122 protein-coding genes and 3 tRNA genes (2 of these 125 cut by a window edge) are annotated in these 108,835 nt (G+C 68.0%); 71 read left to right on the forward strand and 54 right to left on the reverse strand.

From position 1 onward, the window contains the following. Both fabB and ubiT read left to right on the forward strand, forming a co-directional pair. Window positions 1-180 carry the final stretch of a beta-ketoacyl-ACP synthase I gene (gene fabB / locus ACFOM9_RS02360; RefSeq protein ID WP_386705816.1) on the forward strand. The gene continues 1,047 nt to the left of window position 1, outside the view, so 180 of the gene's 1,227 nt are visible here — the last part of the coding sequence; its start codon lies off the left edge, out of view; its stop codon occupies window positions 178-180. A gap of 60 nt (window positions 181-240) precedes the next feature. Beyond that, window positions 241-1,086 (forward strand): ubiquinone anaerobic biosynthesis accessory factor UbiT, encoded by an 846-nt coding sequence (gene ubiT, locus ACFOM9_RS02365; protein ID WP_386705818.1) that lies wholly within the window; start codon window positions 241-243, stop codon window positions 1,084-1,086. 36 nt (window positions 1,087-1,122) lie between these two features. Here ubiT and ACFOM9_RS02370 read toward each other — a convergent pair whose 3' ends face one another. Further along, window positions 1,123-1,998 (reverse strand): U32 family peptidase, encoded by an 876-nt coding sequence (locus tag ACFOM9_RS02370; RefSeq protein ID WP_386705820.1) that lies wholly within the window; start codon window positions 1,996-1,998, stop codon window positions 1,123-1,125. A 10-nt stretch (window positions 1,999-2,008) separates the two neighbouring features. Beyond that, window positions 2,009-3,007, reverse strand: coding sequence for a ubiquinone anaerobic biosynthesis protein UbiU (gene ubiU / locus ACFOM9_RS02375; RefSeq protein ID WP_386705821.1), 999 nt, complete (start codon window positions 3,005-3,007; stop codon window positions 2,009-2,011). Between the two features lie 175 nt (window positions 3,008-3,182). On the opposite strand from ubiU, the gene ACFOM9_RS02380 reads away from it, so the two are divergent. From ACFOM9_RS02380 to ACFOM9_RS02400, 5 genes are all read left to right on the forward strand, one after another. After that, window positions 3,183-3,467, forward strand: a complete 285-nt coding sequence (locus tag ACFOM9_RS02380) for a PepSY domain-containing protein (protein ID WP_386705823.1) — start codon at window positions 3,183-3,185, stop codon at window positions 3,465-3,467. A 12-nt stretch (window positions 3,468-3,479) separates the two neighbouring features. Next, complete coding sequence (locus ACFOM9_RS02385) at window positions 3,480-4,049, forward strand: cytochrome b/b6 domain-containing protein (RefSeq protein WP_386705824.1); 570 nt, start codon at window positions 3,480-3,482, stop codon at window positions 4,047-4,049. Window positions 4,050-4,165: 116 nt separating this feature from the next. Further along, window positions 4,166-4,870 carry a response regulator transcription factor gene (locus ACFOM9_RS02390; RefSeq protein ID WP_386705825.1) on the forward strand — a complete coding sequence of 235 codons (705 nt, stop codon included), beginning with the start codon at window positions 4,166-4,168 and terminating at the stop codon, window positions 4,868-4,870. Further along, the gene (locus ACFOM9_RS02395; protein WP_386705827.1) at window positions 4,867-6,213 is read left to right on the forward strand and encodes a sensor histidine kinase; all 1,347 of its coding nucleotides are present in this window, start codon (window positions 4,867-4,869) and stop codon (window positions 6,211-6,213) included. Before ACFOM9_RS02390 ends, ACFOM9_RS02395 begins: the two co-directional genes overlap by 4 nt. Before the next feature lie 155 nt (window positions 6,214-6,368). Further along, a complete protein-coding gene (locus tag ACFOM9_RS02400; protein WP_386705829.1) occupies window positions 6,369-6,818 on the forward strand; it encodes a DnrO protein in 450 nt (149 codons plus the stop codon). Here ACFOM9_RS02400 and ACFOM9_RS02405 read toward each other — a convergent pair whose 3' ends face one another. The 11 genes from ACFOM9_RS02405 to ACFOM9_RS02455 form a co-directional block, all read right to left on the reverse strand. Further along, window positions 6,819-8,357 carry a UbiD family decarboxylase gene (locus ACFOM9_RS02405; protein ID WP_449284259.1) on the reverse strand — a complete coding sequence of 513 codons (1,539 nt, stop codon included), beginning with the start codon at window positions 8,355-8,357 and terminating at the stop codon, window positions 6,819-6,821. Between the two features lie 127 nt (window positions 8,358-8,484). After that, window positions 8,485-9,576 (reverse strand): PLP-dependent cysteine synthase family protein, encoded by a 1,092-nt coding sequence (locus ACFOM9_RS02410; protein ID WP_386705830.1) that lies wholly within the window; start codon window positions 9,574-9,576, stop codon window positions 8,485-8,487. Then, a complete protein-coding gene (locus tag ACFOM9_RS02415; RefSeq protein WP_386705832.1) occupies window positions 9,573-11,543 on the reverse strand; it encodes a pyridoxal phosphate-dependent decarboxylase family protein in 1,971 nt (656 codons plus the stop codon). Before ACFOM9_RS02415 ends, ACFOM9_RS02410 begins: the two co-directional genes overlap by 4 nt. Beyond that, window positions 11,527-11,928 carry a SirB2 family protein gene (locus tag ACFOM9_RS02420; RefSeq protein ID WP_386705834.1) on the reverse strand — a complete coding sequence of 134 codons (402 nt, stop codon included), beginning with the start codon at window positions 11,926-11,928 and terminating at the stop codon, window positions 11,527-11,529. Before ACFOM9_RS02420 ends, ACFOM9_RS02415 begins: the two co-directional genes overlap by 17 nt. Before the next feature lie 16 nt (window positions 11,929-11,944). Further along, window positions 11,945-13,177, reverse strand: a complete 1,233-nt coding sequence (locus ACFOM9_RS02425) for an NnrS family protein (protein ID WP_386705835.1) — start codon at window positions 13,175-13,177, stop codon at window positions 11,945-11,947. Window positions 13,178-13,308: 131 nt separating this feature from the next. Further along, the gene (locus ACFOM9_RS02430; RefSeq protein WP_386705837.1) at window positions 13,309-15,633 is read right to left on the reverse strand and encodes a nitric-oxide reductase large subunit; all 2,325 of its coding nucleotides are present in this window, start codon (window positions 15,631-15,633) and stop codon (window positions 13,309-13,311) included. Window positions 15,634-15,771: 138 nt separating this feature from the next. After that, window positions 15,772-16,524, reverse strand: coding sequence for a helix-turn-helix domain-containing protein (locus ACFOM9_RS02435; protein WP_386705839.1), 753 nt, complete (start codon window positions 16,522-16,524; stop codon window positions 15,772-15,774). A 19-nt stretch (window positions 16,525-16,543) separates the two neighbouring features. Next, on the reverse strand, window positions 16,544-17,944 hold the full coding sequence (hemN, locus tag ACFOM9_RS02440; protein WP_386705841.1) for an oxygen-independent coproporphyrinogen III oxidase: 1,401 nt from the start codon (window positions 17,942-17,944) through the stop codon (window positions 16,544-16,546). Between the two features lie 258 nt (window positions 17,945-18,202). Beyond that, on the reverse strand, window positions 18,203-19,222 hold the full coding sequence (locus ACFOM9_RS02445) for a magnesium and cobalt transport protein CorA (protein ID WP_386705843.1): 1,020 nt from the start codon (window positions 19,220-19,222) through the stop codon (window positions 18,203-18,205). 36 nt (window positions 19,223-19,258) lie between these two features. Continuing rightward, window positions 19,259-20,419, reverse strand: coding sequence for a lipoprotein N-acyltransferase Lnb domain-containing protein (locus tag ACFOM9_RS02450; protein ID WP_386705845.1), 1,161 nt, complete (start codon window positions 20,417-20,419; stop codon window positions 19,259-19,261). A gap of 28 nt (window positions 20,420-20,447) precedes the next feature. Beyond that, complete coding sequence (locus ACFOM9_RS02455) at window positions 20,448-21,323, reverse strand: HlyC/CorC family transporter (protein WP_386707258.1); 876 nt, start codon at window positions 21,321-21,323, stop codon at window positions 20,448-20,450. 222 nt (window positions 21,324-21,545) lie between these two features. Between ACFOM9_RS02455 and ACFOM9_RS02460 the strand changes: the two genes are divergently transcribed. Continuing rightward, window positions 21,546-22,040: a hypothetical protein gene (locus ACFOM9_RS02460; RefSeq protein ID WP_386705847.1), complete on the forward strand. Its 495-nt coding sequence runs from the start codon at window positions 21,546-21,548 to the stop codon at window positions 22,038-22,040. A 53-nt stretch (window positions 22,041-22,093) separates the two neighbouring features. On the opposite strand, the gene ybeY is transcribed toward ACFOM9_RS02460, so the two are convergent. Both ybeY and ACFOM9_RS02470 read right to left on the reverse strand, forming a co-directional pair. Continuing rightward, window positions 22,094-22,582, reverse strand: a complete 489-nt coding sequence (ybeY, locus tag ACFOM9_RS02465) for an rRNA maturation RNase YbeY (protein ID WP_386705849.1) — start codon at window positions 22,580-22,582, stop codon at window positions 22,094-22,096. A gap of 176 nt (window positions 22,583-22,758) precedes the next feature. Further along, window positions 22,759-23,760: a PhoH family protein gene (locus ACFOM9_RS02470; protein WP_386705851.1), complete on the reverse strand. Its 1,002-nt coding sequence runs from the start codon at window positions 23,758-23,760 to the stop codon at window positions 22,759-22,761. A 120-nt stretch (window positions 23,761-23,880) separates the two neighbouring features. Here ACFOM9_RS02470 and ACFOM9_RS02475 point away from each other — a divergent pair, with 120 nt between their 5' ends. The 5 genes from ACFOM9_RS02475 to ACFOM9_RS02495 all read left to right on the forward strand — a co-directional run bounded on the left by ACFOM9_RS02475 (window position 23,881) and on the right by ACFOM9_RS02495 (window position 27,990). Continuing rightward, the gene (locus tag ACFOM9_RS02475; RefSeq protein WP_386705853.1) at window positions 23,881-24,660 is read left to right on the forward strand and encodes a TetR/AcrR family transcriptional regulator; all 780 of its coding nucleotides are present in this window, start codon (window positions 23,881-23,883) and stop codon (window positions 24,658-24,660) included. Between the two features lie 61 nt (window positions 24,661-24,721). Continuing rightward, entirely contained in the window at window positions 24,722-25,714 is a 993-nt protein-coding gene (locus tag ACFOM9_RS02480; RefSeq protein WP_386705855.1) for an HlyD family secretion protein, read from the forward strand. Beyond that, complete coding sequence (locus ACFOM9_RS02485) at window positions 25,711-25,893, forward strand: hypothetical protein (RefSeq protein WP_386705857.1); 183 nt, start codon at window positions 25,711-25,713, stop codon at window positions 25,891-25,893. The genes ACFOM9_RS02480 and ACFOM9_RS02485 overlap by 4 nt, the downstream gene beginning before the upstream one ends. Before the next feature lie 49 nt (window positions 25,894-25,942). Beyond that, window positions 25,943-26,890: an ABC transporter ATP-binding protein gene (locus ACFOM9_RS02490; protein ID WP_386707261.1), complete on the forward strand. Its 948-nt coding sequence runs from the start codon at window positions 25,943-25,945 to the stop codon at window positions 26,888-26,890. Further along, on the forward strand, window positions 26,887-27,990 hold the full coding sequence (locus ACFOM9_RS02495; protein WP_386705859.1) for an ABC transporter permease: 1,104 nt from the start codon (window positions 26,887-26,889) through the stop codon (window positions 27,988-27,990). Before ACFOM9_RS02490 ends, ACFOM9_RS02495 begins: the two co-directional genes overlap by 4 nt. A 111-nt stretch (window positions 27,991-28,101) precedes the next feature. Here the strand turns inward: ACFOM9_RS02495 and ACFOM9_RS02500 are convergent, their stop codons facing one another. Both ACFOM9_RS02500 and miaB read right to left on the reverse strand, forming a co-directional pair. After that, window positions 28,102-28,356 carry a hypothetical protein gene (locus ACFOM9_RS02500; RefSeq protein ID WP_386705861.1) on the reverse strand — a complete coding sequence of 85 codons (255 nt, stop codon included), beginning with the start codon at window positions 28,354-28,356 and terminating at the stop codon, window positions 28,102-28,104. A 40-nt stretch (window positions 28,357-28,396) separates the two neighbouring features. Further along, window positions 28,397-29,848, reverse strand: a complete 1,452-nt coding sequence (gene miaB, locus ACFOM9_RS02505) for a tRNA (N6-isopentenyl adenosine(37)-C2)-methylthiotransferase MiaB (RefSeq protein WP_386705863.1) — start codon at window positions 29,846-29,848, stop codon at window positions 28,397-28,399. 145 nt (window positions 29,849-29,993) lie between these two features. On the opposite strand from miaB, the gene ACFOM9_RS02510 reads away from it, so the two are divergent. From ACFOM9_RS02510 to ACFOM9_RS02535, 6 genes are all read left to right on the forward strand, one after another. Beyond that, window positions 29,994-30,905, forward strand: a complete 912-nt coding sequence (locus ACFOM9_RS02510; protein ID WP_386705865.1) for a lytic transglycosylase domain-containing protein — start codon at window positions 29,994-29,996, stop codon at window positions 30,903-30,905. Between the two features lie 183 nt (window positions 30,906-31,088). Continuing rightward, entirely contained in the window at window positions 31,089-31,715 is a 627-nt protein-coding gene (gene petA, locus ACFOM9_RS02515; RefSeq protein WP_386705867.1) for a ubiquinol-cytochrome c reductase iron-sulfur subunit, read from the forward strand. Window positions 31,716-31,718: 3 nt separating this feature from the next. Continuing rightward, window positions 31,719-32,990, forward strand: a complete 1,272-nt coding sequence (locus ACFOM9_RS02520) for a cytochrome b (protein WP_386705868.1) — start codon at window positions 31,719-31,721, stop codon at window positions 32,988-32,990. A gap of 55 nt (window positions 32,991-33,045) precedes the next feature. Next, complete coding sequence (locus ACFOM9_RS02525; protein ID WP_386707264.1) at window positions 33,046-33,780, forward strand: cytochrome c1; 735 nt, start codon at window positions 33,046-33,048, stop codon at window positions 33,778-33,780. Between the two features lie 159 nt (window positions 33,781-33,939). Further along, complete coding sequence (locus tag ACFOM9_RS02530) at window positions 33,940-34,575, forward strand: glutathione S-transferase N-terminal domain-containing protein (protein ID WP_386705870.1); 636 nt, start codon at window positions 33,940-33,942, stop codon at window positions 34,573-34,575. Window positions 34,576-34,656: 81 nt separating this feature from the next. Then, window positions 34,657-35,112 carry a ClpXP protease specificity-enhancing factor gene (locus ACFOM9_RS02535; protein ID WP_386705872.1) on the forward strand — a complete coding sequence of 152 codons (456 nt, stop codon included), beginning with the start codon at window positions 34,657-34,659 and terminating at the stop codon, window positions 35,110-35,112. Between the two features lie 141 nt (window positions 35,113-35,253). On the opposite strand, the gene ACFOM9_RS02540 is transcribed toward ACFOM9_RS02535, so the two are convergent. The 3 genes from ACFOM9_RS02540 to ACFOM9_RS02550 all read right to left on the reverse strand — a co-directional run bounded on the left by ACFOM9_RS02540 (window position 35,254) and on the right by ACFOM9_RS02550 (window position 36,798). After that, complete coding sequence (locus ACFOM9_RS02540) at window positions 35,254-35,580, reverse strand: DUF3301 domain-containing protein (protein WP_386705874.1); 327 nt, start codon at window positions 35,578-35,580, stop codon at window positions 35,254-35,256. Between the two features lie 61 nt (window positions 35,581-35,641). Next, complete coding sequence (nadC, locus tag ACFOM9_RS02545; RefSeq protein ID WP_386705875.1) at window positions 35,642-36,532, reverse strand: carboxylating nicotinate-nucleotide diphosphorylase; 891 nt, start codon at window positions 36,530-36,532, stop codon at window positions 35,642-35,644. Continuing rightward, a complete protein-coding gene (locus ACFOM9_RS02550) occupies window positions 36,529-36,798 on the reverse strand; it encodes a Trm112 family protein (RefSeq protein ID WP_386705877.1) in 270 nt (89 codons plus the stop codon). Before ACFOM9_RS02550 ends, nadC begins: the two co-directional genes overlap by 4 nt. A 76-nt stretch (window positions 36,799-36,874) precedes the next feature. Here ACFOM9_RS02550 and purE point away from each other — a divergent pair, with 76 nt between their 5' ends. Beyond that, window positions 36,875-37,390, forward strand: coding sequence for a 5-(carboxyamino)imidazole ribonucleotide mutase (gene purE / locus ACFOM9_RS02555; RefSeq protein ID WP_386705879.1), 516 nt, complete (start codon window positions 36,875-36,877; stop codon window positions 37,388-37,390). A gap of 84 nt (window positions 37,391-37,474) precedes the next feature. Continuing rightward, entirely contained in the window at window positions 37,475-38,632 is a 1,158-nt protein-coding gene (locus ACFOM9_RS02560; protein WP_386705881.1) for a 5-(carboxyamino)imidazole ribonucleotide synthase, read from the forward strand. Window positions 38,633-38,702: 70 nt separating this feature from the next. Here ACFOM9_RS02560 and ACFOM9_RS02565 read toward each other — a convergent pair whose 3' ends face one another. Continuing rightward, a complete protein-coding gene (locus ACFOM9_RS02565) occupies window positions 38,703-39,293 on the reverse strand; it encodes a superoxide dismutase (protein WP_386705883.1) in 591 nt (196 codons plus the stop codon). Between the two features lie 129 nt (window positions 39,294-39,422). Here ACFOM9_RS02565 and grxD point away from each other — a divergent pair, with 129 nt between their 5' ends. The 5 genes from grxD (at window position 39,423) to ppnN (ending at window position 46,196) form a co-directional block, all read left to right on the forward strand. Further along, complete coding sequence (gene grxD, locus ACFOM9_RS02570; RefSeq protein WP_386705885.1) at window positions 39,423-39,743, forward strand: Grx4 family monothiol glutaredoxin; 321 nt, start codon at window positions 39,423-39,425, stop codon at window positions 39,741-39,743. A 14-nt stretch (window positions 39,744-39,757) separates the two neighbouring features. Continuing rightward, window positions 39,758-40,501 (forward strand): SDR family NAD(P)-dependent oxidoreductase, encoded by a 744-nt coding sequence (locus tag ACFOM9_RS02575; protein WP_386707266.1) that lies wholly within the window; start codon window positions 39,758-39,760, stop codon window positions 40,499-40,501. Between the two features lie 116 nt (window positions 40,502-40,617). After that, entirely contained in the window at window positions 40,618-41,220 is a 603-nt protein-coding gene (locus ACFOM9_RS02580) for a YhgN family NAAT transporter (protein ID WP_386705887.1), read from the forward strand. Window positions 41,221-41,470: 250 nt separating this feature from the next. Further along, entirely contained in the window at window positions 41,471-44,644 is a 3,174-nt protein-coding gene (locus tag ACFOM9_RS02585) for a TonB-dependent receptor (protein WP_386705889.1), read from the forward strand. 154 nt (window positions 44,645-44,798) lie between these two features. Beyond that, the gene (gene ppnN, locus ACFOM9_RS02590) at window positions 44,799-46,196 is read left to right on the forward strand and encodes a nucleotide 5'-monophosphate nucleosidase PpnN (protein ID WP_386705891.1); all 1,398 of its coding nucleotides are present in this window, start codon (window positions 44,799-44,801) and stop codon (window positions 46,194-46,196) included. 101 nt (window positions 46,197-46,297) lie between these two features. On the opposite strand, the gene ACFOM9_RS02595 is transcribed toward ppnN, so the two are convergent. Then, on the reverse strand, window positions 46,298-47,347 hold the full coding sequence (locus ACFOM9_RS02595) for a sensor histidine kinase (RefSeq protein WP_386705893.1): 1,050 nt from the start codon (window positions 47,345-47,347) through the stop codon (window positions 46,298-46,300). Between ACFOM9_RS02595 and ACFOM9_RS02600 the strand changes: the two genes are divergently transcribed. Genes ACFOM9_RS02600 through ACFOM9_RS02625 form a run of 6 tightly spaced genes read left to right on the forward strand, consistent with a single transcriptional unit; the run spans window position 47,346 to window position 53,806 of the window. Next, window positions 47,346-48,008 carry a GspH/FimT family pseudopilin gene (locus ACFOM9_RS02600; RefSeq protein ID WP_386705895.1) on the forward strand — a complete coding sequence of 221 codons (663 nt, stop codon included), beginning with the start codon at window positions 47,346-47,348 and terminating at the stop codon, window positions 48,006-48,008. The two genes, ACFOM9_RS02595 and ACFOM9_RS02600, sit on opposite strands and share 2 nt — an antisense overlap. Continuing rightward, the gene (locus tag ACFOM9_RS02605; protein ID WP_386705897.1) at window positions 48,005-48,499 is read left to right on the forward strand and encodes a type IV pilus modification PilV family protein; all 495 of its coding nucleotides are present in this window, start codon (window positions 48,005-48,007) and stop codon (window positions 48,497-48,499) included. The genes ACFOM9_RS02600 and ACFOM9_RS02605 overlap by 4 nt, the downstream gene beginning before the upstream one ends. Beyond that, window positions 48,496-49,353 carry a PilW family protein gene (locus tag ACFOM9_RS02610; RefSeq protein WP_386705899.1) on the forward strand — a complete coding sequence of 286 codons (858 nt, stop codon included), beginning with the start codon at window positions 48,496-48,498 and terminating at the stop codon, window positions 49,351-49,353. Before ACFOM9_RS02605 ends, ACFOM9_RS02610 begins: the two co-directional genes overlap by 4 nt. After that, window positions 49,350-49,898 (forward strand): pilus assembly PilX family protein, encoded by a 549-nt coding sequence (locus tag ACFOM9_RS02615; protein WP_386705901.1) that lies wholly within the window; start codon window positions 49,350-49,352, stop codon window positions 49,896-49,898. The genes ACFOM9_RS02610 and ACFOM9_RS02615 overlap by 4 nt, the downstream gene beginning before the upstream one ends. 5 nt (window positions 49,899-49,903) lie before the next feature. Further along, the gene (locus ACFOM9_RS02620; protein ID WP_386705904.1) at window positions 49,904-53,368 is read left to right on the forward strand and encodes a PilC/PilY family type IV pilus protein; all 3,465 of its coding nucleotides are present in this window, start codon (window positions 49,904-49,906) and stop codon (window positions 53,366-53,368) included. A gap of 3 nt (window positions 53,369-53,371) precedes the next feature. Beyond that, window positions 53,372-53,806 carry a type IV pilin protein gene (locus tag ACFOM9_RS02625; RefSeq protein ID WP_386705906.1) on the forward strand — a complete coding sequence of 145 codons (435 nt, stop codon included), beginning with the start codon at window positions 53,372-53,374 and terminating at the stop codon, window positions 53,804-53,806. 64 nt (window positions 53,807-53,870) lie between these two features. On the opposite strand, the gene ACFOM9_RS02630 is transcribed toward ACFOM9_RS02625, so the two are convergent. Beyond that, a tRNA-Asn gene (locus tag ACFOM9_RS02630) sits at window positions 53,871-53,947 on the reverse strand. 73 nt (window positions 53,948-54,020) lie between these two features. Next, entirely contained in the window at window positions 54,021-54,560 is a 540-nt protein-coding gene (locus ACFOM9_RS02635) for a GspH/FimT family pseudopilin (protein WP_386705907.1), read from the reverse strand. Window positions 54,561-54,887: 327 nt separating this feature from the next. Here ACFOM9_RS02635 and uvrB point away from each other — a divergent pair, with 327 nt between their 5' ends. Beyond that, entirely contained in the window at window positions 54,888-56,921 is a 2,034-nt protein-coding gene (gene uvrB / locus ACFOM9_RS02640) for an excinuclease ABC subunit UvrB (protein WP_386705909.1), read from the forward strand. 283 nt (window positions 56,922-57,204) lie between these two features. On the opposite strand, the gene ACFOM9_RS02645 is transcribed toward uvrB, so the two are convergent. From ACFOM9_RS02645 to ACFOM9_RS02665, 5 genes are all read right to left on the reverse strand, one after another. Further along, window positions 57,205-57,279 (reverse strand) — tRNA-Val (locus tag ACFOM9_RS02645). Window positions 57,280-57,456: 177 nt separating this feature from the next. Further along, complete coding sequence (locus ACFOM9_RS02650) at window positions 57,457-59,046, reverse strand: PepSY-associated TM helix domain-containing protein (RefSeq protein WP_386705911.1); 1,590 nt, start codon at window positions 59,044-59,046, stop codon at window positions 57,457-57,459. Continuing rightward, the gene (locus tag ACFOM9_RS02655; RefSeq protein ID WP_386705913.1) at window positions 59,043-59,309 is read right to left on the reverse strand and encodes a hypothetical protein; all 267 of its coding nucleotides are present in this window, start codon (window positions 59,307-59,309) and stop codon (window positions 59,043-59,045) included. Before ACFOM9_RS02655 ends, ACFOM9_RS02650 begins: the two co-directional genes overlap by 4 nt. After that, the gene (locus ACFOM9_RS02660; RefSeq protein WP_386705915.1) at window positions 59,306-59,566 is read right to left on the reverse strand and encodes a hypothetical protein; all 261 of its coding nucleotides are present in this window, start codon (window positions 59,564-59,566) and stop codon (window positions 59,306-59,308) included. Before ACFOM9_RS02660 ends, ACFOM9_RS02655 begins: the two co-directional genes overlap by 4 nt. A 49-nt stretch (window positions 59,567-59,615) precedes the next feature. Continuing rightward, entirely contained in the window at window positions 59,616-61,787 is a 2,172-nt protein-coding gene (locus ACFOM9_RS02665) for a TonB-dependent siderophore receptor (protein ID WP_386705917.1), read from the reverse strand. A gap of 647 nt (window positions 61,788-62,434) precedes the next feature. On the opposite strand from ACFOM9_RS02665, the gene thrS reads away from it, so the two are divergent. From thrS to ACFOM9_RS02710, 9 genes are all read left to right on the forward strand, one after another. Beyond that, on the forward strand, window positions 62,435-64,342 hold the full coding sequence (thrS, locus tag ACFOM9_RS02670; RefSeq protein WP_386705919.1) for a threonine--tRNA ligase: 1,908 nt from the start codon (window positions 62,435-62,437) through the stop codon (window positions 64,340-64,342). 86 nt (window positions 64,343-64,428) lie between these two features. Then, a complete protein-coding gene (infC, locus tag ACFOM9_RS02675; protein WP_386707269.1) occupies window positions 64,429-64,953 on the forward strand; it encodes a translation initiation factor IF-3 in 525 nt (174 codons plus the stop codon). A 410-nt stretch (window positions 64,954-65,363) separates the two neighbouring features. Further along, window positions 65,364-65,561, forward strand: coding sequence for a 50S ribosomal protein L35 (gene rpmI / locus ACFOM9_RS02680; RefSeq protein ID WP_024889803.1), 198 nt, complete (start codon window positions 65,364-65,366; stop codon window positions 65,559-65,561). A 13-nt stretch (window positions 65,562-65,574) separates the two neighbouring features. After that, on the forward strand, window positions 65,575-65,934 hold the full coding sequence (gene rplT / locus ACFOM9_RS02685; protein WP_386705921.1) for a 50S ribosomal protein L20: 360 nt from the start codon (window positions 65,575-65,577) through the stop codon (window positions 65,932-65,934). Between the two features lie 251 nt (window positions 65,935-66,185). Then, the gene (pheS, locus tag ACFOM9_RS02690) at window positions 66,186-67,211 is read left to right on the forward strand and encodes a phenylalanine--tRNA ligase subunit alpha (RefSeq protein WP_386705923.1); all 1,026 of its coding nucleotides are present in this window, start codon (window positions 66,186-66,188) and stop codon (window positions 67,209-67,211) included. Window positions 67,212-67,321: 110 nt separating this feature from the next. Then, on the forward strand, window positions 67,322-69,712 hold the full coding sequence (gene pheT / locus ACFOM9_RS02695) for a phenylalanine--tRNA ligase subunit beta (RefSeq protein WP_386705925.1): 2,391 nt from the start codon (window positions 67,322-67,324) through the stop codon (window positions 69,710-69,712). A 24-nt stretch (window positions 69,713-69,736) separates the two neighbouring features. After that, complete coding sequence (locus ACFOM9_RS02700) at window positions 69,737-70,045, forward strand: integration host factor subunit alpha (RefSeq protein WP_386705927.1); 309 nt, start codon at window positions 69,737-69,739, stop codon at window positions 70,043-70,045. Further along, window positions 70,038-70,394: a MerR family transcriptional regulator gene (locus tag ACFOM9_RS02705; RefSeq protein ID WP_386705929.1), complete on the forward strand. Its 357-nt coding sequence runs from the start codon at window positions 70,038-70,040 to the stop codon at window positions 70,392-70,394. Before ACFOM9_RS02700 ends, ACFOM9_RS02705 begins: the two co-directional genes overlap by 8 nt. 50 nt (window positions 70,395-70,444) lie before the next feature. Beyond that, window positions 70,445-70,521 (forward strand) — tRNA-Pro (locus ACFOM9_RS02710). 153 nt (window positions 70,522-70,674) lie between these two features. Here the strand turns inward: ACFOM9_RS02710 and ACFOM9_RS02715 are convergent. From ACFOM9_RS02715 to ACFOM9_RS02830, 24 genes are all read right to left on the reverse strand, one after another. After that, complete coding sequence (locus tag ACFOM9_RS02715; RefSeq protein ID WP_386705931.1) at window positions 70,675-71,394, reverse strand: DUF6988 family protein; 720 nt, start codon at window positions 71,392-71,394, stop codon at window positions 70,675-70,677. After that, complete coding sequence (locus ACFOM9_RS02720) at window positions 71,391-72,491, reverse strand: tyrosine-type recombinase/integrase (RefSeq protein WP_386705933.1); 1,101 nt, start codon at window positions 72,489-72,491, stop codon at window positions 71,391-71,393. The genes ACFOM9_RS02715 and ACFOM9_RS02720 overlap by 4 nt, the downstream gene beginning before the upstream one ends. Window positions 72,492-72,494: 3 nt before the next feature. Then, a complete protein-coding gene (locus ACFOM9_RS02725) occupies window positions 72,495-72,707 on the reverse strand; it encodes a hypothetical protein (protein WP_386705935.1) in 213 nt (70 codons plus the stop codon). Continuing rightward, window positions 72,704-73,543 carry a hypothetical protein gene (locus ACFOM9_RS02730; RefSeq protein ID WP_386705937.1) on the reverse strand — a complete coding sequence of 280 codons (840 nt, stop codon included), beginning with the start codon at window positions 73,541-73,543 and terminating at the stop codon, window positions 72,704-72,706. The genes ACFOM9_RS02725 and ACFOM9_RS02730 overlap by 4 nt, the downstream gene beginning before the upstream one ends. Then, window positions 73,540-75,168: a DNA cytosine methyltransferase gene (locus ACFOM9_RS02735; protein ID WP_386705939.1), complete on the reverse strand. Its 1,629-nt coding sequence runs from the start codon at window positions 75,166-75,168 to the stop codon at window positions 73,540-73,542. Before ACFOM9_RS02735 ends, ACFOM9_RS02730 begins: the two co-directional genes overlap by 4 nt. Then, a complete protein-coding gene (locus tag ACFOM9_RS02740; RefSeq protein ID WP_386705941.1) occupies window positions 75,161-75,574 on the reverse strand; it encodes a hypothetical protein in 414 nt (137 codons plus the stop codon). Before ACFOM9_RS02740 ends, ACFOM9_RS02735 begins: the two co-directional genes overlap by 8 nt. Further along, window positions 75,571-75,846, reverse strand: a complete 276-nt coding sequence (locus ACFOM9_RS02745) for a hypothetical protein (protein WP_386705943.1) — start codon at window positions 75,844-75,846, stop codon at window positions 75,571-75,573. The genes ACFOM9_RS02740 and ACFOM9_RS02745 overlap by 4 nt, the downstream gene beginning before the upstream one ends. Continuing rightward, the gene (locus tag ACFOM9_RS02750) at window positions 75,843-77,144 is read right to left on the reverse strand and encodes a reverse transcriptase domain-containing protein (RefSeq protein ID WP_386705945.1); all 1,302 of its coding nucleotides are present in this window, start codon (window positions 77,142-77,144) and stop codon (window positions 75,843-75,845) included. Before ACFOM9_RS02750 ends, ACFOM9_RS02745 begins: the two co-directional genes overlap by 4 nt. Then, on the reverse strand, window positions 77,141-77,578 hold the full coding sequence (locus ACFOM9_RS02755) for a four helix bundle protein (protein WP_386705947.1): 438 nt from the start codon (window positions 77,576-77,578) through the stop codon (window positions 77,141-77,143). Before ACFOM9_RS02755 ends, ACFOM9_RS02750 begins: the two co-directional genes overlap by 4 nt. A 22-nt stretch (window positions 77,579-77,600) precedes the next feature. Beyond that, window positions 77,601-78,170, reverse strand: a complete 570-nt coding sequence (locus tag ACFOM9_RS02760) for an Lcl C-terminal domain-containing protein (RefSeq protein WP_386705949.1) — start codon at window positions 78,168-78,170, stop codon at window positions 77,601-77,603. Window positions 78,171-78,191: 21 nt separating this feature from the next. Next, a complete protein-coding gene (locus ACFOM9_RS02765) occupies window positions 78,192-78,443 on the reverse strand; it encodes a hypothetical protein (protein ID WP_386705951.1) in 252 nt (83 codons plus the stop codon). Window positions 78,444-78,453: 10 nt separating this feature from the next. Next, window positions 78,454-79,044: a hypothetical protein gene (locus tag ACFOM9_RS02770; protein ID WP_386705953.1), complete on the reverse strand. Its 591-nt coding sequence runs from the start codon at window positions 79,042-79,044 to the stop codon at window positions 78,454-78,456. A 10-nt stretch (window positions 79,045-79,054) separates the two neighbouring features. Further along, a complete protein-coding gene (locus ACFOM9_RS02775; RefSeq protein WP_386705954.1) occupies window positions 79,055-79,354 on the reverse strand; it encodes a hypothetical protein in 300 nt (99 codons plus the stop codon). A 15-nt stretch (window positions 79,355-79,369) separates the two neighbouring features. Next, the gene (locus ACFOM9_RS02780; protein ID WP_386705956.1) at window positions 79,370-79,795 is read right to left on the reverse strand and encodes an Lcl C-terminal domain-containing protein; all 426 of its coding nucleotides are present in this window, start codon (window positions 79,793-79,795) and stop codon (window positions 79,370-79,372) included. Between the two features lie 11 nt (window positions 79,796-79,806). Continuing rightward, the gene (locus ACFOM9_RS02785) at window positions 79,807-80,094 is read right to left on the reverse strand and encodes a hypothetical protein (protein ID WP_386705958.1); all 288 of its coding nucleotides are present in this window, start codon (window positions 80,092-80,094) and stop codon (window positions 79,807-79,809) included. Beyond that, complete coding sequence (locus ACFOM9_RS02790) at window positions 80,091-80,435, reverse strand: hypothetical protein (protein WP_386705960.1); 345 nt, start codon at window positions 80,433-80,435, stop codon at window positions 80,091-80,093. Before ACFOM9_RS02790 ends, ACFOM9_RS02785 begins: the two co-directional genes overlap by 4 nt. Continuing rightward, window positions 80,432-80,794: a hypothetical protein gene (locus ACFOM9_RS02795; RefSeq protein ID WP_386705962.1), complete on the reverse strand. Its 363-nt coding sequence runs from the start codon at window positions 80,792-80,794 to the stop codon at window positions 80,432-80,434. The genes ACFOM9_RS02790 and ACFOM9_RS02795 overlap by 4 nt, the downstream gene beginning before the upstream one ends. Then, a complete protein-coding gene (locus ACFOM9_RS02800; protein WP_386705963.1) occupies window positions 80,791-81,180 on the reverse strand; it encodes a hypothetical protein in 390 nt (129 codons plus the stop codon). Before ACFOM9_RS02800 ends, ACFOM9_RS02795 begins: the two co-directional genes overlap by 4 nt. Next, window positions 81,177-81,314 carry a hypothetical protein gene (locus ACFOM9_RS02805; RefSeq protein ID WP_386705965.1) on the reverse strand — a complete coding sequence of 46 codons (138 nt, stop codon included), beginning with the start codon at window positions 81,312-81,314 and terminating at the stop codon, window positions 81,177-81,179. The genes ACFOM9_RS02800 and ACFOM9_RS02805 overlap by 4 nt, the downstream gene beginning before the upstream one ends. A gap of 23 nt (window positions 81,315-81,337) precedes the next feature. After that, window positions 81,338-81,544, reverse strand: a complete 207-nt coding sequence (locus ACFOM9_RS02810) for a hypothetical protein (RefSeq protein ID WP_386705967.1) — start codon at window positions 81,542-81,544, stop codon at window positions 81,338-81,340. Continuing rightward, a complete protein-coding gene (locus ACFOM9_RS02815) occupies window positions 81,541-81,855 on the reverse strand; it encodes a hypothetical protein (RefSeq protein WP_386705969.1) in 315 nt (104 codons plus the stop codon). Before ACFOM9_RS02815 ends, ACFOM9_RS02810 begins: the two co-directional genes overlap by 4 nt. Before the next feature lie 188 nt (window positions 81,856-82,043). Next, entirely contained in the window at window positions 82,044-82,403 is a 360-nt protein-coding gene (locus ACFOM9_RS02820; RefSeq protein ID WP_386705971.1) for a hypothetical protein, read from the reverse strand. Window positions 82,404-82,509: 106 nt separating this feature from the next. Then, the gene (locus tag ACFOM9_RS02825) at window positions 82,510-82,890 is read right to left on the reverse strand and encodes a hypothetical protein (protein ID WP_386705973.1); all 381 of its coding nucleotides are present in this window, start codon (window positions 82,888-82,890) and stop codon (window positions 82,510-82,512) included. Beyond that, entirely contained in the window at window positions 82,808-83,356 is a 549-nt protein-coding gene (locus ACFOM9_RS02830) for a hypothetical protein (RefSeq protein ID WP_386705975.1), read from the reverse strand. The genes ACFOM9_RS02825 and ACFOM9_RS02830 overlap by 83 nt, the downstream gene beginning before the upstream one ends. A gap of 85 nt (window positions 83,357-83,441) precedes the next feature. Between ACFOM9_RS02830 and ACFOM9_RS02835 the strand changes: the two genes are divergently transcribed. Next, window positions 83,442-83,717: a hypothetical protein gene (locus ACFOM9_RS02835; protein ID WP_386705977.1), complete on the forward strand. Its 276-nt coding sequence runs from the start codon at window positions 83,442-83,444 to the stop codon at window positions 83,715-83,717. A 65-nt stretch (window positions 83,718-83,782) separates the two neighbouring features. On the opposite strand, the gene ACFOM9_RS02840 is transcribed toward ACFOM9_RS02835, so the two are convergent. Next, window positions 83,783-84,124 carry a hypothetical protein gene (locus ACFOM9_RS02840; protein WP_386705979.1) on the reverse strand — a complete coding sequence of 114 codons (342 nt, stop codon included), beginning with the start codon at window positions 84,122-84,124 and terminating at the stop codon, window positions 83,783-83,785. Window positions 84,125-84,346: 222 nt separating this feature from the next. Between ACFOM9_RS02840 and ACFOM9_RS02845 the strand changes: the two genes are divergently transcribed. From ACFOM9_RS02845 to ACFOM9_RS02980, 28 genes are all read left to right on the forward strand, one after another. After that, entirely contained in the window at window positions 84,347-84,727 is a 381-nt protein-coding gene (locus ACFOM9_RS02845; protein WP_386705980.1) for a hypothetical protein, read from the forward strand. After that, window positions 84,720-84,956, forward strand: a complete 237-nt coding sequence (locus tag ACFOM9_RS02850; RefSeq protein ID WP_386705982.1) for a hypothetical protein — start codon at window positions 84,720-84,722, stop codon at window positions 84,954-84,956. The genes ACFOM9_RS02845 and ACFOM9_RS02850 overlap by 8 nt, the downstream gene beginning before the upstream one ends. Next, window positions 84,956-85,159, forward strand: a complete 204-nt coding sequence (locus ACFOM9_RS02855) for a hypothetical protein (RefSeq protein WP_386705984.1) — start codon at window positions 84,956-84,958, stop codon at window positions 85,157-85,159. Before ACFOM9_RS02850 ends, ACFOM9_RS02855 begins: the two co-directional genes overlap by 1 nt. 11 nt (window positions 85,160-85,170) lie before the next feature. Continuing rightward, a complete protein-coding gene (locus ACFOM9_RS02860; RefSeq protein WP_386705986.1) occupies window positions 85,171-85,344 on the forward strand; it encodes a hypothetical protein in 174 nt (57 codons plus the stop codon). 203 nt (window positions 85,345-85,547) lie between these two features. Beyond that, on the forward strand, window positions 85,548-87,944 hold the full coding sequence (locus tag ACFOM9_RS02865) for a DUF5906 domain-containing protein (protein ID WP_386705988.1): 2,397 nt from the start codon (window positions 85,548-85,550) through the stop codon (window positions 87,942-87,944). 253 nt (window positions 87,945-88,197) lie between these two features. Then, window positions 88,198-88,893 carry a hypothetical protein gene (locus tag ACFOM9_RS02870; protein WP_386705990.1) on the forward strand — a complete coding sequence of 232 codons (696 nt, stop codon included), beginning with the start codon at window positions 88,198-88,200 and terminating at the stop codon, window positions 88,891-88,893. After that, window positions 88,890-89,093: a hypothetical protein gene (locus tag ACFOM9_RS02875; protein WP_386705992.1), complete on the forward strand. Its 204-nt coding sequence runs from the start codon at window positions 88,890-88,892 to the stop codon at window positions 89,091-89,093. Before ACFOM9_RS02870 ends, ACFOM9_RS02875 begins: the two co-directional genes overlap by 4 nt. Then, window positions 89,090-91,015, forward strand: a complete 1,926-nt coding sequence (locus ACFOM9_RS02880) for a phage terminase large subunit family protein (RefSeq protein ID WP_386705994.1) — start codon at window positions 89,090-89,092, stop codon at window positions 91,013-91,015. Before ACFOM9_RS02875 ends, ACFOM9_RS02880 begins: the two co-directional genes overlap by 4 nt. Further along, window positions 91,012-91,314 carry a hypothetical protein gene (locus tag ACFOM9_RS02885; protein ID WP_386705996.1) on the forward strand — a complete coding sequence of 101 codons (303 nt, stop codon included), beginning with the start codon at window positions 91,012-91,014 and terminating at the stop codon, window positions 91,312-91,314. Before ACFOM9_RS02880 ends, ACFOM9_RS02885 begins: the two co-directional genes overlap by 4 nt. Window positions 91,315-91,437: 123 nt before the next feature. Beyond that, entirely contained in the window at window positions 91,438-91,650 is a 213-nt protein-coding gene (locus tag ACFOM9_RS02890) for a primosomal replication protein PriB/PriC domain protein (protein WP_386705998.1), read from the forward strand. Further along, window positions 91,647-93,197: a phage portal protein gene (locus tag ACFOM9_RS02895; protein WP_386706000.1), complete on the forward strand. Its 1,551-nt coding sequence runs from the start codon at window positions 91,647-91,649 to the stop codon at window positions 93,195-93,197. The genes ACFOM9_RS02890 and ACFOM9_RS02895 overlap by 4 nt, the downstream gene beginning before the upstream one ends. A 2-nt stretch (window positions 93,198-93,199) precedes the next feature. Continuing rightward, window positions 93,200-95,431: a ClpP-like prohead protease/major capsid protein fusion protein gene (locus ACFOM9_RS02900; protein ID WP_386706002.1), complete on the forward strand. Its 2,232-nt coding sequence runs from the start codon at window positions 93,200-93,202 to the stop codon at window positions 95,429-95,431. 89 nt (window positions 95,432-95,520) lie between these two features. Continuing rightward, window positions 95,521-95,877, forward strand: a complete 357-nt coding sequence (locus ACFOM9_RS02905) for a DUF2190 family protein (RefSeq protein ID WP_386706004.1) — start codon at window positions 95,521-95,523, stop codon at window positions 95,875-95,877. Between the two features lie 75 nt (window positions 95,878-95,952). Then, a complete protein-coding gene (locus tag ACFOM9_RS02910; RefSeq protein WP_386706005.1) occupies window positions 95,953-96,516 on the forward strand; it encodes an N-acetylmuramidase family protein in 564 nt (187 codons plus the stop codon). Continuing rightward, window positions 96,517-96,855 carry a hypothetical protein gene (locus ACFOM9_RS02915; RefSeq protein WP_386706007.1) on the forward strand — a complete coding sequence of 113 codons (339 nt, stop codon included), beginning with the start codon at window positions 96,517-96,519 and terminating at the stop codon, window positions 96,853-96,855. Then, window positions 96,852-97,109, forward strand: a complete 258-nt coding sequence (locus ACFOM9_RS02920) for a hypothetical protein (protein WP_386706009.1) — start codon at window positions 96,852-96,854, stop codon at window positions 97,107-97,109. The genes ACFOM9_RS02915 and ACFOM9_RS02920 overlap by 4 nt, the downstream gene beginning before the upstream one ends. A gap of 11 nt (window positions 97,110-97,120) precedes the next feature. Further along, the gene (locus tag ACFOM9_RS02925) at window positions 97,121-97,393 is read left to right on the forward strand and encodes a hypothetical protein (protein WP_386706011.1); all 273 of its coding nucleotides are present in this window, start codon (window positions 97,121-97,123) and stop codon (window positions 97,391-97,393) included. Then, window positions 97,390-97,800, forward strand: coding sequence for a hypothetical protein (locus ACFOM9_RS02930; RefSeq protein ID WP_386706013.1), 411 nt, complete (start codon window positions 97,390-97,392; stop codon window positions 97,798-97,800). The genes ACFOM9_RS02925 and ACFOM9_RS02930 overlap by 4 nt, the downstream gene beginning before the upstream one ends. Beyond that, window positions 97,797-98,135, forward strand: coding sequence for a hypothetical protein (locus tag ACFOM9_RS02935; RefSeq protein ID WP_386706015.1), 339 nt, complete (start codon window positions 97,797-97,799; stop codon window positions 98,133-98,135). The genes ACFOM9_RS02930 and ACFOM9_RS02935 overlap by 4 nt, the downstream gene beginning before the upstream one ends. Beyond that, a complete protein-coding gene (locus ACFOM9_RS02940; RefSeq protein ID WP_386706017.1) occupies window positions 98,132-98,461 on the forward strand; it encodes a hypothetical protein in 330 nt (109 codons plus the stop codon). The genes ACFOM9_RS02935 and ACFOM9_RS02940 overlap by 4 nt, the downstream gene beginning before the upstream one ends. Beyond that, window positions 98,454-98,921 carry a hypothetical protein gene (locus ACFOM9_RS02945; RefSeq protein WP_386706019.1) on the forward strand — a complete coding sequence of 156 codons (468 nt, stop codon included), beginning with the start codon at window positions 98,454-98,456 and terminating at the stop codon, window positions 98,919-98,921. Before ACFOM9_RS02940 ends, ACFOM9_RS02945 begins: the two co-directional genes overlap by 8 nt. A gap of 14 nt (window positions 98,922-98,935) precedes the next feature. Then, window positions 98,936-99,724, forward strand: a complete 789-nt coding sequence (locus tag ACFOM9_RS02950; RefSeq protein ID WP_386706020.1) for a phage tail tube protein — start codon at window positions 98,936-98,938, stop codon at window positions 99,722-99,724. Further along, window positions 99,721-99,939, forward strand: coding sequence for a hypothetical protein (locus ACFOM9_RS02955; RefSeq protein WP_386706022.1), 219 nt, complete (start codon window positions 99,721-99,723; stop codon window positions 99,937-99,939). The genes ACFOM9_RS02950 and ACFOM9_RS02955 overlap by 4 nt, the downstream gene beginning before the upstream one ends. Further along, window positions 99,939-100,559, forward strand: coding sequence for a hypothetical protein (locus tag ACFOM9_RS02960; protein WP_386706024.1), 621 nt, complete (start codon window positions 99,939-99,941; stop codon window positions 100,557-100,559). The genes ACFOM9_RS02955 and ACFOM9_RS02960 overlap by 1 nt, the downstream gene beginning before the upstream one ends. After that, entirely contained in the window at window positions 100,559-103,969 is a 3,411-nt protein-coding gene (locus ACFOM9_RS02965; protein ID WP_386706026.1) for a tape measure protein, read from the forward strand. The genes ACFOM9_RS02960 and ACFOM9_RS02965 overlap by 1 nt, the downstream gene beginning before the upstream one ends. After that, window positions 103,966-104,379, forward strand: a complete 414-nt coding sequence (locus tag ACFOM9_RS02970; protein ID WP_386706028.1) for a hypothetical protein — start codon at window positions 103,966-103,968, stop codon at window positions 104,377-104,379. Before ACFOM9_RS02965 ends, ACFOM9_RS02970 begins: the two co-directional genes overlap by 4 nt. A 4-nt stretch (window positions 104,380-104,383) precedes the next feature. After that, window positions 104,384-107,971, forward strand: coding sequence for a hypothetical protein (locus ACFOM9_RS02975; protein ID WP_386706030.1), 3,588 nt, complete (start codon window positions 104,384-104,386; stop codon window positions 107,969-107,971). Next, window positions 107,968-108,835, forward strand: the 5' portion of a protein-coding gene (locus ACFOM9_RS02980) for a hypothetical protein (protein WP_386706032.1). It continues 116 nt past the right edge of the window; only the first 868 of its 984 coding nucleotides appear in the window; its start codon is at window positions 107,968-107,970; its stop codon lies beyond the right edge, outside the window. Before ACFOM9_RS02975 ends, ACFOM9_RS02980 begins: the two co-directional genes overlap by 4 nt.

A 108,835-nucleotide genomic window follows, 5' to 3' on the forward strand; every position in this document is an offset into this window, starting at 1 on the left:
TGCCTGCTGATGCTACAGGGCGGTTTCATGGCCGGCTCGGCGAACATCTCCGAACTCGATCCGCGTGCCGAGGGATTCCCGATCCTGCGCGAGACCACCGACGCGCCGCTGCGCACGGTGATGTCGAACAGCTTCGGCTTCGGTGGCACCAACGGCACGCTGGTGTTCGCGCAGGTCTGACGTGCGCAATCGCCGCGTCCCCAACCCGCCTGAGTCCGGCTGGCGCAACACGGGGCGTCGGTGATCGCCGCATCGCCCCGGCTGGCGGCGGTGCGACGCGCGATCGACGCGGTCGACGGCGGCTCGCTGTTGCTGCTGGCGGTGCGCGGTCGCCTGGCCGAGGCGGCAGGACGCTGCAAGCGGGAGCAGGCGGTGGCCATCCGGGATCCTGCGCGCGAAGCACGGGTGCATGCGCGCGCGCAGCGGCTGGGCGCGCGCCTGGGGCTGTCGCAGGACACCGCGCGCGCCGCGCTGGCGCTCGCGATCGACGATGCCTGCCGCCGCCAGCAGGTCGCGGATGACCTGGGTCAAGGCACGCCTGCCGCGCTGCGGGCGACCATCGGTGCCATGCACGATCATGCCCACGAACCCGCCTGGGAGCGCCTGCTGCTGCGGTCGCTGCCGCCCCCGCGGCGGCTGGCGCCGCTGCTGCGCGCGGTCCCGCCCAGCATCGTCCACCGCCTGCTCCGCCAGGCCTGCCTGCGCGTACTCGCACAGGCAATGGTGCGCGGCGACCTGGATTTCATGCACGACCGTCGTCTCGGCATCGAGGTGACCGACCTGGGGCTGCGCTGGACGGTCGCGATCGCCGACGGCGGACTGCAGGTCGACGACGGCGAGGCCGACGCCAGCGTGCGCGGAACCGCCACCGACCTGCTGCTGCTTGCGGCGCGGGTGGAGGACGCCGACACCCTGTTCTTCCAGCGTCGCCTGATGCTGACCGGCGACACCGAGCTTGGCCTCACCGTGCGCAACCTGCTGGATCGGCTGCCGTGGGAAACGGTGCCGCTGGGCGTGCGCATCGGGCTCAACCGCGGCGCGCGCCTCGCGCGATTGGCGCGCCAACTGCATCGCGACGGCGCCTGAGGGCACCGCTCCCGGTGCACCGGTTGCCGCGCGTGCTCAGCCGGCGGGGAGGCGCATCCCCGGCTCGCTATGCCAGTAGCCGTTGCGGTGTCCGATGCGCGGCGGCGGTTCCGCATCGCGGCGCGCCTGGTCGAAACGGTTTGTCACCTCCGCCATGCCGTCGGCCTGCGGGTACAGGCGGAGGACGTCCACGCCCAGCGCGCGCAGTTCGGGTAGCTCCGGCCCGAGATCGGTCGTTTCCTCGCCCTGCACGGAGATGCCGTTGATGCGCAGGAACGGGCGGCCCTCGCGGGTGGCAAGCGGCATGCCGTCGGGATAGTCGATGCAGCGGAAGCCGCACTGGTCCTTGGGCACGTCCAGCGCGCGCGCGGTGAAGCAGCGCGCGGAGAACGACAGCGGAAGCCGGCCCCAGGCGACCACCTCCAGCTCGGGCATCGCGCCACCGTCGGCAACGAAGGCATCCTTGAGCTCGCCGATCAGCGTGCGGCCCTGTTCGACGCCCGGCACCCAGCGGCGCAGCCCGTCCTCGGCCAGCATCGCCAGCGCGCGGTGGTTGTAGACGTTGACCGATGGCCCGGCCACGAACGGGCGCCCCTTTTCGCGGCACAGCTGGACCGCGGACAGGTCGTTGGCCTCGATCCAGAAACCGCCGTGGGAAACCTGCCGGTCAAGCACGCCCAGTTCGGACTCGGCCTCGATCAGCGCCAGCGTCGACAGCACGACCTGCTTGCCGGAGCCGGCCAGTTCCTCCGCCAGCGACAGCCAGTCGGCGGTACGCAGCTCGCGACGCTTGCTGCAGACGGTTTCGCCCAGGTAGACGATATCGACCGGCCAGTGGATCGCCTCGCGATAGAACGCGAGCGTGCGTTCGCGCGGCCAGAAATACTGCAGGGGGCCAAGGCTCAGTTTCATGCGTGGATCCTCAGTGCCAGGCGCGGTGGTAGGGGCCAAGCGTGGTCTGGTGGCCTTCGGCGTGGCGCGACAGCTCGGCCTGCCATTCCGGCTTGAGCTGCCAGTGCATGGCGTCGACCATCACGCGGTCGATCGCCTTGCGCCAGGTGCGCGTCACCGAGTCGACGTAGGCCACGCCGCGCTGGCGGCCCTCGATCTTCAGCGCGGCCACGCCGATCTGCTTCAGTCGCGGCAACAACTCCATCGTGTTGAGGCTGGTGGGTTCTTCAAGCGCATGGAAGATCTCGCTGCCGACCTCGAAGCGGCCCTTGCACACGGTCGGATAGCCGGCCGCCTCGCCGGGCTTGAATTCGTCGATCAGCACGTCGTTCAGGCGCACGCTGCGGCTGCCGTCGTCGCGCTCGTCCCAGCGCACGAACTTCGCCGGCGAACACACGCCGTGGCGGTTGGGCGAGGCGCCGGTGACGTAGCTCGAGAGCTGGCAGCGGCCCTCCACCATGATGCACAGGCTGCCGAAAGCGAACACCTCCAGCGCCACCGGCGACTTCTCGCAGAGCCGCTCCACCTGCTGGATCGACAGCACCCGCGGCAGCACCGCGCGGCTGATGCCGAAGCGCTCATGCGCGTAGCGCAGCGCCGGCACGGTCGTGGCCGAGCCCTGCACCGACAGGTGTCGCGGCAGGCGCGGGTGCGTGCGCGTGGCGTAGTCGAGCACCGCCATTTCCGCGGCGATGATCGCGTCGCAGCCGAGCGCCGCCGCCTTGTCCACGGCCGCGTGCCATTGCCCGAGCCGCGCGCTGTCGGGATACGTGTTGAGGGCGAGGTAGACCTTGGTGCCCTTGGCATGCGCGTAGCGGATCCCGGCACGCAGCTCGTCGTCGGAGAAATTCAGGCCGGGGAAGGCGCGTGCGTTGGTCTGGTCGCGGAAGCCGGCGTACACCGCGTTTGCGCCGGCGTCCACCGCCGCCTGCAGGGCCGGCAGGTTGCCGGCGGGACAGACCAGTTGCATGCAAGGCTCCGGCAGGGAAAACCTGAATCCTGTTGCGTGCGGCGGGCTGCGTCATTGACGTGGGTCAACGCGCGGCCGCGGACGCAGGAAACCCGGTGCCTCGCCTTAAGGCGCCCATAAGCCGGCAGCGGTGGAATGCGTCCGTGGGCAATCCGCCCGCTTCCGGAGACACACCATGAATGCCCCCCTGCGCCATCTCATCCCGCTGGTGGCCGTGGCCACCGCCCTGCTCGCCCCGGCCGCCATCGCCGGTCCCAAGTGCACCGACGCCCCACGCAGCAAGTGGATGCCCGAGAAGACCCTGCAGGACCGCATCACCCAGGCCGGCTACGCCATCGACAAGTTCAAGATCTCCGGCAGCTGCTACGAGATCTACGGCAAGGACAAGGCCGGCAACCGGGTGGAGATCTACTACGACCCGACCGATGGCCGCGTGGTCAAGGAACGCATCAACGACTGACGGAGACTTGCCATGAAAACCTTCCTGCAGCACGCGACCGACGAACCGGCGGGCACCGCCACGCACATGGTCAGGGTTTGGGACCCGTTGGTGCGGCTGTTCCACTGGTCGCTGGCCGCGTGCATCCTCGGCGCATTCCTGGTGGAGGAGGGCGATACCGCCCACCGTTGGCTGGGTTACACCGCGCTGGGGCTGATCGCATTCCGCGTGCTATGGGGCCTGGTGGGGTCGCGCCACGCCCGCTTCGGCGACTGGGTGCGCGGTCCGGGGGCGGTGGTCGCCTACCTGCGCGAACGGCTCCGCGGCCGTTCGCAACGCAGGCTGGGCCACAACCCCGCGGCGGCGGTCATGATCCTGTTGCTGATGGGCTGGGTGGCCGCGGTCGGTCTCACCGGCTGGATGCAGACGCTCGACGCGTACTGGGGCGCCGAATGGCTGGAGGATCTGCACGAGACCCTGGCCTACGGCCTGCTCGCGCTGGTGGGCGTCCACGTGCTGGCGGCGATCGTCGAAAGCTGGCACTACCGCGAGAACCTGGTCGCTGCGATGGTGCATGGCCGCAAGCGTGCGCTCGAAAAGTGATCGTCACCGGGCGCACCGCAGCCCCCTTCGCCCCGCCCGCCGCGGCGGGCGGAGTCTTGCCGGGGCAGTTGCCCCAGATCAAGGTCGGGCTCTCCCGGCCGGCCTAAGTTGCATCCATGCGATTGCTTCTCGCCGAAGACGACCGCGCGCTGGGCCGCGCCCTGGCGGACGGCCTGCGCCACCTCGGCCACGCGGTGGACTGGGTGGAGGATGGCCTGCATGCGCTGCATGCCTTCGACAGTGCGCCGTACGCCGCGGCCATCCTCGACTGGAACCTGCCGCGCATGACGGGCGTGGATGTCGTGCGCGCCCTGCGGCGTCGCGGCGATGCCACCCCGGTGCTGCTGTTGACCGCGCGCGATGCGCTGGACGACCGCGTCGCCGGCCTGGACTGCGGCGCGGACGACTACGTGGTCAAACCGGTGCACCTTGAAGAACTGGCTGCACGCGTACGCGCGCTGCTGCGGCGTTCGGGCGGTGACGCCGGGCCCGTGCAGCGCATCGGCGACCTCGAGCTGGACCCGTCTGCGCGCACCGCTCGCATGGGCGGGAGCCCGCTGGAGCTGTCGCCGCGCGAGTACGCCCTGCTTGAGTCGCTGGCCGCGCGACCCGGGCGCGCCCTCTCGTGCGCGCAGCTGGAGGAAGCGGTGTACGGCTGGGGCGAGGAACTGGCGAGCAACGCCGTCGAGGTCCACGTGCACCACCTGCGTCGCAAGCTGGGCCCGGGTTGGGTGCGCACCCTGCGCGGCGTCGGCTATGCGCTGTTCCCGCCGGATCCGCCACCGCTGCACGCAACCGGAGACGAGGGGGCCCCGCGATGAGGCGCCCTTCGCTGCAGCAGCGATTGCTGTGGTTCGTCGGCCTGCCGGTGGTGGCGCTGTGGTTGGGCGCGGGCCTGTGGCTGGCGCAGGGCGCCCGCCACGAAACCGCCGAGATGTTCGACCGCGAACTGGAGCGCACCGCCGCCAGCGTGCTGGCGGTGATCGCCTCGATGCCCGATGCCGCTTTCGCGCGGAACGCGATCGCGGAAAGCGAAAGGCGCGAGGGCGACGAAGGTCCCCGCCCGGAGATCGTGGTGCGCGACCGCAGCGGTCGCGTGCTGCTCGACGCCTCCAGCCTGCCGCCACTCCACATCGATGATCCCGAAGCGCACTTCCACAGCCTGCGCCATGCCGGCGAACGCTGGCGCGTGTACCAGCGTTGGGATGCCGCGCATCGGCACTGGATCCAGGTGGCCGCGCCGCTGCACGACCGCGACGAACTGCTGTCCGCACTGGTGCGCGGCACGCTCACGCCACTGCTCGCACTGATTGCGCTGTTGCCCGTGGCGACGTGGCTGGGCCTGCGGGGCGGCCTGTCGGCGCTGCGGTCGGTGTCGCGCGCGATCGATGCGCAGCCCGCGCACCCGCCCACGCTGACCCGCGACGACGTGCCCGGCGAGCTGGTGCAGCTCACCCGCGCGGTGGACGCCCTGGTGGGCAACCTGGATGCGGCCCTCGAGCGCGAGCGCCGCTTTACCGCCGATGCGGCCCATGAGCTGCGCCATCCGCTTGCGGTCCTGCAGATGGAACTCGACCTCGCCGGCAAGGCGGGCGACGCCTCGAGCGGCAAGCAGCATCTGCGGCGTGCGCGCGAGGGCCTGCAGCGAATGGAGCGGCTGGTCACGCAGTTGCTGACCCTGGCGCGCGTGGAATCGCTGGACGCGGTGCCGGACGCCGCCATCGTGTCGCTGGCCGAGGTGGCCCGCCGCACCGTGGCCGACGCCAGCGAGCACGCACAACCGCGTGGCGTGCAGCTGTCGCTGTTGGCGGCGGACGATGCGTCGGTGCGCGGCAGCGCCGGCCTGCTCGGCATCGCCATCCATAACCTGGTGGAAAACGCCATCGCCCATGGTCGAGCGCCGGGGCGCGTGGACGTCGGCCTGCACGCGCTTGGCGACCACGTCGAGTTGGTGGTGGACGATGACGGTCCCGGCTTTCCCGACGATCTGGCGCGGCGGCTGGGCGAGCGTTTCATGCGCAGCGGCGGCAGTGGCAGTGGCCTGGGCCTGTCGATCGTGCACGCCATCGCCGCGTTGCATGGCGGGTCGATGGCAGCCGACCGCTCGCCATTGGGCGGCGCGCGGGTGGTGATGCGGTTGCCGTTGCAGGAACGTCCGGGGTGAGCGGACCGCTGCACCGGTGCGTTGACCTGGGTCATGGGCCCTGCCCGCGGACCATGGCACGGTATCCACAGGCGTGGGCAGCACGCTCACCCGCAATCCGGAGGTTCCAGATGTTGTCACGCATTCCCCGTCGCACCCTCGTTGCAGCCTTGGCCATGAGCGCCGCGGCGGCAGTGTCCGCGTCGCCGGCGATGGCGCAATCGGCCGCGCAGCACGACCATGCCGCGCACGCGGCGCATGCCGCCCACGACGCGCCGGCGCCGGCGCGGCGCTGGGCCACGGACGCGCCGCTGCGCGCTGGCATGCGCAGCCTGGCCGAGGCGACCGAGGCCCTGGACCACTACCAGATGGGCCACCTGGACGACACCCAGCGCGACAACGCGGTGGCTCGGATCGACGCCGCGATCCAGGACATGTTCACCAACTGCAAGCTCGCGCCGGAAGCGGATGCGGCGCTGCATGGCCTGCTGGCGAAGTTCATCCTCGGCGCCGACGCGGCGCGCGCGGGCAGGTTCACGAAGGCCGAACTGGGGCCGATGCAGGAATCGCTGGTGCAGTATCCGCAGCTGTTCGACGATCCGGACTGGGGCAAGCACGCCGACTGACTAGCCGGCCAGCCGCTGCCACAGCGCATCGACCCGGCGTTCCACCGCCGGGTCGAGCCGGATCGGCGTGCTCCACGTGCGTGAGGTTTCCGCGGGCCATTTGTTGGTCGCGTCCAGCCCCAGCTTGGATCCGAGGTTCGGGACTGGGCTGGAGAAATCGAGGTAGTCGACCGGGGTCTTGTCGATCAGCACGCTGTCGCGCACCGGGTCGACGCGGGTGGAGATCGCCCAGATCACCTGCGACCAGTCGCGCACGTCGATGTCATCGTCGGTGACGATCACGAACTTGGTGTAGGTGAACTGGCGCAGGTACGACCAGATCCCCATCATGATCCTGCGCGCGTGGCCGGGATACTGCTTGCGGATGGCGACCACCGCGATCCGGTACGAACACGCTTCCGGCGGCAGGTGGAAATCCACGATCTCCGGGAACACCTTGCGCAGCAGCGGCACGAACACGTCGTTGAGCGCCATCGCCATCACCGACGGTTCGTCGAACGGCGCGCGGCCCATGTAGCTGCCCTGGTAGATGGCGTCCTGGCGCAGGTGCATGCGCTGGATGGTCATCACCGGAAAATGGTCCTGCGCGTTGTAGTAGCCGGTGTGGTCGCCGAACGGGCCTTCCAGCGCGGTGTCGCCCGGCTCGATGAAGCCTTCCAGCAGGATCTCGCAGCCGGCTGGCGCGTCCAGCCCGGTCAGCCGGCTGGGCCACACGCGGGTGCGCTGGCCGCGCAGCAGGCCGGCGAATTCGTACTCGGACAGCGTGTCTGGAATCGGCGCCACCGCTGCCAGCACGGTGGCCGGGTCGGCGCCGATGGCCACCAGCACCGGGAAGGGTTGGCCGGGGTGGGTGGCGGTCCAGTCGGCGAAGTCCAGCGCGCCGCCGCGGTGCGGCAACCAGCGCATGATGATCCGGTTCGGGCCGATCACCTGCTGGCGGTAGACCGCCACGTTCTGGCGCGGCTTGCGGGTGCCGCGGGTGACCACGAGGCCCAGGGTGACGAGCCTGGCCGCGTCGCCTGGCCAGCAGCGCTGGATCGGCAGGCGGGCAAGATCGATGTCGTCGCCTTCCAGTGTCTCGTGCAGGAATGCCGCATCGCGCATCTTCCGTGGCGCGACGTGCGCCAGTTGCGCCAGCTCCGGCCACGTGTCCAGCGCCGCGCGCAGGCTGGACGGCCAGCGCGGCTCCCTGATCGCCGCGAGCAGCTCGCCCAGTTCGCGCAGGCTGGCCAGGGGCCTGCCGGCCAGCGCCGCCTCGATGCGATCGCGATGGCCGTAGAGGTTGCCCAGGTAGGCGTGGTGGCTGCCGATGGGGTGCTCCATCAGCAGGGCCGATCCGCCGGCGCGCAGCGCGCGCAGGCAAAGCGAGGTGGACTCGAGTTCGGGATCGACCGGCGCGGCGACGCGGCGCAGCTGGCCGCTGGCCTCGAGCCGGGCAAGGAAGGCGCGCAGGTCGTGGTCGGCGATGGCGGCGGGTCCGGAAGTGGCGTGCGCGGCAGCATCACAGGCGCAGGCGGCGTCCGCCCTGACAGCGGTCAAGCGCGGCAGCGGGCGGTCGCGCACTGGGCGCAGTCGGCAATGCAGGCCCACGCCACGCCGGGGCCCCGGCTGCGGTTTCGCCGGGCTACTGCACCCGTGTACGGCCGACTGGCCGCGTCGCGTCGCATCAATCAGGCGCGGCTTCGCCGTCGACGATCGCTCGGAGGCGCTGGACCCACGGCGCCGGATCGATGCCGCTGCGCGACAGCCATTGCGGATCGAACAGGGTGCGGTCGTAGCGTTCGCCGCGGTCACACAGCAAGCTGACGATGCTGCCCTGCTCGCCCTGCGCGAGCATGGCTTCGGCCAGCTGCAGGCAGGCCACCAGGTTGGTGCCGGACGAACCGCCGTAGCGGCGGCCCAGGTGGTGTTCGAGCAGTTGCGCGCCGGCGATCGAGGCCGCGTCGGGCACCTCGACCACCTTGTCCACGACCTCGAACAGGAAGCCCGGCTCGGCGTTCGGCCGGCCGATGCCCTCGATGCAGGTCGAATGCGTGGCGTGCGCGCCGTGGTCGCGCGTCTGCCAGGCCCGCGCGAAGGCCATGCCGGTGGGCTCGGCCACGCACAGCCGCGTGCGCATGCCGCGATAGCGCAGGTAGCGTCCGATCGTGGCCGAGGTGCCGCCGGTGCCGGCCCCGCAGACGATCCAGGCCGGCTCGTGGAAGCGTTCGCGCTGCAGCTGGCCGATGATCGATTCGGCGATGTTGTTGTTGCCGCGCCAGTCGGTGGCGCGCTCGGCGAGACCGAACTGGTCGAGGAAGCAGGCCCCGCGCGCGGCGATTTCGCGGGCGCGCGCCTGCGGGCAGGCGTGCGGGCCGGTGAGTTCGCAGTGTCCGCCCAGCGCATGCACCGCCTCGATCTTGGCCGGCGCAGTCGAAGCCGGCATCACCGCGGTAAACGACAGTCCCAGCAGCCGTGCGAACCACGCCTCGGAGATGGCCGTGCTGCCCGACGAGGCATCCACCACCGGCTGCCCGGGCAGCAGCCTGCCATTGCATAGCGCGTACAGGAACAGCGAGCGCGCCAGCCGGTGCTTGAGGCTGCCGGTGGGATGCGAGGCCTCGTCCTTGAAGTAGAAGTCGATGCCCGGCAGGCCCGGGAACGCGGCGTGCAGCAGGTGCGTGTCCGCCGAGCGCGCCGCCTCGCGGTGCAGGCGGGCGATCGCGTCGACGGTCCACGCCCGGGCGTCGATGTCGCTGGGCGTCGACGATGCGTTCATGCCGCCTGTGCCGCCGCGAGTCGGTCGCGGATGCGATGGCCGAGGTGTTCGAGGTACAGCTCGATGTAGCTGATGCCGTTGGCGTGGTCGACCAGGTAGGGGTTCATCAGGGTGTGCCGGAGGATGACCAGCCGGTCGCTGTCGTTGGCATCGGGATCGAGCGTGGCCGGATCGATCCCGATCGAGGCGAGGATGCGGGCCATTTCCACGTCGCCGACCGCCTCGGGCCGCAGCGTGGTCATCGAACCGAAGAACTGCTTCACCTGCAGCGGCTGGCGCGGATCGGCGCGCAGTTCGTCGTGCAGCTGGCGCACGAACGCGTTGGCGACGCCGAGGTCGCGGTTGCCGGCCGGGTTGATGGCCAGGCAGACCAGGTTGCTGTCGGGCGCGAACGGAACCGCCACCCGCGCCACGCCCTCCAGCGCCGCCGCAAGGCGGTCGCTGCCGGCGTGGAACGATTCGGCGGCCAGTACGGTTTGCCGTGGCAGGCGGCCGAAGTGGGCGTGGTCGAGCGGCAGCACCTTGTGCGTGACGTACACCGCGGCCGCGGCGGCGCCGGACTTCGATCCCTCCGGCACGAACTGGCCCAGGCGCCGGTAGCGCGCGCTGTAGTCGTCGGCCCGGGTGTCGTGGAAGACGTAGTCGGCCGCCTCGGCCAGCAGCGCGACGGCGCGGTGGTCGCGGCAGACGAAGGCGCCGGCGCCGTAGGGCAGGTAGCCCAGTTTGTGCGGGTCGACCGTGACCGAATCGGTGCGGCCGAGCGCGGTGAATGCGGCGTGCACTTCCGGCAGCGGGAACCGCGCGAAGCCCTCGCCGACCTCGTCGATCGTCCGCAGGCTGCCGTCCTCGTTGCGGAACAGGGTGGCGAGGTAGCCGCCCCATGCGCCGTCGACGTGCACGCTGAAGCCGAGGCCGCGCGTGGTCCAGCGGTCGCGCGCGTCGACCACCGCGTCGACTGGATCGATCGTGCCGTATTCGGTGGTGCCGAGCACCGCGACCGTCATCAGCACCGGCTGCCGCTCGAGCTGGCAGCGCGCCAGCGTGTCCTCCAGTGCGTGGGGATCCAGGCGCATGCCGCGCTCGGGGAGGAGTTCGAGCTGGTCGCGCCCGAGTCCGAGCAGCTTCAGGCCCTTGCTCCAGGAATAGTGCGCCGTGATCGGGGCCAGCACCTTCGGCACCTTCAGCCCGGCGTGGCGGGCGAAGAATGCGACCAGTCCCAAGTGTTCGATCCGCTGCGCCTGCACCGCACGCACCCAGCGGCGCCGCTCGCGCGGCGGCTGCGCGGCGAGCCAGGCGTTGGCGCGCTCGAGCAGCTCGATGCCCGCGTCGGGACCGAGGTTGAACGCGCTCCAGTCGTCGGCGGGCAGGTCGATGTCGGGCACGCCGGCGGCGAGCAGCGCCACCGGAAACGCCTTCAGCGCCAGCGCCAGCCGCAGCGCCTGGTAGTTGGCGACGGTGCCGCCGGAGGTCAGGTGCCCGAACGCGCAGTCGGGCCGCGACGTGTCATCCGGGTAGCCGAGCATCCGCGCCAGCTGCAGGCCCGCCTTCACCTCCAGGTCGATGGTGACGGGGGCCGCGTCCTCGCTGACGTTGTTGGGGTTGTAGGGCAGGGTCAGGATCTGCGCCGCCAGTCCCGGCAGCAGCAGGTCGGACGCCATGTGGCCGATGTAGCGCGGGCTGTGGAAGGGCACCGACCGCTTGAGCGACGCCGAAAGCTGGTGCAGCTCGCGCCGCAGCCGCGCTTCGAAGGCCTGGTAGCCGGGCTGCCGCGCGGCATGGGTCGGGATTGCCGGCGGATCCTCGGGATGGAAGTTGCGGCGCCAGTAGACGTGGTCGCGCAGGAATTCGACGATCAGCCGTTCGAGCAGCGCGTCGTTCTCGCCGTAGGGGCCGAGGAACAGCGCATCGAGCCAGGAGCGGTCCGGGTCGGACGCTGCCAGCGCGATCGCATCAGGCGAACCAGGCATGGAGGAACCCCAGGGGTTGGTGCGCGCGCGCGATCGTGTAGATCATCGCGAAGGTGGCCAGCGCGGCGACGTAGCAGCCCACGCGCACGCCCCGCGTGCGTCCGCGCTTCATCGCCAGCACGCCGAGCACGACGTAGGCCACCACCAGCACCAGCTTGGTCGCCAGCCAGCCGTTGGCGAACACCGCGCCGGGCAGGATCGTCACCAGCATCAGCGCGGCGGTCAGCAGCGTGGTGTCGATGGTGTAGCTCAGGTAGCGCACCGGCGCGAAGTGCGGCCAGCGCGCGCCGGCGAGCGCGAATGCGCCGCGCAGCGCGAACAGACTGCCGCTGAGCATCACCGCGAAGATGTGGACGTGGCGGATCTGGGGATAGAACTCGATCATCGGCTTGCTCTCCGGTTCAGCCCGGCTTGCCGTCGGCGCGCGGCGCCAGGTAGATCCCCAGCGAGCGCAGCACCCAGGGTGCGAATGCCAGCAGCCAGCCCGCCGCGGCAGCGGCGTGCCAGGCCATGTGGTCGGGCACCAGTTCGGCTGCGATGCGCAGCACGCAGGTCAGCTGGATCACCACGAAGGCGAAGGTCGCCACGCCGCCGAACACGAGTGGCCGCCCGGAGTGGCCCTGGGTGACCCGCGTGACCATCGCCACCAGCAGTCCGCCGAAGAAGCCGATGAACAGCGCATGCGCCGGTGCGCGGCCGAGGATGAAGTCGCCGTTGATCGCGTAGACCGCGCTCTGGGCGATGAACAGCGCCAGCGCCACCGGCAGCCACGCGTAGCCCCAGAACAGCACCCGCAGCAGCAGCGGCACCGGCGCGCGCGGCCAGTTGCGCCATAGCCAGGCGCCGGACAGCGCGAGCAGCGGCGCGTCCGCGAGCCACAGCCACTGATAGCCGTGCACCAGCTCCAGCGCCAGGTGCGCCAGCACCAGCGGCCAGAACGCGCCCAGCAGCCACATCGGCCGCCATGGCTTGTAGCCTTTCACGGCATTGCCGGCGAAGAACGGGAACATCCGGTGCGCGACCGTGAAGTACACCGGCAGCAGCAGGCCGAACGTGCCGATCTTGATCGCCGCGAACATCAGCCGCGCGTCTTCCACGTGCAGGAACGCGGCGTAGGCCAGCAGCCCGACGAAGCCAAGGAACAGCGCTGCCGCGCACGACACCGCGTGCCAGGTCTTGCCGCCGTCGTGCCACACCATGCGCAGCAGGTACAGCAGCCCCGTGCCCCAGCCGACCAGGGTGAACACCGCGCCCAGGTGCACCAGGTGCGCCGGCCCCAGCGCACCGGCCAGGGTCAACAGCTGGCCGCCGAACAGCCCCAGCCCCACCGGCACGTAGTGCCAGCGGGTGAGATCTTCCTGCCCCATCCAGCGCGGGAATACGGTCAGCAGGAAGCCGAACATGAAAGGCGCCAGCACCTGGTACTGCATCACGATCGCGTGGATCCAGCCGCCGTAGACCCGCGGCTGCGGCAGCCCGAGCACCTGCCAGCGCGCTTCGACCAGCCATAGCGTCCACCAGGCCATGGCCAGCAGCACATTGGCTGCACCGATGAAGAAGAGCAGTCGATGCGGCGCGCGCGCCAGCATCGCCGGCGAGAGCGTCGCTGCAGAATCGGGAGGAGGGCTGGCCATGGGTCGCATTGTGCCGGGTGCGCGAAGCGGCGACCTTGATCCAGATCACCGCCCCTGAAAAGACGAAACGGGCCGCGACGCGGCCCGTTTCGGTATCTCCCGCGGGGACTTCTGCAGTCCCGTGCGGTCGTTCAGTCGCGTTCGGGTTCGCCCGTGAGCGCCACCTCGCGCGTGGGCGCGATCCACAGCCGCAGCACGAACCACGCCAGCGCCAACGCGCCGACGCTGAAGATCGTGTCGCCCGGCACCCGCATCCACACCAGCATCGCCACGATTGGCCGTTGCATGAACTCCGCCGAGCGCGCATAGGCGTAGCCGTGCTCGATCGCCGCCAGCAGCTGCATCGTGCCCAGCGGCAGCAGGGTCAGCACCGCCATCAGCGCCAGGCCGATGTTGAGGCACCAGAACGACACCTTCAGCGAACGCGTATCCCAGACCATCTGTCCGCGCAGGCCGCGCAGGCAGAACAGGACCAGCGCGATGCCGAGCATGCCGTACACGCCGAACAGCGCGGTGTGGCCGTGCAGCGGGGTCAGGTTGAGGCCCTGCATGTAGTACAGCGACAGCGGCGGATTGATCAGGAAGCCGAACAGCCCGGCGCCAACGAGGTTCCAGAACGACACCGCGATGAAGAACAGCACCGGCCAGCGGTAGCGCGCCATCCACGGGGTGGCCTTGCCGTGCTTCCAGGTCTCGTAGGCCTCGAAGCCGATGTAGGCCAGCGGCACCACTTCCAGCGCGCTGAAGCTCGCGCCCAGTGCCACCACCGCCGTCGGCGTGCCGACGAAGTACAGGTGGTGCAGGGTGCCGAGCACGCCGCCGGCCATGAACACGATCGTCGCGAACAGCACCGCGGCGGTGGCCGTGGACAGCCGGATCAGTCCCAGGCGGGTGAAGATCAGCGCCATCACCGCGGTCGCGAAGACCTCGAAGAAGCCTTCCACCCACAGGTGCACCAGCCACCAGCGCCAGTATTCGACCTCGGAGATGTGCGTGTGCTCGCCCCACATCAGCGCCGAGGCGAAGAACAGCCCGATGGCGGTGGTGGCCAGGAACAGCAGCCCGACGATGTGCCGCGTCTCGTTGGCCTTGTCGCGCAGCACCGGCCACAGCGCGCGGCCTACCAGCGCCACCCACAGCAGCAGGCCGATGAACAGGTACCACTGCCAGAAACGGCCCATGTCGGCGTACTCCCAGCCCTGGTGGCCGAACCAGAAGTTGTTCTCGAGCCCCAGCTTCTGCATCACCGCCAGCCATTGCCCGGCGAACGAGCCAACCACGATGACCAGCAGCGAGAAGAACAGGAAGTTCACCCCGAAACGCTGGAACTTCGGTTCATGCCCCGACAGCGCCGGGGCGATGTACAGGCCGGTGCCCAGCCACGCCACCGCGATCCACAGGACCGCCAGCTGCGTGTGCCAGGTGCGCGAAAGCGAGTAGGGCAGCACCTCGGACAGCGCGAAGCCGTATGCGTCCTGACCCTCGACCTGGTAATGCGCGGTGATCGCGCCGAGCAGGATCTGCGCCAGGAACAGCGCCAGCACCACCCAGAAGTACTTGGCCACCGCGCGCATCGACGGGGTGATGCGCAGCGTCGCGAATGGATCGCTGGCGGGAATCGGGTGCGGTCCCTCGGTCCGGTCGTGGGTGCGGGCGTGGTGCCAGCCCAGGATCGCGATGCCGGCGATCAGGAACAGCACGCTGAAGGCCGACCAGACCCAGAGCGGTGCGGCCGGGGTGTTGCCCACCAGCGGTTCGCTCGGCCAGTTGTTGGTGTAAGTGACCTGCTTGCTGACGACGCCGGCCTTGTCGGGCACCATCGCGTCGCCCGCTTCCTGCGGACGCTCGGTGGTCGCGGCCCAGGCGGTCCACCAGAAGAACGCCGTCAGGGCCTGCCGGTGTTCGGCGGTGTCCACGGTGCTCTGCTTCATCGCGTAGGCCTTGCGCAGGTCCAGCGTCGCCGGGTCGTTGCCGAACAGGCTGACGTAGTGCGCCGCCACGTTGGACATGGCGACTGCGCGGTCGCGCGACACGGTGATCGTGCCGGTGGCCGGATCGTAGGTGTTGGCCCGCATCATCTCCTGCAGGCGACCGCGCAGCGCGGCCTGTTCCTCGGCCGGAAGCTGCGCGTAGCTGGCCATGCCGCCGTCGCTGCGCGCCCAGATGTCGAGCACCGCGATCGCTTCGCGGTGCAGCCAGTCCGCGCTCCAGTCGGGCGCGACGTAACCCCCATGGCCCCAGATCGAACCCAGCTGCATGCCACCGATCGACTGCCAGACCTGGCGGCCCTTTTCGATGTCCGCGCGGGTGTACAGGACACTGCCGTCGTCTGCGACCACCTGTTCGGGCACCGGCGGCGCGGCGCGGAAGATCTCCGTGCCCGCCCACAGGAGCACGGCGAATGATGCGACGAGCAGCGTGGCGAGCGAGAGCCACAACTTGCGGTAATTGCCCATGAGGGTCTCCGGTTTTGACGGCGCATGGTGGTTTGCCCGGGACCGGACAGCCATGATCCAGGTCAAGCCGCCCAGTGGACTGCTCCGCGATCGTCGTCGATGCGGCGTTGCGGCGTCAAACCGCGACGGAACTGCGTCTCAGTGTCGCAAGACCGGCGCGGCGAGCGCTTCGAGCCGCTCGCGGCCAACCAGTTCGAGTTCGCGACGGTCGACTTGCAGCAGGCCGTCGTCCTGGAAGCGCTTGAGCACGCGGCTCACGGTTTCGGGTGCGAGCCGCAGGTAGTTGGCGATGTCGGTGCGCGGCATCGTCAGTGCGAACCTGCTCGGCGAGAAGCCGCGCGCGGCGAGGCGTTCGGACATGCCGATCAGAAATGCCGCCATGCGCTCGTCGGCGCTGAAGTCGCCGGCCAGCAGCGCGGCGCGGCCGATGCTGCGGCTCAGCAGCCGGAACAGGTGCTGCTGCAACCCGGGCAGGCGCGTGGCCAGCACCGAAATCTTGGGGAACGAGAACCGGCACAGCATCACCGTGTCCAGCGCGATCGCGTTGCACGGGTAGGTGTCGCCGTCGATCGCATCCAGGCCGATGACTTCGCCCGGGAAGTGGAAGCCCAGCACGTGCTCGCGCCCGTCGCGGTCGACCACGTAGGTCTTGACCGTGCCGGCGCGCACCGCGGCGATCGCCTCGAACGGGTCGCCGACGCGAAACACGTGGTCGCCCGCGTGCAGCGGCCCGACGTGCTCGACCAGCATGTGCAGGTCCTGCAGCGACGACTTGTCCATGCCCTGCGAAAGGCAGGCCTGGGAGAACGCGCAGGTCGAGCAGAACGTCAGCGCGTCGCCGTCGTCGGCGAGCACGCTGGGGCTCAGGCGCGGAAACGGGGTCTCGCTCACCCGCGAACCTTTCGCGCGGTCAGATGGCGCGGGAGAATCGCGGCGTGGCGCCGGCGGTGTCGGGAAGTGGCAGGTATCGGTCGAAGCACATGGCGATATTACGCAACAACAGCCGTCCTTGCGTGGTCGCGCTGATGCGGCCAGGCTCGATCCGGACCAGATCGTCGTCCTGCAGCGGTTTCAGTCGTGCGAGCGCATCGGCGAAGTAGGCGTGAAAATCGATGTCGTAGCGCCGTTCCAGCGCACCGACCGGGATTTCGGCCTGGCACATCAGCTGCTGGATCAGGTCCGCGCGCAGCAGGTCGTCCTCGTCCAGGCGCATGCCGCGGAACACCGGCAGCCGGCCCTCGTCGATGGCGATCTGCCAGCTCGGCAGGTCGCGCGGGTTCTGGCTGAAGCTGCCGCCGATGTGGCTGATCGCGCTGACGCCCAGGCCCACCAGGTCGCTGTCGGCGTGGGTGGTGTAGCCCATGAAGTTGCGGTGCAGGCCGCCGCGCGCCTGCGCCTGGGCAAGGTCGTCGTCGGGCAGGGCGAAGTGGTCCATGCCGATGTACATGTAGCCGGCGGCGGTGAGCTTCTCGATCGCCAGCTGCAGCAGGCCCAGCTTGGCCTGCGCCGAAGGCAGGTCTTCGGCCTGGATCTGCCGCTGCGCCTTGAACATTTCCGGCAGGTGCGCGTATCCGTACACCGCCAGGCGGTCGGGCCGCATGTCGAGCACGGTGTCGATCGTGCGCGCGAAGCCCTCGGGGTTCTGTTTCGGCAGGCCGTAGATCAGGTCGATGTTGACCGAGCGGAAGCCACCGGCGCGGCAGGCGTCGACCACCGCGCGGGTTTCGTCCACGGTCTGGATACGGTTGACCGCTTCCTGCACCGCCGGGTCGAAATCCTGCACCCCGAAGCTGGCGCGGTTGAAACCCATGTCGGCCATGCCGGCGATGTCGGCGGGCGAGACGAATCGCGGGTCGAGTTCGATGGAGATGTCGCGCGCCGGCGAATTGGAGAAGCGGAACTGGCTGGCCAGCGTCTCCATCAGCTCGCGCAGCTGCGCGCCGTCGAGGAAGTTGGGCGTGCCGCCGCCCAGGTGCACCTGGATCACTTCGCGGTCGCGGTCGAACAGCTGCGCCATCAGGCCGATTTCGCGATACAGGCGCGCAAGGTAAGTGCCGGCGCGCGACTTGTCGCGGGTGATGATGCGGTTGCAGCCGCAGTAGAAGCAGGGGCTCAGGCAGAACGGCACGTGCACGTACAGCGACAGCCGCCGCGGGATCGGGTCGCCGTTGCTGGCCAGCACCGCTTCGCGCAGCTCGGCCTCGCCGAACGCCGCGGCGAACTGCGGCGCGGTCGGGTAGGAGGTATAGCGCGGCCCGGGCCGGTCGTAGCGGCGGAGCAGGTCGGCGTCGAAGGTCGGGTTGGCGAGCATGTGGCGACAGTAGGCGCTGGCGCGGCGGCGCGCCTTGACCCGGATCAAACCCGGACGCGGTGGGCAGCGACAACTCCGGCGACCGCGCATTCAGGATTCAAGAATGCATCGCTCATCGTGGTTGCGGGTTCGCCAGCAACCGCGGGATGCAATCCTGCCGAGCGAAAAGCAACGGCGGCAGCGGAAACGGTGGCGTCCCGGACGACACGACCGTTGCGTCGCCGAGCATCATCTACTCGTGCATGGCCCGCAGCGGACCTACAGCCAGCGCACCTTCTTCAGATAGCGGTACAGGCCGAAGCAACCCAGCGCCAGCGCCCCGATCAGGATCGGGTAGCTGTAGCGCCCGCCGAGCTCGGGCATGTGCCGGAAGTTCATCCCGTACCAGCTGGTGACCAGGGTAGGGGCGGCCAGCAGTGCGGCCCAGCCGGCCAGGCGCTTCACCACTTCGCCCTGCGACAGCGTGACCAGGGCCTGGTTCACGCCCAGTGCGGTGCCCAGCATGTCGCGCAGCGCGTCGATGGTTTCGTTGCTGCGCACCGAGTGGTCGAGCACGTCGCGGAAGTACAGCCGTACTTCGGGCGCGAGCAGCGCGCTGGGCGAGCGGACCAGCTGCGAGAGCACGTCCTGCAGCGGCGTCACCGCCAGCCGCATGTAGGTCAGTTCGCGCTTGAGGTCGTACAGCCGCACCATCGTGCCGCGGCGGAAATCCTCGGTGAAGATGTCCTTCTCCAGCGCCAGCAGAGTCTGCTTGAACTCGTCGACGATCGGCAGGTAGTTGTCGACCACCGCGTCGAGCACCGCGTACAGCGCGTAGGACGGGCCGAGCTCCAGCAGCTCCGGTTCGCGCTCCACCCGCGCCCGCACGGGCGCATACGACAGCGAGGCGCCATGGCGCACGGTCACCAGGTAGCGGGGGCCGAGGAAGGCGTGGGTTTCGCCGTAACGGATGCGCTCGTCCACCACCTGCGCGGTGTTGACGACGATGAACAGGCAGTCGCCGTAGGCCTCGAGCTTCGGTCGCTGGTGCGCGTTGCGCGCGTCCTCGATAGCGAGGTCGTGCAGGTCGAACTCTTCCTGCAGCTTGTCGAGCACCTTGTCGCCCGGCTCGTAGACGCCGACCCAGACGAAGCTGCCGTCGTCGTCAGCGAGCACGTCGCTGATTTCGTCGAGCGAGATGTCGCGCAGCTTGCCGCTGTTGTCGTAGACCGCTGCATTGATCACGCAGGCGGGGACATCGGGGCGCGCGGCAGCGGCGCTGGTGTCGGTGGTTTTCATGCCGGCATCGTGCCCCCGGCCCGCCAGCGCGACAAGTCAGCGCCGGCGCAGCGCCAGCCACAGGCCTGCGTGGATCGGCAGCAGCAGCGCGATCCAGGCCGCGTTGCGCTGCGGTGCCACCGGCAGCCACAGCAGGAACAGCGCGATCACCGTGCAGGCCGCCACCGCTGCCAGCCAGCGCGCGAACCACGGACCGGCGGGGCGACCGCGGGCGATGCGCCAGCCGCCGGGGAGCAGCAGCAGGCACAGCGGGTTGAACAGCAACAGGTTGTGGTTGCCCCATGCGAAGCGGTGCGCGGTGGCGGTCCACAGGAACAGCATCAGCGCGCCAATCACGACGCACAGGCCCCAGACCGGCAGTGCGCCCGCAGCCACCGCACGCGGCGAGCGGCGCGCGACCCACTGGAACGTGATCGCGATCGCCAGCCCGGCCAGCGCCCACGGCCACCACGGTCGCGGCGCCTCGGCCGGTTCCGGGGCGATGCGGTGCGGCAGGATCTGCTCTTCGGACCGCACCAGCGGCTGGCCATTGCTGCCGTCCACCTCGCGCAGCGCGTCGGCCAGGCGCATCGGCACGAAGGATTCCTGCCACACCGACAGCGGCTGGTCCGCCGCCGGCCCGAGTCCGACGTCGAAGCCCAGCCACATCCAGGGCGCGGGCGAGGCCAGGCGCACCGATTCGCTGCGATACGTGCTGCCGTGCGAGCGGCCTTCGATCTGGCGCTTGAGCGATCCGCCCAGCGCCCGGTCGATCGCGTCGCGCACGCGGGTGGCGCAGTTGTCCGTGAAATAGTCGTAGCCGTAGCGCGCGTTTTCCGGCCTGGCGTTCTGCGCCAGCGCAGCGGACAGGCGCGTGGCCTCGTCGTCGGCGAGGTTCAGCCACTGGATCGAGACGCCGCGGCCGACCTGGCGGTAGTAGGCCATGTCGTCGGCGAACGGCAGCGCTTCGAGCCGGTAGCGCATGCGGCCGTGGACGAAGTTGGCGATGAAGTCCGGTTCGTCGGGATCGAAGAAGCCGAAGTTGTACGAAGTGGCCGCGCCGGTGGCCGGGTCGACGACCACGATCGCGTCGTGGCCGAAGCGTTCGAAGAACACCGTGCCCGGCTGCATCGTCGCCACGCCGATGCGCGGCGCGGGCGAGGCCTGCGCCGCGCCGCAGGCCAGCACGCACAGCGCCGCGGCCAGCAGCAGCCGCATCCACAACCCGCGCGGGACCCGCGTCCGCTCAGCCGCCATCATCGCCGCGGATGCTCACCAGCAGCGCGTGCAGGCGGCGCGCATCGGCGCGCGCCACGCGGAAGCCGAAGCGGCCCAGGCTGAGCTCTTCGCCGGCCTCGGGCAGGTGGCCGATCGCGGCGGTGACCAGTCCGCCGATCGTGTCGTACTCATCGTCGTCGAAGTCGGCGCCGAAACGCTCGTTGAAGTCGTCGATCGGGGTGAGCGCATCGACCACGTACTGGCCGTCGGCCTGCGCCGCGATCAGCGCGCCGGGATCCTCGGCGTCGTCGTGCTCGTCGTCGATCTCGCCGACGATCTGCTCCAGCACGTCCTCGATGGTGAGCAGGCCGGCCACGCCGCCGTACTCGTCGATCACGATCGCCATGTGGTTGCGCGACTGCCGGAACTCGCGCAGCAGCACGTCCAGGCGCTTGGACTCGGGGATCAGCACCGCCGGGCGCAGCAGCTCGTGGATGGTGCCCGGGCCGTTGTCCGCCACCACGCCGCGCAGCAGGTCCTTGGCCAGCAGCACGCCGAGGATCTCGTCCTTGTCGTCGCCATGCACGGGGAAGCGCGAGTGTCCAGACTCGACGACGTGCTTCATCAGGTCGATGAAATTCTCGTCGGCCGACAGCATCACCATCTGCGAGCGCGGGATCATCACGTCGCCGACGCTGAGCTCGGACACGGTCAGCGCGCCTTCCATCATCTTCAGCGTGTCGGCGGCGATCAGGCCGTCCGCCTGCACATCGCGCAGCAGTTCGACCAGGTCGTCGCGGGTGGAAGGCTCGCCGGACAGCATCGAACCGATGCGGTCCAGCCACGAACGCCGCTTGTCCGGGATCTCGGTGGCGTGGGGAGTACTACTGTCGTCCTCTGGCATTGCAGTCATGTCGATGCCCGGGCGGGCCTTGCGGGCAGTTTAACGCGCCGCGCGCGCGGGCGCCTCGCGACCCTGCGCGGCCCATTCCGACGCCTGGTTACGGATTTCCCCGACCAAGGGGCGGGTATAACGCCGATATTGCGCCGTGGCCGCTCCCGGCAGGCTTGTCGCAGCCGCAAGCGCGCCGCGCGGCGGCCCATCCCATCTTCAAGGAACGAAGCCATGTCCAGAAACGCCATCCTGTTCGCTGCCCTTGCCGCGTCCGCACTGCTTGCCCAAATCGCACCCGCAGCCGCAGCACCCGCGCACGAGGCCGATTACGTCGAGGTGTCGGCCTACCTGCAGGCTGACGCCGACTTCGAGGCCTGGTACGCGCTGCGCCACAACCTCAAGCGCAACTTCGACGACATCTGCGGCGACACCTTCTGCGAGGGCGACTACAGCAACATCGAGTCGCTGCGCTACACCTGCTCGGTGCATCGCGTGACCGGGCGGATCGGCATGTGCGGCTGGACGTTCGCCGCGAGCGACGAGGCGATCGAGCCGGTGCATGGACGCATCGTCGCCCGGACACCGGGCTGGTTCTGCCGTTCGCCGCTGGTCGCGGGCACCACGGTCGAATCACTGCTGCAGGCGCTGCAGGGCGAAGCGCCACTGTACGCCGCGCTGCCGTCCACTTCGATGACGCTGTTCGACGGCCTCGTCGACTGCCTGTAGCGCCAAAACCGGGCAACGCCGGTGGCGACGACCGGCGTCCGCGCCGCGCGTGGTCACTGTTTCAGGTAGGGATCCGCGATGCCCAGGCCGGCGAGGATCTCGCGCTCCAGCGCCTCCATGCAGTCGGCTTCGCGCGGATCCTCGTGGTTCCAGCCCAGCAGGTGCAGCGTGCCGTGCACGGTGAGGTGGGCGTAATGGGCGGCGAGCGGCTTGTGCTGCTCGCGCGCCTCGCGCGCGACCACCGGGGCGCACAGCACGAGATCGCCGAGCAGCGGCATCTTCACGCCCTTGGGCAGCTTGACGCCCTCGGCCATCTCGGCCGGGAAACTGAGCACGTTGGTGGCGTAGTCCTTGCCGCGGTAATGGCGGTTGAGCGCTCGACCTTCAGGTGCATCGACCAGGCGGACGGCGAGGTCGGCCTCGCGGATGCGCCCGGCCAGCGCCGCGGCGACCCATTTGCGGAAGCTCACCGCTGCCGGCAGGCCTGCGCGGGGCAGGGCGTAACCGACGGAAACGTCGAGACGGGTGGGGCCTCTGGTCATGGTTCGAAGATGGCGTCGATGCGCGTCTTTCCTGGATCGTTGTTCCCGTGAAGCGGGAACCCCGTGACTTTATGCCTGTGTACGCGCATTTGCATCATCGATGCGACGGCCGCCGCTGGCCAGCGTTGCCCGGTTGAACGCCGCGGGCGCGACGCTCGCCGGCGTCGCCACCAACGTCATCCCGCGCCAGTCGCTGCATCCTCTGCGTCGCGGCGCTCGTAGGCGCCGACGATGCGCGCCACCAGCGGATGCCGCACCACGTCGCGCGCCTCGAAGAACGTGAAACTCACGCCCTCGACGTCGTGCAGCACCTCCACCGCGTCGCGCAGCCCGGATTTGACGTGCTTGGGCAGGTCGATCTGGGTCAGGTCGCCAGTCACCACCGCGGTGCTGCCGAAGCCCAGGCGGGTCAGGAACATCTTCATCTGCTCGATCGTCGTGTTCTGCGCCTCGTCGAGGATCACGTAAGCGTCGTTGAGCGTGCGCCCGCGCATGTAGGCCAGCGGCGCGATCTCGATGACGTTCTTCTCCAGCAGCTTGAGCACCTTCTCCACGCCCAGCATCTCGTACAGCGCGTCGTACAGCGGGCGCAGGTACGGATCGACCTTCTGCGACAGGTCGCCGGGCAGGAAGCCGAGCTTCTCGCCGGCTTCCACCGCCGGGCGCACCAGTACCAGCCGCTGCACCCGCGATTCGTTCAACGCCTCGACCGCGCTGGCCACCGCGAGGAAGGTCTTGCCGGTGCCGGCCGGGCCGACGCCGAAGTTGATGTCGTGGGTGGCGATCGCGTGCAGGTATTTCTGCTGGTTCGGCCCGCGCCCGCGCACCGTGCCGCGGCGCACGCGGATGGCGACCTCCTGCGGGACATAGCCCTCGTCGCCGCCGCGCGCATCCACCCCGGGGTCCACGCCGGCGGCGTTCATGCGCAGGTTGATCGACTGGCCGTCGAACGTCTCCTCGCCCGCCTCGGCGTACAGCGTGCGCAGCAGCCGTTCGGCCTGGGCGACGGGCGCCGCCTCGGGTCCGGTGACCCGGAACACGTTGCCGCGGTTGGCGATCTCCACGCCGAGCCGCAGTTCGATCTGGCGCAGGTGGCCGTCGAACGGGCCGGCCAGGTTGGCCAGGCGCTCGGCGTCGTCGGGTTCGAGGGTGAAGTCGCGCTGCTGGGAATTGGGCATGTGGCCGTGAGTGGGGTGGCGGAGACGGAAAGGGTAGCGCCCCCGGGCTGGGGTCTATGCGAAGCGATCCGGCTTCAGGGACGCTTGCAATTAATTAATCATAGAATTAAATTGCAGCCCATGACAGATGGCAGACCAGGACGCCCGCGCGGCGCAAAGAAACCGAAAGCGTCCGCGCCTGTCGCGACCAAGCAGGGCGCGCCGCGCAAGCGTGCCGACGCGGCGGTCGTCGCGCCGGCGCCAGTACCCGCGGCCCGGCGGGCACCCGGCAGGCCGGTGCGGCGACAGGGCCATGGCGATGTCCGCGGATTGCTGCTGGATGCGGCCATCGCGCGCTTCGCGGTCAAGGGCATCGCGGCGACGTCGCTGCGCGAAATCGCGACCGAGGCACACGTCACGCCCGCGTTGCTGCACTACTATTACGGCGACAAGGCGCAGCTGGTGGAAACGATGGTGCAGGACCGGGTGCTGCCGGCGTTCGGCATCGTCCGGGCGCGCGTCGCGGCGGCCGGCGACGACGTTGCCGACACCGTGGCCGCCTTCGTCTGCGGCCTGACCGACGTGATGCAGCTGCATCCCTGGTGGCCGCAGCTGTGGGTGCGCGAGGTGCTGTGCGAAGGCGGTGCGCTGCGCGACCTGCTGGTGACCCGCATCGCGCCGCAACTGGCACGCACGATCGCGGCCCGTTTTGCCGCCGCCCAGGCGCGCGGGGAACTCAACGCCGACCTCGACCCGCGCCTGCTGATGACCTCGCTGATCGGGCTGACCCTGCTGCCCGTGGCCGGCGCGCCGATCTGGCGGGCGATGTTCGAGGCCGACGATCTCGGCCTCGACGACGTCCGCAGGCATGCAATCGCGCTGCTCGATCGCGGCCTTGAGCTGAAGGCGCCCGCGAAATGAACTGCTGTCGCGCCCGCCACCGCCTGTCGCCCACGGCGTCAATCTTCTGCCGGAGATTCCCATGAATACGAGGGGCAATCGGCACCTGCTGCCGTTGGCCGTGGCGCTGCTTTTTTCCGGCTGCGGCGAGGATCCGCCGCAGGCGCTGGGGACGCTGGAGTTCGACCGCGTCACCCTGCCGGCACCGGTGGCCGAGCGCATCGTCTCGATCGAGGTGCGCGAAGGCCAGCGCGTCGAAGCCGGCGCCCGGCTGCTGACCCTGGAGCGCACCCGTACCGGCGCGCAGGCGCAAGCGGCGGTGGCGCAGTCGCAGCGGCAGCGCGAGGCGCTGGCCGAACTGCAGGCCGGTCCGCGCGCGGAGGACATCGCGCAGGCGCGCGCCGGTCTTGCCGCGGCCCAGGCGCAAGCGCGCGACGCAAGTGCCTACTACGCGCGCCTGCAGCCGCTGGGCAAGCGCCAGCTGGTGGCAGCCGCCGAGGTCGACCGCGCGCGCGCCGCGGCCGGCAATGCGCAGGCGCAGGTGCGCGGCGCGCAGGCCGCGCTCGACGAACTCCGGCACGGCACGCGACCGGAACAGCTCGCGCAGGGCGAGGCCGCGCTGCGGGCCGCGCAGGCGCAGGCCGAAGCCGAGCAGGCGGTGCTGCAGAAACTGGACCTGGTGGCGCCGCGCAGCGGCCGCATCGACAGCATCCCGTACAAGCTGGGCGACCAGGCGCCGGTCGGCGCGCCGCTGGTGGTGATGCTGGTCGGCGACGCGCCCTTCGCCCGTGTGTACGTGCCGGAGCCGATCCGCGCAGATGTCTCCGTCGGGCAGCGGACCCGGGTGTTCGTGGGTGCGGGAGATGGCGGAGACGAACGTTCATACGAGGGAACGGTGCGCATGATCCGCAGCGAACCGACATTCACGCCGTACTACGCGCTGACCGGCAGTGACGCGGCACGACTGAGCTACCTGGCCGAAGTGCAGTTGTCGCCCGGCGTCGACCTGCCGGCCGGTCTGCCGGCGCGCGTGGAGTTCGCGCCGGCACCGCGCGGGCCGAAGGGCGGACCATGAGGCGTTTCGAAACCCGCTACCGCACGGCGCCGAGCGACATTGCGTGGTCGTGGCTGCCGGATGTCGCGCGCTGGCGCGAATGGACGCCGACGACGGGCGCCGTGGGCGTGCTCGACCACGGCAAAGCAAGCGTGGGCATGCGGGTGCGCCTGCACCCGGATGACCAGCCGGAGCAATGAGGTGGCCACGCAACGGGATCGTGCCGCGCCCACCACGTCGGACACCGCGATCCGCGCCCGCGACCTGACCAAGCGCTTCGGCGACCTGCTCGCCGTGGACAGCGTGGACCTGTCCGTGCCGAGCGCCTGCGTGTACGGATTCCTTGGCCCGAACGGCTCCGGAAAGTCCACGACCATCCGCATGCTCTGCGGCCTGCTGACCCCGACCGCCGGCGATATCGAGGTGCTGGGCCTGCGTATTCCCGAGCAGTCCGAGCAGCTGCGCAGCCGCATCGGCTACATGACCCAGAAATTCTCGCTGTTCGACGACCTGACGGTGCGCGAGAACCTGGAGTTCCTCGCCGCCGTGCAGGACGTGCCGAAGGCGAGGGCGCGCAGGCGCATCGACGAGTTGGTGGAGCAGTACCGCTTCGACGGCCGCGAGAAGCAGCTCGCCGGCACCCTGAGCGGCGGCCAGAAGCAGCGCCTCGCACTGGCCGGCGCGGTGATCCAGGAGCCGGAGCTGCTGTTCCTCGACGAACCCACCAGCGCAGTCGACCCCGAATCGCGGCGCGACTTCTGGGAAAAGCTCTTCGACCTCGCCGATGCCGGCACCACGCTGCTGGTGTCCACGCACTACATGGACGAGGCCGAACGCTGCCACCGCATCGCCATCCTCGACCACGGTGCGCTGGTCGCCGACGGCACGCCGGCCGAACTGACCGCGGCGCTCGAAGGACGCACGGTGCTGGTCGATGCCGGCGATCCAAGGCGGGCGCAGAAGGCCCTGGTCGACGCGCCCGGCGTGCTCAGCGTGGCGCAGATCGGCAACCGCCTGCGCGTGCTCACCGACCACGACGGTGGTGGCGACGCCGCCGCCGGCGTCCGCAGCGAGCTGGACAAGGCCGGGCTTCAGGCCGAAGTGCAGGCCTCGCGGCCCAACCTGGAAGACGTGTTCGTCTCCGCAACCGGCGGCCAGTCCGACGACGAGCGCGAGCAACGGGGCGGGCGGGAATGAACCTGCGCCGCATGCTTGCCATCGTGGTCAAGGAACTGCGCCAGCTGCGCCGCGACCGCGTCACCCTGGCCATGATCCTCGGCATCCCGGTAATGCAGCTGGTGCTGTTCGGCTATGCGATCAACCTCAACCTGCGCGGCCTGGACGCCGGTATCGCCGACCAGGCGAACACCGCCGCCTCGCGCGCGCTGGTGATGGACATGGTGGCGACCGGCGTCGTCTCGCCGACGCTGGATGCAACTTCCCCGCAGCAGCTGATGGAAGCGCTGCGGCGCGGCGAGATCAGCATCGGGATCGTGATCCCGCCGGACTTCGAACGTCGCCGCTTCGATGGCCGCGAGGCGGTGCAGGTGCTGGTCGATGGCAGCGACACCGTGGTGCAGAGCGCGGCGATCCAGCTCGCGCAGCTGCCGCTCGACAGCCGGCCGACGCGCGATGCGGCGGGCGGGCGCGTCGCTCGCGGACAGGTCAGCGTGGTGAGTTTCTACAACCCGGAACGGCGCTCGGCGATCAACATCGTACCCGGACTGATCGGGGTGATCCTGACCATGACGATGGTGTTGTTCACCTCCGTGGCGATCGTGCGCGAGCGCGAACGCGGCAACATGGAACTGCTGATGGCAACGCCGCTGAGCCGCTCGGAGCTGATGATCGGCAAGGTGCTGCCCTACATCGCGATCGGCCTGCTGCAGACCACGGTGGTGCTGGCGCTGGGAATGTGGCTGTTCGACGTGCCGGTGCGCGGCAGCGTGCTGGACGTGTACGTCGCCTCGTCGCTGCTGATCGTTGCCAACCTCACTCTCGGCCTGCTGATCAGCACCCGCGCGCAGTCGCAGTTCCAGGCGATGCAGATGACGTTCTTCATCTTCCTGCCCTCGATCCTGCTGTCGGGCTTCATGTTCCCGTTCGCCGGCATGCCGCGCGCGGTCCAGTGGCTGGCCGAACTGCTGCCGCTCACCCATTTCCTGCGCCTGATCCGCGGCGTGATGCTGCGCGGCGCCGGCCTGCTGGAGCTCTGGCCGGACGTGGCGGCGCTGCTGGCGTTCGCCGCATTGATGATGGCCGCGGCGATCCTGCGTTTCCGCAAGCGGCTGGATTGATTCGGCTGCTTGCCCGGTCCCTCGGGCACACCTGGGAGCACTGGTGTGCAGCCATGGCCGCGATGCCGTTCGGCAGCGCGGGCGGCAGGCCGCCCTCGCAGACAAGCCCGACTATGGCTTCCTGCGCAGCTCGCGCACCAGCAGGGCGATCCCGATCACGCCGGTCGCGGCCGAACCGGCCAACCACAGCCAAGCGACCGGCGTCATCGACAGGCCATCGTCCGTCAGCGCGTGGCGACGGAATTCCACCATTCCCATCAGCGCGATCCCGCACAGCCAGATGCCCAGTGCGCAGCGGCGGATGACCGAGGGCCCGCGCGACAGAGCGGGGCGGTCCCGAGCGTCCTCCGGCAGTTGTCCGTTCACCGGGCCTGTGACGTGAACTGGCGGTGCCCTCGCGTGGCTTTCATGCCGCGACTTCGTCGGCCATGGCCACGCGCCCGCGCAGCGAGTTGGTGCGCGCTTCGGTGATCACCACGTCGACGAACCGGCCGATCAGGCGCGGATGGCCGGGGAAATTCACCGAGCGCATGTTCTCGGTCTTGCCGGTCAGCTCGCCGGGGTCCTTCTTCGAAGGCCCCTCGACCAGCACCGACTGCACGCTGCCGACCATCGCCCGCGAAATGCCGGCCGAATGGGCATTGATGTGCGCCTGCAGCCGCGCCAGGCGTGCATGCTTCTCCTCGCTGGACGCCATGTCTTCCAGGTCGGCGGCCGGCGTGCCCGGGCGGCGCGAATAGATGAAGGAGAAACTCTGGTCGAACCCGACGTCCTCGATCAGCTTCATGGTCTTTTCGAAGTCTGCATCGGTCTCGCCCGGGAAGCCGACGATGAAATCGGAGCTTATCGAGATGTCCGGCCGCACCGCGCGCAGCCTGCGGATCTTCTGCTTGAACTCCAGCGCGGTATAGCCACGCTTCATCGCCGCGAGGATCCGGTCGCTGCCCGACTGGACGGGGAGATGCAGGTAGTTGGCCAGCTGCGGTACGTCGCGGTAGGCCTCGATCAGCGAATCGCTGAACTCCAGCGGATGCGAGGTGGTGAAGCGGATGCGGTCGATGCCATCGATCTGGGCGATGGTGCGGATCAGCAGGCCGAGGTCGGCGAAACCCGCTTCCGCACTCGTGTCGTCGCCATCCTCGCCGGCCATCGGCCCGCGATACGCATTGACGTTCTGCCCCAGCAGGTTGACCTCGCGCACGCCCTGCGCCGCGAGCTGCGCGACTTCCACCAGCACGTCCTCGAACGGCCGGCTGACCTCCTCGCCGCGGGTGTAGGGCACCACGCAGAACGAGCAGTATTTCGAGCAGCCTTCCATGATCGAGACGAAGGCGCTGGGGCCTTCGGCGCGCGGCTCCGGCAGGCTGTCGAACTTCTCGATCTCCGGGAAGCTGATGTCGACCTGCGGGGTGCCGGTTTCGCGGCGGGCGCGGATCAGTTCGGGCAGGCGGTGCAGGGTCTGCGGGCCGAAGACCAGGTCCACGTAGGGCGCGCGCTTGACGATCGCCGCGCCCTCCTGCGAAGCCACGCAGCCGCCGACGCCGATGATCACCGGCTTGCCGTCCGCCTTCAGCGACTTCCAGCGGCCCAGCTGGCTGAACACCTTCTCCTGCGCCTTCTCGCGGATCGAGCAGGTGTTGACCAAGACCACGTCGGCCTCGGTCACGTCGTCGGTGAGTTCCAGGCCGTCGGTGGCGGCGAGCACGTCGGCCATCCGCGCCGAGTCGTACTCGTTCATCTGGCAGCCGTGGGTCTGGATATAGAGCTTCCCGGCGGGGGCGCCGGGTTCAGGCCCGTGGCCGGCGGGGCGGGAGGTGGCGGTCGGGGCGGCGTCGGCCGGGTGCTGGGATTCGGTCATGGCGGGTCCGGGGGGCGGTGGTGAATCCGCGCCGGGGGTGGCTGGAGGGCCAATTAGTGTAGTCGGTCACGTCCTGCCGAGGCCGCGGCTCGCGTTTGCCATCAAGGACTTGGCAAGAAGGGACGGACAGGTGACACTCCGCGCGATGAAGGGGGCCAGGGGACTACTGACGATCGCCTGCCTGCTGCTGGCCACCCCGGCCGCGGCTGGCACGCTCTATCGCTGCGACAGTCCCGATGGGGCTCGCAGCTACGTCAGCAAGCGGGTGGCCGGCGCCAAGTGCGTCGCCATCGCCCACTCCAGCGCCGCCCCGCAACGCCGCTCCGCCGCGGCTGCCGCGCCCGCCAGCATCAACGCCAACGCCCCGGCGACCTTCATGGGTTCCGGTTCCAGCACCAGTTCCAGCCCCGGTTCGGGCGCCGCGGCGACCCCGGTGGTGGCCTCCGCCGCGCCTTCGCGCAAGCCGACGCGTCTGGTGCAGGGCCAAGTTTATTCGTACATCAAGGACGGCGTGCGCCACTACGCCAGCAAGCCGCCCAAGGGCATGGTCGGCGCCACGGCGCTGCGGACCATCCGCTACAGCTTCCTCGAGACCTGCTTCGCCTGCGCCAGCAGTCCGGGCGTAAACTTCAGCACCCTGCGCCTGAACACCTCCGCGTACTCCTCGGAGATCAGCAGGGCGGCGAAGCAGTACGGCGTGGACGAGGCCATCGTGCGCGCGATCATCCATGCCGAATCAGCCTTCAATCCCAACGCGCTGTCGCGCGTCGGCGCGCAAGGCCTGATGCAGCTGATGCCCGCCACGGCGCGACGTTTCGGGGTCGGCAATGCGTTCGACGCCGGCCAGAACATCCAGGGCGGGGTGCAATACCTCGCCTGGCTGCTGAAGCGCTTCAACGGCGACCTGACCTTGGCCGCCGCCGGCTACAACGCCGGCGAAGGCGCGGTCGACAAGTACAAGGGCGTGCCGCCCTACAGCGAGACGCAGCGCTACGTGCAGCGCGTTGGTGTGCTGGCCGAGCGCTATCGCGGCTCGGTGGTGGCAACTGCGAACTAGCCCGCAGCGGCGCCGTTTTCGGGCTTTCCGACCAGATCGGGCACCCCGCCGGTGCAATCTCCGGTCTCTGAGCATTGTCGGGCGATTCAGCGTTCCGTTACACTTTGTCGTCTTTGCGGCCGATCCCCACCGGACGGTCGTGGCAGCCAATGACTAGCGACCGAAAGATTTGCGGAGTGCCGGATGGCCAATGAACGAACGCTTGATCCTGTCGAAGGCGGAGGCACGGTCGATCTCGGCCGCCGCCGCTTCCTGACCGCCACCACGGCCGTGGTCGGTGCAGTCGGTGCGGGATTCGCCGCGGTACCCTTCATCAAGTCGTGGAACCCGAGCGCCCGCGCCAAGCTGGCCGGGGCCCCGGTGACCATGGACATCAGCGCCCTGGGCGAAGGCCAGCGACTGGTCGACGAATGGCGCGGCCAGCCGATCTGGGTCGTCAAGCGCACCCCGAAGATGCTGGAGGTATTGCCGACGCTGGATCCGCGCCTGGCCGATCCCAAGTCGACCACCGACCAGCAGCCCGAGTACGCCCGCAACGAGATGCGCTCGATCAAGCCGGAGATCTCCGTGCTGGTCGGCATCTGCACGCACCTGGGCTGCGCGCCGGAACTGGTGGCCGAGATCAAGCCCGAGCCGTTCGACCCGGAGTGGAAGGGCGGTTACTTCTGCCCCTGCCACAAGTCGCGCTTCGACATGGCCGGCCGCGTCTTCCAGGGCGTCCCCGCGCCGATCAACCTGCTGGTGCCGCCGCACCACTACGAGAACGACACCACCATCGTCATCGGCGTCGATCCCCAGGGAGCTGCGTAAGCCATGTCGAACGTGATCTCGCGAACCGCCAACAACGTGTGGGACTGGGTCAACGTGCGCGCGCCCGGCATGATGCCGGTGTACCGCAAGCACATGAGCGAGTACTACGCGCCGAAGAACTTCAACTTCTGGTACTACATGGGCTCGCTGGCCCTGCTCGTGCTGGTCAACCAGATCTTCACCGGCATCTTCCTGACGATGCACTTCAAGCCGTCAGCGGCCGAGGCGTTCTCGTCGGTCGAGTACATCATGCGCGACGTGGAGTGGGGCTGGCTGATCCGCTACATGCACAGCACCGGCGCGTCGCTGTTCTTCATCGTGGTCTACCTGCACATGTTCCGCGGACTGATGTACGGCTCGTACCAGAAACCGCGCGAGCTGGTGTGGCTGCTGGGCATGCTGATCTACCTGGTGCTGATGGCCGAGGCCTTCATGGGCTACGTGTTGCCATGGGGCCAGATGTCGTTCTGGGGCGCGAAGGTGATCATCTCGCTGTTCGGCGCGGTCCCGGTGATCGGCAATGGACTGACCGAGTGGATCATGGGCGATTTCCTGCCCGCCGACGCTACGCTCAACCGCTTCTTCGCCCTGCACGTGATCGCGCTGCCGCTGGTGCTGCTGCTGCTGGTGGTGCTGCACCTGGGCGCGTTGCACGAAGTGGGCTCGAACAACCCGGACGGCGTCGACATCAAGCATGGTCCGAAGGGCAACCGCTGGGACGCGGCCAAGCCGGCCGACGGCATCCCGTTCCACCCGTACTACACGGTCAAGGACCTGGTGGGCGTCGGTTTCTTCCTGATGCTGGCCGCCTTCATCATCTTCTTCGCGCCTACCTTCGGTGGCTGGTTCCTCGAGCACGACAACTTCGTCGAAGCCAACCGGCTGGTGACGCCGGAGCACATCAAGCCGGTGTGGTACTTCACCCCGTACTACGCGATGTTGCGCGTGGTGCCGTCGTTCTTCGCGATCAAGCTCTGGGGCGTGCTGGTGATGTTCGGCGCGATCGTGGTGCTGTTCCTGGTGCCATGGCTCGACAAGAGCCCGGTCAAGTCCTACCGCTACCGCGGCAAGCTGTCGTGGGCGATGCTGGCGATGTTCGTGGTGTGCTTCCTGTGGCTGGGCAAGATCGGCGCCGGCCCCGGCACCAACCCGGTCGAAACCATCATCGGCCGCGTGCTGACCTTCCTCTACTTCGTGTTCTTCATCACGATGCCGCTGTGGACCAAGTTCGACAAGACCAAGCCGGTGCCGGAACGGGTGACGATGCATGAATGACAAGCCGGGAATCGAGAAAGGGGAATCGGGAATCGTGAGCAACCGGTATCGGAACATGCTCCGCGGCGCGGTGGTGCTGGTGACGGGGCTGATCTTGTCCTTCGGTGCGATCGCGGCCGGAGGCGGCAACCTGCGGCATTCGGGCACCGACATCGGCGACGTCGCCTCGCTGCAGCGCGGCGCCAAGCTGTACATGAACTACTGCTCCGGCTGTCATTCGCTCAAGTACTTGCGCTACTCGCGCATGGCCGAGGACCTCGGCCTGAGCGAGGAAGAGGTGATGGACAACCTCAACTTCACCGGCGCCAAGTTCGGCGAGCAGATCCAGGTTGCCATGCCGCCCGAGCACGCCACGCAGTGGTTCGGCAAGATGCCGCCCGACCTGAGCGTGATCTCGCGGGTCCGCGGCAGCGACTGGATCTTCACCTACCTCACGTCCTTCTACCAGGACGAGTCGCGGCCGCTGGGCTGGAACAACCTGCTGTTCCCCAACGCTTCGATGCCCAATCCGCTGTGGGAGATGCAGGGACTGCAGCGTCCGGTCTACGGCAAGAAGGATGCGGCCAGCGGCGAGACGCCGGTCGAGCACCTCGAGATCGCCCAGCCCGGGTCCCAGAACAAGGTCGAATTCGACCAGACCGTGCGCGACATCACCACTTTCCTGGAGTACGCCGGCGAACCGGCCGCCCTCAAGCGCCAGAGCCTTGGCGTCTGGGTGATCCTGTTCCTGGCGTTCTTCACGTTCCTCGCCTTCCTGCTGAAGAAGGAATACTGGCGCGACGTGAAGTAGTTCCCCGCGGGCGACCGGGGCCGCACGCGTGCGCTCCCGGACGTGGCCGGTTTCGCACCGGCCCGCGCCTGCGGATGGCTCGGGGAACCGGGCGACCGTCCGCGATGCGCGGGCGGCGTCGATGCGGCCGGCGGATTCCGGTCGTTGGAGAGGCCCATGATGGCTGCGAGTCCGCGTATGCGAAATGCACTGACCCTGTTTTCCTCCGTCGACGATGTCCTGTGCCACCGCGTCCGCTTGGTGCTGGCGGCAAAGGGCGTGACCTACGACCTGATCGCGGTCGACCCGCAGAATCCTCCCGAGGACCTGATCGACCTCAACCCGTACCACTCGGTGCCGACGCTGGTCGAGCGCGACCTGGTGCTGTACGCCGCCAGCGTGGTGAGCGAATACCTCGACGAGCGCTATCCGCACCCGCCGCTGATGCCGGTGGACCCGCTGTCCCGGGCGCGCCTGCGGCTGGCGATGCTGCGCATCGAGCACGACTGGGTGCCGCAGGTGCAGGCGATCCAGTTCGGCACCAGGCAGCAAGCCGATGCCGGCCGCAAGCGACTCAAGGAACTGCTGACCGCCTCGGTGCCGCTGTTCAAGGCCAGCAAGTTCTTCCTCAATCCCGAAATGAGCCTGGCCGACTGCGCGATGGCGCCGATCGTGTGGCGCCTCGATTCGCTCGAGGTCCCGCTGCCCAAGGATGGCAAGGCGATCGAGGACTACGGCAACCGCATCTTCCGCAATCCCGGCTTCGTGCGCAGCCTGACCCCGCAGGAAAAGAACCTGCGCGAAATACCGGTCTAGCGGTGTCGTCCGACTTCCGGACCACGCTGAGCCGCGCGCACGCGACCATGCCACCCACGTGGCTTGCTTTAGACTGCAGCGATGAGTGACGCGCCACACGCCATGAGCAGTCATCGCCCGTACCTGCTGCGGGCGCTATACGAGTGGATCGCCGACAACGGCATGACGCCGCACCTGCTGGTCGATGCCACGTCCGCCGGCGTCCGCGTGCCGCCGCATACGATCAAGGACGGCCGCGTGGTCCTCAACATCGCCGATCGCGCGGTGGCCAAGCTGGAAATGGACAACGACAGCGTGCGGTTCACGGCGCGCTTCGGCGGGGTCAGCCAGGCGGTCGTGGTGCCGATCGCGGCGGTGCTGGCGATCTACGCCCGCGAAACAGGGCAGGGCATGGCGCTGCCGGACGACATCGCCGGCAGCAGCGGCGAGCCCGCGGACGCCGGGGATAGTGAAGCTGCGGCGGCCGATACCGACGGGCCGGACGACGACACGCCCACCCCGCCGCGCCGCGGCGGGCATCTGCGCGTGGTCAAGTAGTCGCCACGAACCCTTGCTGGTCGCTTGCGGGAGCGGCTTCGATCGCCAGCTTTCGCCACCTCCGCCTTCGCAGGGGAGAAGCAAACGCCAGGAGAGCTTGCCGCCGACGACGCGATCGTGGTTGCGCGAAAGCCGCCACGCTCAGTGCAGGCGCACCACGCCCGCCGCCTGTGCCGGGCCGCTGAAGTAGACCAGTTCGTCGCCGCGCAGGACCAGCCGCCCGACGTTGCGGTCATCGCCGCCTTCGGAATATTCGAAGCGGAAGGCGCGCTCGAAACCCAGCTTTCCGTCCGCGCCGCGATGCAGGCGCACGCCGGTCGCATGCACGGTCTGGTCGAGCAGCTGCACGTTGGCGGCGCGGCAGGCGTTGCGGCCGACGACCTCGGCCCGTTCCGCCGCGGCGCGCGCCGAACTCCACAGCGCCGCGCCGATGGCGCCGACGATCATCAGGATCACGAGGGTAGGCATGGGGACATGGTGGAGGCGGCGAGCGCGGTTCGCAATGCGCGCGCCGACAGGCCCTGCGTTCCTAACTTCCGGGCGGCGGCCCCAGCTTCATCGACAGGTCGATCGCGCGCACGTGCTTGGTCAGGGCGCCGATCGAAATGCAGTCCACGCCGTCCTCGGCGATCGCGCGCAGGCCGGGCAGGTCGACCCCGCCCGACACTTCCAGCGGGATCGCGCGATTGAACGGCGCGCCTGCGGCGATGCGCACCGCCTCCCGCCGGGTCGCGGCGTCGAAGTCGTCGACCAGGATTCGCTCGCAGCCCTCCGACAGGGCTTCCCGGAGCTGGTCGAGCGTTTCGACTTCCACGATCAGCGGCAGCGACGGCTGTTGCTCACGCGCCACGCGGATCGCCGCGGTGAGCGAACCTGCGGCGCGGACGTGGTTTTCCTTCAGCATCACCGCGTCGAACAGGCCCATGCGGTGGTTGACGCCGCCGCCGACGCGTACCGCGTACTTCTGCGCCGCGCGCATGCCGGGAATGGTCTTGCGGGTGTCGAGGATCTGCGGGTCCGGTGCGGGCGCGCGGGCGCCGCGCACGGCGTCCACGTGCGCCGCGGTGATCGTGGCGGTGCCGCTGAGCGTCTGCATGAAGTTCAGCGCCGTGCGCTCGGCGCTGACCAGCGCGCGCGCGCGGCCCGACAGCGTTGCCAGCACCGTCCCCGCGGTCACGCGTTCGCCTTCGGCCACGCGCCAGGCGATGGTGACGTCGGGGTCGAGCGCGCGGTGGCAGGCGTCGAACCACGGCCGGCCGCAGATGACGGCGTCTTCCTTGCACAGCAGGTAGGCGACGTCGTCGCGGTCGGGCAGCAGCATCGCGGTCACGTCGCCGCTGCCGATGTCCTCGGCCAGTGCGCGCGCGACGTCGGCCTCGACCACGTCGCGCGGCGGCGGCATCACTGCGGTCGCGTTCATGCCGTCGGGAAGCCCTGCACCTGCGCGGTGGCCAGGCCTTCCTCGACCAGCAGCACGGGGATGCCGTCGTCGACGCGGTAGACGGTCCTGCGGTCGCGCGTGACCAGCGCTTCGCGCAAGGGTTCGGATTGCGGCGTGTCGTCGTCGCGCTTGACGGAGCCGGCGGCGATGGCGTCGTTCAGCGCATCGAGGCCGGCCTTTTCGAGCAGGGCCAGCGGCTGGCGGCTGGCGGGACAGACGAGGAGATCGAGCAGCTTGCGATCCATGGCGATACCGTGGGGATGGGATTCGCGGGACTTGCCCGGCAGGCCCTAGAATACGTCTTTGTCACCGGGGGCGGCCATGTCAGCCAATCCGAAGCAAGCGCTGGTCGGCATCGTGATGGGTTCGCGTTCCGACTGGGAGACGATGCAGCACGCCGCTTCGAGGCTCGAAGCGCTCGGCGTGCCGCACGAGATCCGCGTGGTATCCGCGCACCGTACGCCGGACGTGCTGTTCGACTACGCGGCCACGGCGCAGTCGCGCGGCCTGCGCGCGATCATCGCCGGTGCCGGCGGCGCTGCGCACCTGCCGGGCATGCTGGCGGCGAAGACCGTTGTGCCGGTGCTGGGGGTGCCGGTGCAGTCGAAGGCGCTCAACGGCATGGACTCGCTGCTGTCGATCGTGCAGATGCCCGCGGGCATTCCGGTGGCGACGTTCGCGATCGGCAATGCCGGCGCGGCGAACGCAGCGCTGTTCGCCGCGGCGATGCTCGCCGCCGATCTTCCCGAGGTTGCCGCCGCGCTTGCCGCCTTCCGCCAGCGCCAGAGCGACGAAGTCGCCGGCAACGACGATCCACGCCTCCCGTTGCGGAGCTGACATGGCCACGGTCGACATCGGGCGTGGGGGTGTCATGCAGGCGCGTCGCAATCGGCGATGCGGATGGCCGGGGAGTTTTTGCGCATGACGACAGTAGGAATCCTGGGCGGCGGCCAGCTCGCCCGCATGCTTGCGCTGTCCGGCGCACCGCTGGGGCTGCGCTTCCTGGTCATGGACACCGAACCGGACGCCTGCGCCGGGCAATTCGCGCCGCTGCTGGTCGGCGACTACCGGGACCAGCGCGCGCTGGCCGAGTTCGCGTCGAAGATCGACGTGGCCACGTTCGACTTCGAGAACGTGCCAGCCGAGTCCGCGCAATGGCTCAGCGAGCGCGTCCCGGTGTTCCCGAATCCGCGCGCGCTGGCGGTGATCCAGGACCGGCTGGCGGAGAAGACGCTGTTCCGCGAAACCGGTATCCCGGTGCCGCAGTTCGTTGATGTCGCCTCGCGTGAAGGGCTGGAGGACGCCGTCGCCACGATCAGCGCGCCTTGCATTCTCAAGACCCGGCGGCTCGGCTACGACGGCAAGGGCCAGTTCCGGATCAAGTCCGAAGGGCGCGCCACGATCGACGCCGCCTGGAAGGCGCTGGGCGCCCAGGCGGAGACGGTCGGGCTGATCCTCGAAGCCTTCGTGCCGTTCGAGCGCGAGCTGAGCGTGGTCGCGGTGCGCGGCCGCGACGGCGAATTCCGCACCTGGCCGCTGACCGAAAACTGGCACGTCGACGGCGTACTCTCGGCAAGCCTGGCGCCGGCGCGCGTCGACGATGCCTTGGCCGTGACCGCGTTCGAGTACGCGCAGCGGCTCGCCGAGTCGCTCGATTATGTCGGCGTGTTCGCGCTGGAGCTGTTCTGCCGCGACGGCAGGCTGCTGGCCAACGAGCTGGCGCCGCGGGTACACAATTCCGGCCACTGGAGTTTCGAGGGCGCCGAGACCTCGCAGTTCCAGAACCACCTGCGCGCCGTGCTCGGTCGCCCGCTGGGCGCGACGACGATGCGCGGGCACGCCTGCATGCTCAACTGGATCGGCGAGTTGCCCGATGCCGACGCCGTGCTGCGCGTGGCTGGCGCGCACTGGCACGACTACGGCAAGTCGCCGCGCCCCGGGCGCAAGGTTGGCCATGCGACCGTGCGCGCCGATTCAACCACCGTGCTCGCGCAGGCGCTGCGGCGGGTGGGTGAGGCGCTCGGTCGTCAGGCGCAGGTGGCGCCGGTGGTCGAGGCCTTGGCAGGCGCTGCTTCCTGAGCGGCACCATGTTCGCCGGGCAACCCTGTCGCGAGTGAAAGGGACGCAAGGTCCCGCAGTGCGGCGCGCATCACTTCAGGCGCGCACCCACAAAGTCCCAGTCGACGACATGCCAAAACGCCTCGAGGTACTTCGTCCGCGCGTTGCGGTAGTCGATGTAGTACGCGTGCTCCCACACGTCACAGGTAAGCAGTGGGGTGTCGCTGCCGGTGAGCGGGGTGGCCGCGTTCGCGGTCGAAGCCAGCGCAAGGCCCCCGCCGCCCGCGCGCTGGACGAGCCAGACCCAGCCCGACCCGAAGGCTTTCAGGGCCACATCGTCGAACTGCCTGCGGAACCCATCGAAGTTGCCGAACGCCCGATCGATCGCTTCTGCCAGCGCCCCGGCGGGCGCGCCCCCGCCACCGCCCGCCGACGGTCGCAGGCATTGCCAGTAGAAGGCGTGGTTCCAGGTCTGGGCGGCGTTGTTGAACACCTCGCCCTGGGCCTTGCGGATGATCTCCTCCAGCGTGGACTCGGCGAAATCGGTGCCATCGACCAGTGCGTTGAGCCGCTCCACGTAGGCGCGCTGGTGCTTGCCGTGGTGGAAGTCGACCGTTTCCGCGGAAATGTGCGGTTCCAGCGCGCTGTGCTCGTAGGGCAGGGGAGGCAGTTCGATGGCCATGGAGTCCTGGGGCGGTCGGAAGGCGCGGCGCGGTACGCCGCCTTGCGTGGGCTTACAATACGGCCTTCCGAAACCCCACGCACGGCCGCGACATTCCCGTCGCGGCGCCGTGCCATGCAGGAGAGTGCAATGCCCGTTCTCGAGCGGATCAAGGCCGAAGTCGAAGGCCATCCCATCGTCCTTTTCATGAAGGGCACGCCGCAGTTCCCGATGTGCGGGTTTTCCAGCCGCACCGTGCAGGCGCTCAAGGCCGCCGGCGCCGGCGATCTGCACAGCGTCAACGTGCTGGAGGAGCCGGAAATCCGCGCCAACCTGCCCCGCTATTCCAACTGGCCGACGTTCCCGCAGCTGTTCATCCACGGCGAGCTGATCGGCGGTTGCGACATCACCATGGAACTGTACGAATCCGGTGAGCTGGCACGCATGATCGCGGAAGTGCAGAAGGCGTGAGCGGGTCGGCGGCGATGACACCGGGCGTGCAGCCCGGCGTCCTGCAGGACCGTGTGGTCCTGGTCAGCGGCGCGCATGGCGGGCTCGGGCGCGCGGCCTCCATCGCCTGCGCGCGCGCGGGCGCCACGGTGGTCCTGCTCGGCCGCAAGGTGCCGAAGTTGAATCGCGTCTACGACGCCATCGCCAGGTCCGGCGAGACGCTGCCCGAGCCGGTGAACTATCCGTTCGACCTGGAGGGCGCCTCGCCCGACGACCACGCCGAAATGGCTCAGCGCATCGGCGAGAGCTTCGGACGCCTCGACGGCCTGCTGCACTGCGCGGCCGATTTCCGCGGGCTGACATCGATCGAGCGCAGCGACCCGGCATCGTTGGCGCGCGCCGTCCACGTCAACCTTACCGCCCGCGCATGGCTGACCCAGGCCTGCCTGCCGCTGCTGCGCCAGGCGCCCGACAGCGCGGTGGTATTCGTGGTCGACGATCCGCAGCGCGTCGGCGGCGCCTACTGGGGTGGCTATGGCCTGGCCCAGCATGCCAGCGCGGCGCTGGTGGGCATGCTGCATGCGGAACTGGCGACGTCGCCGGTTCGCGTGAGCGGCCTGCAGCCGGGTCCCATGCGCACGTCGCTGCGGGCCCAGGCGTACGTCGAAGAAGATGATCGCGAGGCCATCGAGCCGGCGCGCTACGCCGACGACTGCGTGACGCTGCTGTCGGCCGCCGGCGCCGCGCATCGTGGCCAGGTGTGGAACCCGCTGCCGTGAGCGGGCGTTGCGCAATCACAGCGATGTCGGAATCTCGCCGTCATTCCCGCCTGTGCGGCAATGACGGCCTGCTTTTTCGCAGGCGCGCCCGCGTGAAATCCGGCAGCTAGCGCTCCATGACCATCGTCTCCGCTGCGCTGCTGCTGTTCCTGATCCTGGATCCGCTCGGCAACGTGCCGGTCGTGCTGAGCCTGCTGCGCCCGCTGACGCCTGCGCGCCAGCGCATCGTCATGATCCGCGAGCTGCTGATCGCGCTGGTGGTGCTGTTGGCGTTCCTGTGGTTCGGCAAGTACGCACTGGAGCTGATGCACCTGCGACAGGAGTCCGTCTCGATCGCCGGTGGCATCGTGCTGTTCCTGATCGGCATCCGCATGATTTTCCCGCCGCCGGAAGGCCTGATGGGCGCGTTGCCCGGAGGCGAGCCTTTCATCGTGCCGATCGCGATCCCGATGATCGCCGGCCCGTCCGGCATGGCCGCGGTGATGCTCATGGGCAGCCAGGAGCCCGACCGTCTCGGCAGCTGGAGCCTCGCGCTGCTGATCGCCTGGATGGCGACGGCGATCATCCTGATGTCGGCGACCATCCTGTATAAGCTGCTCGGCGCGCGCGCGCTTACCGCCGTCGAACGCCTGATGGGCATGTTGCTGGTAGCGATCTCCGTGCAGATGTTCCTCGATGGCATCGGCGCCTATCTTGGAATCGCTTCCACGATCCGATGAACGCAGCAACAGGGGCTTAGCGCGCATTGCTGAAGTACGCCAATAGCCGCAATTCAGCGCGGAATATCGCCGCGAATCGCACGTGCGAAACCGTCATCCTGCTGTCATCCGCGCGGCCTATTGTGTTAATCTGTTGTTAACCCCGACCGCAGCGACAAGCCTGCATGGGGTGGGGATTCCCCAGCTTTGCACTTCCCAAGGATTGCGCACCCGTGCGCAGCATCGTCAATCGTATCGAGGCCAACCAGACATGACCCATTCCCGTCTTCGACTCTCCAAGCTGTCGCTCGGGCTGATCGTTGCACTAGCCGCTGCCCCCGCATTCGCGCAGAGCACCTCCGCCGGCGTCGGCGGCACCGTCACCGGTGCCGATGGCCAGCCGGTCGCCGGGGCAGAAGTCACCATCACCCACGTCGAGTCGGGAACGGTCAGTCGCTCCACCACCGATGAAGGCGGCCGCTACAACGCGCGCGGCCTGCGCGTCGGCGGTCCGTACACGATCACGGTGACCAAGGCGGGCGCTGGCGTCGACACCGAGGAAGGCGTGTACCTGGATCTGAACAAGATCAGCACCGTGGATGCCCACCTCGCTTCGGGCGACGCCACCACGCTGGGCACCGTGGCGGTCACCGCCTCGCGCTCGCTGGCCACGTTCAACCCGGACAACAAGGGCGTCGGCACCTCGGTCAGCGGCCGCCAGCTCGACCTCACCCCGCAGAGCAGCCGCTCGGTGGACGACATCGCGCGCCTCGACCCGCGCATCCAGGTGACCGACCAGGCATCGGGCTCCATCTCCGTCGCCGGCGTGAACAACCGCTTCAACACCATCTCCGTCGATGGCCTGTCGCAGGGCGACCCCTTCGGCCTGAATGCCAACGGCATGCCCTACACCGGCTCGCCGATCTCGGTGGACACAATTGCCGCCTATGACCTCAAGATCTCCGACTACGATGTCTCTTCGGACACGGTCGGCGCCACCGTCAACGCGGTGACCAAGTCCGGTACCAACGAATTCCACGGCTCGGCGTATTACGTCTACAAGGACGCCGGCAGCATGGTCGGCAACCGCGATGGCGAGGATTACGCGCTGTTCGACACCGACGTGACCGCGGGTGTCACCGTGGGTGGCCCGATCCTCAAGGACCGGCTGTTCTTCTTCGGTTCGTACGAAGAGCAGACCATCAAGAACTTCGGCGGCGAATCCACCTCCGACGGCTTGGCCAACGGTGACGTGACGCAGGCAGATATCGACGAAGCCATCGCGATCGCCAATGAGCTGGGCTTGCAGCCGGGCGTCTATGGTGCCACCGGCGTCAACCTGGAGAACAAGCGCTACCTGGCCAAGCTGGACTGGAACATCAGCGACAACCATCGCGCCAGCCTGACCTACCAGCGCACCGAGGAGTTCCGTCCTTCGCCTTACGACGATCGCGCGGAGAACGTGGTGCTGACCAGCCACTGGTACGACATCAACAACATCACCAAGAACACCTCGCTGCAGCTGTTCAGCGACTGGAGCGAGAACTTCTCCACCGAGGTCAAGCTGAGCCAGCAGACTTTCGACCAGGTCAACGGCAACGCGATCAACCAGCCAGAGGTGGAGGTCAAAACGGCCAACGGCGGCTCGATCTTCATCGGCGAGGACAACAACCGCCACGAGAACCAGATCAACACCGAGCGTCTCGCGGCGTCGATTTCGGGCATTTACTACGCGGGCGACCATGCGATCAAGGGTGGCGTGGATTACCAGCGCCACGACGTTTACAACCTGTACGGGCGCGATCTGCACGGCTCCTACGTCTTCAATAGCCTCGCCGATTTCGAAACGGGCAACTACGACGTCTACAACCTCAAGACGCCTGCGCCCGGGTATGACATCACCGACACTGCTTCGGCGCTGGTGTACACCCAGATCAGCCCCTTCATCCAGGACACGTGGCAGGCGACCGACCAGCTGTCGCTCACCTATGGCGTGCGCGTCAATATCCCGAAGGTCGATGACGCACCGGTGGCAGCGCCGGGCTTCGAGGAGGCCTTCGGTTTCCGCAACGACTACAAGCTCGGTTCCAGCAACAAGGTGGTCCTGCCGCGCCTGTCGTTCAACTACAGCTTTGATACCCCGCGTTACTCGCAGTTGCGCGGCGGCATCGGCTCGTTCCAGAGCGTGCCTCCGTTCGTGTGGCTGGCCAATCCGTACCAGAACAATGGCGGGGTGACGGCGCTGACCTACCGCGTGACCGACCCGACCGAGGCGCCGTTCAGTTCCGATCCGTATAACCAGAATGTTCCGTCGAGCGGCAGGCCGTCCAACCTCATCGACGTCATCGACCCCGACTTCAAGCTGCCGACCGTCTGGAAGGCCAGCCTGGGTTACGACGCAGAGTTGCCGTGGTATGGGCTGATCGGCTCGGCCGAGATCCTGCATATCCGTGCTCGCGACGCGGCGTTCTACCAGGCCCTCAACATCGGCGAGGTGCAGGGCACGTTGGCCGATGGCCGCAACAGCTACTGGTGCACGCTCGGTTCGTTGTCCTCTTCCAACAAGAACTGCGACAGGAACCCGGCTTTCAGCAACCAGTCCACCGTGCTTGGGAATACCGACGAGGGCGCCTCCACCTCGGTGACCTTCTCGCTGAACAAGCCTCTGTCCAATGGCTGGTACGGCAGCCTCGCCTACACCTACACCAAGGCTGACGAGGTCGGTTCGGACGCCAGCAGCAATGCATGGTCAAGCTACCAGTTCGTGTCGCGCGTCAACCCGAACAGCGATTTCGCGACCACTGCCAGCCGCGAGATCCGCAACTCGCTGAAGGCCTCGCTGGGCTGGGAGCACGCGTTCTTTGGCGACTACAAGACCAGCGTCACGGCGTTCTACAACGGCCACGACGGCTTGCCGTACACATGGCTCATCAACGGCGACATGAACGGCGATGGCATCTTTCAGGATCCGGCCTACATCCCGCTGGTCAACGATCCCAACGTGAGCTACGGCTCGGCGACCGCCGACCAGATCGCGGCGTTCAACGCGTACATCTCGAACAACCCGTACCTGCAGTCCCAGCGCGGGCAGATCGCCGGTCGCAACGAGACCCGCATGCCGTGGGTCAACCAGCTCGACGTGAGCCTCCAGCAGGAGCTGCCCGGCTTCTTCAAGGATCACAAGTCGATCGTCCGCCTGGACATCTACAACTTCCTCAACATGCTCAACAATGACTGGGGCCTGACCAAGCAGATCGACGGCTTCGATACCCGCTACCTGGCGCGTCTTGGTGGCATCAATGCCGACGGTTCGTACGTGTATGACCTGGGTACCGCGGGCAATCCGACGTGGCAGGACCTGAACACCTACGACGCCGATTCCCGCAACCCCTCACGCGTCGTGTCGCGCTGGTCGGTGCTGTTGACCCTGCGTTACGAGTTCTGATCCGCTGCAATACCGCGAGACAGCAACGGCCGGGGCAACCCGGCCGTTTCTTTTGGGCGCAGACGAATCGGCCACCGTGCGCGCGGCTCTTTGCTTGCGACCGTCCGGCCTGCGTTAAAGTCCACAACCGACAAGACCAAGACAGAACACCCGGATGAACAAGAACCAGGACATCGTGGCGCCCACCATCGCGCTGCCCACCGTCAATGCCCGCATCTACCCTCGCGGCGGGCTCGACATCCTGTCGCGTGAAGAGGTGGCGCGCCTGCGCGACGCCTCGCGCGGCGGGATGCACGATTTGCTGCGCCGCTGCACGCTGGCGGTGCTGACCACGGGCAGTACGTCCGACGACCCGCGGGCCGCCCAGGAGCTGTATCCCGACTTCGACATCGAGGTACGCCAGCAGGACCGCGGTGTGCGCATCGACCTGAAGAATGCGCCGGCCATCGCCTTCGTCGACGGCGAGATCATCCGCGGCGTGGCCGAACTGCTGGCCGCCGTCGTGCGCGACCTCGTCTACACGGCGATCGAACTCGCGCCCGAATACGCCGACGAACTGGACACTTCCGGCGGCATCACCGACGCCGTGTTCCGCCTGTTGCGCAACGCCAGCGTGCTGCAGCCGGCCGACCCGAATCTCGTCGTCTGCTGGGGCGGCCATTCCATCGGCCGCGACGAATACCAGTACACGAAGGATGTGGGCTACGAGCTGGGCCTGCGTGGGCTGGACATCTGCACCGGCTGCGGCCCGGGCGCGATGAAGGGGCCGATGAAGGGCGCCACCATCGCCCACGCCAAGCAGCGCAAGCGGCACACCCGCTACATCGGCATCACCGAGCCGGGGATCATCGCCGCTGAATCCCCCAACCCGATCGTCAATCACCTGGTGATCATGCCGGACATCGAGAAGCGCCTCGAGTCCTTCGTCCGGCTCGGACACGGCATCGTCGTATTCCCCGGCGGCGTCGGCACCGCCGAGGAAATCCTGTACCTGCTGGGCATCCTGCTGCGCGAAGAAAACGCGCAGCTGCCGTTCCCGCTGATCCTCACCGGCCCGGTGGCGTCGGCCCCGTATTTCGAACAGATCGACAGGTTCATCCGGCTCACGCTGGGCGAGGCTGCGACCAGACGCTACGAGATCATCGTCGGTAACCCCGAGAAGGTGGCCAGGCAAATGGCATCCGGCATCCGGACCGTGCGCGAGCATCGCCTGGCGCAGAAGGATTCCTTCTATTTCAACTGGTCGCTGGAAGTGCCGCTGGAATTCCAGCAGCCATTCCAGCCGACCCACGAAGCCATGGCAGGGCTCGATCTCCACCACGGCCGCAAACCCCACGAGCTGGCCGCCGACCTGCGCCGCGCGTTCTCCGGCATCGTCGCCGGCAACGTCAAGGAAGACGGCATGCGCCGGATCGAACAGTTCGGCCCGTTCCAGATCCACGGCGACACGGACATGATGGAATCGCTCGACGCGCTGCTGCGGGCGTTCGTGGAGCAGCGGAGGATGAAAATCGCCGGCGATTACAAGCCGTGCTACGAGGTCATCGCCTAGCGCGGGGTCATTGCAACCATCACGCTTCGGTTGGCGACGACCGGCTGCCCCAAGCGAGTCGATCCAGGCAGATCAAGCGCGCTTGATCTGTTCGGGTCAGGTCATTCCAGCGGCAAGACCATCCGTGCCATGTGGCGCCCGTCCTGGACGTGGGCTTCCACCCGGCCGCGGCCTTCGGTCAACGCGTCGACACGCTCGCGTGACGACGCCAGCCCTACCGCGTGTCCAGTGCTCGCAGCGGCAACGTGCGGCATGTCGTTGCCGACTGTCACGATCACCTCGGTTGCCGTGACCTCAACCATGACGTCCACGCACCCACCCTGCGGCAGGCGCTCGATGCCGTGACGGATCGCGTTTTCAGCCAGCGGCTGGATCGACAACGACGGCACGTGCACGTCGGGCAGGCTGTCCGGAACCTGCCATTCCAGCCGCAGCCGTTCGCCGAAGCGGAGCAGTTCGATGTCCAGGTAGCGGCGGGTCAGCGTCAGCTCGTCCGCCAACGGGATCCGCTGTGGCCCGCGAAGCGCGTGACGGAACAGGTCGGCCAGGTCCAGCAGGACGCGCTCTGCCTCATCCGGACGCGCATGCACCAGCGCCGCGCCGGTGTTGAGCGTGTTGAACAGAAAGTGCGGGCGGATGCGGGCCTGCAGGGCTTCGAGCTCCAGCTGTTTGGAACGAACCAGCAGCCGTCGCGCGTGCAGGTAGTTCTGGAACGCCACGAGCGCCAGCAGGCCTACCACCAAGGCCATTGCGAGCAATCGCAGGACGAATCGCACGCCGCTGCCGGCAGGCTCCAGGGCGGGCTCGAGCATCTGCCATGCGACGGCGGCCACGATGCCCGTCATCGCAAGCAGGAGCCCCAAGCAGGCCCAGGCCATGGCGTGGGTGGGCAGCCTGGCCAACTGCCGACGGGCAAGATAAAACGTTCCGAGTGTTCCCAAGGCGACCCATTGGATGCCGAGCGATGCCAAACCGAACCGGACCAGCCGATCGTCGCTGCCGGCCGGCGCCAGCGCCAGGATCAACGCGAGGGCCTCGCCAACCAACACGACCGTGGTCAACGCGGTCGGACGCCAGAGTGCTTCCAGTGGAGTTGGCGCATCAGATCGCTTCAAGGACGAGACCCTGCATTGCGTGGTAATCGCCGGCATGGCCGAACTCCAAGCCGTCGACGCCGGAGAACAAGCCGCTTATCGGCCGCGCATGGCCATCCGGGCTCAGTGCGGTTACGGTTGCGGCCTGAATTATGGGGGCAGTATGCCGAGATCAGGGGAATGCATCCGGCTGAAACGCCGGTTCCGGGGCACGCGCCCATGCGCGGCAGGTTTCACGTTGATCGAGCTGATGGTGACGCTGGCAGTGGCCGGCATCCTGGCTGCCATTGCCGTGCCCAGCATGACGGCCATGCTCAATGCGAACCGCCTCAGCGGCGCAACCGGCGAGCTGACTGCGGCCCTGCAATTGGCGCGTGCCGAAGCGATCCGCCGCAATACCCGGGTCACTGTCTGTGCGAGTGCCAATGGGCTCACCTGCACCAATTCCGGCAATTGGGCCCGCTGGATCATCCACGGAGCCGACAACAGCGACGGCGCCGACGAAGTCATCCGCGACCAGCGCCCGTCTGGTTCGGTGCAGATCAGCGGTCCGCCGGCGGGCATCGTGTTCCGGCCGTCGGGGATCATCGACGCACAGACCACGGTCACCGCGTGTGTGCCCGTGAGCAATCCGAGCAATAACCAGAAGGTGATCACCGTGATGATCAGCGGAACCCTGGCGACAACTTCCCGGAACGGCGGCGGTGCGTGCGCATGATTCCTCTCCCTGAATTTGCCGATCGTATTCCGGTGCGCCGCCGCGAGGGCGGCGTGGCCAGTGCAGCCAACCGCATGCGCGGCATCAGCCTGATCGAAGTAATGGTGTCGGTGCTGATCCTGGCCGTGGGCATGCTGGGCATCGCTGCCATGCAGTCGGTTGCACTGCGTGGCGGACAAAGCTCGCTCGAAAGCACCCAGGCGGTCATGCAGACCACCGCGATCATCGAAGCGATGCGCGCCAACAGCCTCAATGCCGCGGCCTACAACACCGGCGGCATGCGCTGCGCGGCGACGGGAGTCGCAACCTTGGCCGGTAATGACCTGGATACGTGGGTGGGATCGCTGCAAAGCACGATTACCCGCGGAGGTGCGACGGCTTGCGGGCAGATCACCGGATGCCCCGCAAACTGCCAGATCATCGTGCAGTGGGATGACCAGCGCGCCGGTGGTTCCGCGACCCGTCAGCTCGTCACGAGGACAAGCATATGAGCACGCAAGCGATTCCGAGCCGACGCATGGCCGGGTTCGGTCTGATCGAACTGATGATCGCCATGGTGCTCGGCTTGCTGGTACTCGGCGCGGCCTTTGCCGTTTTCCAGTCCAACCAGCGCACGTACGGCGCCAACGAAGGGCTCAATCGCATGCAGGAAAGCGCGCGGGTGGCCTATGAAATGATGTCCCGCGACATCCGTGCGACCGGCAGTTCGGCCTGCTCCAATGAAGCGCGCGTCATGGGAACGGACCAGACAAGTCTGGATTTCAGACAGCCGATTGGCGGCGACGCCACCACCCTGACGCTCACGTCGGCTGACGACCTGTCCTATCGTGTTTCGAATGCCACCGCGAGCTCGGTCACCCTGACCGAGGACAACCCCGTGGCCTCCGACATCTTCAAGGCCGACGATATCGTCATGGTCTGCAATGCGGCGATGACCGGATTCGTGGAGGTGGCGTCCACAGCCGGCCGGGTGGTCACGTTCAAGACATCGCTCGAGTTCGATCCATCGGACACGACGAACGCGGCAGCAGGCAGCATCTCGATCGCCCGGATGCGCAGTTCGCGTTGGTATGTGGCGCCCAATCCCAGGGGCGGCAGCTCTCTTTTCGTGTCGCGTTTCAATGGCGCGGGAGAAGAGGTTGCGGAAGGCGTGCAGGGCTTGGCCATGATGTTTCACCAGACATCCGGTGGCACTCCGGAGGCCTACCAGGCCACGCCCACCGACTGGGCCTACGTGAATGCCGTGCGCATGACGCTGCAGCTCAATAGCCAGCAGCAGATCGACAATGCTGCGCTGACGCGCAATGCAGCCACGGTGATCGGAATCAGGAGTCGCACGCCATGAATGCAATTGATCGAATCGCCCTCCGGCCACGGCGGAGGCAGGCCGGCATCTCGCTGCTCGTCGTCCTCATCCTGCTGCTCGTCACGTCGGTGCTCGGCATCGCGGTGCTGCGCAGTTCCGCGATGCAGGAACGCATGAGCGGCAACATGTACGACCGCAGCCTGGCGATGCAGGCGGCAGAGCTCGGCCTGAGCGCGGGCCAGCAGGCGCTGAACGCCGCTCCCAAATGGCAGGACACGGTGCCCGCGGTGAATGACTGCAACGTTTCGAGCGTGTGCCCCACATTCACCAAGCAGGGGGATGCGACCTGGAGTGCAGGCCCGATCCTCGGACAGGCTGATCCCTTGGTTCCCGACACGCGCAGCGACTACTGGATCGAATATCTGGGCATCAATCAGTCGCACATGGAAACGGGCGGCACGATTCCTGCCTCCGACTCCGTGGTCACCGGGCCGATGTTCCGCGTCACCGCTCGCAGCCAGGAAAAGGGCCGCGCCCAGGTGATCCTGCAAAACGACGTCATCTATCGCTTCCCGCGGCTGTGAATCCTATGAATATTCAACGCATGCACTCCCGTCGCTCCCCGCAGACGCAGCGCCAATGGTGGTCGGCGCCGGCTGCTTTCCTGGTGACCGTGCTGGCCCTGCCTGTCACTGCGGCCACGGTTCCGATTCCAGACGATCCGCTGACCACTGGCGCACGCGTGCCGCCGAACATCATGTTCATCCTCGACAATTCGGGCTCGATGGCCCTGGTGTCGATGCCGTTTGACGTACAGGATCCGGATTACACGGGAACCGGGACCGGCGCGAGCTATACCGGGTTGCGGGACAACCCGCGAGACCGTTCTTATCTCAACAACACCATTTACTACGATCCGCGCACGAACTATCAGCCCTGGTTGACCGCCAACGGGACCCGGATGTCAGGCGGGCAGAACGTGGCCTCGGTGTATCTGGACTGGAACAAGGCCGACAACGGTCGGGGAACACGTGACCTGCGGGGGAACGATGAAGCGATCTTCTACGTCCCGAAAACAGGCGTAACAAGCTCGACGAATGCCAAGGATTTCGACAGATACTCCATCGATTCGTCGGGTACGGTCGTCGTTGCGGAACTCACCCAGGTATCAGGCTTTCCGAAAGGCCCGCTTTCGTCATCCATGGATGCGAACACCCAGAGAACCTTTACGATCAGGGTCGCTTCCGGGGTTTCGTTGCTCACGGTATCGACAAGCGGAGGCGGCAAGAGCGTCGAATTGAATTTGGTCCGGCCAAACGGCAACACTCTTTGCACTTCCAGTTCCGGTAACGGTGGAGAAACATGCGCCGCGACGAACCCCGAGTCCGGCGACTGGCGGGTGCAGGTCTATCGGGACAATAGCGGCAACTTCAGCAATGTCTATCTTGATGCGTATCTGACCAGGATGGTCGCGAAAACGCCAACGGGTCGTAACCAGGCCGACGAGCTGAAGAACATCGCCACGTGGTACTCGTACTACAGGACGCGAATGAAGACCGCCAAAGGCGGGGCTTCGGAAGCCTTTGCCCCGCTCGGAGGTGGCTATCGCGTGGGCTATACGCCGATCAATGGTCGGTCCTCCCACCTCAGCTCGACCGGTACCAATCCCATTATCCCGGTCAACATCAACGGCGGGCGATTCGAGGACGACACCACGTCGGGATCGAAAAACAAGACCAACTGGTTCAACAGCGTGCAGTCCGAAATGGTGCGGGATGGTTCGACGCCGCTGCGCACGACGCTCAGTGCAGTTGGTGAGTACTACACGCGCGTGGACAAGAATGGCCCGTGGGGCGACGGCACCGATGCCAAACAGCTCTCGTGCCGTCCGAGCTTTTCGATTCTCACCACCGACGGCTACTGGAATGACAACACCAGTTCGAAATTCGGATTGACCGACGATGACGGGGACGGTCACAGCGTTACCCTCGCGGACATCGCAAACTACTACTACCGAACTGATTTGCGGGCCAATCTCACCAACAACGTGCCCCCGTCGAGTCCCGACCCCGCCACATGGCAGCACATGGTGACGTTCGGCATTTCCATCGGCCTTAGTGGCACGTTGACCGTCACCGACCCGCCACCGGCCTCCAATGCTGCGATCTGGCCGAACCCCATGACGGCGGAAAATGAAACGCGTATCGACGACCTCTGGCATGCAGCGGTCAACGGACACGGATCGTTTGTGCCGGCCTCCAATCCCACCGAGTTCGCCGCGGGCCTGACAAAGGCGCTGGAAAGCATCGCAGGACGGGCCAGCTCGTATTCGAACGTGGCCAGCAATGCAACTTCCCTGCGCACCGGCGGCAAGGTGTTCAATGCGAGCTACGTGCCTGGGACCTGGTCTGGCGAAGTAAAGGCCTGGACGCTCGATTCCCTGGGCAGGCCCGATACGCTCGCCTGGACGGCTTCGGTTCCGAAAAGCGGGCGCAAGGTATTTACATTCAACGGCAGCGGTAGGACGTTCCCGACAACGACGCAGCGCGATGCACTGGCGCGAACGGGAGGTGCATTGAACTACCCGGTCACCGGCGCGGAGAACGCCGCCTACATCAAGGGCGACCAAAGCAAGGAAGGCTCCGGGACGGGCCAGCTTCGGGTGCGCACGGAAACGACGCTGGGGGACATCGTGAACTCGTCCCCAGCCTACGTGGCCGATACCAACACCCTGTATGTCGGGGCCAACGACGGCATGTTGCACGCCTTCAATGGCACCACCGGTGCGGAACAGTTCGCTTACGTGCCCGGGATCATCAACATCGGCAACCTCGCCAGACTGAGCCGTGGCGACTACACGCATAACTTCTTCGTGGACGGCCCGATTGCCGTCAGCAGCCGCAAGCTCACGCCGAACAAGAACCTGCTGATAGGTGCATTGGGCAGGGGCGGCAAGGGGTTGTACGGTCTCGATGTCAGCGCTCCCGGGTCCTTCGGTACCAGCAACGTGTCGTGGGAACTTGGTGAAACGCCGGACAACAACATGGGTCTGGTGCTTGGCAGGCCGATCCTGGCCCCGGTGAAGACCGGCGCGACGGCTGCGGTGCTGGGGAATGGCGTCAACAGCGCGAATGGCAAGGCTGTGCTGCTGGTGGTCGACCTGGCGACCGGTGGGGTCATTCGCGAAATCGATACGCTCACTGGATCGGTGGCGGTACCCAATGGTCTTTCGGCGCCGACCGGCGTCGTGGGACCGGACGGCAAGACGTTGGCCTACGCATATGCCGGCGATCTCCAGGGAAATGTCTGGAAGTTCGATCTCACCAATAGCTCGCCAAGTCAGTGGACCGCTACCAAACTGTTCACGGCCGTCAGCAGCGTCACGGGCAAAGTGCAGCCGATCACGGGTGGCGTAACCGTGGCGCTCGATCCGCGCACGTACCGGCGCTGGATCTTGTTCGGCACGGGCAGTTTCATGACCATCGCCGATGCAGAGGACAAAACCCCGCTGGCGCAGAGCATGTACGGCTTCATCGATTCCGGCAATGCCGTCACGCGAGCCGACCTGCAAGTCCGCCAGATCATCAATACCGGTGAAGAGCAGAACGGTTATCCGGTACGTACATTCGAGAAGAAGGCCAGCCTGCCCAACGACAAGAAGGGCTGGTATGTGAACTTGCCGGCGGACGGCGAGCGAATCGTGCAGGATGCCCAGATGGTGTCCAACGTCCTGGTCACCGCGAGCATGTTGCCTACCGGCGATGCCTGCGAGGCCTCGGGGAGCGGCTACATAAATGCGGTGGACGCGTTCACCGGCACAAGTACCGGCAAGTCGTTCTTCGACCTCGACCGCGATGGCGATACGTCGGATACCAACATCGGTGACATCCCGGTGGGCTCCGTAAACTTCGGCGTCGGCATGCCGACCCTGCCGATCTTCCTGGACGGGACGTTGATCGTTGGCGGTACTGGCGGAGCGGACAAGCCCGCGCCCGGAGGCATCGTGCGCAAGCAGTGGAGCCGTGTTTCCTGGCGTGAAATCAGGGGGGATTGATCGATGACCAACAAATTGGACGGCCGCCGCAGCGGCGGCCGCCAGCCGATGGCGGGGTTTTCACTGATCGAAGTCATGGTGGTGGTGGCGATCATCGCGATCCTGGCGTCCATCGCCTTGCCCAGCTACAACGAGCACGTCAGGAAGACGCGGCGCGCGGCGGGCGGCGCCTGCGCCGTCGCGGCTTCGCAGCAACTGGAGCGCTATTACACGGTGCAGCTGACCTATGATGGAGCGCCAGCTGGGAATGTGCTGGACAACGTCTGTGATCCGGACACGTTGAAGTACTACACCATCGGGAGGATTATCAATGCTGCGAATCCGCGTGTGTACAGCGTAACGGCAACTCCGGCGGGCAAGCAGCAGGGCGACTCCTGTGGCACTCTGAGCATCAATCAGGCCGGAGTGAAATCACCCGCAACGGATGGTTGCTGGTAGGCAGAAGAGGACAGCGCTGCAGGATATAAGTAAAAAACCCGCCGGAAGGCGGGTTTTTCATGTCTGGCGCCCGAAGTTGGACTCGAACCAACGACCCCCTGATTAACAGTCAAGTGCTCTAACCAGCTGAGCTATTCGGGCGGGGACGGGTATTTTAGGCGGTGGGGCGCCCGGGTCAAGCGGAAGGCGGCGCGATTGGCCAACCGCGACGCGGTTACGGGGCTGCAACGTCGAACGGGCAGGGTGCGGACCCATTGGGACGCTCGGTGCGCGGTCTCCCCGCGTTGTTCACGATCACGCTGCCCAGGAAATCGTCGCCTCGGCACAGGCGAATGCTGAGGTTGTGGCCGAAGGACCAGCCGGTGGGCTGGAAGCGCACCCGGGTGCGGCCCGTCGTGCTCCTGAGCTGCAATCCATTGTCCACCCCGTCGAAGCGCTGGATCACGGCTTCCGCCGAAGACGGCTGGTCCTCGCGATCAGGATCGAGGTAGAGGATCCAGCCATCGTTCCAGATCTCGTCGCCTCGGCAGGTGTGCCCGTCCGTGCTGGGGCAGACGGTCACGGGTGCGTTGTCCTTGATTGCCCGCAACCGCGCCGCGGCCAACGAGGTCATGAGCAGGTGATACGTGCTAGAAGCGCGCGCGCCCTGCAGCATCGCCCCGAAGGCGGGTAGTGCGATTGCGAGGATGAGTGCGAGCACCGAGAGCGTGACGGCCAGTTCGGCCAGGGAAAAGCCCGCGTCCTTGCGGTTCATGTTCGGCTCCACGCCATTGGAGCGGGCAGGTTAGGCCGAGGGCAGGGGCGCGGATATCGGCGGCGTTCGCGGACCGACGTCGGGCGAGTCTGGAGTTCGGGTGGGGATTTTCCGATGGGGCACCCGTCCACCGGCATCATGGCCCCGCGCGAGGGCATCCATTGCCGTTGGAAGCACAGTGTCCTGATCCCGGCCTGCGCGCGGCCCGGAACGGCCTGCATTTGCCGCCGGGATGCGGCGGGACCAACCTGCGGTTGCGCAGGCGCGCTGGCGGCCCCATCTCCCGGGTTCGCTAGACTGACCGATCCGCTTTTCAAACCCCGAGCCATGTCCGACACCATTCATCCCGCCGACTTCCAGCTCGTTGCCCCGTACCAGCCCGCCGGCGACCAGCCGCAGGCCATCGAGAAGCTCGTCGAAGGGTTCGAGAGCGGACTGGCCAAGCAGACGCTGCTGGGCGTGACCGGCTCTGGCAAGACCTACACGATCGCGAACGTGATCCAGCAGGTGCAGAAGCCGACGCTGGTGATGGCGCCCAACAAGACCCTGGCGGCGCAGCTGTACGGCGAGTTCAAGGCATTCTTCCCGCACAACGCGGTGGAGTATTTCGTCAGCTACTACGACTACTACCAGCCCGAGGCCTACATCCCGTCGTCGGACACGTTCATCGACAAGGACAGCTCGATCAACGAGCACATCGAGCAGATGCGGCTGTCGGCGACCAAGGCGCTGCTGGAGCGGCGCGACGCGATCATCGTGTGCACGGTGTCGGCGATTTACGGCCTCGGCGATCCCAACGAATACTTCAAGATGGTGCTGCACATGGTGCGCGGCGAGCGCATCGACCAGCGCGAGTTGATCCGCCGCCTGACCGAGATGCAGTACAGCCGCAACGACACCGAACTGCGCCGAGGCACCTATCGCGTGCGCGGCGAGGTCATCGACGTGCATCCGGCGGAATCCGACGCCGAGGCGCTGCGCATGGAACTGTTCGACGGCGAGATCGAGAAGCTCACGCTGTTCGACCCGTTGACCGGCGAAACCCTGCGCACGCTTCCGCGCTACACGATCTATCCGAAGTCGCACTACGTCACCACGCGCCGCACCGTTCTCGACGCGATCAACGCGATCAAGGACGAGCTGCCGATGCGCCTGGAGCAGTTCTACGCGCAGAACAAGCTGGTGGAGGCGCAGAGGCTGCAGCAGCGTACCCAGTTCGACCTGGAGATGATGGCCGAGGTCGGCTACTGCAACGGCATCGAGAACTACTCGCGGCACCTGACCGGCCGCATGCCGGGCGAGGCGCCGCCGTGCCTGTTCGACTACCTGCCGCCGGATGCGCTGCTGGTGATCGACGAATCGCACGTGACCGTCCCGCAGATCGGCGCGATGTACAAGGGCGATCGGTCGCGCAAGGAAACGCTGGTGGAGTTCGGCTTCCGCCTTCCGTCGGCGCTCGACAACCGGCCGCTGCAGTTCATGGAATGGGAAGGCCGCTCGCCCCGCACGATCTTCGTTTCCGCGACGCCGCGCGAGTACGAACTGGAGAAGTCGCAGGGCCAGGTGGTGGAACTGGTCGTCCGCCCGACGGGCCTGATCGACCCGGTGGTCGAGATCCGCCCGGTCGCGACCCAGGTCGACGACCTGCTCGGCGAAATCAACCTGCGCGTGGCGATGGGCGATCGGGTCCTGGTCACCACGCTGACCAAGCGCATGGCCGAGAACCTCACCGAGTACCTCGGCGAACACGATATCCGCGTGCGCTACCTGCACTCGGACATCGATACCGTGGAGCGCGTCGAGATCATCCGCGACCTGCGCCTGGGCAAGTTCGACGTGCTGGTCGGCATCAACCTGCTGCGCGAAGGCCTGGACATGCCCGAGGTATCGCTGGTGGCCATCCTCGATGCCGACAAGGAAGGCTTCCTGCGCTCGACGGGCTCGCTGATCCAGACCATCGGCCGCGCTGCGCGCAACCTGCGCGGCAAGGCGATCCTGTACGCGGACCGCGTGACCGATTCGATGCGGCGCGCCATCGACGAGACCGACCGGCGTCGCGCGAAGCAGGTCGAATACAACACCGAGCACGGCATCACGCCGCAGTCGGTGCAGAAGTCGATCGTCGACATCATGGAGGGCGCACGTCCCGATCCTTCGACCGAGAAGAGGGGGCGCGGCCGGCAGCGCCAGGTCGCCGACGCGCGGGAGGACTACGCCGCACTTGACCCGGCGCAGGCCACGGCCAAGCTCAAGGCGCTCGAGCAGCAGATGTACCAGCACGCCCGCGACCTGGAGTTCGAACAGGCCGCCCAGGTGCGCGACCAGATCCGCCGGCTGAAGGACGCCATGCTTGGGGGCTGAGGTTCGTTTCGGGGCGCTCGGCTGCGAGGCAACCCGAATGCGGCAATTCCGAGCGAGGTCGGGCCGCGCCTCGACGCAAGCTGCCTTGGTGCTGAATGGCGAAGGCGGACAAATCGGTTCCGGACTTCCCCGACAAGGGCCCACGCGTCAGGCCCACCTGCGATCCGACTGAATCGGCAGGATTCGCCCGGCGGAAGACAGTATCCACCGGAGCAAATCCGGCAACACAAACACAAACGGCGCAACCCGAAGGTCGCGCCGTGGTCTGGTCCACTCTCGCGAGTGGTGGGCGGTACAGGGTTCGAACCTGTGACCCCTACCATGTCAAGGTAGTGCTCTACCGCTGAGCTAACCGCCCGAAGGGAGGCGAATTCTAGCCGTTGGGGCGGGTGCAGACAAGCGGAAGCTGCATAGGGGAAGCCGGACGGTCGGCGCTGGAGCCGCGGCCGAAGCCGGTCCCCGCGTCTTGGTCGGATGGAACCACGCAGACCTGCGGGCATACGGCTTGCACCGCGCGTGCAAGAGATGTCTGTCGTCATTGCGGGCTGTGCGGGAAAGAGGACGACGGGTCGGCCCACACGCTGTTCGGCTCGCCCTGGCGCGCACGACGGACGCTGGCGCGGGCGAGGCTGGCGAAGGCAAGCGACATCGCCAGGGCCACGGCGTCCACCCAGAACGGCCCCCAGTGACCTGCCGCCGCGCTGGTCCAGGGCCACAGCCCGCTGGCCAGGCCGTGCGCGAGCGGGATCGCAGCCGTCGTGGCCGCCGCCAGCCACAGCACCTCGCGTGCAGCGCGGGCCGGCGGACGCACCGCTGCCCACGCCGCGCATGCGGCCCAGGCCAAGAAGCACGTCCAACGCATGCCGGCGTCAACCCGCGCTGGCGCCAGCGCCTCGAACGCCTGCGCGGCGACGAACGCGGCCGACACCGCCACGCAGAACCCGATGCACACGCCCACCGTCGCCCGCGCCATGTTCACCTGCGCGCGCCCCTGTGCCTGTTGCCGGCGCTTGCGCCGCGACTCGATCCACAGCAGGTTGCCCGAATAGAACAGAAAGGCGCCGCCGACGCCCAGCAGGAAGTAGAGCCAGGGCACCAGCGCATTGCCGTACTCGCCGAAATGCAGCGCATAGGTGGCCGCCAGCGTTGCATGGTTGGCGTCGCGACGACCGGGCAACTGCGTGGCGAGCACTTCCCCGGTGCTGGCATCCAGCGCGACCGAGCCCAGTGCCCCGAGGGCCCGGGAAGATTCCCCGGTGACTTCGACCACCGCGTTGCGATCCCCGGCGTTGGCCAGCTTGAGGTAGGACGGCTCGAAGTCGTGGATACCCTGCGCGCGCGCAACCTCGATTGAACGCGTCCGCCACATCGCCAGCGAACCGGCCGAGGTCTCGATGCCCGTTGCCTCGCGCACCGGCGCGGTGTCCATCGCGGCAGGCACGGCCTGCATCAGCTTGCCGCCGTAAACCAGGGGGTTGAGCGCGGCCATCAGCACGAACAGCAGGCACAGCAGGGCGCCGGTGATCGCGAACATCACGTGCATCGGCAGGCTGAGCACGCCGACGATGTTGTGCGCGTCCTGCCAGAACTGCTTGAGATTGCGCCCGGGTCGCAGCGCGAACAGGTTGTTCGCCAGCTTGGGCAGGTGGATCACGACGCCCGACAGCAGCGCCAGCCCGTAGAGCAGGCTGACGATCCCCATCAGCCAGGTGCCCGCGACCGGCAGGCCGAGCGAGTAATGCAGCTCGTTGAGCAGTTCCGGCAGTCCCGCCTGCGGCGGCTTGGGGCTGCCGTCGAGGTCGTCGAGGGTGGCAAACAGCCACGTGCCCTTTGCGTCCTGCCAGTAGGCCGACGATTGCGGCCATTCGGATCCGGGAAACAGCATGCCCACGTGCACGCGCGCTTCCGGATGCCGCTGCAGCACGCCATCCAGCAGCTGCTGCGCTTCGTCGAGGGACTGCCGCGGCTGCTCGGCCACGGCGCGCGACTGCCATGCGGGAAGATCATGGTGGAACACCGTGATCGCGCCGGCGTAGAAAGCAACGAACAGCGCGAAGCCGGCCACCAGGCCGGTCCAGGTGTGCACCGCACTGAAGGTGCGCAACGTGGCGGACTTCAGCTTCATTGCATCCAGCCAGACGCTTGCAGGACCCACAGCGCCCCGAGGCCGGTCAGCGCCGCGCCGCCCAGCCAAAGCCATGCGCGACGGCCGCTGGAGAACGCGAACGCGGCGCCGGCGAAACCGATCCACAGCGGAAAGAACATCACCAGCCCGGGCACGAGCGTCGCCTGCCAAGGGCCGGGCAGTGCCCAGCCGACCAGGCCCACCACCGCGGCGGCGAGCAGGAACCCGGCGACGAGGCCGGCGCTGGCGCAGCTCCACATCATCGCGGCGAAGATCCCGCGAGCGCGGCCAGGCAAGGCAACGCCACCATTGCCAGCATCCAGCAGGCCAGCATGGTGCACAGGCCGGCGCCGACGCCGAGTGCGACGATCCACGCGGCCAGCGACGCGATCGCAAGCACGATGCCGGCGAGGCTGCCATGTCGCCGCAGCGCCATGGGCGGGCGCCAGCGGCAATGCCCCGAGCCTGCGAACAGCGCAAACGCCGACAGCACGGCCGCCAGCGCGCCCGCGATCGTCATGCCCTGCCTCCTTGGACAATGCCTCGCACTGTCGACACGGTGGCCGCGATCACCACTGGAAGCGCGCGGTCGCGGTCACGGTGCGCGGATAGCCGTAGTAGCACCACGTGCCGCTGTTGCAGACCGCGACGTATTTCTCGTCGGTGAGGTTGGCGGCGTTGAGCTGCAGGCGCCAGTTGCCGAAGTCGTAGTGCACCGCGGCGTCATACAGCGTGTACGAGGGCGTGTGCCAGAGATTGTTGATGTCGCCGTACAGGCCGCCGGTGTAGCGCACCCCGGCAGCGAACCCGAGCCCGGCCAATGGACCGGTGGTGATGGTGTAGTCGGTGCCCAGCGAGGCCTGGTTGCGCGGCTGCAGCGCCAGCTCCTTGCCCAATGTTTCCAACGCCGTGCTCTTCGTGACTTCGGAGTCGGTGCGGGTGTAGGCGCCGTAGACGCTGAAACCATGGCTGACGTTCCAGCGACCTTCCAGCTCGAAGCCGCGCACGCGCGTTTCGCCCTGCTGGACCGAGAACAGGGTGTGCTCCGGGTCGACGGTCAGGGTGTTCTGCTGGGTGAGCTCGTACAGGGCCAGGGTCGCCAGCAGGTTGCCGCCGGCTGGTTGGTATTTCAGCCCTGCTTCGACCTGCTCCCCGGTTGTCGGCACGAACGCCTGCCCTTCGAAGTCGGTGCCGACGGTGGGCTGGAACGACTGCGAATAGCCCACGTACGGTGCCAGCCCGTTGTCGAACAGGTAGTTCACGCCCACCCGGCCGGAGAAGCGCTCGTCGCTCTGGTGCTGGCGCCCGCCGTTGATGCGGTCCCGGGTATCGGTGCCCACCCAATCGTGGCGTCCCCCGAGGGTGAATACCCAGCGGCCCAACTTCGCCTGGTCCTGCACGTACAGGCCAACCTGGCCCTGGGTCTGCAGCGTGTGCGAAGTGAAGTCCGGCACGGTGAGCTCGGCGCCGTAGACCGGGGCGTAGATGTCCAGGGGCGGGGCGCCGAACAGGAATGCCTGCGCGATGTCGTCGCGGCTGCGGCGGTAGTCCAGGCCTGCCAGCAGTGCGTGGCGCACTTGCCCGGTGCCGAAGTCGAAGGCGAGGCTGTTGTCGACCGTGAAGCTCGACGACTCGTCCAGGCGCGGGTAGTAGTAGCGCGTCAGCAGGGTGCGACCCGGGTCGCTGCCGGGGATGAAGTCGTCCTGCAAGCCGAACGCGCCGATGCCGCCGGCGGTGGCATCCACGTCGGCGCGCATGTAGCGCAGGTTCTGGCGGAAGCGGGTGCCGCCGCCGAAGTCATGGCTGAACTCGTAGCCCAGCGACTTGTTGGTCTTGATGTAGTCGTTGCCGCCCGGTTCCCCGGCAAAGAAGTTGCGCGGGATGGTGCCGTTGGGCCCTGCGTACAGCGAACCTTCGGCCGGCAGGAAGCCGCCGCCTTCCACCGTGTCGGACTTCTGCCAGCGTGCCAGCACGGTGAGCGAGTTGCGCTCGTCCGGCGTCCAGGTAATCGCCGGGGCGAAGTAGTAGCGATCGTCGTGCACGTGATCGACGACGTTGTCGCTGTTGCGCGCCAGGCCGGTAAGTCGATAGAGCAGCGTGCCGCCGTCGTTGAGTGGACCGCCGAGGTCGAACGCAGCCTGGCGCAGGCCGTAGCTGCCGACCTGCAGTTCTACTTCGCGCAGCGGATCGGCGGTGGGCCGTTTGCTGACGAAGTTGAGCATGCCGCCGGGCGGCATGGCGCCGTAGTTGACCGACGCCGGTCCCTTGAGCACGTCGATGCGTTCCAGTCCGTAGGGTTCGATGCGCGAATCCCCGGTCCACGCGCCATCGACCACTGCCAGTCCGTCCAGGTAGCGCGCGGGCTCGAAGCCGCGGATCAGGGCCCAGTCACTGCGCGAGTCGTCGCCGTACTGGCCGCCCTGGGTGCCGGCGGTGTACCACAACGCTTCCTCGACGCCGTGGATCGCGCGGTCGCGCATCTGCCGGTCGCTGATCACCGAGATCGACTGCGGGATCTCGATCAGCGGCGTGTCGGTCTTGGTCGCCGTGCCGGTGCTTTTCACGATCGGCGCGGTGACCTGGATGGTGTCCAGCGTGGTGGCGTCGGTGTCGGCGGCGGCAAGGTCCTGCGCAGCGACCGGCGTTGCGATACACGCCAGCAAGGCAGCCCGCAGCGCCAGCGTGATCGGGCGGGGGGTGGTGCAAGGAAGGAGAGGGCGGAATCGCGACTCGCGGGACATGGGTGGCTCTTGAAGTGGAAGAAGGCAAAGCGCCAGCCACGAACGCGAAAAAAGGCGCCTGGCTTCGGCCGGGCGCCCTCCATGGTCGCGTGGGGCGTCTTCGTAATGAGAATGATTCTAATTTATCGACATGCGGGTGCGCAATATTCACCCCCGGATGACCGCCTTCAGACGATGCACGGATTTCCCCGGAATCCGGAATACGTAACGACGCCGCTGACCGCGGGCCTATCTGCTCGACGATTCGTGCCCGGCTACCTGCGTCGGGTAGCGGTCCGGGTCCGCGCAATCGCGCCAAGGCCGAAGCGGCGCATTCCTTGTCATCAGAGCGCTCAGCCTGCCATGGGCACGGCGATGGCCGTGATCATGCGGCGACCGGTGGCGCGGCCTGCCACGCCCTCCCGACACCCGCCAGCCCGCGCCGGAGCGCGCGTTTTTCGTCTAGAATCACGGACCGAGCCGATGCAAGGTGGCCCGCGGAAACGCCGGCCGAGCGTGCGACATGGACACTACCCGCGATCATCGCTGACCGACCCAAGGCCATCATCGCCACGATGACGACAGGCGCCTTGGCGCCTTTTTTTGTTGCCTCGCATCCGCCCCGAACCAGCCGCCGCGCCTGCCGCGGTGTTTCCGAAGAAGCCCACATGATCAACATCACTCTTCCCGACGGCAGCCGCCGCGAGTTCGACCATCCCGTGTCCGTCATGGACGTCGCCGAGTCCATCGGGCCCGGCCTGGCCAAGGCCACTGTGGCGGGCAAGGTCGACGGCCGCCTGGTCGACGCCAGCGACGTCATCGAACGCGACGCCGCGCTGCAGATCATCACGCCGAAGGACGACGACGGCGTCGAGATCATCCGCCACTCCACCGCGCACCTGGTCGGGCACGCGGTCAAGCAGCTGTATCCGGACGCGAAGATGGTGATCGGCCCGGTCATCGACGAGGGTTTTTATTACGACATCTGGCACGAGCGCCCGTTCACCCCCGAGGACATGGCCGCGATCGAGCAGCGCATGGCCGAGCTGATCGGCACCGAGTACGACGTGGTCAAGAAGATGACCCCGCGCGCCGAGGTGATCGAGACGTTCAAGGCCCGCGGCGAGGACTACAAGCTGCGCCTGATCGCGGACATGGACGACGACGTCACCCAGATGGGCCTGTACCACCATCAGGAATACGTCGACATGTGCCGCGGTCCGCACGTGCCGAACACGCGCTTCCTCAAGGCGTTCAAGCTCACCCGCATCTCCGGCGCGTACTGGCGCGGCGACTCGAAGAACGAGCAGCTGCAGCGCATCTACGGCACCGCGTGGGCCGACAGGAAGCAGCTGGCCGCCTACATCCAGCGCATCGAGGAAGCCGAGAAGCGCGACCATCGCCGGATCGGCAAGCAGCAGGACCTGTTCCACCTGCAGGAAGAGGCGCCGGGGCTGGTGTTCTGGCATCCCAAGGGCTGGAGCATCTGGCAGGCGGTCGAGCAGTACATGCGCAAGGTGTACCGCGACACCGGCTACGGCGAGGTCCGCTGCCCGCAGATCCTCGACGTCGAACTGTGGAAGAAATCCGGCCACTGGGACAACTACAAGGACAACATGTTCTTCACCGAGTCCGAGAAGCGGACCTACGCGCTGAAGCCCATGAACTGCCCCGGCCACGTGCAGGTATTCAATCAGGGGCTGCACAGCTACCGCGACCTGCCGATCCGCTACGGCGAGTTCGGCAGCTGCCACCGCAACGAGCCCTCCGGCGCGCTGCACGGCATCCTGCGCGTGCGCGGCTTCACCCAGGACGATGGCCACGTGTTCTGCACCGAGGACCAGATCGAGTCCGAGGTGACCGACTTCCACGCCCAGGCCATGCGGGTGTACGCCGACTTCGGCTTCACCGATGTCCAGGTCAAGCTGGCCCTGCGGCCCGAACCGCGACTGGGCGACGACGCCACCTGGGACAAGGCCGAGGAAGCATTGCGCGGCGCCCTGCGCTCCGCCGGGGTCGAATGGACCGAATTGCCGGGCGAGGGCGCGTTCTACGGCCCCAAGATCGAGTACCACCTGCGCGACGCCATCGGCCGCACCTGGCAGCTGGGCACGATGCAGGTCGATTTCATGATGCCCGGCCGCCTGGGCGCCGAGTACGTGGACGAACACAGCCAGAAGCGCAATCCGGTCATGCTGCACCGCGCCATCGTGGGCTCGATGGAGCGTTTCATCGGCATCCTGATCGAGCACCATGCCGGCCATCTGCCGGTCTGGCTGGCCCCGGTGCAGGCGGTGGCGATGAATATCACCGATGCCCAGGCCGACTGGGTTCGCGAACTCCGGAAAACCCTTGCAAATCAAGGCTTCCGGGTCACGGAGGATTTGCGGAACGAGAAGATCGGCTATAAGATCCGCGAGCATACGTTGCAGCGCGTGCCGTACCTGCTCGTGGTGGGTGACCGCGAGAAGGAAAACGCAGCCGTCGCAGTGCGCACGCGGTCAGGGGAAGATCTGGGGACGATGTCCGTCGCAGACTTTGCCGCGCGCCTGCTGGACGGGCACGCAGCAGCGTGACGTAGTACCCGATGCAGGCCTAGGCAGCCTGCATCGGCAGGCCCGGACATCACGGTGTCCGGCACAGTTTCCTTGGAGATCCACCTATCAGTATCCCTGACAACAAGCAAAATCGCAGGAACCAGGACATCCGCGTACCGCGGGTGCGCGTGATTGGCGCGGACGGCGAGATGGTCGGCGTCCTTTCGCGCGAAGAAGCATTGCAGCTGGCCGAAGATGCCGGGCTCGACCTGGTCGAGATCCAGCCCAACGCCGATCCGCCGGTCTGCAAGGTGATGGACTTCGGCAAGTTCCGCTTCGAGCAGCAGAAGAAGGCCAACGAAGCCAAGAAGAAGACCAAGCAGGTCGAAATCAAGGAAATGAAGTTCCGGCCGGTCACCGACGAAGGCGACTACCAGATCAAGCTGCGCAACATGCGCCGTTTCCTTGAGGAAGGCGACAAGATCAAGGTGAACATCCGCTTCCGCGGCCGCGAGATGAGCCACCAGGAGCTCGGCCGCGAGATGGCCGCGCGGATCGAGGGCGACCTCGGCGAAGACATCGTGATCGAATCACGCCCGCGCCTGGAAGGGCGGCAGATGGTCATGATGATCGCCCCGAAAAAGAAGTAATCGCCGCCCAAGAGGCAGCGATACATGCCGTTGCCTCTCCTGCAAAGCCGGAGGGGCAAACGGGCGGCCCTTGCCGCCGTTTTCGTGGGAGCGGCTTCAGCCGCGAGCTCTTTGACCTCTCCGGTGGAGGCAGGAACTCGCGGCTGGTGCCGCTCCCGCGCGTATCCGGCCGAAGCATCGCCAGCCGAAGCGCTGGTCCCTAACCGGATGATTTGCAAGACAATCCCGGACCCTGCATAATGTGCGGCCCGGTTTTCCGGGTTGTAGGCGCAACATCAGGACCCGTCCCGATCCGCTTCCGGATCAAGGACTTACAAGCCGGCAAGGGCAGGATGGAAAGCGTGGCGGCACTTCACCGTGCCAGTGGCCACCGCCCGGGCCAGTAGAAGAACACCCTCAAGGACAACGCAATGCCCAAGATCAAGACGCATCGGGGCGCGGCCAAGCGCTTCCGGAAGACCGCTTCCGGCAAGTACAAGGCAGGCCACGCCAACCGCAGCCACATCCTCACCAAGAAAGCGACCAAGCGGAAGCGCAACCTCCGGCAGACGAACCACGTTCGTGCCGAGGACGCAGGCCGTCTCGATCGCATGCTTCCCTATCTCTGAGGAGGGCTGAACAATGGCACGAGTCAAACGTGGTGTGACGGCCCGCCGTCGGCACAAGAAAATCCTGAAGCAGGCCAAGGGCTACTACCACGCCCGCCGCAAGGTCTTCCGCGTCGCCAAGCAGGCGGTGACGAAGGCGCTGCAGTACGCCTACATCGGCCGCAAGCAGAAGAAGCGCAATTTCCGTTCGCTGTGGATCGCCCGCATCAACGCGGCCTCCCGCGCCAACGGCATCAGCTACAGCCGCTTCATGAACGGCCTGCTGAAAGCCGGCATCACCCTCGACCGCAAGGTGCTGGCGGACATCGCCGTGCATGACGCGGCCGGCTTTACCGCGCTGGCGGAAAAGGCAAAGGGCGCGCTCGCGGCGTAAGTTGGTTTGATGGGAGTCGCCATGGCGGCCCCACGGACAACCACGGTACACGCATGGGGAAGGGCGCAAGTCCTTCCCCATGTTTCGTTTTGGGGGTTGCTCCTTTGTTGCGGTGGCGACGCCAGCGCTCAAGACATCATCCCTGGCACGGCGAGGAAACCCGCTGCGTCCGGGATCCCGCGCCGCGCTCGGGATGACAAGATGATGCGTCGACGTGGTCTGAAGAGAAATGGTCCGAGGATGCGGTGCCGATGACTGAGATCGAACAACTGACGCGGCAGGCGCTGGCCGACATCGGCGCGGCCGAGAGCCCCGATGCGCTGGAAGCCCTGCGGGTCGCGCTGCTGGGCAAGAGCGGCAGCGTCACCATGCAACTCAGGTCCCTGGGCGCGCTGCCCGGCGAGCAGCGCAAGGCCGCGGGCGAGGCGATCAACCGCGCGCGCGACGCGATCGGCGCCGCGCTGTCGGCGCGCAAGTCCGCGCTCGACGAGGTGGCGCTCGACGCGCGCCTGGCGACCGAGACCATCGACATCACGCTTCCCGGGCGCGATGCCGCGCGCGGCGGCCTGCACCCGGTCAGCCGCACGATGGAGCGCATCGCCGACATCTTCGGTCGCCTCGGCTACGAGCTGTCCGACGGCCCGGAAATCGAGGACGACTGGCACAACTTCGAGGCGCTGAACTTCCCGCCGCACCACCCGGCGCGGGCGATGCACGACACGTTCTACATGCGCCCGGACGGCAGCGGCGTCCCGCGCCTGCTGCGCACCCATACCTCGGGCGTGCAGGTGCGCTACATGCAGGACCTGCTGGCCGGCGGGGGCGCGCCGCCGCTGCGCATGATCGCGCTGGGCAAGGTCTACCGCAGCGACTCCGACCAGACCCACACGCCGATGTTCCACCAGTGCGAAGGCCTGCTGGTCGACGAGCACGCAAGCTTCGCCGACCTCAAGGGCACGCTGTCGGAGTTCGTGCGGGCGTTCTTCGAGCGTGATTTCGAGATGCGCTTCCGCCCCAGCTACTTCCCCTTCACCGAGCCGTCGGCGGAAGTCGACATTGCCTGGCAGCAGCCCGATGGCTCGACGCGCTGGCTGGAAGTGCTGGGCTGCGGCATGGTGCATCCGAACGTGCTGCGCAGCGTCGGCATCGATCCCGAGCGCTATACCGGCTTCGCCTTCGGCCTCGGCGTGGAGCGCTTTGCGATGCTGCGCTACGGCGTTGATGACCTGCGCAGCTTCTTCGACAACGACGTGCGGTTCCTCAGGCAGTTCGCCTGAGGATTGCCGTTGCGTTGGTGTCATCCCGAGCGCAGCGAGGGATTCTTGGTTGCAAATGCCGGCACGGGGCGGATTCTTCGCTCCGCCCGGAATGACAGGACGATGGTGCGATGAAATTCTCCGAAAACTGGCTCCGCCAACACGTCGCCACCGATGCCACGCGCGACCAGCTCGCCGCGAAGCTGACCGCGATCGGCCTGGAGGTCGAGGACATGACGCCGCTGGGCGCGCAGCTCGATGGCGTCGTGGTCGCACGCATCGTGTCGGCCGAGAAGCATCCCGAAGCCGATCGCCTGCAGGTCTGCCAGGTCGACGCCGGCGACGGCGCGCTGCTGCAGATCGTGTGCGGTGCGCCCAATGCGCGCCCGGGTCTGGTTGCGCCGCTGGCCGTGATCGGCACGCAGGTCGGAGAGATCACCATCAAGGCCGCCAGGCTGCGCGGTGTCGAGTCCAACGGCATGCTGTGCTCGGCCAAGGAGCTGGGCATCGATGCCGACGCCTCGGGCCTGCTTGAACTGCCCGACGACGCGCCCGTCGGCGCGCCCCTGGCCGGCTATCTCGACCTGCCCGACGCGGCCATCGAGCTCAAGCTCACGCCCAACCGCGCCGATTGCTTCAGCGTGCGCGGGATCGCCTTCGATGTCGCCGCTGCCTGCGGGAGCCAGGTGGCGACGCTCGAAGCCACGCCCGTGCCCGCGCAGGTCGACGCGGCGCTCGAAGTCCGGCTCGACGCCGGCGCCGATGCTCCTCGCTATGTCGGCCGCATCGTCAGCGGCGTCGATGCCAGCCGCCCGACGCCGGTCTGGATGGCCGAACGCCTGCGCCGCAGCGGCATCCGTCCGGTATCGCTGCTGGTGGACGTGACCCAGTACGTGATGCTCGAACTCGGCCAGCCGATGCATGCCTTCGATCGCGACCTCCTGCACGGCCCGATCGGCGTGCGCCACGCGCGCGCAGGGGAGGCGCTGACGCTGCTCGATGGACGCGACGTCGCGGTCGATCCGGGCTTCCTCGTCGTCACCGACGCCGATCGCGCGGTCGCGCTGGCCGGCGTCATGGGCGGGGCGGACACCCGCGTGACCCAGGCAACGCGCAACGTCTTCCTCGAGGCCGCGCACTTCGCTCCGGCGGCGATCATCGGCCGCGGTCGCAAGCTCGGCCTGCACACGGACGCCGGGCACCGCTTCGAGCGCGGCGTCGACCCGGAACTGCCGCGGACGGCCATCGAGGTCGCCACGCGCCTGATCATCGACATTGCCGGCGGCGCGCCCGGCCCGGTGACCGAGGCCTTGCTGCCCGCACACCTGCCGCAGCCTCGCGAAATCCCGCTGCGTCGCGCCCGGCTGGCGCGCGTGCTGGGCCTGCAGATCGCCGATGCCGAGGTGGAAAGGATCCTGCGCGCGCTGGGCCTGGACGTCGCGGCGAACGCCGAAGGCTGGAACGTCACCGCGCCGACCCGACGCTTCGATCTCGCCATCGAGGAGGACCTGATCGAAGAGGTCGCCCGCATCCACGGTTACGACGCAATCCCGACCACGCTCCCCGGTGGCGCCACGCGGCTTGCGGCGCCCGTCGAGACGCAGGTGCCGGAGCAGGACCTGCGCCGCCAGATCGTCGCGCGCGACTACCTGGAGGCGATCAACTACGCGTTCGTCGATGCCGGCCTGCTCGACACGTGGCAGGCCACGGCGGGCGCGGTGCCGCTTGCCAACCCGCTCAGCGCCGAATTGGGCGTGATGCGCACGCAGCTGTTGCCGGGCCTGGTCGACGCGCTTGCACGCAATGCGGCGCGGCAGCAGGCGCGGGTGCGGTTGTTCGAACTGGGCAAGGTCTTCGCGGGCCGGGCCGGCACGGAACCGGGTCAGCACCCGGCACCGGTCGAAACGCTGCGGATGGCGGCGGTCGCGTGCGGCGACGCGTCGGTGGAGCAGTGGGGCGTGCCGTCGCGCCGGGTCGATGTCCACGATCTCAAGGGCGACCTCGACAGCCTTGCGGCGCTGTCCGGCGCAAAACTCGAGTACCGCGCGGCGCAGCTGGCCTGGGCGCACCCGGGACGCGCGGCCGAGGTCCTGCGCGACGGCGCGGTCATCGGCGCGATCGGCGAACTGCACCCGCGCCTGCAGCAGGCGCTGGGGCTCGATCACGCCGTAGTGGCGTTCGAAGTCGACCTGGCGCCGCTGCGCGAGCGTAGCGTGCCGGTCGCACGGAGCCTGTCGAGGTTCCCGTCGGTCCGCCGGGATCTCGCGTTCGTCGTCTCGCAGGACCTGCCTTGGGAGGCCGTCGCGCGCACCGTCCGGGAGGCTGCGGGCGAGGCCTTGCGCGACCTGCAGCTGTTCGACCGCTATGTCGGCAAGGGGGTCGAATCGGGTTTCAAGAGTCTCGCCATGGGCTTGATTCTGCAGGAGGATTCACGCACTCTGACCGACCGCGAAGTGGATGCGGTAGTGGCCGATGTGACGGTTGCGCTGCAGTCCGCGCACGCGGCGCGGATCCGGGGATGACAGCGGTCAGGTTGGGGAACTGAAATGGCGTTGACCAAGGCGGAAATGGCCGAGCGTTTGTATGAGGAAGTCGGGCTGAACAAGCGCGAGGCCAAGGAATTCGTCGATGCGTTCTTCGACGCCCTGCGCGAAGGCCTGCAGGCCGGCCGCCAGGTCAAGCTGTCGGGCTTCGGCAACTTCGACCTGCGCCGCAAGAACCAGCGCCCGGGCCGCAACCCGAAGACCGGCGAGGAGATCCCGATCTCCGCGCGTACCGTCGTCACCTTCCGCCCGGGCCAGAAGCTCAAGGAGCGCGTGGAAGCGTACGCGGGTGGGGGAATCCACCATGCTTGACCCGGGCAGCAATCGCGAACTGCCGCCGATCCCGGCCAAGCGCTATTTCACCATCGGTGAAGTCAGCGAGCTGTGCGACGTCAAGCCGCACGTGCTGCGCTACTGGGAGACCGAATTCCCGAGCCTGAGCCCGGTCAAGCGCCGCGGCAACCGGCGTTACTACCAGCGCCACGACGTGCTGATGGTGCGCCAGATCCGGGGGCTGCTGTACGAGCAGGGCTACACCATCGGCGGCGCCCGGCAGCGCCTGGAGGGCGAGGGCGCGAAGCAGGAATCGGCGCTGAGCAGCCAGATCATCCGCCAGGTGCGGATGGAGCTCGAAGAGATCCTGCAGCTGCTGCGCCGCTGATCCGCAAACGCGCGGCGCTGGCCGCGAAGCCGGTATAATCCGCACCCATCCGGGGTATAGCGCAGCCTGGTAGCGCACTTGTCTGGGGGACAAGTGGTCGTCGGTTCAAATCCGGCTACCCCGACCAATTTAGCTTTACGAATCAGCGGCTTGCGAGGTTTCCTCGGGGCCGCTTTTTCGTTTACACCCTATTCTCACCCTATTCCCACCCTAATGCTTGGCGGCCGAGGGTGGGCACGCGCTCCGAAGAGCATTCGCGCGCCCAGCCTCGGCACGCCGCCTACGGGACCATTTGGGTCTCAGGCAGGGGCGTCCAGGGCTCCCACACGGGCTGTCCCTCCGCGCGGGGCAAGCCCGAGAGGATGAGGTCGTAGCGGTATTTGATGTAGAGCTTCAAATCGGAATCCTGCGTCTGAGCCTGAAAGACAGACGCGCATGCCAGCAGGCCGAGGTCTGCTAGAGCGATCAACCCGCGCACCTCGGTTGTAGTGAACGGGACCGGGTTCGAGCGCTCGACAAACGTCCGCTTCAGCTGAAACACGGTGGGGTGGGTGTACTTGTGGAAGAACTTGCCATTGCCCCTCTTCCCGAACAGCGCTTGCATGTTGGAGACGTATTCCTGGAGGTAGGGCACGTCTTCCAGCTCCGTCAGCATCTGCCGGACCGCTGGCACATCCGCATCATCGATCCACATGTGTTGCAGATCCAACGGATTGTTGTGCATCCGTAAGAGTCGCTGTTCATCTGCCCGGTATTGAAACCAGGCTGCGGTGATCGCGCACTCCATGATGGGGCGGAGCAGAGCTGCCGCGATGGCGTACGACCCGCTCGCCAAGGAGCTGGCTGCTGCTCTGTGGAAGTCGATGGCGAGTAAGAATGCGGTGGAGGTAAAGAACTTTCGCACCGAGGCGTCGAGCGGCAGACGCATGCAGGCCGTGCTGCATATGTCGTTGAGTCCGCGCTGCATGGATAGCTGATTTTCCAGGTCGATGTTCCTCACGGTAGCGACAGTCCAGGCGCTACCTCGATCCACGGCACTTCGTGCCCTTCGAGGTAGACGGTGGTCATCGCCTCGCTGGCGTGGCCCATGAGTGCTTGCACCTGGGTCTTGGACCAGCCGCGCTCGGTCATCAGCAGCGCGCCGCCCAGGCTGCGGATCTCGTGGAAGGTGGGCGGGTTGTCGCCACCGAGCTCGAGGGAGTCACGGACGTCGGCGAAGGCGCGGGTGATCTGCTCGGGCAGCACCTGGGTGTGATGCCGCCGCGCCTTGGCCTGGGACTGTTTCGGGCGTGCCTTGCCGGGTAGCCGGTGGACCATGTACGGCGACAGCACGTCGTCGCGGCACCGCTTGATCAGCGCGGCGAGTTCGTCGGTCACCGCGATCTTGAGCTTCAGCATGGTGCTGGCGTCGGTCTTCTCCGGCACGACCCACAGCGCGTCGTCGTGGTGGTCGGCGAAGGCGAGGGCGGCGATGTCCTCGCGCCGCAGCAGAGTGACAAGGGACAGGTCCATGGCGTTCTGGAGCCATGCCGGTGCAGCGCCGTGGATCGCCTTGTAGCCATCGAGGGTGAGCCGTTCCCGCTGGCGCGTGTGGTGGAACTTGCGCAGCTGCGCGGCGGGGTTTTCGTCGATCCAGCCCTCCTGCAGGGCGCAACCGAAGATCCAGTCGAGCAGGAGGCGATAGGTCTGCCGGCTTCGGGCGGACGAGGTCTTGCCGCGGATCCACACGGCCAGCGCGTTGACGGTGACGTCGGCCACGGCATCGGGTCCGAGGTCGGCGTTGATCTGGCCGAGGAACACGTCGTACCAGGCAGCCGTCTTGGGCTTCCACCCGCGCGAGGGGATCTCGTCTTCCCGGAACAGTTGCACGGCGTCGGCCACCGTCTTCTGGGCGCCGGTGACCTTGGCCACGAGGTCGCCGCCGGGCATCAGGAGGGTGTTGAGTTTGCGGGCTGCGGCGAACGCGAGGGCCTTGTCCCGGCCCATCCATGTCTCTTTCCGGCTCACTGGGTGGCGGTATTTGAAGCCGTCCCGGTTCGGGTAGAGGTTGTCCGGCCAACCGGCCCGGGCTCGAGTGCGGGAGCGTCCCATCGCCATAGCCTACCTCCCGTCGAGCACGCGCTGCACGAGCTCGGCCTCGGCCGGGTCGTCGTTGGCCGCCAGCCAGGCGTGCTCGTCGACGAACCATTTTCCGCCGACCTTGCGCCCGGCGACCTTGCCGGCGCGCAGCCAGCGCAGGGCGGTGACTTCGGCCGGGCGAGATTCGTCGGCGAAGTACTTGTCGAGCCATGCGGGTGGGGTGAGGAGTTTCACGCGGCGATCGCCCGCTTCGCCCGAGCGGCAGCCAGAAGCTCGGCGTACGCCTCAGGGTGCTGCTGGTCGAAAGCCGGAATCTTGCCGCGACCCCAGCGGCCACTGCCGAGCTGTTCCAGCCAGCCATCGGAAGCACAGAAGCGGCGAGCATCGACCCCGCAGTCCCGCACCGACTTCGCGGTGACAAAGCCATCAAGTTCGAGGTCTGCCAGCACGCGCAGTGCGCCGATCTTCCACGGCGTGAGCTGCAGCGGCGCCGGCACTCCCGCGCGCACACACGGCACGATTTCAGGCAACTCGCAGCGCTTCGGCGGGTTCCAGTCGTGCCAGGCCATGTCCCAAGCCAGGAGCGGGCCGTCGTTGGTGTCGTGAGCGCGCCGGTCGGCATTCACCACCTTGCCGTGGACGTCGGTATAGGTGTGCCTGCTGAACGCGCGCAGGAAGGTGAAGCTGTCCACCAAGTCGCCGTCGGTCCAGCGCTGCTCGCGAGCAGGCGCCCAGACCTGCACGCCGAGAATGCCCAGCATCTTCGCAATGCCGGCGTTTGCGGCGGTGGTGCACGGCACGATCACCGCGCGGAAGTCTGGTCCCGGTACGCCCTCGTCGTGGTAGCCCATGTAGTGGTCGGGCAGGATCTGGTCGGCGACCTTGGCGTTCAGCGCGAGCTTCGCTTCGATGCCGAGCTGGTGCCCCGTCTTGTCGTACACCGCGAGAATGTCGAAGCCCGCGGTTTCCGGATAGGCCGTCCAGCCGCCTATCGCGCGCAGTGACTCAAGGAAACAGTCGCAGAGCGCCGCCTCGGTCGGGAAAGCGGACTTAACTTCGGCGGCCTTCATGCTGCGGCCTGCAGGGGCACGTCGGCCCGATCGAGGTTCGCCCGTGCCAGCGCGCACAGCGGTGGCGGGCTAACGCTGTTGCCGACCATGCGCACCGCGGCCGTGGTGGTGATCCGCCGGCCATCGGCCGTGCGGTCGATGATGTAGTCGGGCGGGAAGCCCTGGGCGCGGAACAGCTCGGCGGGCTTGAGCATCCGCAGGCCGATGTCGACGATGACGTAGAGCACGCCCTGCAGGTGGACGGTGACCAGCGCCATGCGATCGCGCGTGGTCACGGTGTCGAGCGGGTCGGCCAGGCTCAAGGCGTCGCCGTTGCCGTAGTACGAGATCAGGAAGGCCGCGACGCGCAGCGCGCCGGCCTCGGCTTCCGGCGACAGCTGCGCCATGTCGGCGGTGACCAAGCGCTGGATGCTGCCCTTCGCGCAGATCGTCGGCGCGGGCCGGCGCAGATCCTGCCCCGCGCCCGTGTAGTAGCCGCTGCACGCCTGCTCGAGGAAGGCGCTTACGAGCGCGTGCTTGACGCCGCCCGCCACGATCGTGCCGAGGGGCTTACCCAAGCCCGGGACACGCGGCTCCTGGCCTGCGCGCTCGCCGTAACCGGTCTGCACCAGCGTCGGCGCCACAACGGCGAAGTGCCCACCCTTGACGCCCGCGCATTGCGTGCGCAGCGGCTCGGCCGCAGACCAGGTTCGGTCATTGCTGGCGTTGGCGAACTCGGTGAGGAAGAACGGCTCGTCGGCCTGCAGGACGTGCTTGACGATGCCCTTGGCGATGCGGCGCATGGTCGCGTCGGCCAGCGGGCGCGGGCGGTCGAAGATGCTCCGGCCCAGGTCGGAGAAGTCGATGCAGTCGGCCGCGGTGACCAGCGGCAGCAGGCCCGGCGCCTTGCCGTGCGTCGGAGCCGGCCAGACGACCGGCTCGCCGTCGCGGCGCCACACGCCGAACAGGCGCTCGCGGCTGGTGCCGGCGCCGTAATCGGACGCCACCAGCTTGCGCGCCTCGCCCACGTAGCCGAACGATTCCAGCACCGCAAGGAACTGACGCCAGGTGCGGCCGGTGCGGCGTTTGTCGGGCACCAGCTGCTGCAGCTCGACCGGCACGCGCTCGCCCTTGGCGGCGACGGTGCCGTCCATCTTGAGCACCCGGCCGGTGGCCTTGTCGCGCTTGGCGACGAGCGGGCCCCAGGTGCGGATCTGCCAGACGTTCTCCATGCTCACGATCCGCGGCGCGAGCCCGACCTTCGCCAGCTGCCCGATCCACTTCGGGATCACCCACGACAGCGAGCGGATCTTGCCGTTGCGCGGCTGGCCGCCCTTGGCCTGGGAGAAGTGCGTGCAGTCCGGCGAGGCATGGAACCAGCCGACCGGTCGGCCGGCGACGTCGCGCGCCGGGTCCGCGTGCCAAATGTCCTCACGGTGGTGCTTGGTCAGCGGGTGATTCGCGGCGTGCATGCCGATCGCCCACTCGTCGTGGTTGTAGGCCAGCGCCGGATCGATGCCCAGCGCCTGCTTGAGCGCCTCGCTCGCGCCTCCACCGCCGGCGAACAGGTCGACGACGATCTCGCCCGGGCGCAGCTGCGAGCGCTGCGGCAGCGGGAAGTTGAAGGCGTGGGAGCCGTCAGCCATCGCAGCTGGCCCCCACTTCGCTGTTGACGCATGGGAGTGGTGAGTGGATGTCGCGCTTCGCAGCTTGCTTGCGGCGGATGGCTTCGATCTTCGTCCAGACCCGCGCAAGCTCGGTATCGCCGGCCTCGTGCATGTCGAGGCCGGTGGCCAAGCAGTAGGCCGCCAGCGTGACCATGACGCCGCCGACTTCCTGCGCGGGCTCGCCGACCGGGCGGTTGAACACGTAGTCGCGCAGGGTGGCGACGCGGCCGGAGTCGTAGCAGTGAGCCTGCAGCAGCTCCAGCACTTCCTCCAGGAGCCGGTCGCCGCGCTCTTGCACGTCCGCGGCGATTGCGGCACCGAAGCACTCCAGCATCCATGGGGCGACGCGCTGCTGGAACGGCGCATCAACCTCGCCCCCGGTCACGGTGCCTCGACTCCCGCCGCTCTCAAGGCGTCGGCGATGTGGATGACTCTCGCATTCCTGTCGCGGAGCAGATCGGCCGTGCGCGCGTCGTTGGTGAGGATCAGGTCCCGATCCCGCAGGCGGGCGTGGTGGGGCGGGGTGTAGGCGTTGGCGTGGTGCGCGCACGTGAACTCGTCGTCGATGACGCGCTTGCATCGGTAGAAGGACTTCAGCTTTTCCGCGTTTCGGGTTTTCCCCGACGCCTGCGGCCCGAAGATGACGGTGATGTTCATTGGCTTACCTCATTGATCCAAGGGAAACGAGCCCGCAGCCGTTGCTGCAGGCGATGGCTGTTGGCGTGCTGGAAATGACCGGCGTAGCTGGCCAGCACGGACTGGAGTTGTTGCCGCTGGGCACGCGTGGCGCGCAGGCGGCCGTTGTGGACGTGCAGGGCTTCGAACGCGGCCAGCTTCTCGGTGGCATGGGCCACGACGCGGCGGCGCGCCAGGGTGTGCGTGGGACGCACGACGTAGCCCAGGAAGTCGATGCCGTCGGTGAGCGGGCGCAGCCGGATGTCGGGCTTGAGCGACAGCTTCAGCCGGTCAGCGAGGAAGGCCTCGATCTGGTGGCGCCAGGCGTCGAGCTGGCCGCGGTCGTGGTGGACCAGGACGAAGTCGTCGACGTACCGCAGGTAGCGGCGCGCGCGCAGCTGGTGCTTGGCGAACTGGTCGAGGGCGTCGAGGTAGACGTTGGCGAAGAACTGCGAGGACAAGTTGCCGATCGGCAGGCCACACCCTGGCGCGGCGTTGGCCAGGCGCTTGTGCGGCGGGACCTGGGCCAGCTCGGCTGGCGTGGCGCGCACCTGCACGCCGGCGTGCAGCGGGTCGTGGCGCAGCAGGGCATGGGCGACGCGCAGCGCGGTGTCGCCGAGGCCGGCGCGGTGCAGGCGTCGCTTGAGCATGGCCCACAGCGTGGGGCGGTGGATGCTGTTGAAGAAGTTGTGGATGTCGAGCTGCAGGAACCAGCCGCCGGTTTGGCCGCTGTGCACCTGGCGGACGAACTGCTGCAGGCGGCGCACGGCGGCGTGGCTGCCGCGGCCGGCGCGGTTGGCGTAGCTGTCGTGGATGAAGCCGGGTTCGTAGATCGCTTCGAGTTGCGGCACCAGCCAGTGGTGCACGACGCGGTCGGCGAAGTCGGGCGCGTGGATCTCGCGCGCCTTGGGACGGGTGGCGATGAAGCAGGTCGACGGCCGCGGCGACCAGGTGCCAGCAGCAATGTCGGCCCGCAGCTGTAGCAGGTGTTCGAGCCATTCGACGTCGAAGTGCAGCTGGTTGTGGCTCGGCACCTTCTGCCGGCGCGCCCGGCGCCACGCGTTGTAGAGCGCGCGCAGCGTGACACTGTCGGCGCCTTCCCCCTGAAACTCACCGGCACGGCGCACGGCCAACGCGAACCCGTTGTTGTTGCGGTGGTTGTTGTTGACGTTGCCGTTGTTGAAATTGACGTTCCACGCGGAGGCCGAAGACCAGGCCGCCGCCTCCCCGCGCACTTGGGACTTCGCCGGCCATCCGAACGGGTAGGACGGCGTCGTCATGGGTTGACCCCCGCAGGGGTGGCACGGGTACTCAGTTTCTGGGCGCGCTGCGCGACGGCCTGCCGGCCTTGCGCATCCTGGCCCTTGGGGGTGTTGAGGTGCCGATGCCAGCCGCCGGCCTGCTTGCCGAGTTCGGAGATCTGGCGGGCGAGGTGCTCGAACTGACAGAAGCTGGGTGTGGCACGCAGCAGCTTGGCGGCCTGCAGGCGGTGGCGCAGCTCGTCGATGGCCCACACCAGCTGTGCCACCCATCGCGCCTGGTGCTGGCGATCGCGCCACGCCCGCTGGGCGAGGTCATAGACCTGCATCGCTTTGGCGCGCAGGTCGGTGCCGATCGCGTAGCGGTGATACCGGTCGAAGCGGCGGACAGCCTGCTCGATGTCGACGAGCAGGCGTTCGGACGCTTTGACGATGGGTGGCACTGCGGTGTTCATGGCGTCAGGTCAAAGAAGCCAATTACTGACCGGCACGGCGCACGGCCAACGCGAACCCGTCGCCGCTGCGGCGGGCGCTGCTGACGCCGCCGTCGTAGAAACCGACGCCCCACGCGGAGGCCGAAGACCAGGCCGCCGCCGTGCTGGTCCAGTGCCAGCGCGGCTTCACGCCGGGGAAGAGATCGGTGTCGATCGCGGGTTCGTGGCGCGTGTCGTCGACCAGTCCGGCGAGCTCGGCACGGGTGGGCAGGCGCCAGTCCTCGAAGCCGAGCAGGCGCAGCTCGCGGCAGCGTTCGATGCAGTGCTCCTGGGTGATGCCGTCGTCGGCGTCATCGGGATCGCCGAGGGACTCGACCGACCACATGAGGCCGGTCTGGTGGTCGAGGACGGCGACGTGGCGGGCTTCGCCTTTCGTATGGACCTTCTCGAATCGCTGCCCGCTGGGCTCGGGCGAGGCCGCGGCGACCCTTGCGGGCGCCGCGACCTGGCTCACGGCCGGCAACGACGGAATGGTTTCGATGTCGATGGTCTTCTCGACCGCGCGGCCGTCGATTTCGGTGCGGTGGGTGACGCGGATGCTCAGTTCGGACATGGGTGCTCTCCTGGTGCGCGGTCAGCGCGTAAGGGCGGTGAGAAGTGGGCCGCTGTGGGCGGGCGCGCTGGTCGCGTGCTCGGCGATGTGCTGCAGGCGCGATGACATGTCGTCGTTCGCGGCGGCCAGGCGGCTGAACTGCTGCTCGAGCGCTTTCCACTGCAGGGCGCGCTCGCGGAAGATGTGGGCGTTGACGTCGTTGCCGTTGGCGGCTTCCTGCTCAGCGACCGCTTCGAGGAAGTCCGGGCCGGACAGGGCGTTGGGGTGGGCCATCTGGGTTCCTTCAATCTTCATCGTTGTCGGCTTCCGCGACGCGGAAGACCTGGGTGGTGCCGAGGACTTCGATCTTTCCGCCGCCGGCTTGGAATGCCGCGATGTCGGCGGCCAGCGCGGCGCTGGCGCGGCGTGCGGGGCAGTCGTGGTGGCTGACCGTGCCGGGCGCGGCGGCGAAGTTGGCCTGCCTGCTGCGACCGCGACGCGCGGGCGTGAGGCGGGCGAGGCCGCTGATGGTTTCGCGCGCGGGCTTGGGGTGCAGGCGATCGCGCAGCGCCGCCGCGTCCGCGGTGGTGGCGAGCTTGCGCGGCACCGTTGGCGTCGGCGGGGCGGTCCTCTTGGCGCGCGCCTCGCGCTTGGGCTTGGCCGACTCGCGCTGGGCGCAGAAGTGCACGTTGCCGTAGCCGCTGCCGAGCTTGAGGATTTCGCCGGCGCGGGCGAGGTTGGCCAGGGTGGCGTGCACGAGGTCGGCCTTGCCGCCGGGCTCGACGGCGCTGGCGACTTCGCGGGCGGTGAATGCCTGGTCGCGGTTCCTTTCGAGGAAGGCGCGCACGAGGTCGGCGCGGCCGGTGCGATAGGGGTGGTTGCGGCGGGCCGTCATGCGGAATGCCTCATCGCGATGCCGCCTTGGTCGGCTGGCTGCGCAGCTGTTCGGCCAGGGCGACGCCGTGCGCGTTGAGCGTGATCACGGTGGGGTAGTCCGGGTCGTCGAAGTCCACCAGGCCTTCGCGCTCGAGGCGCAGGGCCATGCGGCGGGTGACGGTGTGGGCGGTGGCGGTGCCGCTGGTGCGGACGTCGGCGCCGAGGGCGACGTAGCCACCGCGCATGCGGCGCAGCGTGTGGGTGGGCGACTGCAACGCGGCGAGCAGGGCTTCGCGCTGCAATGGCGGGATGTGCGGGAGTGGGCTCATGGCAAAAAGGGCCAATTACTGACCGGCACGGCGCACGGCCAACGCGAACCCGCCGCCGTTGCGGCGGAGGCCGTAGTAGACGAAGCCGCCGTTGAAATGGACGAGCCACGCGGAGGCCGAAGACCAGGCCGCCGCGTCGCTGCTCCAGTACCAGCGCGGCTTTACGAACGGGAACGCTTCGGGGTCGACCGCCGGATCGCATCGGCTGATGTCGACGATGGACAGCAGCTCCTCGCGCGTCGGTGCGCGCCAGCCGCCGCCGGCGATGGTCACCGCCTCGCAGGCCGTCATGGCCTCGGCGTGCGGGCGCGAGATGCTCGCGGTGGCGTCGGTCCACTCCAGGCCCGTGCGCGTGTCGCGGGTGATCAGGTGCGGCATGCCGTCGGCCAGGGGCTGGGCGTGGATGTCGAGCGCGATGAAGCGCGGGGTGGTGTCGGACATGGCGGTTTCCTTCAGGCGGCAGTGAGCAGCCCGCGCTCGGCTTCGATGCGCAGGGTCTGCAGGTGGGTGATGGCGACGAGGCCGGATTCGGCGGCCCAGAGGTTCTCGGCGGTGCGCTGCGTCCATACCGGCGCCGTGGCCACGCCGCAGCGGTGGCATTCGACGTGGTACATGCGCGTGGGCTGGCCGAACAGGCGGGCGTCGGTAAGGACGTGGCCGCGGGTTTCGATCAGGCGCGGGGTGTGGCCGCAGGTGTGCGGGAGCAGGGTGCGGCGGGGGCGGATGGCCTGGTGGATCATGGGGCGCCGTCCTGCGCGTCACGGAGCGCCGCGTCCAGATCGTCGTTGAGCCACTTGGCCAGCGCCTTGCAGGCAGCGGTCTCCTCGGCAGGCGTCCGGGCGCGCACGACGGCGCGGGCCAGCGGGCCCATCTGCTGCTGCGTGTCTTCCTGGAATGCGATCTTTGCCCGGACTTCCATGCCGCGCCTGCGCATGAAGTCGAGGAGACACACGCCAAACGCTTCCGCCTGGTCGGGGTCGTAAGCTGTCTTGGCGAACAGCAACCGGCCTTGGGTGGTCAGCAACTGATCCAGCTCGGCGAGCAGGGTTGGAGCCGGCCGGGGCGTGTAGACCGCGCTCATCGGGCACCACCGTTGCCGTAGTTGTCGGCCAGATCCGCATTGCCCTTGATCACGCCGGTGCAGTCCACGACGTCCATGCCAGTCGCGGGCTGGTCGGGGAGCGAGTTCACCAGCTCGGCGGCTGCGACGCGCTCGGGCGTGATCCGGCGGCGGATGTTGAGCGCGCAGTCGATGCGGTGCGAAATCTCGCGCGCTTCCTGCTTGTCGGCTTCCATGTTGCGCAAGAACTCGGCGCGGGATTCGGGCGAGATCTGGTCCGCGTATTGCACGGCGCGCTTGCGTTCGCCGATGAGGTGGGCGAGTGCCAGCTGCACGAGGCGGGCGTCGTTGGCGTTAAGTTGCAGGGTGATGGCGGTCATGGCTGCGGGCCTTCGAGAGCCGGCGCGACGCCGCTCGCCTGGCATCGGCGGCATGGACGTGTGCGGTTGCCGCTCTCAGCGCTCCAGCCTGCCCATTGCTCTCCGCTGCCTTGGCAGCCGGAGCACTTCCCGGTCGACGCTTCGAACGCCAGCAATGCAGCGCGCTCCTCCGCGCGGGTGACCACCACGCGCTGCGACAACTTTCGATCCCACTTGGGTCGGCCTTTGCGCGGCCCTCTCTGGAAGAGCCCCACGGGCACACCGCCGGTCACGATCAGATCGGCATGCTCCAGCTCGCCGACGACCTCCCAGGCGTACATGAGCCAGTCGTTCCCCACCCCCAGCTTTTGCCGGGCAACTTGCTCGACAAAGTTGATCTCGCTCATGCGATCACCGCCTGCGCAAGCTCGCGCGCGTGGATCAGGGCGTAGCTGATCGTCACGGCGGCGATCACCAGCGCAATCCGCAGGGCGCGGCGTTCTGCGCGCTGCTCGCGCTCCAGCTGGGCGGTGTCGTGCATGGCGACAGGTCGAGCGGGGCGGCTCACGACCGCACCGCCTGTGCCGGCGCGCGGCCTGCGTGCTCGATCCGCTGCAGGTCGTCCATGTCCGGCACGTAGGGGTGGTGGCCGGCACGGATGTCAGCGAGGACGCGGTTCACGACCTGCTGGCGGCTTTCGGTGCTGCCAATGCGCTGGTGCTGCTCGACGGCGTTGGCCACCGGGCCCAGCCTCACGATCAGGGCGCTCATCGCGGGCCGCTCCGCATTTCCGCCCGCCGGCCCTGTGGGCGGCGATAGGCCTCGCGCAGGTCGAGGGTGGCGTCGTTGGCGGCCTCGGGGGCGTGCATCGGTGCCCGGGGCTCGCCGTAGCGGATCGCCTCCATGGTGCGCTGGTGGTGCTCGACCTGGTCGAGCACTTCGGCGCGGCGGCGGTCGTGGTGCTCGTCGACGACGCCGATCAGTGCGAGGAAGACCACGCAGCTCACGGCGGACAGGCTGATGCCGGCGATGACGCCGAACTGGAAATCGGGATTGAACAGCAGGGACAGGATCTCGTCCACGGTGCGCCTCCAACGGAGTGGAGGGCGGCCGCCGCGGCGCCGGGAGTCGGGAGCGCCGCGACGGCTAGACCAGCTGGTGCCCAGGGGAAGTCACCGGGCTGGTTGCCCTACCCCGACGGGTGCCGGGGTGGGCGTATTTAGCTCGCAGCTAAATCATAAGTCAATAGCTCACAGCTAAATTTTTCCGCCTAGCGCAATTCCGGGGCGCCGGCGTTGATGATTTGACCGGTTTCAGCGTCCACCACGCAGAAATACTGAACGCGCTTCTGCGCGCCCATGGCATTGGACGCGACGAGGTCGTTCCCTGTGAAAACGATCGAGTCCCCGGGCACGTACCACGCGGGGTTTGAGAACCGCGCGTCGAACATTCCCTCCGTCCATTGCGGCTCGAAGGCGAGCAGGGCGGCGATCTTGGCCGTGCAACCTGCCTGGATGCCTGCCTGGAGGCGCTGGCCAATACACGCGGCATCGCCACCGCTGCATTGCGCGCTGGTCGGGGTTTCTGGCCTTGGGGCCTCGCGCGAGATCCAGTACAGCAGGGTCGCCACCGGAACTCCAAGGATCACCCATAGAAAGTCGCGGCGCCGCTGAGTCGTTGCGCGCCGGCTAGACACGGCGCCCCTCGCCCGTTCGAGTGCCGCCTTGCTCTCAGGGTCAATCATGGCCACCCCAGTCGGCGGTCAGCATCGCGCTGGTGTCGGTCACGATGTCCATGTCGCTGAGGGGAATCCCTTCGGCCAAGCACTCGCGCGCGGTCTCCATATCGCGCAGCAGCTTTGACAGACAGGCGTCCTCCAGAGATTCGATGCCCGGGTGGTTGAAGGTCGCTTGATCGATGAGGAACTGCAGCGAATAGGCTTTTCGGAGCCAGCGGATGCGCCGGTAGATGCAATCGCGCGTGATGCTGTCGAACAGCGTCGGCCGCGGCGTCGTGACGACGCGGAGGATCGGTCTAGCCGGCTTCGCGCCTTTCACGCGGGCGGCGATCACTTCCGCCAATGCCTCGATCGTTCCCGCCTTGTGCTGCGTTTTCATCGTTCCCCCTGAGCTTTTGTGCCAACCGTTTGCTGAAATCAATCAGGTTGTCCGGTGTGACCTGCTGCTCCTGGCGCTCCATGAGGTACTCGTAAGCGAACGCAAGGGGGGTGCCGTCGTCCTCGTTGTCGTGCTCGAGCTCGAGGAGGGCGAAGGTGTGCCGGACAAGGCTGATTGCGGCGGCGATGGTCTCAGGGTCCATTCGCAGGACCTGATACGTGGGAGGGGTCCCGTCACGAACCCCCGTGGCGGCGTGTTCCCTGTCCATCCAGCCGTGCCCCAAGCGGGCAGCCTCCTCGATTTTGCGCGCAACGTCGTTGCCCATCGGCTTGCCACCCAGCAACTGGCTGAGATAGGAGCCGCTCATGCCTAGAGCCAGGGCCGCGTCTCGCTTGTTGCGGCCGCCCCGGGTCAGATCGGCGACAAGCGCCTGCAAATTCGTCGAGCGGATGGCGGTTACGTCCATGTGGATAGCGTAGCTGTGGGCTAAAGCCGGGGGTTTAGCGTGGAGCTTGACATTAGGCTTTAGCTCCGGGCTAAATGTCCGCGCCATGGACCTAATCAAATTCATCGAAGACCCCGGCCGCCACCAGCGGCTCGCGGAGGAAGTTGGGACCACCAAGGCGTGGCTCTGGCAAATCGCCACTGGTTGGCGTGGCAAGAGGGCCAGCACCGACTTGGCCATGAAGATCGAGTCTGCCAGTCGGGGCATCGGCCCCGAGGCCGTGTCGCGATCTGTGCTCCGTCCCGACATCTGGCCGGCGGGCGATATGCAAGCCGCCAATGACCCCGAAGGCCCATCGGCCGACGCGGCGGAGGAGGGCTGATGTCCCCGGTATTCCAGCGCTTCCCCGATGGGACCCGTTACCTTGAATACCCAGGAGGGCGCGATCTAATGCGCCGCACCACGCTCCGGCAGCTGTTCGCCGAGGAGCTGACGGAGGCTCCCGAAGCCGGCAGTTGGGTAGAGCAGGGTCAGCCAGCCGCATCCGGCCCCGCGGATCAGCAACCTCAGGCCGCCGCGTTCGGTCACGAAAACAACGTGAGGCTCGCCAAGATCCATCACCTTCGCGTCCGCGTCGCGCGCTTGCGCATAGGTGCGCGGAACTTCCGGCGTCATGTCCATGCGCGCCTGCATAAGTTGCTCGATCAGCGATTCCACGGCGTTCGCCGAAAGGGGGCCGTCGATGCTGACTGAGATCGCGTCGCGTCGTTCGTTGAGCAGGATTTCCATGTCGGCCTTCGGTGTTGGGGTGTGCGTCTCGTCCCGCGCAGCCTACACCGGCGGCCGGCGCCAGCTGAAAGAAGACCGCAAGGGCCTCCCCCGCGCCGGTGCTCGTGCTGAAGGCGCGCAGGGCCGTGAGGCGGATCGGGTTCGGGTTTCGGGGTGTGGTGTCCATGCCTCTTTTTTTGCCGATTTGAGTCTCTCAACGCCACTCAACTTGGTTGAGAGCCGATGAGCAGCCAGCTCGGACTCCCTGTTTCCCTGCGACCTGAGGAGGTCGCGCGCGAGAAGTCGCTGGGTGCTGCGATCGAGCTTTGCGCCAAGGCGGGCGGCTATGCCTTCGACAAGGCGCTGCAGATGGAGCTGGGCGTGGACAAAGCCCAGTTCTCGCGCTGGCAGTCCGGCAGCGAGGGCGTGGTCTGGCCGAAGCTCGAGAAGCTCATGGACCTGTGCGGCAACGACGCCCCGCTGTTCTGGATGCTCTACCAGCGCGGCTACGACCTGCACAGCCTGCGCCGGCGGGAGTCCGAAACCGAACGCCATAACCGGCTGCTGCGAGAGGAAGTCGCGGCCTTGCGCCGCGTGCTGCTGGGGGATGCCGCCAATGCCTGACGCCATGGACCGCGTGCAGCAGCACGCCGCCGACCTCAACGACGACGCCCTGCGCCGGCACCGGCAGCAACAGGCGCTGCGCGCCGGCTTGACCGAGTGCGAGCGCCTGGACTGCCGCGAGCCGATTCGTCCCGAGCGCACCGCGCGAGGCGCGCGCCTGTGCGACGAGTGCCAGGAAGAGCAGGACAAGCGTGATGCCCACTTCGCCACGTGGGCGAGGCGCCGGTGATGGGCGAGTTTCGCCGCCATGCGCCGGCCACGTTCGCGCGTCCGCCTGGTGTTGCGTCGATGCGTGGCCTGCAGGCGGCGATGGCTGCGCTGTACGCGCCGCCGGAGGAACGAGAGCCGGCCGCCGACCTCGCCGAGTGTGAGCAGCGGCGCCGCGAATGCGATGACCGGCAACGCCGGCAGGGCGAGCTAAGGCTCGGATGACAGGGGGAATCGTGGGACGACACAAGGGCCACCCGGCCATCGAAGCCATCGCCGAACTCAGCGACGCGGATCTGCGCGAGCGAGTGCGGCATTTGTCGAAGGCAGTGCCCTACCTGCAGACGCAGCTGGCGTTCGCGCGGCGCGAGCAGCGGCGGCGCCGTCGCCGCGAGGCGGCGAAGGCATGAAGCGGTCGGCTTCCCTCGCTGTTGAACCCCCGCGCCCCCGGGTGGGAATGAAGTGCGCGCGATCGACGCCACCCGGCGGCGGCGGCGCGCGCAGGCGGCCGAACCTGAACGGGTCCGGGTGCGGGTCCTCCCGGGCGACGCTCCACGCGGGTAATGGCGACCGCGATTCCTGTGTACTCAGCGGCCTCTGGAGTTACTGAAACGTGGCTGCCGGCAACTACGATGACGTCCTCCAGCAGCTGCGAAGCGCTGGCCTGGTCGTCGATCGCCTTGAAGTGGGGACGGCGCGCACCGTTCGCTGCCTGACCGAAGACGGCGGGCGCGAGAAGCGGGGGTGGTACCGGCTGCACGAGCTGCAGACCGATGGCGGCGCCGTGCTCATCGTCGGCAGCTTCGGCATCTGGCGCGGCGACAACAACAACGCGCAGAAGGTGGTGCTGGGCAAGACCAGCCCGCTCACCGCCGAACAGCGCGACGCGCTGCGCCGCCGCCTGGCCGAAGACCGCAAGGCGCTCGAGCGCGAGCGCGCACAGCAAGCCGAAGCCGCGGCGCGCCGCGCCGACGCCGCCTGGGGCAAGTACCTGGTCGACGGCGAATCCGACTACCTCGCCCGCAAGGGCGTGCGCGGCCACGGCCTGCGCTACACCAAGCGCGGCGCCGCGGTCGTGCCGTTGCTCGACGCCGGCGGCCGCGTCCATGGCCTGCAGTTCCTCCGCACCCAGCAGCAGGCAGACGAGGCCAAGCGGCCGGTCAAGGAATTCTGGCCGGTCGGCGTGGCGAAGAAGGGCCACTTCCACCTGGTGGGCTCGCCCGACTGGATCGTCCTGGTCGCCGAAGGCTACGCCACCGCGGCCACTCTGCATGAGGCCACCAGCTACCCCGTGGCCGTAGCGTTCGACGCCGGCAACCTCGGCCCAGTGGCCCGGGCGCTGCGCTTCCGCTACAAGCAGGCGCGGATCCTGATCTGTGCCGACGACGACAGCCTCGGCAAGTGCCTTGGCTGCAAAGCGCGCGTCGCGCTCGCCGACCATCCCACCGACTGCCCGGCCTGCGGCGAGCCGCACGCCATCAGCAACACCGGCGTCGGCAGCGCCAGCTCGGCAGCGCTCGAGGTCAACGGCGCCTGGCTCGCGCCGCGCTTCGCCGATGACGCCGCGCGCCGAGCCGCGTTCGTCGACAAGGGACGCAAGCCGACCGACTTCAACGACCTGCACGCCGCCGAAGGGCTGCACGTGGTGCGCACCCAGGTCGAAGCCCGCCTCACGGAACTCGATTGGCGTGCAGCAAACCCGCGCGCTTCTTCCTCCACAACCGGGGAGCGGGGAGACGGCCGGCTCCGGCCATTGCTCTACCTGCACGAGCTGCTCCCGCGCTACGCGCTGGTCTATGGCTCCAACGGCGCGGTGTTCGATCGCGGCGAGCACTGCCTCCTGCCGCTGACCGACATGCGCAACGCCTGCATCCGGTCCGACCTGCACAAGGCCTGGATGGAGCACCCCGAGCGCGAGATCGTCCGCATGCAGGAGGTCGGCTTTGACCCCGCGGGCGACGACCCCACGATCACCTGCAACCTGTGGTCCGGCTGGCCAACCGAGCCGAAGGCCGGCGCCTGCGACCGCCTGCTCGACCTGCTGCGGTACATGTGCAGCGGCGACCGCACGCCCGAGCCGCTATTCGACTGGGTGCTCAAGTGGATCGCGTACCCGATCCAGTACCCCGGCGCCAAGATGAAATCGACCATCGTGGTGCACGGCCCGCAGGGCGCCGGCAAGAACATGTTCTTCGAAGCGATCATGGCGATCTACGGCCAGTACGGCCGCATGCTCGACCAGGACGCGCTCGAAGACCGCTTCAACGACTGGGCCAGCCGCAAGCTGTTCCTGATCGCCGACGAGGTCATCGCCCGCGGCAACATCTTCCACCTGAAGAACAAGCTCAAGACGCTGGTCACCGGCACGCGGATCCGCATCAACCCCAAGAACATGGCCGCCTACGAGGAGGCCAACCACGTCAACCTGGTGTTCCTCTCCAACGAGGCCCAGCCCGTGGTCCTCGAGGAAGACGACCGCCGACACTGCGTCTTCTGGACGCCGCCCAAGCGCGAGCACGCCTACTACGCCGCCATCAAGGCCGAGATCGCGGCCGGCGGCATCGCCGCACTGCACGACTACCTGCTGCACCTGCCCCTGGGCGACTTCGACGAGGGCACGCTGCCGCCGACCACCGACGCCAAGACCGAGCTGATCAGCCTGGCGCAGGACAGCGCACTGGAATTCATCGATCTGCTCTACAGCGGCGACATCCGTTACCTCAAGCCGATGCCCGGCCTGAGCACCGACTGGTACGAGGCCTACAAGATCTGGAGCGGGCGCGTGGGAGTGAAGCCGGCGCCCATGAAGCGCTGGCTTAACGCGATCGCGCGCAAGCGAGACCTCACCAGCGACAAGAAACGGTACCTCGACGGTCAGTCCGTCAGGCAGCAACGGCTGATCACCTTCGGCCTCGAGCCTCCCGAGGGCGAGTCCGAACAGTCGTGGCTCGGCCAGGAGCTCGAGAAGTTCGCCACCGGCTTCAAGGATTTCCGGGGGGCGGTGCAATGACGTGGGTCGGTGTGACGCAAGGGACGGGAAGCGTGACGCCTGTGGGGACGCCTGAAAACGAGGCGGCACAAGGCTTGGGACACGAGGGACAGCAAATCCGCGCCTATGCGGGCGCGCGAGAAGTCGGTCACGCCACGAGCATGCGGGCAGGTCGCGCGTGTGTATGGACGCTCGCGTCCCACGTGTCCCTCGCGTCCCATCGCAGCAACCGCGCGAGTTTGCGGCCGTTCGCTCGTGTCCCGCGATGCGTCACATGGCGGGACTACGTGTCCCGTCGCGCGCGCGCCCTGCTTTTTTCGCCTTTTCGAAGGGAAGGAAGAGGGAGAGCCTGCCTGTGAGTCGTCCCGAGATCTGCGGCCTTCGCGAGTTCGCCGCCCTGGCGGGCTTCAAGCCCAGCTACATCACGGAGCTGAAGAACGCCGGCCGTCTCGTCCTCACCGACGACCGGAAGAAAGTGCGGGTGGCCGAGTCACTGGCGCTGATCGACCAAACCCGCGACCCGGCCCGAGCCGGCGTCGCTGCTCGCCACGCCGCCGCACGTGCCGCCTCTGCCGCGCAGGCGGACGAAGCGGCGGCGCAGGCCGGAGGGGCGGGCGAGGGCGATGATGCGCCGCCTGCCACCTACAGCGATCCGGTCGAGGCCAGCCACGCGCGACGCAAGGCGAAGGCCATCGCCGACAAGGCGGAGGCCGACGCCCGCAAGGCGCTGCGCGACGAGCAGCTGGAGCTGGGTCAGCTGCTCGAAGCCGACCAGGTGGATTTCGCCGTCCGCGGCGCGGTGGCCACGTTCCGCACCAGCCTGGAGAACCTGCCGAACACCCTGGCGCCGGAACTTGCGGCGCTCAGCGACGAAGGGCGGATCCGCGTGGTGCTGGGCGAGGCGCTGGAGCATGCGCTGGAGGAGCTGTCGCGGAAGCTCGGCACGATTGCGAAAGCGGAGCCGGCATGATCGCGCGCATCGACCTGGACGAACTCCCCGCGCGCATGCGCATGCTGGCCGACGACATGGCAGCCGTTGGCGCCGCGGTGAGCTACTACGGCGGCTTCGGCCCGTTCGGCGAGTGGGGCGCGCTGGTGCAGGAACAATCCGCGCCGATGTGTCGCGAGCTGGCTCGCGCGATCGAACGGATGCAGGGTGGATCCGCATGACCGCCACCGCCCGCATCGCCGGCGTCATCTCCCGCGCCATCGCCCCGCGCAAGCCGCTCACCGTCTCGCAGTGGGCGGACGCGAACCGCGTGCTGTCCTCCAAGGGCAGCGCCGAGCCCGGCCGCTGGCGCACCTCGCGCAACCCGCCGCTGCGCGAGCCGATGGACTGCATGTCGGCGCGCAGCCCGGTGCGCGACGTGGTCTGCATGTTCCCGATCCAGTTCGGCAAGACCGCGCTCAGCGAGAATGCGCTCGGCTACACCATGGACCACAACCCGGGCCCGGTGATGGTGTGCCTGCCGGGCGAAGTGTCGATGAACAAGTGGATCGCGCAGAAGCTCAATCCGCTGATCGAGGAAACGCCCGCGGTGCGTCGCACGCTCACCAGCGTGGCCAGCCGCGACGCCAGCAACACGCGCACGTTCAAGGACTTCGCCGGTGGGCAGTTGTACCTCGAGCACGGCGGCAGCCCCAGCCGCCTCAAGTCCACCACCGTCCGCACGCTCATCGTCGACGAGCTCGACGAGTTTGCCGACAACCTCAGCAGCGGCGACGACCCGGTGGCCATGCTCGAAGGCCGCACCTCGGCGTTCCCCGCCACCAGCAAGCGCCTCTACATTTCCACCCCTGGCGTGCGCGGGGTGAGCCGCACCGAGCAGTTGTGGAACAAGTCCGACCAGCGCCGCTTCCACGTCGCCTGCCCGGAGTGCGAGCACCGGCAGCCGCTGGAATGGAGCGGCCTGCAATGGACACCCGACGGATCCAGCTGCTGGTACATGTGCCGCGAGTGCAGCGCGGTGATCGAGGAGCACCAGAAGACGGCGATGATCGCCGGCGGCGAGTGGGTGGCCGGCAACCCCGGCGCGCCCATGCGCGGCTACACGATCAACTGCCTCTACTACCAGCTCGGCCTCGGCCCACGCTGGCTCGACCTGGTGCGCATGTGGATCGAGGCGCAGAACGACCCGGCCAAGCTCAAGACCTTCGTCAACGACCGCCTCGCCGAGTGCTGGGAAGACCCGGCGATGCGCGCGGTGCGCCACAACCTCATCGCCGACCGCGTCGAGCCGCTGCCGCTGCGCCCGGTCCCGGCGTGGGTGCTGGCCGTCACCGCCGGCATCGACACGCAGGACAATCGCCTCCCGGTGCAGCTGGTCGGCTGGGGGCGCGGCCTGCGGTGCTGGCCCATCGATTACGTGGAACTGCCGGGCGACCCGGCCGAGGACGACGTCTGGGCCGCGCTCACCGACCTGCTCAACCGACCGATCGAGCATGCCAGCGGCGGACTCCTGCGGGTGGAGGCCAGTGCCCAAGACGCCGCCGGCCACCGCACCGAGGCCGTCAAGGCGTACGTCCGCCGCAAGCTGGTCCGTCGGCACATGGCCATCTTCGGCGCCAAGGCCAACAACGCGCCGGTGCTGAGTAAAGGCACCATGGTCGACGTCAACTGGCGCAACCAGCTCGACAAGCGCGGCATCAAGATCCACCACGTCGGCACCGTCGGCATCAAGCATCACCTCTACAGCCTGCTGGGACGCGATGCCGAGAAGCAGCCCGACGACCGCATGATCCGTTTCAGTGACGAGCTGGAGCCCGAGTACTTCGGGGGCCTGGTCAGCGAGACCTACAATCCGGCGAAGAACCGATTCGAGAAGCGCCGCGGCGGTCCGCGCAACGAACCGCTCGACACCTGGGTCTATGCGTACGCGGCCACGCATCATCCGGAGCTGCGCCTGCACCGCTACACCAAGGCCGACTGGGACGCGCGCGAGGCGCGGCTGGGCAACAGCGCGTCGCCGGCTTCGGATTCCCGTGGAACACCACCGAGCGAGCGTGCACCAGCACCGCGCAGCGATTCCCGTGGAACACAACCGGCCCGGCGAAACAGCGGCATCGTCACGAAGGACGGTTGGGGCCTGTGAGCGACAAGCACGCCAGCGAAGCCGAGCTGCGCGCCCGCATCACCGATGCGCTGGTGCGGGACGTCGGGGTCAGCGAGCGGATGGCGCAGCCGTTCGTCGACTCGATCCTGCGGTGCCTGGCAGGCGAACGCGTGTACGTTGCGCGTGGCGCTCGCGACTATCCGGTGCTGCAGATTCGTGCGGCGCTGGAGCGCGGCCACAGCGCCAAGGAAGTGTGCGATCTCTTCAGCCTGTCGCGCCGCCAGCTGCATCGCATCTTCCCCGGCGGGCTGCCAAAACCCTACGAAAAGGCGGGTTAGTGCCAGCTTTGCCAAAATCAGGCACAACCTGATTTTTTAGCGCAACGAAAACAACAAGTTGCAGAGGTAGTTGTGCCAGCTTTTGGCAGACGTGGCACACATTGACTTGCGAACCTTTCCTGCATGGCGACAGCGCAGGAAATGGTCCAGTTCTACACCGACGCGGAAATCGCGGTCCTCAAGGGCCAGCGAGTCCGTTTCGGCGACCGTGACCTGACGCGCGCGGACCTCGAACAGATCCGTGCTGGCCGGCGCGAGTGGCAAGGCCTCCTCGACCGGCAACTGCGCGCCGGCAGTGCGCGCTTCGCCACCGCAGACTTCGGTGGCACCACGTGACGGGCAGCGCCGCCATTGCCGCGGGCCGGCTGCGCAGCGTCATCCCGGTGGACCGCGCGCAACGCGCCATCGCTGACACCGCGGCGCGCCCGGTGCGCGCAGTCGCTCACGAGGTCACCAGGCCGTCGCGCGCCCGCAAGCTGGCGCGCGATTGGGGCAGCGGCAACAACATCGTCGGCATGGACGCCAAGCAGCTGCGCGATCAGGCCCGCCACCTCGAGCGCGACCTCGACCTGGCGCGCAACGCGCTCAACGTGCTGGTGCAGAACACCTGCGGTTCCGGAATCGACGTGCTGGCCGCACCGCGCAAGGCCGGGGGCAAGGTCGATCGCGTCCTGGCGCAGGAAATCGACGCGCTCTGGGACGAATGGTGGGACCGTCCTGAAGTCACCAAGATGCACGACTACGGCCGCGCCCAGCAGCTCATGGCGCGCAGCCTGTTCCGCGACGGTGAGTGCTACTACCAGGACATCATCGGCCCGGTGCCGTTCTACACGCACGGGACGCGCGTGCCGTACAGCTTCGAAATGCTCGAAGCCGACATGCTGCCGCTCGACTTCACCGAGCCGGGCCGCCGGATCCTGCAGGGCGTCGAGCGCAATGCGTGGGGCGAGCGCGTCGGCTACTGGTTCTACAAGATCCACCCCGGCGAAAGTATCGGCTGGAACACCGAAACCAAGTTCGTTCCTGCCGACAAGGTCAACCAGCTGGCGCTGATCGACCGGATCCACCAAGTGCGCGGCCTGAGCGTCTTCGCTTCCAGCATGTCGCGCTTCGAGGACGTCAAGGACTACGAAGAGTCCGAGCGGATTGCCGCCAAAGTCGCGGCCTCGATGTGCGCCTACATCAAGAAGGGCCAGCCGGAAGGCTACGGCCAAGGTGAAGGCGGCCTGGCCGGCGAGGCGGTGCTCGAGAACGGCGTTCCGATCCGCGAGATGCGGTTCACGCCCGGCGCCGTCTTCGACGACCTGCTGGTCGGCGAGGACATCGGCACCATCGCGACCAACCGCCCGAATCCCAACGCAGCCACCTGGCGCAAGGAACAGTTGCGCGCTGCCGCTGGCGGTATCGGCACGAGCTACAGCAGCCTCTCGCTGGACTACAACGGCACGTACTCCGCGCAGCGCCAGGAGCTGGTGGAGAAGTGGGGCGGCTACCTCATGCTCGGCGAGCAGTTCATCGCCCAAGGGCCGCGCAAGCAGCGGCAGCGTTTCATCGAAGCCTGCCTGCTGGCCGGCCTGATCAAGGCCCCGCGCGGCTGGACGCTGGCGAACGTCGCCGCGTCCACCTACGTGCGCCCGGTGATGCCGTGGATCGACCCGCTCAAGGAAGCCTACGCCAAGGGCGAGGCCGAGGACCGCGGCTGGGCGTCGCCGCAGCAGAACACGCTGCTGGCCGGCAACAACCCCAACGACGTGCTGACCGAGACCGCCGACTGGAACGAGCGCCGCGCGCAGCTTGAGCTGGACGATGCCGCGGCCGTCGATCCGGCGCCCAGCGCGTCTACCCGCACCGGCGTGGTGCATTCCATGTTGACCAAGGACTGAGCATGCACAAGTCACTCCGACACGCACTGCTGTTTGCCGCGATGGGCACCATCCTGGCCGACGCCTCGGCTGCCCCCGGTGCGCGCTCACTGCTGCGCATTGAGGCGAAAGGCGCAGGCGTCGCCGAGGTGATGGTCTACGGGACCATCGGCGAGTCGCTCTGGTCGGAATCGATCAGCGCCCGCGACCTGGTCGAGCAGATCGTGGCCAGCACGGCCAAGACGTTCAACGTTCGCATCAACAGCAGCGGCGGTGTGGCAGCCGATGGCATCGCGATCTACAACGCGCTCAAGGCCCATCCCGCCCGCAAGGTGGTCTACGTCGACGGGCAGGCCTGCTCGATCGCGTCGCTGATCGCGATGTGCGGCGACGAGGTTGTCATGTTCCCGACGTCGCTGCTGATGGTCCACGCTCCGCATGCCGTCGCCGGCGGCAACGCCTCTGCCTTCCGCGAGTTCGCCGACACACTCGACACGCACGCCAGCGCCATGAAGGAGGCGTACGTCGCCAAGACCGGCAAGGGCGACGAGGTCGACAAGCTCCTGCGCGACGGCCGGGACCACTGGTACACCGGTGCCGAAGCGGTCGAGTTCGGCTTCGCCGATCGCATCGAAGCGCCCAATGCCGAGACCCGCGCCGAAGCGGCGTCGATCGTCGCCCTCACCAGCTACCTGTCGGCCATCCAGCAGGCGCCGGCACCCGTCGCAGCTTGCCTGCGCGGCCACATCACCGCGGCGTTGTCGCCGCGTGTCTTTGCCTCGCTCCCCGAGGTTTCACAGCAGGCCGTCATCGGCCACATCGAGGATTCCGCCATGAAACAGCAATACCTCCACATCCTGGCGAACGCCGGTGGTGCCCAGCCCGCTGCGTCCGTCACCAACCCGCCGGCGCAGCCGCCGGCAGCGCCGGCACAGGCCCCGGTGGTCGCCGCCGCGCCGCCGCAGGACAACGGCGCCAGCGTGCTCGCCGCGCTGCGCACCCGCAACACCGAGATCCTGTCGCTGGCCGAGCCGCACATGGGCAACGCCGCGGTGCGCGCCTACGTCGATCAGGTCGTGGCCGCCGCGGATCCCGCGGTGACCGCGGACAACGTCGGTCGGCACATCCTGTCGCTGATGGCGACCGGCACGGCGCCGCTCAACGGCGGGGCGAGCGTGGTTGCCGGGGTCGAGCAGCGCGACCTGACCCGCGCGGCGATGCTCAACAGCATCGAGGCCCGCGCGGGCATGACCACGCCAACGGCCGACAACCCGTACCGCGGCCACAGCCTGTCCGAACTGGCGCGCGAGTCGCTGGTGCAGGCCGGCGTCGACGTGCGCGGCCGGGACCGGATGGAGGTCGTCGGCATGGCCTTCACGCACTCCACGTCCGATTTCCCGGGCCTGCTCGGCGATGCCGCGCGCAAGGCCGTGCTGAAGGGCTACGAGGAGGCGGTGGAACCGATCGAGCAGATCACGCGCCCGGTCAGCGTCCCCGACTTCAAGCCGACCAACCTCGTGGGACTGGGCGCGTTCAGCGACCTGCTGGTCGTGCCGGAGGGCGGAGAGTTCAAGCAGGGCACCTTCAGCGAACAGTCGCAGGCGATGCGCCTGGTCACCTACGGCCGCCTGTTCTCGATCACGCGCCAGGCGATCATCAACGACGACCTCGGCATCTTCGGTGACGTGCCGCGGAAGCTCGGCCAGGCCGCGCGCCGCACGATCGCAAAGGCGGTCTTCGACCTGCTCACCAGCAACCCGACGCTGGCCGACGGCAAGGCGCTGTTCCACGCGGATCACGGCAACCTGATGACCGCTGCCGCCATCAGCACCACCAGCGTCGACGTGATGCAGTCGGCCATGGCGCTGCAGAAGGATGCCGACGGCAACATCATCACCGTCCCCATGAAGTCGCTGGTCGTCCCGGTCGCCTTGCGCGGCCTGGCCAAGACGGTGCGCGAGAGCCAGACCGAGGTCAGCGGCAGCAAGAACCTCACCACGCCGAACACGGTCCGCGACACGTTCGATGTGGTCGCCTCGGGTCGCCTGGATGCGGTGAGCGCGGCTGCTTGGTACGGCGTCGCCGACCCGGCCTTCGTCGACGGCATCGTCATCGGCTACCTCAACGGCAACCAGACGCCGTACCTGGAGCAGAAGGAAGGCTTCACCGTCGACGGCGTGGCCTGGAAGGTGCGCCTCGACGCGGCACCGGCCATCGCCGACTACCGCGGTCTCTACAAGAACCCCGGCGCGTGACGGGAAGGGAGTGAGGGCGGGGATCCGCCCGCCCTCGCTTCGCTCCTCCAGCACAAGCCTCCAACCCCTCGCACCACCGGAGAAAGACCATGAAGAACGCATACCAGGACGGCCGGGTGCTGGACATCACGCTGGCGGCCGACGTCGCCAGCGGCGGTGTCATCAGCCAGGGTCGCATGTTCGGCATCGCCGTCACCAACGGCAAGAACGGCGACGTTGTCGCCGCGCACGTGGAAGGCGTGTTTCGCCTGCCCAAGCTTGGCACCGCCGTGATCACCGCTGGCGCCGCCCTGACGTGGGACGTCAGCGCGAGCCAGGTGATCGTTGCCTCCGCTGCCACCGGCGACATCGAGAACTTCGGCTATGCCGTCGAAGCGGCCGGCAGCGGCTCCACCGACGTGCTGGTGCGCCTCTGCCCCGGCACTGGCGTGGCGAAGGCCGCGTAACCGTTGCGCCACCTTTCGCCGCCCGCGGTCTCTCTCCCCGCGGCCGGCGAAAGGACTTTTCCCGAGCGAGGCACCATGTCCCGATCCATCACCGCCGCAGGGCTCCAGCGCGCCGCCGACAAGCTCGGCGTCAGCGTCGCGCACGTGCGCGCAGTGATCGCGGTGGAAGCGGGTGGGGCAGGGTTCCTCGCAGACGGTCGCCCGAAGATCCTGTTCGAGCGCCACAAGTTCTCGCTGTTCAGCGGCCGCAAGTTCGATGCGAGCCACGGCGACATTTCCTCGCGCACCGCCGGCGGCTACCGCGGCGGCGAGGGCGAGTACCTGCGGCTGTACAAGGCGCTGCAGCTCGACGGCGAGGCCGCGGTGCGCGCTACGTCGTGGGGCGCGTTCCAGATCATGGGATTCAACTGGGAGGCGTGCGGCGAGCGGTCGCTGTACGGCTTCCTTATGGCGGTGCACGACAACGAGGATGCGCACCTGGCGCTCTTCGTCAACTTCGTCCTCAGCGAGGGCCTCGCGCCCGCCCTGCAGAAGCGGGACTGGGCTGCGTTCGCGCGTGGCTACAACGGCGTCGACTTCGCGCGCAACCAGTACGACAAGAAGCTCGCGGCCGCGTATGCCGCCGCCGGGGGAGTGTGAATGGCGATGGATCTGAACACCCAAACCAGTGGTGCGCAGGTGGTGAAGCTCGGACTCGCGGAGCGATGGATTCTCGGCGGCGTCGGCCTCGTCCTGATCAGCGCGATGGGGTACGTGGGGACGAAGATCGACAAGGTCGACGCGATCGATACGCGCACGCAGGTCATGCAGCGCGACATCACGTCCATCCAGAAGACCGTGGACGCGCTGCCCACCACGGTGTCGGCGCACACCATCCAGCTGGCCGACCACGAGCTGCGGATCGGCCAGGGCGAGAAGGATCGCGCGCAGCTGCGCGCCGATATCACCGAATTGCAGAAAACTAGGGGCCTGCGATGAACCAGCGATTCGATTTCAGCTTCCTGTTCAAGCGCATCTCCACGTGGTGTGCCCTCGCTTCGCTGTCCGCAACCGCCGCGCTCCTGACCTACAACGCGTGGCCCCAGCGGCTGCAGGATCTGACGGCCGACTGGGTGCTGATCGCGTTGGGCGCCATCGGGATGGGCGCCGCGTTCCTGACGCCGATCGCGACCAGCTACCAGCAGAAGGGCATTCCACCCAAGACACCCGGCACTCCGCCGGCCATTACCTGAGAGGTTCCAAGATGAACATCGGCAACGCCATCTCCCTGATCATCGCGCTCGTCTGCTTGGCCGCTGGCGTGATGCTGGGCCTGTTCGACCTGTCGCCCATGCCACTGCTGGGCAACGTGCTGGTCGCCGTGGTCTTCGCCTATGTCGGCGTCATGCTCGGCCGCCGTTCGAAGACGGCCAACGCCTACGCCGACCAGCTGTACGCCCGCAGCAAACAGCTCGAGGCGGAACTGTACGAAGCGCGTGACCGGTTGCGCGAGCGCGGGAACAACGGCCAGGCATGAGCACGCTGGCGGCCATCAAGCTCGTGGCGGTCCTGATGATCGCCGGCCTGCTGTTCTTCGGCGGGCGCTCGTGCGGCGTGCAGAGCGCGCACGAGCGCAATGCCGCGCAGGCGCGGGTGATGGCCGCCAAGGACCGCGCCCTGCAGGCGGCGTCGCGTTCGTTCACGGCCTTCGCCGCCACGTTCCGCAGCATCGATGCCCACACCGTGGCGCAGCTGGCCGAAGCCCGCCGCCGCGCGGAGCTGGCCGAGTACGCCGGCGGACGCGCGGCGGCGGCCGAAGCCGACACGGCGCTGCGTACACGACTGCTCGAGCAGGACCTGGCCGAAGCCCGCCGCCGCCGGCCAGCCTGCGCCCAGCTGTTCCCGACCGACCTCGGCGACGCCTGCGGAGTGACGCTGCGATGACCCGCCGCCTGCCTGTCCTGCTGATTGCCCTCGTCGCCGGCTGCAGCACCTGTCCGGACATCCCGGACATGCCCGACGCCCCGCAGCTCGTGCGCGTCCCGGTCACCGAGTACGTGGTGCCCGAATGGCTGGTCAAGCCGTTGCCCGAGGACGCCCCGCGCGCCAACACGGTCGAGGAAGCCACGCGCCTGGCCTGCGTGCGCCTGGGTACCATCCACGTGGCCAACTGCCGCGCCCGCCTGGGCGACGCCCTGCGCACCGGTAAGGCCGTCGACGCCGGGGACATCGCCGCGTGCGAAACCCGCGCGGTGTCGAAGTGCGAGGTGAAGAAGTGAGCCAGCGCGCCTTCCTCGCCGACCTCGACGCCGGTCTGCACGCTGCCTTCGCCGCGTCCGGCATGGCGGACGCCGGCCTGTACCTGCCAAAGGATGCCGCCCCCGGCGCGGTGCCAACGGCGTGCCGCGTGTACGTCGACCGCGATATCCAGACCCTCGGGGAAACCCAGCAGTACAAGGCGGGCAGGGTGGAGGTGGCCTACGTCCTCGCCGACGTGCAGCCGCGCAAGCACGGCCAGCTGGTGGTCGATGGCGACACGTACTTCAACGACGACGAGATCAGCAACGACGGCTCGCTGAGCCGCTGGGTGGTGCGCCGTGGCTGAGCCGGCGAGCTGGCTGGTGCTGGAGTACATCCGCGACGTGTTGCGCGCCATCACCGTGGCCAACGGCTACCGCACCGACCTGGGCGATGGCGCCTTCATCCTCGATGACAGCGACGTGCCGGACGACATCGACGCGCCGGCCACCGTCATCGAAGCCACCACCGTACCGGTCAGCACCAGCAGCCGTGCGCACATCAACAGCGACGCCAGCATCACGGTCGAGTTCGCCGTGCCGCGCGGCGACGGCAGCACCAACCCGAAGCTGCTCGCCCATCGCGCTCGCGCCGACATCGTGAAGGCGCTCATGGTCGACACCCGCACCTTGCCGCCGTTCATCCGCACGCTCGAGCTCGTCGACGCGCAGCTGTTCGGCGCCGATGACGCATCGGGCGCCAGCTTCCATATCGCTCAGGTCTCGGCGCGGGCCGGCCTGACCGAACTCAAATCGCCCGCACCCTAACGAGGATCTTCCCCATGGCAAACCCCAAAGTCCGCCAGTTCGCCGGTGACTTCCGCATGTGGCGGAAGGCCGCAGACGGCACCCTGACGCCGGTGATCCCGGAGCCCGCCGATCCGTTCGGCAACCAGCCGATCGAAACCAGCAGCTTCAACTTCGGCTACGAGGCCGGCGACGAAGTGACGGTCAAGTCCAAGCGTCGCGACAGCGCGTACAACCAGCCGATCTACTCCGACCAGCAGCCTGGCGTCACCTCGCTGTCGATCGGCCTGCTCGAACTGCCGAATGCCATCCTGGCGCGCATCCTGCGCGGCGAGGCGGCCAACGCGGCGATGGTGGCGGGCACGGTCACCGACGAGGCGCACACGGTGTCCTCGCTCGCGGTGCCGATCCGCCTGGCGCACAAGTACGTCAGCACCGTCGTTGTGACCAAGGGCGGCTCGCCGCTGGTCGCCAATACCGACTACACCGTGGACCTGCGCCGCGGCCACGTCATGCCCAAGGCCAGCGGCGACATCGCGGTCAATGACGCACTGACGATCAGCTACGCCTACGCCGGCGTGGACGGCGCCAAGATCGAGGGCGGCGCGATCCCGCAGGAATCGTTCTACATCACCGGCGACATGCAGGACCGGATCAGCGGCGAGAACGGCGAGCTGGAAGTGTTCGAAGCGCGCCTGGGCGTCGAGGACGACATCGACTGGCTGTCGGCCGAACCGCTCGCCCCGGTGCTCACCGGCAACCTGATCGTGCCCAACGGCGCGCCGGCGCCGTACGTGTTCGAGACCTACAAGCAGGTGGCTTGACGGTGGCGCGGCGCAAGTCCCCGCGCCGCGAGACGCCACCGGTTGCCGAAGGGCAGCCGGTGGTTTCGCCGTTGTCGGCGGATCGCCGCGAGGTGTTCATCCGCGCCGGCCACACCCATCGCGGCGTGCGCTACGACGGCGCCACGCCCTACGCGGCGAGCGATGCCGAAATCGCCCTGCTGCGGCAATACAACGCGATCGCCGGTGACAGCTGATGGCGCGCGAAAGCATCACCGCCGCGCGCACCAGCAACCGCGCCATCGGCGCGCGAGTCCGCGCCCGTCTCAGCGGCCTCAGCGAAGCCGCGCTCAACCGCAGCATCCAGCGCACCCTCGCCGGCGCCAAGCGCCGGTTCGAACCCGCGGCCAAGCGCGTCATCCGCGACAGCTACGGCGTCAAGGCGCGCGACCTGTCCGGCAAGTTCAGTGTCCGCACCGGCCTGGATGACGACGGCGAGTATGTGGCACTGGCCGCGGGCACCAAGGGCATCCCGCTCCTGAGCTTCGGCGGTCGCTGGCGTGGTCCCGCGCGCCGCAAGGGCAGGTGGGCACCCGCGGCAACGGCCGAGGTCCGCAAGGGCGACCGCAAGACCTACTCGTCCGCCTTTATCGCCACGATCAACGGCACCCGTCGACTGGTCGCGCGCCAGCTGGTGCGCGGCGCCGGCGGCGCGCGCGACCCGCGCAACCGCCTGCGCACGCTCACCGGCCCCAGCCCGGTGCAGATGGTGGAGGGCGACAACGACCGCAACGCGCAGGCCATCGCCGACGAGGTCAACACGTTCATGGCCGATGAGTTGGCGCGGCAGGTGCTGCTCAGCCGGGGGAGCAAGTAATGGCCGGCGCACGCACGATCCTGGAAGAGAAGATACGGCTCTACGTCGAGAGCGCCGGCGACGAGGAGCTCAAGGGCCTTGTCGCGCAGCTCGGCGACCTGGGCGACGTCGCCGACTTCCAGAGCAACATCGCCCGCAAGGCGATGGAACGCTTCGGGCAGGCCATCGAGGACGTGGCTCGGGTCGAGGCGTTCGAGAAGCTCAAGCGCGACCTGCAGACCACCGAGGCCAACCTCGAGTCGGCCCGCGCCGGTGCCGAAGCGCTGTTCCGTGAATTCCGCCAAGGCGATACCAGCAACTCCGGCATCACCCGCGCGCAGAAGACCGCCAGCAAGACCGTCAATGAGCTGAGCGAGGCCGCGCAGCGCCAGCGCCTGCAGCTGCAGCAGTTGCGCGGTGAGCTGTCGCGCAGCGGCATCGACACGCGCAAGCTGGGCACCGCGCAAGGCGAACTGAAGGCGCGCCTGGCCGACGCCCGCGGCACGCTGGCGCAGAGCGTCAAGTCGGTGCAACAGTTCCGCGCCGAGAACGCGCGCGCCGCCAGGGAAGTCCCGGCCGGCAACGCCCGCATTGCCGACAGCTACAAGGGCGTGGGTGGCGCGCTCACGCGCCTGCGATCGCTGGCGGCGCCGGTGCTGGCGTTCCTCACGTTCCGCACCGCCGCGTCGGGCGCTCGCGCGCTTGGGGAGGTGGCCCAGCAAGCCGAAGACGCCCGCCGCGCCCTGACGGAGCTCTACGGCTCACAGGCGGCCGGCAATCGCGCCTACGGCGAGCTCGAGGTGCTGTCGAAGCGCAACGGGCTGGCCTTCATCGACGTGGTCAACCAGGCCAAGCGCCTGATGTCCTTCGGCCTCGACCCGCTCAACGGGTCGATGCAGGCGCTGGTCGACCAGAACGCCGCGGTCGGTGGGTCGATGGAAGACCTCGACGGCAAGATCCTCGCGCTAGGCCAGGCGTGGGCGAAGCAGAAGCTGCAAGGCGAGGAAATCCTGCAGCTGGTCGAACGCGGCGTGCCGGTGTGGGACCTGCTGCAGAAAGCTACCGGCAAGAACGTCCAGGAGCTCCAGAAGCTCAGCAGCGCCGGCAAGCTCGGCCGCGACACCATGTCGTCGCTGATCGCGGAGATCGGGCGCGCCAACTCGGGCGCGGCGACGCGATCGCTCGGCTCGCTGAGCGGTCTCGTGGCCCGGTCGGCGGCGCGCTGGCTGGAGTTCAAGCAAAAGATCGTCGACGCCGGGCTCGGCGACTACATGAAGCAGCAGCTGCGCGAGCTGCTGGACTCGACCGGTGGCATGGATGCGCTGGCCAAGCGCGTGTCCGAAGCCATCATCGGCATCGTCAACGGCCTGAAGAACCTGGGTCAGCAGATCCTGCCGATCGCGAAGGCCGTCGGTGACGCCACGATCTTCGTCTCGAAGCACGCCGACGCCGTCATCTTCCTGGCCAAGGCCTACCTTGCGCTGCAGCTGGCGCGGATCGCCAACGGGTTCACGCTGCTCGCCGGCGGCGCGCGCGCGGCCACGGCCGCCACCACCACGCTGGCCACCGCCACCACCGTCGCCGGCGGCGCGCTCGGTCGGCTCAGCGGCATCATTGCCGGGATCCCCCGGTTCATCCGCATCAGCTTGGTGGTGGCAGGCGCAGAGGCCGCGCTCTACTTCTGGACGAAGGCCGGCGAGGAGATCCAGAAGGTCAAGGACGCGCAGCTCGCCCTCGAGCGCGTGCAGGTCAGCGCCCGCGACCTCGAGCGCGAACGCATCGCCATTGGCCAGCAGCTCACCAGCGTCTACCGGCAATACGCTGACGTGCAGATCAAGGCCGCTGGCCAGATCAGCAGCCTGACGCAGCAACAGGCCCAGGACTACGACTTTGCGCTGGGCCAGGCGCGTAAGTACTGGGAAGGCCAGGTGCGCATGGCGCGCGCCGCCGGCGACGCGCAGAAGGAAGCGGCCGCAACCGAGCACTGGAAGGCGCTGCAGGACGCCATCACGGCGGTGCAGGCCCGCCTGAAGGCCCTGGACGACGCGGCGACAGCGGCACAGGGCATCCGCAAGTTCGTCGACTCCGCGGTGGCCAAGTTCGATGAGCTGGCCAACAAGGGAAAGTCGGCCAAGGACGCAATCAAGGGCGCGTTCGACGGGCTCGACCTGGCGTCGACGAAGGGGCTGCAGCAGGCGGCCGACATCCTCGACCAGGTGTCTATCCGCGGTACCGCCGCCGGGCGCGCCGTGCAGGCGGAACTGCGCACCGCGCTGGCTGCGGTGGCGGACGAAGACCTGCCGAAGCTCCAGGCCGCCGCGGCGCAAGCGTTCGATTCGGGGAGCGCCGCCGCCAAGGTTTTCGGGCGCGCCATCGATGCGATCAACCTGACCCGTCTCGGCGTCGACGTCGACGCGATCAGCACCGGCTTCAGCAAGGCCGGTCGCGCCGCGGTCGACCAGTTCCGCGCGGCGATCGGCGAGGTGGACCGGCTCGGATTCACGGCGGCCCAGCGCGCCGATGCCATCGCCCAGGCATTCGACAACGCGTTCAAGAAGGCCAGCACCAAGCAAGAGATCGAGGCGATGCGCCAGGCGCTGCGCGAGGCGCTGAGCGAAGGATCGATCGGCTTTGACGAGTTCACGAAGCGGGTCGCCATGGCCGACGATGCGCTGGCGGCCCTCTCCGGCACGGCGCCCAAGTTGGCCGACGGCGTCAAGCAGGGCGTCGCCGAGGCCAATTCCGCGCTCGGCAGCCTGGGCAGCAATTCGACCACCGTGGCGCAGAGCGTCGAGAAGGTAGGCACCGAGACCCAGAAGGCCGGCGAAAAGGCTGCCAAATCGGGCAAGCAGATCCAGCAAGCCTCGTTTGCGATGAGCGCCTTCGGCGACGAGATCAACGAAGGCCTGAAGAACCTCGGCCGCTGGGTCGGCCACCCGCTATGGGACGAGATGCAGAACTTCCTCGTCGCCAAGTGGCGTGCGCAGCGCGAGGAGTTCCGCGCCTTCAACAAGGAGCTCGACGAGCAGCTCGCCAAGCTCAACCCGGTGAACCACGAGCTGGAGGAGCTGCGCAAGCGCTACAGCTATCTCAGCGAAGCGGAGCTCGAGGCCGGCGCCGCGAAGCTGAAGCAGATCAATGATCGCGTGCGCGAGCAGCAGGAGCAGGCGCTGCGCGAGCAGCAGGCCGCCGAATCGGCCGCGGCCGCGGCGCGCGAGCGCAGCCGCAAGGAAGGCAGCGACGCCGCTCTGGCCAAGCCCGTGGAAGACCGGCTCGTCATCGACTGGCGCGCACCAACGAAGAGCGTAGCCAACACCGCCAGCGCGGCCGAGCTCGAGCAGGCCGAGCGCATTGCGGGGTTGGTCGCTCCGATGGTGCTCCAGCGCATCGAGCGCAGCCGCTCCATCAGCATTCGGAGAAACCGCCGGTGAGCGACATCCTCCTCGACGGCATCGCCCTGCCCGAAGACCTGCTGTGGATCGACGAATTCACCGCGTGGAAGGTCGGCCAGGCCATCAAGCCGTCGCTCACCGGCGCCCGCATCGTCCACGAGTCGGCGCTGCAGGCCGGCCGCCCGATCACGCTGGAGACCCAGCAGGGCAGCAACGACTACGTCGGCTGCGTGACGCTCGACGTCCTGCGCGCCCTGCAGGCCAGCGAGGAAGTTCCGGGCAACACCTTCGCCCTGGTCATGCCCGCCCACAACAGCGGCACCCGCACGTTCACGGTGGCGTGGCGCCGCAGCGACGGCGCGGCGATCGATGCCCGCCCGATCAAGCACATCACCCCCCAGTTCGACGGCGACTACTACGCCGTCACCCTCCGCCTCATGACGGTGTAACCCGATGCCCATCACTGCACTCGACATCAAGCTGCGCAAGTCCCAGCGCCTCACCGACAACCCGGACGGCGGCGGCCGCATGGTGCAGGCCGAGATCGTCGACGGCGAGATGAACAACCTGTTCCCCGACATCGGCGACGAGGAGCGCACGACTGGGCGCAGCACCCTGCGCAAGATGTTCGTGCACCTCGACACCCCGGACACCGACACCCTCAAGGACGCGATCGGCGTGATCGTCGACCCGCCGGCGGACGGCAACGTCTGCACCAGCATGTTCGCCACCGGAAGCTACAGCGACGAGCGAGCCGCGGCGCGCAACCGGGTGGAGAGCTACATCACCAAGGGCGTCGAGTCGCGCTACGTGCTGCTGGGCAACCACTTCATCGGCCAGATGGCCATCAGCATGTACTGCATGAAGGACGCCCCGACGCCCGACATCAACGACAACCTGTGCCTGTCCACCGCGGCGCCGGGCTATGAGCCAGCCGAGCAGTACATGCGGGTGCGCAGCATCCTCTCGCGCACCACCCAGACGTTCTACGACGAGCAGGGCGCGTTCGAGCGCGACGTGATCGTGGTCGAGACCGTCACTGCGCTGCTTTACGACTTCTATGGCCAGGAGGCCGACCGGCGCACCGCGGCCAAGCCGCCGACGCGGATCCACGAGACCAACATCATCGACGCGGCCAGCTACTACTCGGTCAAGCGCCTCACCGAGGACGCGGTGTCCGGCGCCTTGTCGGTGAAGGTGGACTCGCCCTACGTGCCGATCGTGCCGTCCACGCTGGCCGAGACGCCGGTGAGCGACGTGCTGGCGGGCCTGGGCACGGTCAGCTACGTGCAGTCGGGCCCGGCGGATTCGCTGGCCAGCAACTTCACCAGCAGCTTCAGCGCCGGCATCGGCATCACGCGCTACCTCGGCAACCCGTTCACGCGCGGGTCGGTCAGCGTCACCGTCGGCGCGACCACGCTCACCGACGACGGCAACGGCAGCCTCACCGCCGCCGGCCTGTCTCCGTGGGGCGGCACGGTCGACTACGGCGCCGGCAGCGTCACCGTCACCCATTCCACCGGCGCCGGCAGCACGTCGGTCAGCATCACCGCCACGCCGGCGGGCCCGATCCTGGACCAGGGCTACAGCCAGCGCGTCGACATCGTGCAGGGCAACCAGGGCTACAACTACCTGTTCCAGCTGCTGCCGCTGCCAGCCGCCGGCACGGTGGTGGTCGACTACCGCGCGCTCGGCAAGTGGATCCGCCTCACCGACAACGGCACCGGCCAGCTGCTGGGCAAGCCCGGACAGGGCAGCGGAACGGTCAACTACGCCACCGGCAGCGTGGTGATCACCACCGGCGCCCTGCCGGACATCGGCAGCGCCATCATCACCAGCTACGGCACCGGCATCGTGGCGCAGCGCCGCGACACCGACACCGAGATCCAGCCGCCCTACCTGAACTTCCTGCTCCCCGACGAGGGCATCACCCCCGGAAGCTTCTCGATCACCTGGCAGGTAAGCGGCGCCGGCGTCACCGCCACCGACGACGGCGCCGGCGTGCTCAAGGTGGGCGCCACGGCGGTCGGCAGCATCGTCTACGCCACCGGCGAGGTCGGCGTCCGGCCCACCACGCTGCCCGACGTCGGGACCGGCCTGGCCATCGCCTACGACTGGTCGCCGCAGGTCACCGACAACTTCACCCCCACGCCCGACGCCTTCGGCGTGGTGGGCTTCTCGCTGGGCACGGTGCCGGCACGCGCTGGCTCGGTGAACCTGGTGTGGCAGACGAGCCTCGCCGGCGGCAAGCTCGACGAGCTGCCGGTCAGCGTGGTGCTGAAGGCCAAGGACGACGGTGCCGGCAACATCGTCATCACCAACAGCCCGCAGCTCACCGCGCCCGTGGGCACGATCAACTACACCACCGGCGCGATCAGCCTCAAGGCCGGCGAGCACGACATCAACAACGTCCGGGTGCCGGTTGCGAGCTTCGGCAACGGCTACCGGCTCAATCAGGTCACCAACGGCGTGCGCCGCCTGCAGTTCACCGATGGCACGCTGATCACCGCCAGCTACCAGGCGGCCGCCGCCGGCGAGACGTCCGTCACCGACGAGATCGCGCTGCCGCCCGTCGCCGTGGACCTGACCCCCGGCGTGCTCGAGGCGGTGGTGCCGGGCAGCGTGCGGTTCACCTTCAAGGGTGCCACGTACGTGGACCGCAACGGTTCGCTCTACCGCGACATCGATCCAGTGAGCGGCAGCGGCACCTATGCCGGCAGCTTCGACTACGGCAGCGGCCAGGCCGTCATCGCGGGCTGGGCGCCGGGCGGCACCAACGCCATCAGCGTGGGTTCGCTGCTCACGCGCATGTTCGATCCAGGCATCGCGCAGGTGGAGTTCCGCACCCCGGGCGCCCCGCTCAAGGCCGGCGTGTTCACCCTGCGCGCCACCACCCTGGCCGGCGAGCAGCTCACCGCCACGGCCGACATCAACGGCGACATCACCGGCGACCGCGTGCGCGGCCTGATCGACTGGGAGAGCGGCGCCGCGGCCGTGGAGTTCGGCGAGATGGTGCCCGCGGCCGGCAACGAGGGCGAGCCCTGGTACGACCCCGACAACGTGGTGGGCACCGACGTGTTCAAACCCACGCTGGTGTTCGCGGGCAGCGTCTACATCGGCGCGGTGGTCTACCGGTCCATCCCGCTGTCCGCCGTGGTCGTGGGTCTGGATCCGGTGCGACTGCCCAGCGACGGCCGCGTGCCGGCGTTCAAGGCCGGGCAAACCGTGCTGATCCACAACACGCAGGTCACCAGCGTGGACACGCCCGCTGCCGGCCAGGCGCTCGACCTCGGCCGCACCGGCATCTCCCAGATCGAGGTGCGCGACACCGTCGGCGTGCCGATCGACAGCGCCTGGTACACCTTCGACCTCGACGCCGGCACGTTCGAGTTCAGCGACCCCCTCAACCTGGGCGCCTACACGCTGCCGGTGAAGATCAGCGACCGCATCGACGATCGCCGGCTCGTGGCCGCGGTGCAGATCACCGGCGAGATCGAGCTCAACACCGGCCTGTCCCACGCCTTCGCCGCCGGCGACAGCATGATCAGCACTGCCCTGCGCCTGGGCGAGGCCAATGGCTCACTCGACCTGCAGGCGCGCGTGCAGAACGTGTTCGATCAGAACACCTGGACCAACGTCTGGAGCGACGTGCGCATCGGCGACCAGGCGCCGGCGACGTTCAATGACACCGACTTCCCCATCGAAGTCACCAACGCCGACGCAATCACCGAGCGCTGGGTGGTGGTGTTCACCGGCTCGACGTCGTTCGAGGTGCGCGGCGAGACGGTCGGCACGATCGCCATCGGCAGCACGGGAACGGACTGCGCGCCACTGAATCCGCGCACGGAACTGCCTTACTTCACGATTCCGAAGGAGGGCTGGGGCTTGGGCTGGTCCGTGGCAAATGGCCTGCGATTCAACACGATCGGCGGTCTTGCCCCAGTGTGGATGGTTCGCACCACGCTTCCTGGCACGCCGGAAACGACGACCGACTCGTTTCGATTCCAAGTCATCGGCAACAGCGCTGGAGAAACCCCGTGAGCCTCACTGCCACCGTCTATCGGAGCACCGACCCGGGCGCGCCTTCCCTCAGCGGCACCGCTGGTTCACTCACCGCGTTCCTCGATGCGATTCTGGTAGATGGCTATGGCTCCGGGGCTGATGTGAAGCCTGGACTTGGGTGGACGCGGCAGTTCAGCGGTACAAACAAGCGCGTGTACCAGAACAATCCCACGAGCGGCAGCGGCTTCCTCCTGCGGATCGATGACAGCGCTACCGTTGGCAACGCGCGACACGCCTGGGCCACCTGCTACGAATCGATGTCGGACATCGACACTGGGGCGGGCCAGCACCCCCTGCCAAGCGATTATCCCAACGGCTCGCTTATTCCAAAATCCAACGTTCTCTCCTCCGCGCCACGCGCGTGGCGAGCCATCGGGAACGAGCGGTGCCTCTACCTATTCATCGATGTGGGTGTTCAGGGAATTGACTATGCTCTTCCGCACTTCTTCGGGGACATCGTCTCGTTCAAGCCCGGCGACGCCTGCCACTCCGCGGTGTCAAGCAACGAATTGACCGCTTATGCGGGAGCCTCGATCCTGCAGAACTTTTTCCGGGCCAACGATGTTGTGACCAATAGCACCGTGACCAAGTGCCTTGCGTTGGGGCGCAACTATCGCGCCGACCCGGGTTCAATCTACGTCACCCATAACACTGAAATGGGCACGGCCCAGTTCGGCAACAACGCCAGCAGCCCCTTTCCGAATCCCGTGAATTATGGTCTGTGGTACTCATCGATCCGAGTCAAGGAAGGCGCCTACCTCCTGCGCGGTCGGCTTCCGGGTGTTCTGGCCCCGGAACACGCACGCCCATTCGACGATGACCTGATTCTCGATAATTTGCCAG

Origin of the sequence: Luteimonas notoginsengisoli, assembly GCF_042648885.1 — a bacterium.
GTDB lineage: Bacteria > Pseudomonadota > Gammaproteobacteria > Xanthomonadales > Xanthomonadaceae > Luteimonas > Luteimonas notoginsengisoli.

Bases quoted from the DNA above. Each gene is read 5' to 3' on its own strand.
- ACFOM9_RS02665 (WP_386705917.1), bottom strand. From the start codon at position 61,787: ATGTCCCGCGAGTCGCGATTCCGCCCTCTCCTTCCTTGCACCACCCCC.
- ACFOM9_RS02370 (WP_386705820.1), bottom strand. From the start codon at position 1,998: ATGAAACTGAGCCTTGGCCCCCTGCAGTATTTCTGGCCGCGCGAACGC.
- ACFOM9_RS02625 (WP_386705906.1), top strand. From the start codon at position 53,372: ATGACCAACAAATTGGACGGCCGCCGCAGCGGCGGCCGCCAGCCGATG.
- ubiU (WP_386705821.1), bottom strand. From the start codon at position 3,007: ATGCAACTGGTCTGTCCCGCCGGCAACCTGCCGGCCCTGCAGGCGGCG.
- ACFOM9_RS02825 (WP_386705973.1), bottom strand. From the start codon at position 82,890: ATGAAAACGCAGCACAAGGCGGGAACGATCGAGGCATTGGCGGAAGTG.
- ACFOM9_RS02535 (WP_386705872.1), top strand. From the start codon at position 34,657: ATGAGTGACGCGCCACACGCCATGAGCAGTCATCGCCCGTACCTGCTG.
- ACFOM9_RS02720 (WP_386705933.1), bottom strand. From the start codon at position 72,491: ATGGCGATGGGACGCTCCCGCACTCGAGCCCGGGCCGGTTGGCCGGAC.
- ACFOM9_RS02510 (WP_386705865.1), top strand. From the start codon at position 29,994: ATGAAGGGGGCCAGGGGACTACTGACGATCGCCTGCCTGCTGCTGGCC.
- ACFOM9_RS02785 (WP_386705958.1), bottom strand. From the start codon at position 80,094: ATGATCCACCAGGCCATCCGCCCCCGCCGCACCCTGCTCCCGCACACC.
- ACFOM9_RS02745 (WP_386705943.1), bottom strand. From the start codon at position 75,846: ATGAACATCACCGTCATCTTCGGGCCGCAGGCGTCGGGGAAAACCCGA.
- ACFOM9_RS02920 (WP_386706009.1), top strand. From the start codon at position 96,852: ATGAACCAGCGATTCGATTTCAGCTTCCTGTTCAAGCGCATCTCCACG.
- ppnN (WP_386705891.1), top strand. From the start codon at position 44,799: ATGAACAAGAACCAGGACATCGTGGCGCCCACCATCGCGCTGCCCACC.
- ACFOM9_RS02620 (WP_386705904.1), top strand. From the start codon at position 49,904: ATGAATATTCAACGCATGCACTCCCGTCGCTCCCCGCAGACGCAGCGC.
- ACFOM9_RS02495 (WP_386705859.1), top strand. From the start codon at position 26,887: ATGAACCTGCGCCGCATGCTTGCCATCGTGGTCAAGGAACTGCGCCAG.
- ACFOM9_RS02890 (WP_386705998.1), top strand. From the start codon at position 91,438: ATGGCGACAGCGCAGGAAATGGTCCAGTTCTACACCGACGCGGAAATC.
- ACFOM9_RS02965 (WP_386706026.1), top strand. From the start codon at position 100,559: ATGGCCGGCGCACGCACGATCCTGGAAGAGAAGATACGGCTCTACGTC.
- ACFOM9_RS02525 (WP_386707264.1), top strand. From the start codon at position 33,046: ATGCTCCGCGGCGCGGTGGTGCTGGTGACGGGGCTGATCTTGTCCTTC.
- ACFOM9_RS02810 (WP_386705967.1), bottom strand. From the start codon at position 81,544: ATGAGCGCCCTGATCGTGAGGCTGGGCCCGGTGGCCAACGCCGTCGAG.
- ACFOM9_RS02600 (WP_386705895.1), top strand. From the start codon at position 47,346: ATGGCCGAACTCCAAGCCGTCGACGCCGGAGAACAAGCCGCTTATCGG.
- ACFOM9_RS02700 (WP_386705927.1), top strand. From the start codon at position 69,737: ATGGCGTTGACCAAGGCGGAAATGGCCGAGCGTTTGTATGAGGAAGTC.
- ACFOM9_RS02615 (WP_386705901.1), top strand. From the start codon at position 49,350: ATGAATGCAATTGATCGAATCGCCCTCCGGCCACGGCGGAGGCAGGCC.
- ACFOM9_RS02760 (WP_386705949.1), bottom strand. From the start codon at position 78,170: ATGTCCGAACTGAGCATCCGCGTCACCCACCGCACCGAAATCGACGGC.
- ACFOM9_RS02390 (WP_386705825.1), top strand. From the start codon at position 4,166: ATGCGATTGCTTCTCGCCGAAGACGACCGCGCGCTGGGCCGCGCCCTG.
- ACFOM9_RS02840 (WP_386705979.1), bottom strand. From the start codon at position 84,124: ATGGAAATCCTGCTCAACGAACGACGCGACGCGATCTCAGTCAGCATC.
- rpmI (WP_024889803.1), top strand. From the start codon at position 65,364: ATGCCCAAGATCAAGACGCATCGGGGCGCGGCCAAGCGCTTCCGGAAG.
- ACFOM9_RS02900 (WP_386706002.1), top strand. From the start codon at position 93,200: ATGCACAAGTCACTCCGACACGCACTGCTGTTTGCCGCGATGGGCACC.
- ACFOM9_RS02520 (WP_386705868.1), top strand. From the start codon at position 31,719: ATGTCGAACGTGATCTCGCGAACCGCCAACAACGTGTGGGACTGGGTC.
- ACFOM9_RS02925 (WP_386706011.1), top strand. From the start codon at position 97,121: ATGAACATCGGCAACGCCATCTCCCTGATCATCGCGCTCGTCTGCTTG.
- ACFOM9_RS02475 (WP_386705853.1), top strand. From the start codon at position 23,881: ATGACAGATGGCAGACCAGGACGCCCGCGCGGCGCAAAGAAACCGAAA.
- ACFOM9_RS02800 (WP_386705963.1), bottom strand. From the start codon at position 81,180: ATGAGCGAGATCAACTTTGTCGAGCAAGTTGCCCGGCAAAAGCTGGGG.
- nadC (WP_386705875.1), bottom strand. From the start codon at position 36,532: ATGAACGCGACCGCAGTGATGCCGCCGCCGCGCGACGTGGTCGAGGCC.
- ACFOM9_RS02935 (WP_386706015.1), top strand. From the start codon at position 97,797: ATGACCCGCCGCCTGCCTGTCCTGCTGATTGCCCTCGTCGCCGGCTGC.
- pheS (WP_386705923.1), top strand. From the start codon at position 66,186: ATGACTGAGATCGAACAACTGACGCGGCAGGCGCTGGCCGACATCGGC.
- ACFOM9_RS02950 (WP_386706020.1), top strand. From the start codon at position 98,936: ATGGCAAACCCCAAAGTCCGCCAGTTCGCCGGTGACTTCCGCATGTGG.
- ACFOM9_RS02560 (WP_386705881.1), top strand. From the start codon at position 37,475: ATGACGACAGTAGGAATCCTGGGCGGCGGCCAGCTCGCCCGCATGCTT.
- ACFOM9_RS02650 (WP_386705911.1), bottom strand. From the start codon at position 59,046: ATGAAGCTGAAGTCCGCCACGTTGCGCACCTTCAGTGCGGTGCACACC.
- ACFOM9_RS02660 (WP_386705915.1), bottom strand. From the start codon at position 59,566: ATGACGATCGCGGGCGCGCTGGCGGCCGTGCTGTCGGCGTTTGCGCTG.
- ACFOM9_RS02485 (WP_386705857.1), top strand. From the start codon at position 25,711: ATGAGGCGTTTCGAAACCCGCTACCGCACGGCGCCGAGCGACATTGCG.
- ACFOM9_RS02605 (WP_386705897.1), top strand. From the start codon at position 48,005: ATGATTCCTCTCCCTGAATTTGCCGATCGTATTCCGGTGCGCCGCCGC.
- rplT (WP_386705921.1), top strand. From the start codon at position 65,575: ATGGCACGAGTCAAACGTGGTGTGACGGCCCGCCGTCGGCACAAGAAA.
- ACFOM9_RS02960 (WP_386706024.1), top strand. From the start codon at position 99,939: ATGGCGCGCGAAAGCATCACCGCCGCGCGCACCAGCAACCGCGCCATC.
- ACFOM9_RS02430 (WP_386705837.1), bottom strand. From the start codon at position 15,633: ATGGGCAATTACCGCAAGTTGTGGCTCTCGCTCGCCACGCTGCTCGTC.
- ACFOM9_RS02875 (WP_386705992.1), top strand. From the start codon at position 88,890: ATGATCGCGCGCATCGACCTGGACGAACTCCCCGCGCGCATGCGCATG.
- ACFOM9_RS02595 (WP_386705893.1), bottom strand. From the start codon at position 47,347: ATGCCGGCGATTACCACGCAATGCAGGGTCTCGTCCTTGAAGCGATCT.
- ACFOM9_RS02915 (WP_386706007.1), top strand. From the start codon at position 96,517: ATGGCGATGGATCTGAACACCCAAACCAGTGGTGCGCAGGTGGTGAAG.
- thrS (WP_386705919.1), top strand. From the start codon at position 62,435: ATGATCAACATCACTCTTCCCGACGGCAGCCGCCGCGAGTTCGACCAT.
- ACFOM9_RS02730 (WP_386705937.1), bottom strand. From the start codon at position 73,543: ATGAAGGCCGCCGAAGTTAAGTCCGCTTTCCCGACCGAGGCGGCGCTC.
- ACFOM9_RS02455 (WP_386707258.1), bottom strand. From the start codon at position 21,323: ATGCCAGAGGACGACAGTAGTACTCCCCACGCCACCGAGATCCCGGAC.
- ACFOM9_RS02905 (WP_386706004.1), top strand. From the start codon at position 95,521: ATGAAGAACGCATACCAGGACGGCCGGGTGCTGGACATCACGCTGGCG.
- ACFOM9_RS02380 (WP_386705823.1), top strand. From the start codon at position 3,183: ATGAATGCCCCCCTGCGCCATCTCATCCCGCTGGTGGCCGTGGCCACC.
- ACFOM9_RS02480 (WP_386705855.1), top strand. From the start codon at position 24,722: ATGAATACGAGGGGCAATCGGCACCTGCTGCCGTTGGCCGTGGCGCTG.
- ACFOM9_RS02565 (WP_386705883.1), bottom strand. From the start codon at position 39,293: ATGGCCATCGAACTGCCTCCCCTGCCCTACGAGCACAGCGCGCTGGAA.
- ACFOM9_RS02580 (WP_386705887.1), top strand. From the start codon at position 40,618: ATGACCATCGTCTCCGCTGCGCTGCTGCTGTTCCTGATCCTGGATCCG.
- ACFOM9_RS02770 (WP_386705953.1), bottom strand. From the start codon at position 79,044: ATGACGGCCCGCCGCAACCACCCCTATCGCACCGGCCGCGCCGACCTC.
- ACFOM9_RS02880 (WP_386705994.1), top strand. From the start codon at position 89,090: ATGACCGCCACCGCCCGCATCGCCGGCGTCATCTCCCGCGCCATCGCC.
- ACFOM9_RS02975 (WP_386706030.1), top strand. From the start codon at position 104,384: ATGCCCATCACTGCACTCGACATCAAGCTGCGCAAGTCCCAGCGCCTC.
- hemN (WP_386705841.1), bottom strand. From the start codon at position 17,944: ATGCTCGCCAACCCGACCTTCGACGCCGACCTGCTCCGCCGCTACGAC.
- ACFOM9_RS02705 (WP_386705929.1), top strand. From the start codon at position 70,038: ATGCTTGACCCGGGCAGCAATCGCGAACTGCCGCCGATCCCGGCCAAG.
- miaB (WP_386705863.1), bottom strand. From the start codon at position 29,848: ATGACCGAATCCCAGCACCCGGCCGACGCCGCCCCGACCGCCACCTCC.
- pheT (WP_386705925.1), top strand. From the start codon at position 67,322: ATGAAATTCTCCGAAAACTGGCTCCGCCAACACGTCGCCACCGATGCC.
- ACFOM9_RS02755 (WP_386705947.1), bottom strand. From the start codon at position 77,578: ATGAACACCGCAGTGCCACCCATCGTCAAAGCGTCCGAACGCCTGCTC.
- ACFOM9_RS02795 (WP_386705962.1), bottom strand. From the start codon at position 80,794: ATGACCGCCATCACCCTGCAACTTAACGCCAACGACGCCCGCCTCGTG.
- ACFOM9_RS02910 (WP_386706005.1), top strand. From the start codon at position 95,953: ATGTCCCGATCCATCACCGCCGCAGGGCTCCAGCGCGCCGCCGACAAG.
- ACFOM9_RS02445 (WP_386705843.1), bottom strand. From the start codon at position 19,222: ATGAAAACCACCGACACCAGCGCCGCTGCCGCGCGCCCCGATGTCCCC.
- ACFOM9_RS02930 (WP_386706013.1), top strand. From the start codon at position 97,390: ATGAGCACGCTGGCGGCCATCAAGCTCGTGGCGGTCCTGATGATCGCC.
- ACFOM9_RS02805 (WP_386705965.1), bottom strand. From the start codon at position 81,314: ATGCACGACACCGCCCAGCTGGAGCGCGAGCAGCGCGCAGAACGCCGC.
- ACFOM9_RS02395 (WP_386705827.1), top strand. From the start codon at position 4,867: ATGAGGCGCCCTTCGCTGCAGCAGCGATTGCTGTGGTTCGTCGGCCTG.
- ACFOM9_RS02460 (WP_386705847.1), top strand. From the start codon at position 21,546: ATGTCCAGAAACGCCATCCTGTTCGCTGCCCTTGCCGCGTCCGCACTG.
- ACFOM9_RS02530 (WP_386705870.1), top strand. From the start codon at position 33,940: ATGGCTGCGAGTCCGCGTATGCGAAATGCACTGACCCTGTTTTCCTCC.
- ACFOM9_RS02470 (WP_386705851.1), bottom strand. From the start codon at position 23,760: ATGCCCAATTCCCAGCAGCGCGACTTCACCCTCGAACCCGACGACGCC.
- uvrB (WP_386705909.1), top strand. From the start codon at position 54,888: ATGTCCGACACCATTCATCCCGCCGACTTCCAGCTCGTTGCCCCGTAC.
- ACFOM9_RS02835 (WP_386705977.1), top strand. From the start codon at position 83,442: ATGGACCTAATCAAATTCATCGAAGACCCCGGCCGCCACCAGCGGCTC.
- ACFOM9_RS02450 (WP_386705845.1), bottom strand. From the start codon at position 20,419: ATGCGGCTGCTGCTGGCCGCGGCGCTGTGCGTGCTGGCCTGCGGCGCG.
- ACFOM9_RS02425 (WP_386705835.1), bottom strand. From the start codon at position 13,177: ATGGCCAGCCCTCCTCCCGATTCTGCAGCGACGCTCTCGCCGGCGATG.
- ACFOM9_RS02845 (WP_386705980.1), top strand. From the start codon at position 84,347: ATGAGCAGCCAGCTCGGACTCCCTGTTTCCCTGCGACCTGAGGAGGTC.
- grxD (WP_386705885.1), top strand. From the start codon at position 39,423: ATGCCCGTTCTCGAGCGGATCAAGGCCGAAGTCGAAGGCCATCCCATC.
- petA (WP_386705867.1), top strand. From the start codon at position 31,089: ATGGCCAATGAACGAACGCTTGATCCTGTCGAAGGCGGAGGCACGGTC.
- ACFOM9_RS02735 (WP_386705939.1), bottom strand. From the start codon at position 75,168: ATGGCTGACGGCTCCCACGCCTTCAACTTCCCGCTGCCGCAGCGCTCG.
- ACFOM9_RS02830 (WP_386705975.1), bottom strand. From the start codon at position 83,356: ATGGACGTAACCGCCATCCGCTCGACGAATTTGCAGGCGCTTGTCGCC.
- ACFOM9_RS02750 (WP_386705945.1), bottom strand. From the start codon at position 77,144: ATGACGACGCCGTCCTACCCGTTCGGATGGCCGGCGAAGTCCCAAGTG.
- ACFOM9_RS02775 (WP_386705954.1), bottom strand. From the start codon at position 79,354: ATGAGCCCACTCCCGCACATCCCGCCATTGCAGCGCGAAGCCCTGCTC.
- ACFOM9_RS02610 (WP_386705899.1), top strand. From the start codon at position 48,496: ATGAGCACGCAAGCGATTCCGAGCCGACGCATGGCCGGGTTCGGTCTG.
- ACFOM9_RS02765 (WP_386705951.1), bottom strand. From the start codon at position 78,443: ATGGCCCACCCCAACGCCCTGTCCGGCCCGGACTTCCTCGAAGCGGTC.
- ACFOM9_RS02550 (WP_386705877.1), bottom strand. From the start codon at position 36,798: ATGGATCGCAAGCTGCTCGATCTCCTCGTCTGTCCCGCCAGCCGCCAG.
- ACFOM9_RS02790 (WP_386705960.1), bottom strand. From the start codon at position 80,435: ATGAGCGCGGTCTACACGCCCCGGCCGGCTCCAACCCTGCTCGCCGAG.
- ACFOM9_RS02420 (WP_386705834.1), bottom strand. From the start codon at position 11,928: ATGATCGAGTTCTATCCCCAGATCCGCCACGTCCACATCTTCGCGGTG.
- purE (WP_386705879.1), top strand. From the start codon at position 36,875: ATGTCAGCCAATCCGAAGCAAGCGCTGGTCGGCATCGTGATGGGTTCG.
- ACFOM9_RS02415 (WP_386705832.1), bottom strand. From the start codon at position 11,543: ATGCCTGGTTCGCCTGATGCGATCGCGCTGGCAGCGTCCGACCCGGAC.
- ACFOM9_RS02540 (WP_386705874.1), bottom strand. From the start codon at position 35,580: ATGCCTACCCTCGTGATCCTGATGATCGTCGGCGCCATCGGCGCGGCG.
- ACFOM9_RS02575 (WP_386707266.1), top strand. From the start codon at position 39,758: ATGACACCGGGCGTGCAGCCCGGCGTCCTGCAGGACCGTGTGGTCCTG.
- ACFOM9_RS02870 (WP_386705990.1), top strand. From the start codon at position 88,198: ATGGCGGGACTACGTGTCCCGTCGCGCGCGCGCCCTGCTTTTTTCGCC.
- ACFOM9_RS02410 (WP_386705830.1), bottom strand. From the start codon at position 9,576: ATGAACGCATCGTCGACGCCCAGCGACATCGACGCCCGGGCGTGGACC.
- ACFOM9_RS02635 (WP_386705907.1), bottom strand. From the start codon at position 54,560: ATGAACCGCAAGGACGCGGGCTTTTCCCTGGCCGAACTGGCCGTCACG.
- ACFOM9_RS02585 (WP_386705889.1), top strand. From the start codon at position 41,471: ATGACCCATTCCCGTCTTCGACTCTCCAAGCTGTCGCTCGGGCTGATC.
- ACFOM9_RS02400 (WP_386705829.1), top strand. From the start codon at position 6,369: ATGAGCGCCGCGGCGGCAGTGTCCGCGTCGCCGGCGATGGCGCAATCG.
- ACFOM9_RS02780 (WP_386705956.1), bottom strand. From the start codon at position 79,795: ATGTCCGACACCACCCCGCGCTTCATCGCGCTCGACATCCACGCCCAG.
- ACFOM9_RS02385 (WP_386705824.1), top strand. From the start codon at position 3,480: ATGAAAACCTTCCTGCAGCACGCGACCGACGAACCGGCGGGCACCGCC.
- ybeY (WP_386705849.1), bottom strand. From the start codon at position 22,582: ATGACCAGAGGCCCCACCCGTCTCGACGTTTCCGTCGGTTACGCCCTG.
- ACFOM9_RS02655 (WP_386705913.1), bottom strand. From the start codon at position 59,309: ATGATGTGGAGCTGCGCCAGCGCCGGCCTCGTCGCCGGGTTCCTGCTC.
- ACFOM9_RS02850 (WP_386705982.1), top strand. From the start codon at position 84,720: ATGCCTGACGCCATGGACCGCGTGCAGCAGCACGCCGCCGACCTCAAC.
- ACFOM9_RS02855 (WP_386705984.1), top strand. From the start codon at position 84,956: ATGGGCGAGTTTCGCCGCCATGCGCCGGCCACGTTCGCGCGTCCGCCT.